A 108097-nucleotide genomic window follows, 5' to 3' on the forward strand; every position below is an offset into this window, starting at 1 on the left:
GATGTAGGCGGGGATGAACCAACTTCCGCACCTGGGGTGAACAGGGGGGATGAAGGGGGGGTGAAGCCTGTTCACTGGCCTGCCTCCGCGATGTAGGTGACGCGTTTGGAAGGTGGCCCTTTGGCTTCGATCTTCACTTTTCCAGCAGCCAGCAGGGTTTCCATCGCGGTCTTGAAGGCCCGCTTTGTCACTCCCTCGCTGTCAGGATGTTCTGCAAATTGCTTCGGAGCATAGTTAGAGCCCCCGGCCGAATTGACGGTACGACCCTGCTCAGCGAACGTCCGTAGCAGCTTGAGAAATACTCGTTCTGCCCTGGCGCTAGCCGCCATCCGGTCCAGACCCGTTTCGGCAGGATCGGCCACGAAAACGCCATCGCGCCACGTCAGGCGGATCTCGCCACCGGTGCGGCCATAGTTCGCCTTCTTTGTAGACAGAACCCGCGCGTCGGGGTTGGGCTCATAGTCCTGTTGTATTTCCCGTTCCAGGTAGAGCCGCGACCTGACACTGTTGTTCCACGCCGTTGAGCCGCTGGTGCCGCTGCCGCTGTTCAAGCCAGAAAGGGATGGATGCGAAAGCAGGATGACCGCGCAGCCGTGACGGATTGCCAAGCCCCGCAACAGGCCGACGAATTGCCGCGCCTGCGCTCGATCGTTCTCATTTCCGGGGAAAAGGTCCGCCAGCGTGTCCAATACCAAGAGTACGGGCTTTTCGTCCTCGAGGCGCTTTTCCAGTTCGTCAAAGAGGGGAGAAGGCGAAAGACCCCCGGTCGCGCGATCTAGACGTGCCAGCAAGGCATCCTTGCCAGCCAGGCTGCAGATCGTGAGGCGGTCGAGGTCGTTGAACATGAGGCCAGAGGATTGCACCACAGCAGCCAGACGGCGGTGCAACTCCGCGTCATCATCTTCCGCGCTGATGAACAGGGCGCCGCCGCCGGCAACCTGATAGCCAAGCCATTCGCCACCTGCCGCGACAGCGCAGGCCAACTGAAGGGCCAACAGTGACTTTCCTGTGCCGCCATCGCCGCCCAGCAGCGTCACCGTGCCAGAGGGAACCAGATCGCGCACCAGCCATTCGCGTGATGGAACCGCCATCCCTTCGAACTCCGATGCTGGATAGAATGCTGGCCTTGCGGCAGGTTCCTGAAAGGGGATCTCCGCGGGGTGGAGGCTGCCGCTACTGGGGATCACGTTCATGATCGGCCCCCTCTCCTCGTAGGATGTCATTCCAATCTCGATCTGCCGGTGCGGGCAGCAGGCTGACGGCCCAGCCCAAAGACGTCGCGCGCCGGGCCAGCTTGCAGGCGGCGTCCTGCCCGGCTTTGTCACCATCATGGGCAATGGTCAGGCGGCTGCGCTGATCGGGAAGGTTCAGTGCGCCAACCCCTGCACAGGACAGCGCGGCCCAGATGCTCGCCGGACAACGGATAAGCCCGCAGGCCAGGCTCAAGGCAGTCTCGATACCTTCGGCCACCACGAGAGGACCATCGGCCTGAACGAGCCGAACGGCACCGCCCGCAGCCGCGCCCTGCATCGCCTTGACTGGTTCCACGTCCGCTTTCCCGCTGCCATCCGGGCGCAGATAGGTACGATGGATGGCAGCCCGCGGCAGACCCTCGATCAGGGCCACCATCGCCGGGAGGCGCCGGGCGGTCGGGTGCCAGCACTCGGGATGAAAGCGCAGCGTGTCCGGCAAGGGACAGTCGATGCCCCGGCCGCGCAGGTAAACCTCCGCAGGTGTGCCTCCTATCCGCAACGCCTCGCGCCACGTGGCAAGCGCCCGTCTCTCAGCCCGCTCCGCTTGAGCCCGCTCCTCGGCCTCGCGCTGGGCAATCTCGGCCGCGCTGGGCGGCGCATAATTATGACTGCCCTCAATCAGGCCCAGACCGCGCAGTGCGTCCAGAACGTCGGAAAAGGCGCAGCCGGCCAGGCAGTTCAAAAGCAGCCTGCCGCTGCTCCCATCCGAGAGAGACAGGGATGGCCTACGGTCCCCGTGCGCTGGGCAGCAGGCCACTCCGTAACGCCCATACCATTTGCCTCGCAGGGCAAGGGTCAGGGTCTGAGCATCACTCATGGCCGCACCCTTCCGCCGTCGCCGTGGCTGAGGCGTATTCGTCACTCTGAGGTAGGGTCTCGCGGTGGCGGACGAACCGAATGGATCTGTCGCTACGTTCTTCCGTGGCCAGCTTGGCAAACGTGGCGAGTGGAACGGGCAGAAAGCAGAGAGTTCTGCCCCGATAGACATGAACCACCTCGGATGGTTCCGCACCCTCGGCCACCAGTTTGCGGCAATAGGACAGCAGGGCCGGTTTCACAGGAAGGTCAATCCGCACGATAGACCCCCTGATGAACCTTGCTCAGCGCCGCCATAAAGTCCGGCAGCAACTCTGCACGAAAGGCGAGGCCCTGCTTGCCTGGCCGCATCTCTCCGGCATCGTCGCGATACCAGACCCGAAAGTTGATGATGTCGCGCCCTTTGAAATGTTCCGCCGTGATGCGGATCACCTCGCGGCTATTCTTCGGGATCGTCCCATGATCAATTGGGCACCCTTCCGAAGTCCCCGAAGGATTGGGCGTGGTGTCGTGTGAAGATCTGAGATTAGCCATTGCTCTTGCCTTCTTCGTTGCAGGCAAGGGCGCTGGGCACTATGTTCCAAGGTGTTCAAGTCCCGGATAGAAATGCCGCCGCCGCCCTTATGCCCAAGGGTGGCGGTTTTCTATGCGGCCTCGAAACGAGCAGCTTTTGCCCGCTCAATGACTTCCAGGATCTCGGATTGTGGCCAGCGTGAAGTCGAGCCCAGCTTGACGGGCTTAGGAATGGTGCCATCCGCAACGCGCCGCCAGAACGTGGGAACGCTAATGCCGAGAAGGGGCGCGGCTTCTTTGTCCTTCAGAAGGGGGTCGATGATACGCATTGAGCAGCCCTCATGTTGATTGATGATGGCCGGGACTTTGGTTCAATCCGTAACTTTCAAAAAAATGCACGAAAAAAGAAACTTCGCGCCTTTGGTATGTTACCCGCTATGCTTCCCCCCGCAGCTGGCGCGCAAGAAGACCGTGCTGGCGGATAGCCGTGATCGCCGCCTCATTCCCTCGCAGGGGCTTGCACACCGTTTTACAATGCGCGGGGCAGCTTTTGCTGCTGAGGCCTAAGGCGTCGAGGACCTGTGCCGCTCCTCTCGTAAAGGGTGTGGATGGCACCCCTTGGGCGTCACTGCCCCAAGTCGGACAGCGTCCATTCGCAAGGATGTAGATTTCAGCGCAAGCCTCGATCACACGCCGCTCTTTTGTTGCAGGTTGTTGGCCGCGCTTCCGCTTTTCGCCCTCGGTCACCTCGATCGCGTACTCAAACCCTGGTGTCAGCTGTCGTAGAACTGCCTCCAAGTCGGCCAGTGCGTCGCTGTCCAATCGGCTAGATCGTACAGGCCCGTCAATCACATCCCGTATTGATGCGCTGAGCGCGGGCAATGTTTTCAGGATCGTTGCCGCACTTTGAGACAAGATTTGAACAGCCTCGCGGTCAGCCTCTCGCATTTCAGTCGAAGGTTGCGCGACTAGGCCAAGCATCACCCCCCGCAACGAACCAGCGCGGAATGGAGCCCACTCAAGTGCAGCTTGATACCCAATCTGATCGAGCGCCTGGTCCAGCTTTTCTATGTTCATGCTCTGACAAGCTCCACCACTTGTCCCGACTGCCCCGTGACATGTTTTGCCCAGCGCGCCAGCAAGGCCCGCCGTTGCTCCAGGAAGTCCGTGCGGCGGTAGGCCCTTTCGACAGAGCGCCCGACAACATGTCCCAGCATGGTTTCCGCAACATCGTGCGGGGCGTCGGTTGTCTCAGCCAGCCAGTCCCGGAGACTGGAACGAAAGCCGTGCGGCCGCTCCTTCATTCCTCTGCGCTCCATCAGCCGCGCCATGGTCGCATCGGAAATGACGCCTTTGCGCACGCTGGGGAACAGAAAGCCTTCACGAGCATGGGCCTTGGCCACCTCAATGATGGCCAGCGCTTCGGGAACCAGCGGTACGCGGAAATCAGGCGTAGCGTCCTTGCGGCCCTTCATCGTTTCCCCAGGGATAGTCCACACGTCGCCATGGACTTGGCTTTCGTGAAGGAAGCGCAGCGGACCCGATCTAGCACCTGTGAGGATCAGAAGCCGAAGGGCCAGATGCGTCACTGTCCCATCGTTCAGGCTGGCATAGAACTCGGGAACATCCTTCCACGATAGGGCCGGTATATTTTGCTCCCGGTGACGGCTCTTGCCTAGCAGCGCCCGCGCCTTCACAGTCGCCTGTAGATCCACTTGCAGGCCCAGCGCCGCGGCGTGCTGCATGCAAATCGCCAAGCGGCTTAGCGCCTTCTCGGCTGTCACCGCCTTCGTGTGCCAGATCGGCGCCAGACAGTCGCGAATATCGGCTTGGTCAATGTCGGCAACCGGCACCCGGCCCAGCTTCGGCAAGATGTGGATTTCGAGCGGGCTGAACCATCGGCCCGCTTTTCCGTCGCCCTTCAGTGACGCCTTTCTGGTCTCGAAGGCATCAAGGGCAACGTCCTTCAGAACATGAAGATTGCGGGCTGCTTCCCTCCGCTCGCGCTGGCGTTCCTTGATCGGATCCAGCCCTCCTCGCACCTGGGCTCGAGCCGCTTCAGCATATTTCCTGGCCTCAGCCAGCGAGACAGCCGGAAAAGACCCAAGTCCCATTTCGCGCCGTCTGCCGTGAACCGTGACGCGCAGCACCCACTTGCCGCGCATGCTTTCGTCTTTCACCAGCCAGAGCCCGGCACCGTCCGAATACTTACCAGGGCCAAGCGCTGCCGCCCCCTTTGCGCTCAGTCGATTGCTTGCCCGCATGGCTTTCCTCCTGGACCAACATCTGGTCCCCCTCTGGGTCCACCCATAGATATAGTAAGGGATGAGTGTGACCGATAAGGAATGATGCTGCTAGATATCAGAAAAGCCAAGTAAGATTGGAAACCCGATAGCGCCTGATGCAGACTGAGAGCCACATGTAGGGTCGTTCAATGCCCGCCGCCCGCACCACAGCCTTTCCGCAGGAAATCCCCGCCCGGTCCAACCCGGCGGGGATCCCCGGTCTTAGCCTGCTGTCAGGCCCGGTTCCTGCGGCGACGACCCGCAAAACCGATCCCGGCCATGGCGCCGCCCAACAGCAGCGCCGAGGCGGGCAGCGGCACCGGCGCGATCGTCACGTTGTCGACAAAGCCCCCCAGGCTGTTGTTGATGCCGGTGGCGGCAAAGGTCAGCCGCAGCACATCCCCGGCATTGACGCTGAAGTTGGTGGCGACCTCTTGCCAGCCCGCAGGAAAGACTCCGTCGATCGAACCGCTGATCAGGCCGCCCAGCGAATAGTCGATGCCGTTGTCCGTCGGCGTCGTCGTGCGCGGCGCATAGTAGAACGACAGACGATAGATGCCCGCCACCGCAAAGGTAATGTCCTGATACATCGACGAATTGTCGTCGCTGTCCAGTTCGACATACCAGTTGCCGTCCTGCGCATCATGGGTCGTCAGCGTGCCATTGTCCTGCAACTCGATTCCCGAACCGGAACCCTTGGTCCAGCCGGGAATCGTATCATAGACACCGAACGAACCCCGGTTGAGACCGCCGCCCGCCAGGCCCGATACATCCTCGAAGCTGCCGTTCACGACGGTCGCCGCCGAGGCCGCCCCCGCCAGGCAGACAACCGAGACGGACAGCGCCGCCATTGTTCTGATTATCATGCAACCCTCCCTTCCGGGATACCGATACAGACAGATCGGCTGGCCGTCCCGGAGCGAACAGCCTGGTTCAGGCTACACAATTCCGGGGATTCGGAAAAGAAGTTAACGGCCCTCGGGCCATGGTCCGGTCGCCTGGGGCGATCTGGTGCCGGTGAAGGGACTCGAACCCCCGACCCCATCATTACGAATGACGTGCTCTACCAGCTGAGCTACACCGGCATCTGGTGAGGGGCCGGATAACAGGTTCCCCGGCGAGGGAAAAGGGGGCGCGGGATTTTTTCTGCGCCCCCCTTCCCGTCAGGGGCGGGTCTTGCCCTCGGTCCAGTCGGCATCCTCGGGCGGCAGGACATCGGGGCGGATCAGGGTCGGTTCGGGATCCGTGGCCGGCACCGGCCTGACCGAGGGCTGCGGCGCTGCGCGGATCTCGGATGGGGCCGGGGCGGGTTCAGGGGTGGTGATGGTGCTGGCCGGTTCGACCGTGACGTAGTCGGTCTCGCGCGGGACCATGCCGGGGGCGACATGGGCGACTTCGACCGGACGCGCCTTGGCGGCAGGCTTGGCCGGCGCATCCGGTGCCCGGATGTCGGCAGGCGGCACGTCCTCGACCTTTGGGGCAACAGGCGGCTGAGGTTTCGGCGCGCCGACCAGTAGCGGCAGCATCTCGGCGCCGGGGGCAGCCATGGCGGCTGTGGCGCGCGTCTCGGGTTCGCGCCAGGTCAGGGTGTCGAAACCGCCGCAGCTATCGCAGACCGGCGCCCAGTCGCCCATCACGTTGTGGCACTTGTCGCAGACCCATTGCGGACCGCGCGATGCCGTCAGCGCGCGCGTCAGGTAACCGCGCACCACGCTGTCGTCCGCCCCTTCGCCGCGTTCGACCGCCGCCATGATCGACAGGGTGCGCACGGTGGGATGCTTTTCGGCCAGATCGCCAAGCGCGCGGCGGGCGCCGGGGAAATCCTCGGCCGCCAGCAGCAGTTCCGCGCGCAGCAGGCGCGATTCCTCGTCATTGGGATTCTTCGAGATCAGGCGGTCGAACCGCGTCAGACGGGCGGCAGGCGTTTCGTCGGGGACGATCTCGGCATAGGCGGCGGCGATATCGGGATGGGGCCGCACCGACCAGGTTTTCTCAAGCACGCGCGAGGCGTTGCGGAAATCCTTCTGCGCGATATAGCTGCGCGCGGCCAGCACCGCCGCCGGGATCAGATCCGGCGACGCCTTGTTGGCGGAAATCGCGGCCTCGCGGGCGCTGATGGAATTGCCCTGTGCCAGAACCTCGGCCGCTTCCTGCAAGGCCAGCACCGCGTCGCGGCGGATATGCACGTCTTGGGGCAGGTCGCCCTGGCGGCGCTTGTCCTTCAGAACCTGCCGCGCGCCCTTCCAGTCGTTCTCGCGCATCTCCAGTTCCAGAAGGGTGTCCTGCAACTCGCGGTGCCGGGGCTTCAGGGCATAGGCCTTCTGCGCCAGCAGCAGCGCGGTCGCGGTATCGCCCTCGTCGATCTTCTGGCGCATCAGGCCGCGGATGCCGACGAAGCGGGTGCGGTCGTCCTCCAGCAGCTTGCGATAGATCTGGCCCGCGCGGGCCTTGTCGCCGGCAACCTCGGCCGCCTGGGCGGACAGCAGGTTGGTGATATGGGGCATGTGCAGGTATTTCTCGGCGCGGGTGGCCTTGTCCTGCGCCAGCTTGCCTTCGCCGGACGCGACCGCCAGCATCCCCTCGCCAAGCGCCTCATAGCCCTTGCGTTCGCGGGACCGGGCGAAATAGCGGTCAATGGCGGTTTCGTCCCCCGCGATGAAGCGGATGAAGGCCAGGGCCAGGCCCAGGGCCTTGAAGACCAGCCAGGCCAGAACCATCAGCACCAGCAGGGCCACGACCGCCTTGACCGGGGTCAGCGCGTATTCGGTGCCCGCATATTCCACGCGCAGCATCTGGCCGGTTTCCGACAGATGCACGGCGCCAAGCGCGATCACCAGGACGACCGCGAAGAAGAACAGGATTTTCAACAGGGACAGCAACATGCCCGGACCTCAGTTTGCAGGGGCCGACAGGTCGGACAAGGCCGCCTGCGCATCGCGATAGGCGGTCGCGCCCGCCAGCCAGTCCGCCATGGCGGGGGCGGCGCGGGCATCGTCGGGCAGCGCGCCGATCTCGGTCACGGCATCGGCGATCCGCCCTTCCTGGACGGCGGCGTCGGCGCGCGACAGGACCGCATCGGGATCCGTCCCCTCGCGCGGGACGATGGATCGGGCGCCGGTCTGGGCGCGCAGGAAATTGCCGAACAGGCTGCCGTTGCCGGTGGCGCTGTCCTGACGCAGCGAGGTGCGCAGGGCGGCGCGCGCGGCTTCGGGGAACCCGGCTTGCAGGCTGTCGAGGCTGGGAACTTCGCGCGTCAGCGCCTCGGGCGCCTCAAGCCCGACGCCCTCCAGCGTCTGGCGCGCCTCGTCCGGGGCGATGCCGCGATCCAGGGCGGATTGCAGCGCGGCGATGGCGGCCACGGCCTCGGCCCGGCGGGTGCTTTCGGCGGCGGCCTGCTGCAACTGCTGCGCCTCGGCCTGGGCGGCGTTGATCTGCGCCTGCGCAGCCTGGGCTGCGGTCTGCAACTGCTGTTCCAGCGTATCGGCCTGGTCGGCCAGGGTCTGGACGCGGGCGGCAAGGTCGGGGTCGATCTGCGGGCGGGCGCTCAGCTCGCGAATCTCGGCGGCCTGATCATCGATCTGCTGGCGCAGCGCCGCTAGATCCTCGGCCGAGGCGCCGGAGGCCTGCGGGGCGTTATCGGAGGCAGCCGCAAGCTCGGCGCGCAGGGCGTCGATCTGTTCGGCGGTCGCGGCCTCGGCCGCGCTGACGGCCTCGCTGCGAATCGCGGCGACATCGACATCGGGGGCGGCTGCGGCGGGCTGTTCGGGCAGCCAGGCGGCGGGCAGATGCGGCAGCGCCCAGATCGTCGCAGCCGATCCCAGCCCGGCGGCGACGACACCGCCCAGGACGACCGGCCAGAAGCCGGTCTTCTGCACCGTGACCTTCCGTGCAGGCGCCGCAGCCGCAGCCTCGCGCACCGGAGGATCCTTCGGCGGGGCGTCTTTCGGCGCGTCTTTCGCCCCGGCGGGGGTCTTGTCCTTGCCGGGCTTGTCGGCGGCCTTGCGCGCGGCCGCAGGGTTCTGGCCGGTCTTGTCGCCCAGAAGGGTGGACTCGATCGGCCTGATCTCTCCGCCCGTCGCGGCGGCCGACGAGCCGTCGCCCGCGCCGATGGGGGACCGGGCGATCACGCCCGGGTCGGCGGCGTCCTTTTTCAGCATCAGGGGCGTCTTGTCCTGCGGGGTTTCGGAATGGCTGTCGCTTTTGGTCTTGTCTGGCTTTTTCACGTCATGTCCCCGTCTCGCGGCGGCAGCATGGCCGCGCCTGGCCGCAGCCTAATGAGACGGGGGCCGCTTCTCAACCCGCCCTAAGCATCATTGTTCCGCCAAAGCCAGGGCGCGGACGGCCGCAGCCATCGCCGCCGCATCGGGCCGTTCGGCCACCGCATGACCGGCGGCGGGGCCGTCCCAGGCGGCCCAGGCGGCATCGCTGATCGCCGCCACCCGCAGCGGCGCCCGCGCCCCCCGCGTCGCATCCGCCACCAGCCGGGCACTGCGGGGCGAGAACAGCGGCAGCACGACCGGACCGTCGCCCCCCAGCAGCGCCCGCGCCTCGGCCGTCAAGGGCACCGCCTGCTGGTCATAGACCACCATCCCCGGCACCGGCAGCCGCTTGGCCAGGTGACGGCCATGCGGATGAATCAGCGGCACCCCGGCGCCGTCGATCAGCGGCAGCAGCCCTTCGGCGAAACCGTTGCCCGCGCGCACGTCGAACCCCGCCGCCCGCGCGACCTGCGCCGTATGCCCGCCCACGCACAGCGCCAGCCGCCCGCGCCCCGGCCCCGCCGCAGCCACCGCATGGGCCGAGGTGAAGACCAGCCCCGGCGCATCCCGCAGCGCCGCGCCATCGTGATCCACCGCCACGATCCGCAGGATCGGAGAGATCACCGCCCGCCATTCCGGCAGCATCGCCGCAAAGCGCCGCGAATCCGCCTGAGGGCGGGTCAGCAACAGGACCGGCCGCTTGGTGCTGGACATTGGCATCCCCCCTGTCCGATGCTAGGGCCATAGGCCTAAGCGCCATTCCCCCGCCCGGCAAGAGCATGGACGACACCCAGATTTTCCTTGGCATCGAAAGCAGTTGCGACGACACAGCGGCCGCGCTTGTGACGGGCGACCGGCGGATCCTGTCCTCGGTCGTCAGCAGCCAGACCGCGCTGCATGCCGATTTCGGCGGCGTCGTGCCGGAAATCGCCGCCCGCGCCCATGCCGAGCGGCTGGATCTGGTGGTCGAGCAAGCGCTGGCGCAGGCAGGTGTGGCGCTGTCCGATGTCACGGCTATCGCCGTCACGGCGGGGCCGGGGCTGATCGGCGGGGTGATGGCAGGCGTGATGTGCGCCAAAGGCATCGCCGCCGGCGCCGGCCTGCCGCTGGTCGGCGTGAACCACCTTGCGGGCCATGCGCTGACGCCGCGCCTGACCGACGGCATCGGCTTTCCCTATCTGATGCTGCTGGTCTCGGGCGGGCATTGCCAGTTCCTGCGCGTGGACGGGCCGCAGGATTTCACCCGCCTGGGCGGCACCATCGACGACGCGCCGGGCGAGGCGTTCGACAAGCTGGCCAAGCTCTTGGCCCTGCCCCAGCCCGGCGGGCCCTCTGTCGAGGCCGAGGCCGCGAATGGCGATCCCGACCGCTTCCCCCTGCCCCGCCCGCTGCTGGACCGGCCGGGCTGTGACATGTCCTTCTCGGGGCTGAAAACCGCCGCCCTGCGGCTGCGCGACCAGTTGATCGCCGACCAGGGCGGATTGCGCCAGCAGGACCGCGCCGATCTTTGCGCCGCCTTCCAGCAGGCCGTGGCCGAGGTTCTGGCCGAGAAATCCCGCCGCGCCCTGGCCGCCCATCCGGTGCCGGTGCTGGCCGTGGCGGGCGGGGTCGCGGCGAACCGCACGATCCGCGCGGCCTTGCAGCAGGTGGCGCAGGACGCGGGCGCGCGCTTCCTGGCCCCGCCGCTGGCGCTGTGCACCGACAACGGCGCGATGATCGCCTGGGCAGGGGCGGAACGCTTTGCCCTGGGCCAGCGCGACGGCATGGACCTGGCCGCCCGCCCTCGATGGCCGCTGGACCGCGACGCAACGCCGATGCTGGGCGGCGGCAAGAAGGGGGCCAAGGCATGAGCGTGTCGATCCTGGGCGCGGGCGCTTTCGGCACGGCGCTTGCGGTGGCGCTGTCGGCCAATGGCCCGGTGACGCTGTGGGCGCGCGACATCCGCTGGGGCCGCGACAACCCCCGCCTGCCGGGCGTGACGCTGCCCGACGCGATCCGCGTCACCGACGACCTGGGCACTGCCGCACGGGCCGACACGCTGCTGCTGGCCTTGCCCGCGCAGGCGCTTGGCGGCTTCCTGGCCGATCACGCGGGCCTGCTGGACGGCAGGACGCTGGTCAGCACCGCCAAGGGCATCGACCTGTCGCGCCTGACCGGCCCCTCGACCCTGCTGGCGGGGGCCTGCCCGCAGGCCACCATCGCCGTGATGACCGGCCCGTCCTTCGCCGCCGACATTGCGCGCGGGTTGCCCACCGCGCTGACCCTGGCCTGCGCCGACGCGCATGCGGGCCGCGCCCTGCAACACGCGCTGTCCACCCCGGTCCTGCGGCTCTACCGCACCACCGACGTGACCGGCGCGGAACTGGGCGGCGCGCTGAAGAACGTCATCGCCATCGCGGCGGGCGTGGTGATCGGCGCGGGCCTGGGCGACAGCGCCCGCGCCGCCATCGTCACGCGCGGCTTCGCCGAAATGACCCGCCTCGCCGCCCGGCTTGGCGCGCGGCCGGAAACGCTGACCGGGTTGTCCGGCCTGGGCGATCTGACGCTGACCTGCACCTCGGCGCAGTCGCGCAACTTCCGCTATGGCCAGGCGCTTGGCGCGCGCCAGCCCTTCGACAGCAACACGACCGTCGAAGGCGCCGCCACCGCCCGCGCGGTGGCCGCCCTGTCCGCCCGGATCGGCTGCGACATGCCCATCGCCGCGATGGTGGCGGCCCTTGCCGAAGGCCGGGTTTCCGTCGAAAACGCGTCCGAGATGCTGATGACCCGCCCCCTGAAGGAGGAATGATGCCCCTGTTCGCCCTGATCTGCCGTGACAAGCCCGGCGCCCTGGAAACCCGCATGGCCAACCGCGAGGCGCATCTGGCCTATGTCCGCGACACCCGCGTGGTGCTGTTCGGCGGCCCGATGCTGACCGACGGCGAAATGCGCGGATCGCTGCTGGTGCTCAAGGCCGACAGCCTCGACGCGGCGAAGGCCTGGTCGGACCGCGATCCCTATGCCCTTGCCGGGCTGTTCGATTCGGTCGAGATCACCGAATGGAAGAAGGTGATCGGCTGATGGCCTATTGGCTGTTCAAGTCCGAACCGGACGTGTTCGGCTGGGACGATCTTGTCGCGAAGGGCGACAAGGGCGAGGAATGGGACGGGGTCCGCAACTATCAGGCCCGCAACTTCATGCGCGCCATGAAGGCGGGCGACCTGGGCCTGTTCTACCATTCCAACATCGGCAAGGAAGCCGTGGGCATCGTCCAGGTCATCGCCGAGGCCCATCCCGACAGCTCCACCGACGATCCGCGATGGGAATGCGTGGACGTGAAGGCCGTGAAGCCCCTGCCCCGGCCCATTTCGCTGGACCAGGCGAAACAGGAACCGGCGCTGAAGGACATGGTGCTGGTCAACAACTCGCGCCTGTCGGTACAGCCGGTGACAGATGCCGAATGGGCGACGATCATGAAACTGGCGGGGCTGTGACGGCCGCCCCTTCACCTTTGCCCAAATATCCCACGGGGGTCCGGGGGTGTGAAACCCCCGGCTTGCCGCTTCATCTCGCCGCGCCGCCGCATTAGGATCCGCGCGGCACAACCACAGGAAACACCCATGAGCCAGCGTCTGCATCTTGTCTTCGGCGGCGAATTGACCGACCCGCAGGGCACCCAGTTCCGCGACACGGACAATATCCACATCGTCGGCATCTTCCCCAACTACCAGACAGCCTATGATGCCTGGAAGGCCGAGGCCCAGCGGACCGTGGACAGCGCCCATACCCGCTATTTCATCGCCCACCTGCACCGCCTGCGGGACGAGGAAACCGCCGCCAGCGCAACCGAGGAGCTGGAGGTCAGGGGCTGATCGCCCGCGCCGGGCGCGCGCGGGGCGCTGTCATGGCCGGAACCGGGATCGGGCGGCTTGCGCTGTGGATGCGGCGCGCCCGGATCCCCGCACCGGACGATGCGGTGGCGCCCGAAATCCCCTCGGGGACCGGCCCGCTGCTGCTGGTCCAGACCGCCCCCGAGGCCCGCGCGGCCTTTGCCCAGGTGCAGCGCCGCCTGATGCGCAGCAGGCCCGACCTGCGGATTTTCGACGCGGGCGACCCTTCCCCCGCACAGGCCGAATTGCTGATGCAGGCCGGACCGGCCGCCGTGCTGCTGATGGGCACCGACCTGCCTGCCGCGCTGATCCAGGCGGCCAGCCGCCGGGGCCTGCCCATCGTCCTGGCCGAAGGACGCTTTTCCCCCGAGGATACGGCCTGGACGCTGAAGGCCAGCGCGCGGCGCGAATTGCTGCGCCAGGTCCGGGCGATCCTTGTCACCGACCCGGCCAGCCGCTTGGTCGCCCTGCGCATGGGCGCGGACCGCAGGCGCGTGACCCTGACCGGCCCGGTCGCCGAGATCCGCGACCCCCTGCCCTGTTCCGAGGCCGAGCGCAGCGTCATCGCCCAGCTTCTGCGCGGCCGCCACGCCTGGCTTGCCGCCTCGGTCCCCCCGGACGAGGAACAGGCGGTCCTGACCGCCCATCACGCGGCCCTGGCCCAGTCGCATCGGGCGCTGCTGTTCCTCGCCCCGCGCGATCCCGACCGCATCGCCCCCCTGGCCGAGGCGATCGAGGCCAGCGGCCTGACCGTCGCCCGCCGGTCCCTGGACGAGGATCCGACCGACGACGTGCATGTCATGCTGACCGACGGCCCGACCGAGATGGGCCTGTGGTATCGGCTGGCCCCCGTCACCTATCTGGGCGGCACGCTGGGAGGCGACGACGCCGCCGCGCGCCACCCGTTCGAACCCGCAGCCTTGGGTTCGGCCATCGTCCACGGTCCCCATACGGACCGTTTCGCAGCCGAATGGCAGCAGTTGCGCGGCGCGGGCGCGGCGCGCCAGGTCGCCGATGCGGACGACCTGGCGGCCGCCATCGCCGAACTGTCGCAACCCGACCTGATCGCGACGCTGGCCAGCAACGCCTGGACCGTCAGCACCGGCGGCGCGGACGTGACGCTGCGCATCTGCGCCCCGGTCCTGGACGCCATCGGAAAGGCCACGCCATGAGACGCGCACCCGCCTTCTGGTATCAGCGCCCGCCCAGCCTGGCCGCGCGCCTGCTGTCGCCGCTGGGTGCAGCCTATGCCCGCGCCACTGCGCGGCGCCTGGCGGGCGGGGCACGGGCGACGGTCGGCGTGCCGGTGATCTGCGTCGGCAACCTCAATGCCGGGGGCACAGGCAAGACGCCCACCGTCATCCACCTGCAACAGGCGCTGCAAGCGCGCGGCGTCGCGGTGCATGTCGTCTCGCGCGGCTATGGCGGCAGCGCGGCAGGACCGCTGCGGGTGGTCGAATCCTCTCACGATGCCGCGCTGACCGGGGACGAGCCGCTGCTGATGGCCGCTTTCGGTCCGGTCTGGGTCGCCAAGGACCGGCTGGCGGGCGCGCGCGCGGCCGCAGAGGACGGCGCGCAGGCGATCATCCTTGACGACGGCTTCCAGGATCCCGCCTTGGCCCATGACCTGTCGCTGGTGGTCGTCGACGCCGCCAAGGGCTTCGGCAACGGGCTGTGCATCCCCGCCGGGCCGCTGCGCGAACCCGTGGCGGCGGGCCTGGCGCGCGCCGACCTGCTGCTGTCCATCGGCCCGGCGGACGCCCAGGCCCGTTTCACCGCCCCCCCAGGCCCGCCGCATCTGCGCGGCGCCCTGGCCCCCCTGCCCATGGGCATGGACTGGCAGGGTCACCGCGTCCTGGCCTTCGCCGGGATCGGCCACCCCGAGAAATTCTTCGCCACCTTGACCGGCCTGGGCGCCGAGTTGGTCCGGGCCGAGGCGTTGGAGGACCACCAGCCCTTCACTCCGGCCCTGCTGACCCGGCTGGAGACCGAATCGCGGCTTCTGGGCGCACAGCTTGTCACCACCGAAAAGGATGCGGCACGCCTGCCCCGGTCCTTCCGGTCCAGGGTGATGACCCTGCCGGTGCGCCTTGCCATCGACGACCCCTCGCCCCTGGACCAGGCGCTGGAGCGGCTGTTTCCGCGCGGCTGATCTTTGCAATCCGCGCCGCAATTCCGATATAGGGCGGGACCGGGCCATCACGGCCCACAGGGAAAGACACAGGCATGTCGCAGAACGCCATTCAACGGCTGGGCTTCTATCTGCTGGTTCTGGTGACGCTCTATGCTTCGTTCGGGGCGGGGTAAGGATATGGCGCAGCGTTTTGGCGGACGGTATTCGCCCGGCCTGGGACCGCAGGGCGACAACCGCAACCCGCCGCCTGCGGCGCCGATCCGGCACCCGCTGGCGTCCCGGCCCAAATATGTGACCATCGCGGCGCTGCCGTTCCTGTTCGGGGCCTTCTTCCAGGATCCGGCGGGCATGGCGGGCAACCTGGCGGCCTTCGGCGTGATCGCCAGCGGCATGTGGATGACCCGCGAAGGCCTGGCCGCCGAAGCCGCCTATCAGGTGCGCCGCGTCGCCCGCCGCCCGGCGATCCCGCGCAAGCTGTTCGGCAGCGTCCTGACCGGCCTCGGCCTGGGCCTGGGGATGGCTGAACCCGGCAGCCTGGCGGGCGCGGGCATCGTCGGCGCGACCGGGATGGTGCTGCACTGGCTGGCCTTCGGGGCCGATCCGATGCGCGACAAGGGCATCGCCGCGACCGACGGCTTCCAGGGGGAACGCGCCCAGAAGATGATCGACGAGGCCGAGGGCCACTTGTCCCAGATGCGCGACGCGATCCGCGCCCTCGGCGACCGCCAGATGGACGCGCGGGTGGAGCGGTTCGCCGCCACGGTCGGCGACCTGTTCGATCGCGTGCGCAGCAATCCCGGCGATCTGTCGGCGGCGCGGCGATACCTGGGCGTCTACCTGATGGGCGCGCGCGACGCGACGGTGAAGTTCGCGGACCTCTATCGCCAGACCCGGGATCCGAAGGTTCGGGCGTCTTACGAAACGTTCCTGGACGATCTGGAAAAAGATTTCAGCGCCAAGTCGCGCCGCCTGCTGGAAGGCGACCGGACGGATCTGGAAATCGAGATTTCGGTCCTGCGCGAAAGACTGGCGCGCGAGGGGGTGCGCGCCGCCGAGGCAACGGGCGGCGACCCCGCGCAACTGGACGCGCCGCGCACGGAAACCGCGCGCTTCCTGGACGGTCTGCTGACCCCCGACCGGGACAAGGCGCGCTGATCCGGCGATGCCGCGCTTTGTGTTGAAGATCGAATACGACGGCCGTCCCTTTGCCGGATGGCAGGCCCAGGCCGATCAGCCCTCGGTCCAGGGCGCGGTCGAGGCTGCCTTGGCCCGGCTGGACCCCGGCTTTGCGTCAGGCGCGCGGATCGCGGCGGCAGGGCGGACGGATGCGGGCGTCCATGCGACGGCGCAGGTCGCCCATGCCGATCTGGCGCGCGACTGGGATCCGTTCCGGCTGGCCGAGGCACTGAACTTCCACCTGAAACCCGCGCCGGTCGCCATCCTGGCCGCCGCCCGCGTCTCTCAGGATTTCCACGCCCGCTTCTCGGCCACCGAGCGGCGCTATCTGTTCCGCCTGCAAGCCCGCCGCGCCCCGGCGACACATGATCGCGGTCTGGTCTGGCAGGTGCTGCACCCGCTGGACGCGGACGCGATGCGGCAGGCGGCGGCGCATCTGGTCGGACGGCACGATTTCACGACCTTCCGATCCGCGATGTGCCAGTCCGCCAGTCCGGTCAAGACGCTGGACGAGATCCGGGTCGAGGAAAGCCCGATCCCCCATGGTCGGGAATACCGCTTTCACCTGCGCGCCCGGTCGTTCCTGCACAACCAGGTCCGGTCCATCGTGGGGACATTGGAACGCGTCGGGGCCGGGTCGTGGGCGCCGGACCGCGTGGCCCAGGCCCTGTCGGCCCGCAACCGCGCGGAATGCGGCCCGGTCTGTCCGCCGCACGGCTTGTATCTGTGCGGCGTCGGATACCCGCGCGATCCCTTCGCGGCCTAGGACCGGCCCCGCCTTCTGGGCCTTTCGTCCCTGTATCCGAGGACGATCTTGAGGGTGTTCCACATGATCCACAGGTCCAGGCGGATATCGCGGTGGCGCTGATAGATCAGGTCGATCTTCAGCTTGGCGGGCAGGCAGCGGCGGTAATAGGCCCGCTCGGTCGCCTCGGCGCTTGTGCAGCGCGCCAGGATCCGGTCCTCGTGGCGGTGATAGATCAGCGTCGCAAGCCCGGTCACGCCGGGGCGGCTTTTCAGCACCTGCGCATAGACCGCCGGAAAGCGTTCGACATATTCGCGCAGCGGCGGGCGGGGGCCGACGAAGCTCATGTCGCCGCGCAGGATGTTGAACAGCTGCGGCAGCTCGTCGATGCGCGTGCGGCGCAGGAAATGGCCCAGCGGCGTGATGCGCCAGTGCTTGTGCGCGCCGGTGGCGCCGAAATCCTCGTTCTCGGGGATCATGGTGCGGAATTTCAGCTGCCGGAACGACCGGCCCGGCGCGCGCATCCGTTCGGCCGAATAGAAGATCGGCCGGCCCTGCTGGATCAGCATCAGAACCGCCACGACCCCGATGATCGCGGACACCGGGATCAGCATGATCAGCGCCAGGGCCAGATCGAACAGCCGCTTGCGGCGGGGCGAGGGTTTGCTGATCTGAGAATGGCCGTCGACCGCGAACCAGGCCATTTCCGGCACGGCGAGGCGCGCCGATCTTGTCTTGTCCCAGCCGTGGTGGATCGTCACGATGCCTGCCCTGTGCCGCCCTGCGAACGTCTCGTTCTTGTCAGGCGGAGTAGCACAGCCGCCGATCCAAGAAAACCGCAACCGCGCCGATCTCCCCGAATGACTTGCGCCACCATGGCAAAGGGGTCACTGTCAGCGCGGAAAAGAACGACACGAAAGCGGATGATGCGGAAATTTCTTGTCATGCTGGACGACAGCCGGGAATGCCTGAACGCGATGCGCTTTGCAGCCATGCGGGCATCGAATTCCGGCGGCGCGGTGACGGTGCTGGCGGTCATCCCCCCCAACGAGATCCAGCACGGCTTCGGCGTCGCCGACGTGATGCGCGCCGAGGCCTATGAACGGATCGAGGCGCATTTCGAAGTTTACGCCAAGTGGATGAGAATGCGCCCGAAAGTCGAGCCGGAACTGGTCATCCGCGAGGGCGATCCGGCCGAACAGCTGCTGGCCTATCTGAACGAAGACCCGGCAGTGGGCATCGTCGCCATGGGGCTGGGATCGGACCGCTCGGCCCAGAATCCGGTGCTGACGCGGCTGATGCGCGACGCCGCGACCCTGCCTTGCCCCATCACCCTGGTGCCCGCCGACATCTCGAAGGAACGGCTGGAGGCGATCACCTGACCCCCCGCCGCGCTTGACCCGCAGGCCCGCCATAGCCATATCCGGTCCAAAGGAGCCTTGGCCAATGTTCATCCAGACGGAAACCACACCGAACCCCGCGACGTTGAAGTTTCTTCCCGGCGAAATCGTGATGGAGGACGGCACCGCCGACTTCCCCGCCCCCGACAATGCCGCCGGCTCTCCCCTGGCGCGCCGCATCTTCGCGGTGGGCGGGGTGACCGGCGTGTTCCTGGGCCGCGATTTCGTGACCGTGACCAAGGAAGACGACCAGCCCTGGGACCATCTCAAGCCCTCGATCCTGGGCGCCATCATGGAGCATTTCCAGTCCGGCGCCCCTGCCGTCGAGGGCAAGGCGGAACAGTCGGGCCATGCCAACCATGACGGTCCCGATTCGGACATCGTGGTCCAGATCAAGGAACTGCTGGACACCCGCGTCCGCCCGGCAGTGGCGCAGGACGGCGGCGACATCACCTTCCACGGCTTCGACCGGGGCGTGGTCTATCTGCACATGCAGGGTGCCTGCGCGGGCTGCCCGTCCTCGACCCTGACGCTGAAGATGGGGATCGAGAACCTGCTGCGCCATTACATCCCCGAGGTGGTCGAGGTCCGGCCGGTTGCCTGATCCGATCGCCCTTGGCTTCGACACATCGGCCGCGCATTGCGCGGCCGCTTTGCTGCGGGGCGACACCATCCTGGCGCAGTCGTCCGAGGCGATGGCCAAGGGCCAGGCCGAACGGCTGTTTCCGCTGCTGGAAGGGCTGCTGGCCCAGGCGGGGCTTGCCTGGCGCGACCTGGACGTGATCGGCGTGGGCATCGGGCCGGGAAACTTCACCGGCATCCGCATCGCCGTCGCCGCCTCGCGCGGGCTGGCGCTGTCGCTGGGCATCCCGGCGGTGGGCGTCGCCGCAACCGAGGCGGCGGCGCTGGATCTGCCCCGCCCCTGCCGCGTCGTGCTGCCGCTGCACGCCAATCAGGTCGTGTGGCAGGACTTCGGCACCGGCGGGGGGGACCGCCCGCAGCAAGCTGCGGCCGGTTCGCTGCCGCCCGGCCCCGCGCAGGCTGCGCCTGCGGTTCCCCCTGCGGTGGCCATCGCGCGCATCGCCCTGGCCCGCCGCGCCGATCCCGGCCCGCGCCCGGCGCCGCTGTATCTGCGCCCCGCCGATGCCGCCCCCGCCCGCGACGCGGCGCCCTTGATCCTGCCGTGACGCCCGACGACCTCGCGGCGATTCACGCGCGCTGCTTCACCCGCCCGCGCCCCTGGTCCGCCGCCGAATTCGCCGCGCTTCTGGACAGCCCCCGCGCCTTCCTGCTGACCCGCCCCCAGGGCTTCCTGCTGGGCCAGACCGTCGCGGACGAGGCCGAGCTGCTGACCCTGGCCGTCGCCCCCGACGCGCGCCGCCAGGGAATCGCCCGCGATCTGATAGCCCAGTTTGCCGCCACGTCACGGGCACGCGGGGCGGCCCAGGCCTTCCTGGAGGTTGCGGCCGACAACGCCGCCGCGCAGGCCCTCTATCATGCGGCGGGGTGGCGGGAATCCGGGCGCAGGCGGCGCTATTACGGCCCGGATCTGGATGCCCTTGTGATGACCCTGCGGCTGGCGCCCGGCCAAGAAGGCGGTTGACCGGCTGCGGGCGATGCGCCCTAATCGGGCCATCACGCGGGCGGCTTGACTCGCCTGCAAACAACAGGATGAGGTTTCCTTATGTCCCTGACGACATCGCTGCTTGCAGGAGTCGCGTTGACGGCATTGACGGGCGGCATGGCCCTGGCCGAACCGGCGCTGATCTTCGACCTTGGCGGCAAGTTCGACAAATCCTTCAACGAGGCCGCCTTCGCGGGCGCGCAACGCTGGGTCGAGGAAACCGGCGGCAGCTACAAGGAACTGGAGATGCAGTCCGAGGCGCAGCGCGAACAGGCCCTGCGCCGCCTGGCGGAAACCGGCGCCAATCCCATCGTCATGACCGGCTTCGCCTTCGGCGACGTGCTGAACCAGGTGGCCCCCGATTACCCGGACACCCAGTTCGCGATCATCGACATGGTGGTCGAACAGCCCAACGTCCAGTCGGTCGTCTTCACCGAGGAGCAGGGCAGCTATCTGGCCGGGATCATGGCGGCGCAGGCGTCGAAATCGGGCACCGTGGGCTTTATCGGCGGCATGGACATTCCGCTGATCCACAAGTTCGAATGCGGCTTCGCCCAGGGCTTCAAGGCCGCCAAGCCTGATGGCCGCGTGCTGATCAACTATACCGGCACCACCCCCGCCGCCTGGAACGACCCGGTCAAGGGAGGCGAGCTTGCCAAGGCCCAGATCAGCCAGGGCGCGGACGTGATCTATGCGGCGGCGGGCGGCACCGGCATCGGCGTGTTGCAGGCGGCGGCGGATGGCGGCATCCTGTCGATCGGCGTGGACAGCAACCAGAACCACCTGCATCCGGGCAAGGTGCTGACCTCGATGGTCAAGCGGGTGGACAACGCGGTCTACGACGCCTTCAAGAACGGCGTCCAGCCCGGCGTCAAGGTCATGGACCTGAAGGCCGAGGGCGTGGACGTGGCCATCGACGACAACAACAAGGCCCTGATCACCCCCGAGATGCAGGCCGCCGTGGACGAGGCCCGCGCCGGCATCACCGGCGGGCAGATCGCGGTCCACGACTACATGACCGACAACGCCTGCCCGGTTCAGTAAATGGCGGCGACGGTGGACCCACGGGGGCGGCTGGAAACGGCCGCCCCTGCGGCGATTGAACTGCGCGGAATCTCCAAGGCCTTCGGCCCCGTGCAGGCCAACCGCGACATCGACCTGCGCGTGGAACGCGGCACGATCCACGGCATCATCGGCGAGAACGGCGCGGGCAAATCGACGCTGATGTCGATCCTCTATGGCTTCTACAAGCCCGATGTGGGGGACATCCTGGTGGGCGGCCGCCCCCTGACCATCGCCGACAGCCAGACCGCGATCCGCGCGGGCATCGGCATGGTCTTTCAGCATTTCAAGCTGGTCCCGAACTTCACCGTGCTGGAAAACATCATCCTGGGCGCCGAGGAGGGGCGGCTGCTGCGCCCCTCGCTGGCCAAGGCGCGCGGCGTGCTGCGGCAACTGGCCCAGGAATACGAATTGAACGTCGATCCCGACGAGACGGTCGAGAACCTGTCGGTCGGCCACCAGCAGCGGGTCGAGATCCTCAAGGCGCTGTATCGCCAGGCCGACATCCTGATCCTGGACGAACCGACCGGCGTGCTGACCCCGGCCGAGGCCGACCACCTGTTCCGCATCCTGGAAGGCCTGCGGGCCGAGGGCAAGACGATCATCCTGATCACCCACAAGCTGCGCGAGATCATGGAGATCACCGATACCGTATCCGTCATGCGGCGGGGCGAGATGGTGGCCTCGGTCAGGACGGCGGACACCAGCCCCGAGGAACTGGCCGAGCTGATGGTCGGGCGCAAGGTGCTGCTGAACGTCCAGAAGGCGCCTGCCACGCCCGGCCAGCCGGTCCTGGAAATCCGCGGCCTGCGCATGGTCGATGGCAGCGGCGTGGAGCGCCTGCGCGGCATCGACCTGGAGATCCGCGCGGGCGAGATCCTGGGCGTCGCGGGCGTCAGCGGCAACGGCCAGACGCAGCTTCTGGAAATCCTGGGCGGCTATCCGGAAAAGGGCAGCCGCCTGTCGGGCGAGATCCGCATGAACGGCACCCCCCTGCCCCTGTCGGGCGGCGCCTGCAACGCCGCCGAACGCCGCCGCCAGGGCATCGGTCATATCCCCGAGGACCGGCAGGCCGAGGGCCTGATCATGGATTTCGCCGCCTGGGAAAACGTGGCCTTCGGATACCATGACGCCCCGGAATACGGGCACGGCCCGCTGATGGACCGCGACGCCATCCGCCGCGATGCCGAAGGCAAGATCGCGCGCTTCGACGTGCGCCCGCCGACCTGCGACCTGGCCGCCCGGAACTTCTCGGGCGGCAACCAGCAGAAGATCGTCGTGGCCCGAGAGATCGAGCGCAACCCCGACCTGCTGCTGATCGGCCAGCCGACGCGGGGTGTGGACATAGGCGCCATCGAATTCATCCACAAGCGCATCGTGGAACTGCGCGACGCGGGCAAGGCGATCCTGCTGGTCTCGGTCGAACTGGACGAGATCATGTCCCTGTCGGACCGCATCGCCGTGATGTTCGACGGCCGCATCATGGGCGAACGCCTGTCCGGCCAGGCCACCACCGGCGATCTGGGCCTGCTGATGGCCGGGATCGACCCTGCCTCCGCCCCTCCGCAGGACGGGAACGCCCCGGCCGGCCACCCTTCAGAAGACCCCAAGACCCCTCGAGTATCCTGAATGACCCCGAAAGCCTGCCTTCTTTCCGTTCTGCTTCTGACCGCCTGCGGCGCCATGCCCGCGCCCCGGATGCCCAAAATGGACATCTGGCCCGATGGCGACGCGCCCGACCGCCTGGTCATGGCGGCCGAGGCCCGCGCCCAGACCCGCGCCCGCAACCCCGACGGAACATGGGCCGTCGCCGATCCGGTCCGGGATTCCGATTACGAGGACGATTTCCCCGGCAGTTGCACCAGCGACGCGCGCGGCATCGCCTGCGCCGACCACGCCCCGGTTCAGGCCCCGGCGGGCGAGGCGACCGCGCCCCAGACCGCCGGACGCGTCGCCATCGCCTTCGCCAGCCTGGCCGACGACAGCCGCTGCACCGCCGAGGCGCGGCAGGGCCGGACGCGGGCCGAGGAAAACCTGCTGGTCGTGCGCGGCTTTCCCGGCGCGGGCGGCGCGGTCCCCCGTGCCCGCAGCCTGGCGCGCATGGCGGGCAACGGCGACGCGATCACCTGGGACCAGATCGCCGATCCGCGCGCCTTCCTGGCCCTGTGCCACGGCATGAAAGGCTGAGCATGGAAAAGATGCCGAAATGGGCCGATGTTCTGCTGACACCGCTGATCTCGCTGGTGCTGGCGATGGCGATTTCGGCGCTTGTGATCCTGGCCATCGGCGAAAGCCCGGCCCTCGCGCTGACGACGATGATCGACGGCGCCCTGGGCTCCAGCTATGGCTGGGGCTTCACGCTGTATTACGCGACGAACTTCATCTTTACCGGGCTTGCGGTGATGGTCGCCTATCACGCCAGCCTGTTCAACATCGGCGGCGAGGGGCAGGCGGCGATGGGCGGATTGGGCGTTGCCCTGGTGCTGCTGTCGCTGCCCCTGCCGCATTGGGCGCTGGCCCTGCCCGCCGCGATGATCGGCGCGGCGCTGTTCGGCGCGGCCTGGGCGCTGATCCCGGCTTGGCTTCAGGCGAAGCGCGGCAGCCATATCGTCATCACCACGATCATGTTCAACTTCATCGCCGCCGCGTTGCTGAACTATGTTCTGGTGAACCTGCTGCGCCCGGTGGGCAGCATGGACCCGGCCTCGGCCCGGTTTCCGAATGAAACGCATCTGCCCAAGCTGTCGGACATGGCGCTGTCGCTGGGCTTCGAATGGGGCAAGAACACCCCCGCCAACATCAGCTTCTTCGTGGCGGTCGCGGCCTGCGTCCTGGTCTGGCTGCTGATCTGGCGCACCCGCCTGGGGTTCGAGATCCGCGCCTTCGGCAAATCCGAACCCGCCGCGCTTTACGCGGGCATCAGCCCGGTCCGCATCACGATCATCGCCATGCTGATCTCCGGCGGGCTGGCGGGCATGATGGCCATCAACAACGTCATGGGAGAGGCCGAGCGCCTGGTCCTGAACGCGGTCGAGGGCGCGGGCTTCATCGGCATCGCCGTGGCGCTAATGGGCCGCAACCATCCACTGGGCGTGTTCCTGGCCGCGCTGCTGTTCGGGTTCCTGTATCAGGGCGGGGGCGAACTGGCCCTGTGGACCAGCATCCCGCGCGAGTTGATCGTCGTCATCCAGGCGCTTGTGATCCTGTTCACCGGCGCGCTTGACAACATGGTGCGGGGGCCGTTGGAGCGGATGTTCATGGCGATGCGGAAAAGGGGCGCGTGATGGATCTGAACACCGTCCTGCAAATCCTCGACAGCGCCGTGCGGCTGATGACCCCTTTGCTGCTGGCCTGTCTGGCCGGGCTTTATTCCGAACGCGCGGGCGTCTTCGACATCGGGCTGGAAGGCAAGATGCTGATGGCGGCCTTTACCGCCGCCAGTGTCGCCGCGCTGACCGGCAATGTCTGGCTGGGGCTGATCGCCGGGCTGGCCGGGTCGCTGGCCCTGGCGGCGGTCCATGGCGCGGCCTCGATCACCTTCCGGGGCAACCAGTTGATTTCCGGCGTGGCAATCAACTTCCTGGCCTCGGGGCTGACGGTGCTGCTGGGGCAGAAAATCTTCGGCCTGGGCGGGCGCACCCCCAGTCTGACGCCGGGGGCCGAACTGGACGCGCAGGTCACGCCCTTCCGCGCCTGGCTGTCGGGGATCACCGGCCCGGACACGGCCGCGGCGCTGACCGCCACGCCCCGCTTTGGCGACATCACCCTGCCCTTCGCGGACAGCCTGCGCGGCATCCCGGTGGTCGGACCGCTTTATGCCGAGGTGATCTCGGGCCACACGATCCTGGTCTATGTCGCGTTCCTGATGGTGCCGCTGACCTGGTGGGTGCTGTATCGCACCCGCTTCGGGCTGCGGCTGCGGGCGGTTGGGGAAAACCCGGCCTCGGTCGATACGGCGGGCGTGTCGGTCACGCGGCTGCGCTTTGCCGCCGTGGCGATCGCCGGGCTGCTCTGCGGGTTGGCGGGGGCCTATCTGGCGACCGGGCTGTCGGCGGGCTTCGTCAAGGAAATGACCGCTGGGCGCGGATTCATCGCCCTGGCGGCGCTGATCTTCGCCAAATGGCGGCCTTGGGGGGCGCTTGGCGCCACCTTCCTGTTCGGCCTGCTGGAGGCCATCGCCAACCGCTATCCGAACCTGGATCTGGGCATCGTCACCGTGCCGTCGATGTTCATGAACGCGCTGCCCTATATCCTGACGGTCGTCATCCTGGCGGGCTTCGTGGGCCGCGCCGTCCCGCCCCGCGCCGGAGGAGAACCCTATGTCAAAGAGCGGTGATCTTGCCCGCCTGATCCGCGACCGCGCGGGGGATCAGGCGCCGGAATACGGGCTGATCCTGGGATCCGGCCTGGGGCACCTGTCAGGCACCGTCGATGGCGTGGCGATCCCCTATGACGACCTGCCGGGCTTTCCCCATGCAGGCGTGTCGGGTCATGTCCCGCAATTGGTGATCGGGCAGCTTGAGGGCCGCCGGGTGGCGGTCTTCGGCGGCCGGTCGCATTATTACGAATCGGGCCGCGCCGACGCCATGCGCCTGCCGCTGGAAACCCTGGCCGCGCTTGGTTGCGACCGGCTGATCCTGACCAATGCCGCCGGATCGCTGCGCCCCGACATCCCGCCCGGCGGGCTGATGCTGCTGGACGACCACATCGCCTACGCGGGCACCAACCCCCTGATCGGCGAAAAGACCGACGCCCGTTTCGTGCCCATGACCGACGCGCATGACGCGGACCTGCGCGCGGCCCTTTCCGCCGCCGCCCAGGCGGAAGGGATCGCGTTGCAGCAAGGCGTCTATTGCTGGTTTTCCGGCCCCAGCTTCGAGACTCCGGCCGAAATCCGCGCCGCCCGGATCCTGGGCGCCGACGCCGTGGGCATGTCCACCGTGCCGGAAATCATTCTGGCCCGGTTCCTGGGACTGCGCTGCGCCGCGATCTCGGTCATCACCAACATGGGCGCGGGCCTGTCGGACGAGGCGATCAGCCACGACCACACCAAGGCCATGGCGCCGCTGGGCGCCGCGAAACTGGAACGGATCCTGCGCCGCTTCCTGCGGGACGCCGCGTAAGGGCCGCGCCCTGGCCCGTCAATGCGCCAGCAGCTTGTCCATGGCGCCCGGCTTGTCATGCAGGGCCAGCCGGTCCACGATCGTCTCGGACGCGGCATTCATGCCGATGATCGTGACCTGCGCTCCGGCGCGGCGGAACTTCATCACCGCCATGTCCAGGGCCTGCACCGACGAGATGTCCCAGATATGCGCGTCCGACACGTCGATCACGACCCGCGCGGGCACGTCGCGGAAATCGAAGGCGGTCATGAAATCCTCGACCGAGCCATAGAACAGCTGGCCCTCGACCCGGTAGGTCAGGGTGCCGCCGTCGGGCGAACGCTTGGACGTGACGCGGAACAGTTGCGCGATCTTGGCGGCAAAGAAGATGCCTGACAGCAGCACCCCGGTCAGCACGCCGATGGCAAGGTTGTGGGTCCAGACGACCGCAACCACGGTTGCCAGCATCACCACCGACGAAGACCTGGGATGGGTGCGCAGCGACCGGAGCGACGCCCAGGAAAAGGTGCTGACCGACACCATGATCATGATCGCCACCAGGGCGGGCATCGGGATCCGCGCCACCCACGGCCCCAGGAAGACGCAGAAGATCAGCAGCATCACCCCGGCGAAGCAGCAGGACAACCGCCCCCGGCCGCCGGATTTCACGTTGATCATGCTCTGCCCGATCATGGCGCAGCCCGCCATGCCGCCGATGAAGCCGGTGGCTGTATTGGCAAGCCCCTGGCCGATGCATTCCTGGTTGCGGCTGGTCCGGGTATCGGTCAGTTCATCCACCAGGTTCTGGGTCATCAGGCTTTCCAGCAGGCCCACCACGGCCACCGCCATGGCATAGGGAAAGATGATCGCCAGCGTCTGGAAATTCAGCGGCACCTGCGGGATCAGGAACACAGGCAGCGTATCGGGCAGCGCCCCCATGTCGCCCACCGTGCGCACGTCCCAGCCGAAGGCCATCGCCAAGGCCGTCAGCACGACGATGGCGACAAGGGGCGAGGGGACCGCGCGGGTCAGGCGCGGGAACAGATAGATGATCGCCAGCCCGGCGGCGGTCAGTGCATAGGTCACGGGCGCGACCCTGGCCGGGTCCAGTTCGGGCAATTGCGCCAGGAAGATCAGGATCGCCAGCGCATTGACGAATCCCGTCATCACCGATTTCGAGACATAGCGCATCACGAAGCCCAGCCGCAAAAGCCCCATGCCGATCTGCAACAGGCCCGCAAGCACGGTGGCGGCCAGCAGGTATTGCAGCCCGTGGTCGCGCACCAGCGTCACCATCAGCACCGCCGTGGCGGCGGTCGCGGCCGAGATCATGCCCGGCCTGCCGCCCGCGATGGCGGTGACGACGGCGATGGAAAAGCTGGCGTAAAGCCCGACCTTGGGGTCCACGCCCGCGATGATGGAAAAGGCGATGGCCTCGGGGATCAGCGCAAGCGCGACCACCAGGCCCGACAGCAGGTCACGGCGGACATTGCCCAGCCATTGCTGCTTGTAAAGGGTCCAGGAAAGCATGTTCATTGTCCTGACCGGCGCTGCGATGCGCCGGAATCCGCAAGGGGTCTTGTTCAGGTTGTCCGGCGGATCGGCGGCCGGAAGAGCCACCCGGGGATCGCACCCGGGTCCATGTTCGCTGCCCGCCTGATAAGGACATCCGGCGGGGATCGCAACCCGCCTATCCTGCTTTCAGGGCACCAGCCGGGCAAGCGCCGCCTCGACATGCCCCGCCGCCGCGTCCAGGTCATCCAGATCGTCCAGCGCGACGACCGCCCTTTCGCCCGCCGCATAGCGCAGCCGGTGCTTCAGATAGCGGGGGTCGTAATGGTCGCGCAGCAGCCCTTCGGCCAGGCCGCGCCAGTCGCCCGCCGCGACCGCCGCGCGCCAGCCTTCGATCCGCTGGGCCGGATGCAGCGGCGACAGCGCGGCCACGATCGCCTCGACCCGCGCGGGATCGTCCACCATGTCGCCATATCGGGCAGCGGTATAGGCGGCCCGCGCGCCGACCGGCACCTCCAGCCGCAGCCGGGGCGCGGCGCACAGCGCCTGCCACATCGACTTGGGCAGCACAAGATTGCCGATCCGGCTGCTCTCGGCCTCGACCACGACGGGGCGGGCGGGGTCCAGCCCTTCCAGCGCAACGGCCAGACGACCCTCGAACAGCTTCTGGCCGGGCTGGGGATCGGCGCGCCCGCCGAACAGGCTGCCGCGATGGTTGGCCAGCCCCTCCAGGTCGATCACCTGCCAGCCGCGCGCGGCCAGCCGCGCCAGAATCGCGGTCTTGGCGCTGCCGGTATTGCCGTCCAGCACGATCACCGGCGCAGGCACAGGCCGGTTCTGCACCCGGTCCACGACCAGGGCGCGCCAGGACTTGTAGCCGCCCTCGATCCGGTCCACCCGCCAGCCGATCTGCGACAGGATCGTGGCGAAGCTGCCCGACCGCTGCCCACCGCGCCAGCAATAGATCAGCCCCCGCCAGCCGCCGCCGCGATCCGACAGCGGCCCGGCGATATGGTGCGCGGCACTCGCGGCGACCAGGGCGCCGCCCAGCTTGCGCGCGTCGAACGGGGAAACCCGCTTGTAGATGGTGCCCACCTGCGCGCGTTCGGCATCGTCCAGAACCGGCAGGTTGATCGCGCCGGGCAGGTGATCCTCGGCATATTCCGCGGGCGAGCGCACGTCGATGATGTCGTCGAACCCCGCAAGCGCGGGGTCCGCGACGCGCGTCAGACTCAGCGCCAAGTCAGTAGACGTAGACCGGCGTCCCGATCGGCACCTGGTCGTACAGCGCCATCACCGCCTCGTTGCGCATCCGCAGGCAGCCGTTCGAGACGGCCCGGCCGATCGAGTTCGGCTCGGTCGTGCCGTGGATGCGGATCGCGGTGTCCTGGCCCTTGTCGTTGTACAGATACAGCGCCCGCGCGCCCAGCGGGTTGGTCGGGCCGCCCGGCATCCCGTTGGCCCATTTGCCGTATTGCTGGGGCTTGCGCTTGATCATGTCCGGCGTGGGGGTCCAGGACGGCCATTCGACCTTGCGGCCCACCGTGGCGCGGCCCTTCCACACCAGTTCGGCGGCGCCCACGGCCACGCCGTAACGGACCGCCCGGCCCGGCGCGATGACATGGTACAGGAAGAAATCCTTGCTGACCACGACGATGCTGCCGACCTCGAAATCGTTGCGGATGGCGACTTCGGTGGGGGCATAGGGGTCGCGCGCGGCGGCTTCCTGCGCGAAGACCAGCGAGGGGGCGAAATAGGCGGCCGCCATCAGCGGCACGGCCAGCGACATCACTTCACGGCGGTTCATGGCGATCCTGCGTTCTTCTGCTCTGATCCCGCCCATAGCAAGGGAGGGGGTCTTGTTGCAACTCACGACGGCGTATCGGGGGCGATTTGCCCTTGACCGGGGCCGGTCCAGCGCACATCTGCTGGGCATGGACCCTGCATCCCGCCCCTGCTGCCATGCCCGACGCCCGCTGCGGCGGCCCGCGCATCTGTGCCGGGGCCGGGGCGACCGCGCCTGCCGCTGTCATCAGGATGCGCGCCCCGCCGTTGCCCGTCCCCGCCGCAGCCTGCGGCTGGATCCGCGCGCGCTGATCGCCGCGCTGTTTCCACGGCAGCCGCCCATGCGGCCGCAGGCGCCGCCCCGTTTCCTGAACCCGTCCCGCATCCTTGGCACGATTTCAGGAAACCATCATGACCGTTCAATCCGCTGATCTGCCCGCCTTGGGCGATCCGTCCGACCTGATCACCACCCGCCTTTCCATCGAAGGGATGAGCTGCGCCGCCTGTTCCGGCCGCGTCACCCGCGCGCTGTCGGCCCAGCCCGGCGTCCGCGATGCGCAGGTCAACCTGATGACGGGTTCCGCCCGCATCCGTCACAGCCCCTCCCTGCCGCCCGCCGATCTGGCGGCGGCGGTGACGAAGCTGGGCTATCCGGCGACCATCCCCGCCGCTGCCGCCCCCGCCCCTGCCCCCCGCACCGACGAATCCGCCGCGCTGAAGCGCGCCTTCCTGACCGCCCTGGTCCTGACCCTGCCGGTCTTCCTGGCCGAGATGGGCGGCCATCTTGTCCCGGCCTTCCATCACTGGCTGCACGCGGCGGTGGGCACCGCGCCGCTGAACTGGGCGCAGATGGTCCTGACCGCGCTTGTCCTGGCCGGGCCGGGGCGGCGCTTCTTCGCGACCGGCATCCCCGCCCTGCTGCGCGGCGCCCCCGAGATGAACAGCCTCGTCGCGCTTGGATCCGGGGCGGCGTTCCTGTTCTCGGCCGTGGTGGTGGTGCTGCCGGGGCTGATCCCGCCCGCCTCGCGCCATGTCTATTTCGAGGCCGCGGCGGTCATCGTCACCCTGATCCTGATGGGCCGCTGGCTGGAGGCCCGCGCCAAGGGCCAGGCGGGCGCCGCGATCCGCGCGCTGATCGACCTCGCCCCCGACCAAGCGACGATCCTGCAGGACGGCAAGCCCGCGCGCATCGCGGTGGCGGATCTGCAACCCGGCGATCTGGTGCTGCTGGCGCCGGGCGAACGGGTGGCGGTCGACGGGATCGTGACCGAAGGGCGCGGCCATGTCGACGAAGCAATGCTGACCGGCGAGCCCGTCCCGGCCGAGAAATCGCCCGGCGATCCGGTCACCGGCGGCACCGTCAACGGCAGCACGGCGCTGACCTTCCGTGTCACCGCCACCGGCGCCGACACCACCCTGTCGCGCATCGTCGGCATGGTCGAAAACGCGCAGAACGCGCGCTTGCCGGTGCAGGCCCTGGTGGACCGGATCACCCGCGTCTTCGTGCCGGTGGTGATCGGGCTGGCGGTCCTGACCTTCCTGCTGTGGCTGGTCTTCGGTCCCGACCTGGCCCATGCGGTGGTCGCGGGCGTGGCCGTGCTGATCATCGCCTGTCCCTGCGCGATGGGGCTGGCCGTCCCGGTCTCGATCATGGTCGGCACCGGGCGCGGCGCGCAGCTGGGCGTGCTGTTCCGGCGGGGCGAGGCGTTGCAGCGGCTGTCGAACGCCCGGCTGATCGGCTTCGACAAGACCGGCACCCTGACGCGCGGACATCCCGAACTGGTCGCCATCCAGACCGACGGCATCGACGAGGCCCAGGCCCTGCGCCTTGCCGCCTCGGCCGAGGCGCGGTCCGAACATCCCCTGGCCGCCGCCATCGTCGCCGGTGCCGGCGCGCGCGGGCTGGATCTGCCGCCCGCCAGCGACGTTCAGGCCAATGCCGGGCGCGGCCTGTCCGCCACCGTCGAGGGGCGGCGCCTGCTGATCGGAAACCTGGCCGCCCTGACCGAAGGCGGAATCGCGCCCTCGGCCATGCTCCGCGATCAGGCCGAACAGGCGGCGGCGCAGGGCGCCACACCTGTTCACCTGGCCGTGGACGGCCGCCATGTCGCCAGCTTCGCCCTGGCCGACCGGATCCGCCCCGAGGCCGCGCAGACCATCGCAGCGTTGCATGGCATGGGACTGAAGACGGCGATGCTGTCAGGCGACGTTCCCGCGACCGCGCAGGCGGTCGGCAAACAACTGGGCATCGACCGGATCCAAGGCGGCCTGATGCCCGGCGACAAGCTTCAGGCGATCCGGGCGATGGGGACAGGTTCGGTCTTCGTGGGCGACGGCATCAACGACGCCCCGGCCTTGGCGGCGGCCGAAACCGGCATCGCCGTCGGCACGGGCACCGGCATCGCCATCGAATCGGCCGATCTGGTGCTGATGTCGGGCGATCTGGGCGGGGTGCCGTGCGCGATCCGGCTGTCGCGCGCGGTGATGCGCAACATCCGGCAGAACCTGTTCTGGGCCTTCGCCTATAACGCCGCGCTGATCCCGATCGCCATGGGCGTGCTGGTGCCCTTTGGCGGGCCGCAGCTTTCGCCGATGCTGGGGGCGGCCGCGATGGCACTGTCCTCGGTCTGCGTGGTGGGCAATGCGCTGCGGCTGCGGACCGCAGGCTAAGGGGGACATGCCGCAGCCATCAGGCCGATGGCTGCGGCATTCGTTCGGTGGCGGTCAGTGGCTCTTGTGGCCGTGCCGAGCCTTTTCGGGCGCGCGGTCATTGTCCAGCGTGACATCCAGTTGCTGTGTGCCGCAGGGGCCGAAATCCAGCGTCAACGCCACGATATCGCCGTCGGTCAGCGGCTTTTTCAGCCCCATCAGCATCACATGGTCGCCGCCCCGCGCCAGCGTGTGTTCGCCGCCAGCGGGGATGGCGATCCCTCCGTCGATCTTGTGCATCTTCATCACCCCGTCCTGTTCGGAATGGGTGTGCAGTTCGACCATATCGGCCGCGTCCGAGGACACGCCGGTCAACTGGCAATCCACGTCGCGATGGTTCTCCACCACCATGAAGGCGGCGGCGGTCTGCGGATTGGCGCTGCGCGCATAGGCGTCGCGGATCTCCAGCCCGTCATGGGCAAGGGCTGCGGCAGGGGTCATGACGGCCAGAATGGCCAGGGTCTTGCGGATCATCGTCTCATCCTCGGTTCAAGCAGGTTTCAATGCGGAACTCTGTCTTGCCGGAGGATCGCGCGCCGCGGGCCGGGGCGGTTCACGCCCATCGGGAACCGTCGGGACGACGCGCGGATCAAGCCGCGCCGCCGTCGCGGCGGGACCGAAGGCGGGCGGCGCGACAGCCGTCGCCGCCAGCAGCGACAGCGCCATGTCGGGGCACAGATGCGGCCGCTGGGGCGCGCCGGGATGGTCGACCACCACGACGCCCGTGCCGCTGCACAGCACGACCCGCCCGTCCAGCATCACGGTGCCCCGCGCGGCGCCCAGACCGATCCCGGTCAGGGCGAGGCACAGGATCAGCGCAAGGAAAAGCGGGCGTCGCATGGTGGCGCGACCATCACCGAAGCGCCGCGCGAAGGCAACAGAAACGCGAAAGCCCCGCCGTGGGAACGACGGGGCATATTGCCGCAGTGTCAGGCCGGGATCAGGCCTGGGGCGCCTCGGCCTTGGCGATCTCGCGCTTGATCTTCAGGGCGCGGTCCGACAGTTCCGTATCCTTGGCTTTCGCCAGGAAGGCGTCCAGCCCGCCCCGGTGATCGACCGAACGCAGCGCCGCGGCCGAGATGCGCAGCGAATAGCCGCGGCCCAGCGTGTCGGACAGCAGCGTGACCTCGTTCAGGTTCGGCAGGAACCGGCGACGGGTCTTGTTGTTGGCGTGGCTGACATTGTTGCCGGTCATCGGGCCTTTGCCGGTCAGTTCGCAGACGCGCGACATGGTGTTGATCCTTCGTCTTTGCTATGCGGGCGGTCCCGGCGGGGGTGCCGTCCCAAAGTGAAAGGGCGCCGCGAGGCAGCGCCCGGAATTCCGTTTGCGCGTCCCTAATGGAACCGGCAGCCCCCGTCAACCGGGAATCACCGCGCTGGCGCTTTGCCTTGGTTTAAATATCCTCTGGGGGTCCGGGGGGCGAAGCGCCCCCGGCGGCCGCGGGACGCACTTCACGCATAGGACCGCTCGATTGCGATCAGCCTTTCCTTGCGCCACAACCCACCCGCATAGCCCGTCAGCGTGCCGTCCGCGCCGATCACCCGGTGGCAGGGCACCACCAGGGCGATGCGGTTGGTGGCATTGGCGCGCGCCACCGCGCGGGTTGCGGTGGGACGGCCGATCCCTGCGGCCAGTTGCAGATAGCTGCGCGTCTGCCCGGCCGGGATCTGCTGCAAGGCGCGCCAGACCTGCTGCTGGAAGGGGGTGCCATGCAGCACGACCGGCACGTCCAGAAGCGGCGCCCGGCCCGCGAAATAGTCGAAAAGCCGCGATTCGGTCAGGTCGTGGACGGCGGTGCGGCCCAGGCCGACGCGCCCGCCCACATGGGCGGACAGGCGGCGCAGCCCGTCGGGCAGGGCCTTGCGGTCGATGAATTCCAGCAGGTGCAGCGCCCGATCGTCGGCAATCGCGATCATGCCCCCCAGCGGCGTGTCGATCCAGTCGGCCAGCACGCCGCCGCCTTGCCGCATCTGGTGGGGCGCATGGCCGAACAGCCGCGCGAAAGCCGTCCGAAACCCCGAGGCCGAATCGAATCCCGCGTCCAGTTGCGCCTCGATCATCGTCGATCCTTTCGTCAGGCTGGCCACGGCCCCCCGCAGCCGCGCCGCGCGGGCCATGTCCAGGAAGCTTTGCCCGAAATGCCGCTTGAAGGCGCGGCGCACGGTCGAGGGGTCGTGCCTCAGTGCCAGCAGGTCGGATTCGGACCAGCGGTGGTCGGGCCGCGCCTCAAGCCGGGCCATCAGGTCGCACACCAGCGGCTCGCCCTCGGCGGTGGCGCCCAGCGGATGGCAGCGGCGGCACGGGCGGAAGCCCGCGGCCTGCGCGGCATCGGCATCGGCGAACCAGCGGCAGTTCTGCGGCAAGGGCTTTCGCGCCGGGCAGGTCAGGCGGCAGAAGATCCCGGTGGTGGTCACGCCGACCAGGGCGCGCCCCTCCCAGGCCGGGTCGCGCGCCAGCAGCGCGGCATAGAGTGTATCGGTATCCGGCAGATCCAGCATGTCACTCACCTTGTCCATGCCCCCGACCCTAGCCGATTCGCCGCCCCGATGGGCCGCGAAATCGGGCGTTTATTTCTGCCCTGCCAGCCAGTCCAGCATCTCTTGCGCGGCCTCGGCCGGGGCCTTGCCGCCGCCGGCCACCGCATCGCCCAGCCGGGCCAGCCGGTCGCGCGCGGCAGGCGTTTCCAGCCGCGCCAGCAGGCCCGCGCGCACATCGGCCAGGAACCAGTGCCGCGCCTGTTCCGCGCGGTTGGCCGCGAAATGCCCTTGCTCGCGCCGCCAGGCGGTCAGCGCCTGCATCTCCTCCCACGCCTTTTCCAGGCCGTCCCCCGTCGCGGCCGACACCGGCAGCGCCTTGGGAAAACCCTGCGGATCCTGGGGGCGCTTGCGCAACAGCCGCAGCGCGCCCGCGTAATCGGCGACGGTGCGGCGCGCGGTGCCCAGCAGGTCGCCATCGGCCTTGTTGACCAGGATCAGGTCGGCCATCTCCATGATGCCGCGCTTGACCCCCTGCAATTCGTCGCCCCCCGCCGGGGCCAGCAGCAGCACGAACAGGTCGCACATCTCGGCCACCAGGGTTTCGGACTGGCCGACGCCCACCGTCTCGATCAGCACCACGTCGAAGCCCGCCGCCTCGCACAGCCGGATCGCCTCTCGCGTGCGGCGCGCCACGCCGCCAAGCTGCGCGTTGGACGGCGTGGGCCGGATGAAGGCCAGCGGGTTGCGCGACAGCGTTTCCATCCGCGTCTTGTCGCCCAGGATCGAGCCGCCCGACCGGGCCGAGGACGGATCGACCGCCAGCACCGCGACCCGCAGCCCCTGTTCGGTCAGCATCGTCCCGAAGGCCTCGATGAAGGTGGACTTGCCCACCCCCGGCGTCCCCGACAGCCCGATCCGCAGCGCCTGGCCGTCCGGCAGGTCGGCCAACAGCGCCACGGCGCGGGCGCGGTGATCGGGCCGCGTCGATTCGATCAGCGTGATCGCCCGCGACAACGCGCGGCGGTCCTTGGCGACCAGGGGTTCCAGAAGCTCGTCCATGGGCACAGGGATAGGGGGCCGCGCGGCGATTGCCAAGCCGTCCCGGCGGCCCGATAATGGCGCCATGATCCGCCTTCTTGCCGCGCTTGCCCTGATCCTGACCGCCCTGCCCGCCAGCGCAGGGCCGCTGCGGCTGCTGATGGTGGAAAAGAGGGGCTGCGTCTATTGCGCCGCCTGGGACCGCGCGATCGGGCCGGGCTATGCCGCGTCCGACGCGGGTCGCGCCGCGCCGCTGATGCGGGTGGACATCCACGGCCCCTGGCCGGACGGGCTGGCCCTGGCGCGCAGGCCCTTCGTCACGCCGACCTTCATCCTGCTGGATGGCGGGTCCGAGGTCGGGCGGCTGGAAGGCCACATGACGGCGGCGCAATTCTGGCCCGCCCTGTCGGCCCTGCTGGCGCAGGCGCGATGACCGGGCTTTCGCCCCGCCCCCGCATCGGCTAGGCAACGGCCAGCCAATCTCAAGCGACGGTGACGATCATGCATGACATCCGTGCCATCCGGGACAATCCCGCAGCCTTCGACGCCGCCCTGTCGCGGCGCGGGCTTCAGCCGATGTCCGACCGCATCCTGGCGCTGGACTCCGACCGCCGCGCCCGGATCGTCGCGGCCGAAACCGCCCAGGCCGACCAGAACCGCGCCAGCAAGGATGTGGGCGCAGCCAAGGCGCGCGGCGACGATGTCGAATTCGAACGCCTCCGCGCCCTGGTCGCGGAAAAGAAATCCGACGTGACCAAGTTGCAGGCCGAGGCCTCGCTGCTGGACGGCCGGTTGCGCGACCTGCTGATGGAGATCCCGAACCTGCCGCTGGACGGCGTGCCCGAGGGCCGCGACGAATCCGACAATGTCGAACTGCGCCGCTGGGGCAATCCGCGCAACTTCGACTTCGCCCCTGTCGAGCATTTCGAGATCGCTGGCGTCCGTCCCGGCATGGATTTCGAGACGGCGGCAAAGCTGTCGGGCAGCCGCTTCGTCGTGCTGAAGGGCGGCGTCGCCCGTATCCACCGGGCCTTGGCGCAGTTCATGCTGGACCTGCATGTGACCAAACACGACCTTCAGGAAACCTGGACCCCGGTCCTGGTGCTGGAAAACATGATGGTCGGCACCGGGCAACTGCCGAAATTCGGCGAGGACAGCTATCTGACCCGCGAAGGCTATTGGCTGATCCCCACCTCGGAAGTCACGCTGACCAACACCGTCAACGGCGATCTGGTGGACCACGCCAGCCTGCCCCGCCGCATGGTCGCCCATTCCCAGTGCTTCCGCTCCGAGGCCGGCAGCGCGGGCCGCGACACGACGGGCATGCTGCGCCAGCACCAGTTCGAGAAGGTCGAGATGGTGTCCATCACCGATGCCGACACGGGCATCGCGGAACACGACCGCATGACCCGCTGCGCCGAGGCCGTGCTGGAGGCGCTGGAACTGCCTTATCGCACCATCGTGCTGTGCACGGGCGACATGGGCTTCGGCGCGCGGATCACCCATGACCTGGAAGTCTGGCTGCCGGGCCAGGACAAGTATCGGGAAATCAGCAGCGTGAGTTACTGCGGCGACTTCCAGGCGCGGCGGATGAACGCGCGATACAGGTCCGACAAGACCGGCAAGCCGGAATTCGTCCATACGCTGAACGGATCGGGCCTGGCCGTGGGCCGCACGCTGATCGCGGTGCTGGAAAACGGCCAGCAGGCGGACGGATCGGTGGTGCTGCCCGCCGCGCTGCACCCCTATCTGGGCGGGGCGACGCGTCTGGGGGCGGACGGCAAGCTGGCCTGACAAAGCGCCGTGATCGCGCCGGTGGTCGGCAACTGCGGCGCCGATTGCCGCGTTGGCGATCATGGCGCGCGCGGCGGACATTCTGTATCTGGGGTCGGTGACGATATTCGTCGCCAGCGGGGTCTCGCTGGCGACGCTGGGCCGTCCGGCCATCCAGATCGCCGCGCCCAGCCTGCTGAACGCGCCCGGCCTCGATCTGTTCGCGCATGGGATCGCCAAGCCGCTCGCCAGCCTGCCGCAGCTTTACATCCAGCCGCAGAACCCGCTGATGTGGGCGCTGCTGATCACGCTGTGGGCGCTGCTGCTGCTGGACGGGGTGGGGGAATTCCTGGACCCTGCCGACCATGGCACACGCCCCGCCTGGCATCCGCTGACCCTGGCCCTGGCCGTGGGGGCGGTCTGGCCCTGGCTGGTCGGGCTGCACAAGCCGCTGGCGACGCTGGGGGCGCTGCTGATGCTGACCGCCGCGCTGAGCGGGGCGATCCGCGCGCGCGGCCAACGCCGCCCCGCCCCGGCCTTCCTGGCGGGATGGAGCCTTGCCCTGGGGACCGCCACCCTTGCCACGCTGATCGGCGCGCCCCTGTCGCTGACCACGCCGCAGACCGCGATCCTGGCGATCCTGCCCGGCGCTGTCATCGGCATGATCGCCCAGGAACGGCTGGACGGCAGCCTGGGCTTTTCGCTGGCGATGATCTGGGCCTTCTGCGCGGTGGCCATATCGACCATGGGCAGCAGCCCCGGCGTCGCGCTGGCCGCGATCATCGGCATATCCGGCATGGGCGTCGTGCTGGTCCGCGCCGCGACCTAGGTTCCCTTGGGCTTCTGCCGGTTCTTGTGCTTGGACAGCGCACCCGACTGGCTGATCTTGTTGGCTTTTTCCTTGAAGGGGTTGTCGCCCCCCTGGTCGCGGAAGAACAGCCGGATCGGCGTGCCCGGCATGTCGAAATCGGTCCGCAACCCGTTCACCAGATAGCGCTGATAGCTGTCGGGCAGCTTGTCGGTATGGGTGGCCTTGACCACGAAGGCCGGGGGCCGGGTCTTGACCTGCGTCATGTAACGCAGCCGGATCCGGCGCCCGCCCGGCGCGGGGGGCGGATGGCTTTCGGTCATCGCGGCCAGCCACTGGTTCAGCCGCGCGGTAGAGATGCGGCGGTTCCAGACCTCGTGCGCCTTCAGGATCGCGGAATGAAGCCGGTCCAGCCCCTTGCCCGTGCGGGCCGAGACCGTGACCAGCGGCGCGCCCTTCAACTGCGGCAGCAGCTTTTCGAAATTGGCGCGCAGTTCGTTCAGCTTCTGGGGCTTGTCGTCCTCCAGATCCCATTTGTTCGCGGCCACGACGACCGCGCGGCCCTCGGTTTCCGCGAAATCGGCGATGCGCAGATCCTGCTGTTCGAACGGGATCGCCACGTCCAGCAGGACCACCACCACCTCGGCAAAGCGCACGGCGCGCAACCCGTCGGCCACGGACAGCTTTTCGACCTTGTCGGTGACCTTGGCGCGCTTGCGCATCCCGGCGGTGTCGAAAATCCGCATGGGCGTGCCCATGAACTCGGTCGCGACGCTGATCGAATCGCGGGTGATCCCCGCCTCGGGTCCGGTCAGCAGCCGGTCCTCGCCGATGATCTTGTTGATGAGGGTGGACTTGCCCGCATTGGGCCGCCCGATCACCGCCAGTTGCAGCGGACGCGCGGCGGATGGGCGCCAATCCTCGGCGCCCTCGCCGGTCTCGGCGTCTTCCTCGGTCAGGTCGATGTCGGTTTCGGCCGCCACGGGGGCGGGGCGTTCGGCCTCGATCCGGTCGGCCAGGGGGACCAGGGCGCGATACAGGTCGTCCATGCCCTCGCCATGCTCGGCCGAAATGCGCAGCGGTTCGCCCAGGCCCAGGCCCCAGGCCTCCATCGCGCCCGCTTCGCCCGCGCGGCCCTCGGCCTTGTTGGCGGCGACGATGACGTGGCGCGCGCGCTTGCGCAGGATGTCGGCGAAATATTCGTCCGCCGCCGTCACCCCCGCGCGGGCATCGACCACGAACAGGCAGATGTCGGCCTCGTCCACGGCGCGTTCGGTCAGGCGGCGCATCCGGCCTTGCAGGCTGTCATCCTCGGCCATTTCCAGACCGGCGCTGTCGATCACGACGAAACGCAGGTCGCCCAGCCGCCCCGCGCCCTCGCGCAGGTCGCGGGTCACGCCCGGCTGGTCGTCGACCAGGGCCAGCTTCTTGCCGACCAGGCGGTTGAACAGGGTCGATTTGCCGACATTGGGACGGCCGACGATGGCGAGCGTGAAGGTCATCGGAATGCGTGCAACTGGCCGCTGCGCGAGACGACATAGATCGTCTGGCCCGCAACGGCGGGGGCGGCGGCGGCACCGCCGGGGATTTGCGCCTGGCCGACAAGGCTGCCGGAATTCGGATCGAAGACCCGCATCACCCCGTCCGAGGAGACGACGAACAGCCGCCCGCCCGCCAGGACCGGGCCGAAATGGGCATGGATGCGGTCCTGCCGCTTGATCTTCTGCGTGGTGTAATAGGGCATCGGGACGCGCCAGATCACCCCGCCCGTGGCGGCGTCCAGGCGGATCAGCTCGGCCTCGTCATTCACGGCGAAGACCGACCCGCCCGCCACGACGACCGGGCTGTTGGCGCCGTCGCGCGCCGACCAGGCCTGGATGCCGCTGTCCAGTTCCACGGCGTTGATGCGCCCCGACGAGGTGCCGCCATAGACCATGTTGCCCGCGATCACCGGATCGCCGGTCATGTCGCGGATATTGGCGATGGCCCGGCCGATGCGCGTCCCGCCGATCTGCGCCGTCCACAAGGTCGCGCCGGTTTCCCGGTCGGCGGCCAGCAACTGCCCCGAAGCGAAGGGAAAGATCACCGTATCGCCCTGCACCGCCGGGACCGACACCCCCATCACCCCGGCGGACGAGGGCGTCCCCGCCGTCTGCCACAGCACCTTGCCGTCCGTGGCGCGCACCGCCCAGCCGATGTCGTTGCGGCCCAGAACATAGACCACGCCGTTCTGCACCGCCGGTCCGCCGCCGATCGGCGCATCGACGCGCTGCCGCCACAACACTCGCCCCGAGGCCGCGCCCAAGGCAACCAGTTCGCCAAAGCCGCTGGTGGCATAGACGCGCCCGCCTTCGTAGGCCAGGCCGCCGCCCGACACGCTGTCGCGCGTTTCCAGGGCCGGGGCGATGTCGCTGGTCCAGGCGGTGGCGCCGCCGGTGGTGGTCGCCGTCACGCGGGTGCGGCTGTCCAGGGTAAAGACCAGCCCGCCTCCGACCACCGGATCGGCGCTGATGCGATGGCGCTTTTCGCTGCCCTGGCCGATATTCGCGGTCCAGATGCGGTTCGTCCCCGCGCCCACCGCCAGATGGCCCGGCTGATGGGCGGCATTGCCCGCGCGATGGGTCCATTCGCCGTTCGTCACCGGCGCCGCCAGCCGCAGCGCGGTCGAGGCGACGGGCGCCGGCCCTTCCACCGCCGGACCGTCGGGCGAAGTCACGGCCAGCGGGTCAAGCCGCTGCCCCGGCAGGATCGTTTCGCGTTCGCCGCAGGCCACCAGGCCCAGCGTGGCCGCCAGGGCCAGGGTCAGTCGCAGCGTGGCGGTCATTCCTCGCCTCTCCCTCGTATCGTTCATCGGCCGGGCAATCAGCCGGCGGGCATGTTGTCGGACGGTTCGGGTTCGACGCCCAGGGCGATCATCATCTCGGACAGGCGCAGGCGCAAGGCCTCGGACAGGCCGTCCTTGTCCTGGATCTGACGGATCAGGTTGACCGCGTCATCGGGCCGGCCCGCGCCGATCAGGGCGACGGCCTTCTGTTCCAGGGCCAGCAGCTCGAAAGGCGCGCCGGCGCGCGACAGGCGCGACAGGATCTCGTCGCGCTGCGCGGGGTCCATCCGGTCGCCTTGCAGCATCACCAGCTTCAGTTCGGCCAGGTCGTGCAGGACCGTGCCCGCCGCCGCATTGCCCGCGACATCGCGCAGCGCATCGGCCGCTGCATCTCGGCCGCCGCGTTCGGACCATTCCGACGCCGCGATCAGCGCCGCAAGGACACGGCGGGATTCGGCGCCCTGCGGATCGACCTGCATGACCGCCGCCGGATCGCCCGACGCCTCGGCCGCAAGGATCGCATCGCCCCAGGCGCGGGCCTGCGCCTGGTCGCGCGCCTGGCTGTATTCGCGCCAGACCACGCCCGCGACGATGCCCAGGATCACCAGCCCCGCGACCCAGCCCCAGCGACGAAACAGCCGGAACAGGCGTTCGCGGCGCAGGTCGTCGAAAACCTCGTCGATGAAATTGTCGTTCTGGTTGGCCATGCCCGTCTTCCGCAGCTTTCTTGCGCCTGTCTTATACCGGCGCGGGTCGGAAAGCCAATGCCGCCTTGCGCAACGAAAAAGGCCCGGCGCAATGCCGGGCCTTCCAGTCCGTCAAGACCGGGATCACAGCCGCGAGGCGACGTTTTCCCAGTTCACCAGGTTGTTGAGGAAGTTTTCCAGGTATTTCGGACGCGCGTTGCGGAAGTCGATATAATAGCTGTGTTCCCACACATCGACGCCCAGCAGCGCGGTCTGGCCCGAGACCAGCGGGTTCACGCCGTTTTCGGTCTTGGTCACTTCCAGCTTGCCGTCTGCGTTCTTGACCAGCCAAGCCCAGCCTGAACCGAACTGGCCGACGCCCGCCTCGGTGAACTTCTTCTTGAAATCGTCGACCGAGCCGAAGGATTCGGTGATCGCCTTTTCCAGTTCCGAGGGCATTGCGTCGGGTTTGGGGGTCATCCATTCCCAGAACTGCGCGTGGTTCCAATGCTGGCTGGCATTGTTGAAGATGCCGTTCTGCGCCACGGCGCCCTTCTGGTAGGTACCCTTGACGATATCCTCCAGCGACTTGCCTTCCCATTCGGTCCCCGCGACCAGCTCGTTCAGCTTGTCGACATAGGCCTTGTGGTGCTTGTCGTGGTGGTATTCCAGCGTTTCCCTGGACATGCCGCCTTCGGCCAGTGCGTCATGCGCATAGGGAAGATCGGGAAGCGTGAAAGCCATTTTCTGTCCTTTCGTAAGGGGTTGGGCCATGGTCGGGCGCACAGTCCCGCATTCGGCGGATCAACGCAAGGGGGACGGGCCGGTTCCTGCGGAACGCCGTAGGCCGGGGGACTTCACGTCCCCCGGACCGCTGCGGGATATTCGGGCCGGAACGAAAGGCCCCATGAGGCCACCTGATCAGTTGGCGGGCGCCGGCGTGGCGGGCGTGGTGGCGGTGTCGGCAGGCTCGACATCGACGGCGCCGTCGACGGCGGGATCGGCCGGGGTCGTCACCGCCGCATCCGGGGCGGTATCCGTGGCGGGGTCGCTGCCCGACATGAAGAAGAACAACAACGCCACCACAACGACGATGGCACCGATGATGATATACATGCGATTGCTGTTCGGCTCGGCCATTCTGTTCCCTTTCGGTCAAACTTTTGATACCCGGACAATGAGAGCCAGGCCCTTCCGGTTCCCGCGGAATTCCCGGCGCGCGGACCCGTGGCCGATCCGCCGCACCCGCCGGTTGCGCCGCCCGGAACCGGAATGCGACAGGCTGACGCTTTCCGTCGGGACCAAAGCGCCCTAAAAGACGGGGCCGAATGAAGGGGGTGGCATGTTCTGGATCATTTGCGCCGCGCTGACGGGTGCCGTGGGCCTGGCCATCATGGCCCCGCTGCTGCGGGGGCGCGCTCAGGTCGCGGAGCCCGCGGCGGCCTTCGATCTGCGCGTCTATCGCGACCAGCTGCAAGAGGTCGAGCGTGACCTGGAACGCGGCGTGATCGCGCCCGAGGATGCCGCCCGCCTGCGGACCGAGATCGGGCGCAAGGTTCTGGACGCCGACCGCCGCCTGTCCCAGGCCGCATCGGGCGGCGCGGGCGGGCGCGGGCTTCTGGCCCTGGCCATTCTGGCGGTCCTGTTCGCGGGGGCGGTGGCTCTGTACCTGCGCGAGGGCCAGCCGGGGCGCGGCGACCTGCCGATCATGCAGCGCATCGCCCAATCCCAGCGGGTCTATGAAAACCGCCCCAACCAGGCCGAGGCCGAGGCCAGGGCCCCCGCCCCCGTCGTGCCCGACGTGCCCGAAGACTTCGCCTCTCTGATCGACCAGCTGCGCGAGGCCGTGGCCCGCAATCCCGACGATCCGCAGGGCCTGGCCCTGCTGGCCACGAACGAGATCCGGCTGGGCAATTTCGCCGCCGCCCGCCAGGCGCAGCAGCGGCTGGTGGAACTGCGCGGCGATCAGGTCACGGCCGCCGAACTGGTGCGCCTGGCGGCCCTGATGATCGAGGCCGCGGGCGGCGTCATCACCCCCGAGGCCGAGGCCGTTCTGACCCGCGCCCTGCAAGCCGATCCGCACGATCCTCAGGGTCGTTACCTGCTGGGGATGCTGCAATTGCAGAACGACCGCCCCGACCGCGCCTTCCCGATCTGGCGCCGCCTGCTCGAGGAAGGCCCCGAGGACGCCCCCTGGATCGCGCCGATCCGCGCCGCCATCGCCGACCTGGCCTGGCTGGCGGGCCAGCCGGATTACGTCCCGCCCGCCCTCCTGCCCGGCCCCGATGCCGAGGCGATGGCCGCGGCCGAGGACATGTCGCCCGAGGATCGCCAGCAGATGATCGCCGGGATGGTGTCGCAACTGGAAGCCCGGCTGGCCCAGCAGGGCGGCACGCCCGAGGAATGGGCGCGGCTGATCTCCTCGCTGGTGGTGATCGGCAACGCCGACCACGCGCGCGACATCTGGACCGAGGCGCAGACCCGCTTCGCCGCCCAGCCCGAGGCGCTGGAGATCGTGCGCCAGGCCGCCGTCCAGTCGGGACTGGCCGAATGATCCATGCCGAGATCGCCGATTTCGCGGCCAGCCTGCCTCCGGTCGGCGGCATCGCTGGGCTGGACCTGGGCACCAAGACCATCGGCGTGGCGGTCAGCGACGGGCTGCGGCAGGTCGCCTCTCCGCTGACGGTGATCCGGCGGCAGAAATTCACCCTGGACGCCGCCGAATTGCTGGCCGTCGCCAGGGATCGCGGGCTGGTGGGCCTGATCCTGGGCCTGCCGCGCAACATGGACGGCAGCGAAGGTCCGCGCGCCCAATCGACCCGCGCCTTCGCCCGCAACCTGGAACGGCTGACCCCCCTGCCCATCGGCTTCTGGGACGAACGCCTCTCCACCGTCGCCGCCGAACGCGCCCTGCTGGAGGCCGACACATCCCGCAAGCGCCGGGCCGAGGTGATCGACCAGGTGGCGGCGGGCTACATCCTGCAAGGCGCGCTGGACCGGCTGCGCTATCTGGCGCGATGACCCTTAGCCCCTGCATCAAGGTCTGCGTGATCGACCCCGCATCCGGGCTTTGCACCGGCTGCTGGCGCAGCCTGGACGAGATCGCCGCCTGGGCCACGCTCTCGCCCGAGGCGCGGCAGCGCATCATGGCCGATCTGCCAGCCCGCAGGCAGCAGAAGGCCTGATCCCTCTCTTGTGCCGAAATATCCCCTGGGGGAGTCGCGCGGAACGCGCGGCGGGGGCAGGCAGCCCCCTGCCCGCTTGCCGCCCCTACCGCCATCTGCGATAGAAACGCGACCCCGACCAAAAGGCCCGCCATGACCTTTCGCGCCCGCCACCTGCTTGGCATCGACCACCTAGCCCCGCCCGAGATCGTCACGCTGCTGGATCTGGCCGAGGATTACGTCGCGCTCAACCGCCGCACGGTCAAGCATTCCGACGCGCTGGAAGGGATGACCCAGATCAACATGTTCTTCGAGAACTCGACCCGCACCCAGGCCAGCTTCGAGCTGGCGGGCAAGCGGCTTGGGGCGGACGTGATGAACATGGCCGTCGCGCAGTCCTCCGTGAAGAAGGGCGAGACGCTGATCGATACGGCGTTGACGCTGAACGCGATGCAGCCCGACCTGCTGGTGGTGCGCCATCCGAACAGCGGCGCGGTGAACCTGCTGGCCGAAAAGGTGAACTGCGCGGTGATCAACGCGGGCGACGGACGGCACGAACACCCGACGCAGGCGCTGCTGGACGCGCTGACCATCCGCCGCGCCAAGGGCCGCCTGCACCGCCTGACCATCGCCATCTGCGGCGACATCGCCAACAGCCGCGTGGCCCGGTCGAATCTGCTGCTGCTGGGCAAGATGGAAAACCGCCTGCGACTGATCGGCCCGGCCACCCTGATGCCTGCGGGCGCGGGCGAGATGGGGGTCGAGTTGTTCGAGGACATGCGCCAAGGCCTGAAAGGCGCCGATGTGGTGATGATGCTGCGGCTTCAGAAGGAACGCATGGACGGCGGCTTCATCCCGTCGGAACGCGAATATTTCCACCGCTTCGGGCTGGACGCCGAAAAGCTGGCCTGCGCGGCGCCCGACGCCATCGTCATGCATCCCGGCCCGATGAACCGGGGGGTCGAGATCGACGGCACCATCGCCGACGATATCAACCGCAGCGTGATCCAGGACCAGGTGGAGATGGGCGTGGCCGTGCGCATGGCCGCTCTGGACCTGCTGGCCCGGAACCTGCGGGCGGAGCGGGGACGGGCAGCGGCGGGGGTGATGGTATGAGCGCGACCCTGTTCACCAACGCCCGCCTGATCGACCCCGAGGCCCAGACCGACGCCCCCGGCAGCCTGCTGGTCCGCGACGGCGTGATCGAGGGCATCGGCCTTGACGCCCCCGAAGGCGCCGCGGTCATCGACTGCAACGGCCGCGCCCTGGCACCCGGCATCATCGACTGGGGCGCCAAGATCGGCGAGCCGGGCGAGCGGCACAAGGAATCCTTCCGCAGCGCGGGCCTTGCGGCGGCGGCGGGGGGCGTGACCACCATCGTCGCCCGCCCCGACACGCTGCCGCCCATCGACACGCCGGAATCGCTGGAATTCGTCACCCGGCGCGCCGCCGACGCGCCCGTCAACATCCGCCACATGGCGGCGCTCACCAAGGCCCGCGAGGGGCGCGAGATGGTCGAGATCGGATTCCTGACCGACGCGGGCGCGGTGGCCTTTACCGATGGCGTGCGGCAGGTCGCGGATACGCGCCTTCTGTCGCGCTGCATGACCTATGCGCGGGGCCTGGGCGCGCTGATCGTCGGCCATCCGCAGGACGCGGGCCTGTCGCGAGGGGCGGCGGCGACCAGCGGCAAATTCGCCTCGATCTATGGCATCCCCGCCGTGTCGCCGGTGGCCGAGGTGATCGGGCTGGACCGCGACTTGGCGCTTGTGGCGATGACCGGCTGCCGCTGGCACGCCGACCAGATCACCACGGCGCGCGCCCTGCCCTCCCTGCGCCGCGCGCGGGAGGCGGGCCTGGACGTGACGGCGGGGATCTCGATCCACCACCTGACGCTGAACGAATACGACGTGGGCGATTACCGCACCTTCTTCCGCTTCACGCCCCCGCTGCGGTCGGAAGACGACCGGCTGGCCATGGTCCAGGCGGTCGCGGACGGGCTGATCGACGTGATCGCCAGCTTCCACACGCCCCAAGACGAGGAATCCAAGCGCTTGCCCTTCGAGGCCGCCGCCCCCGGCGCGGTCGGCTTGCAGACCCTGCTGCCCGCCGCGATGCGGCTGTATCATCAGGGGGGACTGTCGCTGCCGCAACTGTGGCGGGCGATGTCGCTGAACCCCGCGAAGCGGCTGGGCCTGCCGGGCGGGCGGCTGTCGGCGGGGGCGCCCGCCGATCTGGTGCTGTTCGACCCTGACGCGCCTTTCGTTCTAGACCGCTTCACGCTGCTGTCGAAATCCAAGAACACCCCCTTCGACGGTGCGCGGATGGAGGGCCGGGTGCTGGGCACCTGGGTCGCGGGACGCTGCGTGTTCGGAGGACAGCCATGATCGCGCTTTGGGCCGTGTTCGGCTATCTGCTGGGCTCCATTCCCTTCGGGCTGGTGATCGCCCGCGCGCTTGGCCTGGGCGACCTGCGCAAGATCGGATCGGGCAATATCGGCGCGACCAATGTGCTGCGCACCGGCAACAAGCCCGCCGCCTTGGCGACGCTGCTGCTGGATTCGGGCAAGGGCGCCATCGCCGTGCTGATCGCCCGGCATTTCGGAGGCGACATGGCGGCGATGCTGGCGGGGGGCGCGGCCTTCCTGGGCCATTGCTTCCCGGTCTGGCTGAGCTTCAAGGGCGGCAAGGGGGTCGCGACCTTCCTGGGCACGCTGATCGCGCTGCACTGGCCGCTGGGGTTGATCGCCTGCGCCATCTGGCTGCTGACCGCCCTTGTCAGCCGCATCAGCAGCCTGTCGGCGCTGCTGGCCGCCGCGCTGTCTCCGGTCTTTGCCTGGGGCTTGGGCCGCGCCGACCTGATCGCCGTCAGCCTGTTCATGGCGGTGCTGATCTTTCTGCGCCACCGCCCGAACATCGCCCGCCTGCTGGACGGAACCGAACCCCGGATCGGCAGGAAGGGTTAGCGTTCCGCCACCAGCGTCCGGCCCATCGGGCGGGCGGGCCGCGCGGGTGCCGGTTCCGGCTGCGCGTCGCTGGCAACCTCGCGCAGCGGCGGCTGGCTGAACGGGCGGGCCGGTGCGGCGACGGGCGCGGACAGGCCCTGACCGGCGATGCGACGCAGCGCCTCGGCCCCGCGCCGGGCCGAGATCGCGACCGAGATCAGCGCAAGGCATCCCGCCGACACCAGCAGCAGAACCACGATCCCCAGCAGGCCGAGAAAGATCGGCAGCGGCGGCCAGCCCTCGGCCTGGCCGACCTGGGTGGCGATGGCGCCGATCAGCGCCAGGACGCCCACCGCGAAAACCGCGCCCACGACGCGCTGCACCCAAACCATCCCGTCCGCCTTCATCGCCCGCCCCTTTCCGGTTTGCCCCTGCCCTGCCACCGGCGCGGCTGCCGCGCAAGACGCCAGCCCTTCATATTGTCGTGCGCCGCATCGCACGTCCCCGAACCGGAAACTTTTATCGAAATAAAACAAAACTGTCGCAGAGGCGTTAACCATTATGAACAGATTGCCGGGACCGTGCGCCATCCGGTCGCGCGGATGTAATGATCAAAGATCGGGATCCTGTCATGACCCTACGGTTCGCCGCCATCGCGGCCTTTTCGGCATTTGCCGCCCTTGCCCCCGCGGCCCATGCCGCCAGCTACAACACCCTGACCGGCGAGGCGCCGATCGTCGTCGCCCATCGCGGCGCCAGCGGCTATCTGCCCGAGGAGACGCTGGGCAGCTATGAACTGGCGATCAAGCTGGGCGCCGATTACATCGAACCCGACGTGCAGATGACCAGCGATGGCCATCTGGTCGCGATGCACGACACCACGCTGAACCGCACCACCGATGCCGCCGAGATGTTCGCGCCGCGCAACGGCGGCTATCGCGTCAAGGACTTCACCCTGGCCGAGATCAAGCAGCTGACCGTCAAGCCGACCGGCGCGCTGTCGGGCGACAAGTCGCCCCATCAGGATTTCGTTCCCAGCATGGGCGACCCCTACAAGGTGCCGACGCTGGACGAGGTGCTGACCTATCTGAAGGACTACAACACCGCCAACGGCACCTCGGTCGGGATCTATCCAGAGGCCAAATCGCCCTTCGATTCCGTCAAGGAACAGAAGATCATCGACAGCCTGAAGAGCCACGGCTTCACCACCGCCGCCGACAAGGTGATCCTGCAATCCTTCGCCTATGAATCGGTCGTCAACCTGACCAGCTTGCTGGAAACCAACGGCATGGAGGCCGAGGTCGCCCAGTTGGGATCGGTCCGCCTGCAGGACGGCGTCTATGGCGTCTCGGGCAGCGACGGCTTCAACAGCCTGGAGAAGCTGGCGGAGGTCGCGACCGGCGTCGGCGTCAGCTATGGCGGCATCACCGAAGCCTTCATCAAGGCCGCCCATGACCTGGGCCTGAAGGTCCATGCCTATACCTTCCGCCCGCTGAGCGAGGAGGAAGCCTTCGCGATGATCCAGCCGATGCTGGACTGGGGCCTGGACGGGTTCTTCACCGACTATACCGATTTCGGTCGCACGGTCGTCGACGCCCAGCAGCCCGCGCCGGTGCCGCTGCCTGCCGCCGCGCCGCTGATGCTGGCGGGCCTGGGCGGCCTGGCACTGCTGCGCCGCCGCCGCAAGGCCGCCTGAACCCTGAAAGCCGACGGGGGCGGGCGATCCCGCCCTCGTCGATCCGCTGCGCCATTTTCGCCGCAATCGAAGGCCAGCATGACGCGAGGACAACACGTCCCCTTGCCAGACGCCCTTTCTTGATAAACATCAACTCAGGCGTTCCAAAGGTGATCTTCCATGTGTCAATCCTGCGTCTCGGCGGCCAGCGGCCTTGCCCCCCTGCATTTCTGCCATTGCGGCACCCCTGAAACACTGGCGGCCATGCGCCGGATCGAGGCGGACATTTCCCGCCGCCAGATGCTGGGCGGCATGTCCGCCGTGGTCGGCATGTTCGCGGGCTTCGGCCTGGCGCCGAAGCAGGTCCGCGCCCAGACGCCCGCCCGTCCGCTGCTGCTGACCAACCTGCGGCTGTTCGACGGCACCACCCTGTCGATGCGTGACGGCGTGGACATCCTGGTCGAGGGCGGCCGGATCGCTGCCCTGCCCGCCGCCGGGCAAGGCCCCGAGGATGCCGAGCGGATCGACTGCGGCGGGCGTGCCGTCATTCCCGGCCTGATCGACACGCATTGGCACGCAACCCTGTGCGGCGTCAGCCAGATCGCCGCGATGACCCAGGATATCGGCCTGGTCCACCTGATCTCGGGGCGCGAGGCCGGGAACGCCCTGATGCGCGGCTTCACGACGGTGCGCGACGTGGGCGGGCCGGCCTTCGGCCTGCAAGCCGCGATCGACCGGGGCGTCGTGACCGGGCCGCGCATCTTCCCGTCCGGCGCGATCCTGTCGCAGACCTCGGGGCATGGCGATTTCCGCTTTTCGAACGCGCTGCCCGCCATGCCCTCGGACCCGGCCGATTACGCCACGCGTCAAGGCATGACCGCCCTGGCCGACGGCGTGCCCGAGGTTCTGCGCCGCACGCGCGAGCAGTTGATGAAGGGCGCCAGCCAGATCAAGATCAGCGCGGGGGGCGGCGTCGCCTCGCAATACGACCCGCTGGAATCGCTGCAGTTCCGGCTGGACGAGATGAAGGCGGCGGTCGATTGCGCCGCCGATTGGGGCACCTATGTCTGCGCCCATGTCTATACCTCGCCCGGCATCCGCCGCTGCATCGAGGCGGGCGTGAAATCCATCGAGCACGGCCAGCTTGCCGACGAGGATACCGTGCGGATGATGGCCGATCACGGCACCTGGTGGTCGATCCAGCCCTTCCTGCAGGACGAGGACGCCAACCAGTATACCGATCCCAAGGCCGTCGCCGCGCAGACGGCGGTGGCCGAAGGCACGGTCCGCGCGTTCGAGATGGCCGACAAGCACAAGGTCAACTGGGCCTTCGGGACCGATATCCTGTACAGCGGCGCGGACAGCCAGGGACGGCAACTGGCGAAGCTGGCGCGCTATATGTCGCCCCTGGCGGCGCTGCATCGCGCGACCGGCGCGGCCGGAGAGATGCTGGCCCTGTCGGGCGCGCGCGCGCCCTATCAGGGCCGGCTGGGGGTGATCGCGCCGGATGCGCTGGCGGACCTGCTGGTGATCGACGGCGATCCCGAGGCGAACCTGGACTGGCTGGCCGATACCGCCAATCTGCGGCTGATCCTGAAGGGCGGCCGCGTCTTCAAGAACGAACTTGCGGGGGATACGATATGATCCGGGTCATCGCAGCCCTGGCCCTGCTGGCCGCGACGCCCGCCGTGGCGGAGGAATGGCGCGCGCAGATCACGCCCTATGTCTGGGCCTCGGGTCTGGGGGGCGATATCGCCCCCTTTGCCGGCGCGCCCACCCTGTCCTTCGACAAGAGCTTTTCCGAAGTGCTGGAGGATCTGGACACGGCCTTCTTCCTGTCGGGCTATGCCCGCAAGGACCGCTTCGTGGTGCTGGGCGATCTCAGCTATTCGGCCAGTTCCAAGGACGGGCTGATCCCGCCGGGCCTTCCGGCCGAGGGGGAACTGACCCAGCGGTCGCTGACGCTGGCGGCGGGTTGGCGGGCCATCGACGACGGCGGGCTGGCGCTGGACGTGTTGGGTGGTGTGCGCGCCTGGAAGATCAAGGCCGAGGTGTCGGTGGCGGGCGGGCTGATCAGCCGGTCGGGCGACAAGGACTTCGTCGATCCGATCATCGCGCTGCGGGCGAATTACCGGCTGGCCCCCCGCTGGTCGGCCATCGCCTATCTGGACCACGGCATCACCGGCATGGGGTCGGAAAAGACCACCCAGGTCGTCGCCACGGTGAATTACCAGATGACCGATCACGCCTTCCTGTCGGTCGGCTATCGGCGGCTGGACGTGGATTACCGCAGCGGCGGCACGCGGGTCGATGCGACCATGGCCGGACCGCTGCTGGGCCTGACCTGGCGGTTCTGACGATGCTGCGCACCCTGGCCCTTGCCCTGAGCATCGCCGCAACGCTGGCCGCGCCGGTGGCCCAGGCCTGCACCCGCGTCACCTATCTTGGTCCCGAGGGGCGCGTGCTGACCGGCCGGTCGATGGACTGGAGCATGCCGATGGTCAGCAACCTGTGGGTCTTTCCCCGGGGGATGAAACGCGACGGCGCCGCCGGGGCGCGGTCGGTCGAATGGACATCGAAATACGGCAGCCTGATCGTGTCGGGCTATGACATCTCGACCGTGGACGGGATGAACGAAAAGGGCCTGGCCGCCAACATGCTGTGGCTGGCCGATTCGCAATATCCGCAGGACGACGGCACGACGCCGAAGATGTCGCTGTCGATCTGGGGGCAGTTCTTCCTGGACAACTTCGCCACCGTGGCCGAGGCCGTGGCCTGGCTGGACGAAAACCCCTTCCACACCGTGACCAAGGACGTGCCGGTGCAGCCCGGCAAGCTGACCACGGTGCATCTGTCGCTGTCGGACGCGGGGGGCGACAGCGCGGTGCTGGAATGGGTCGATGGCGAATTGTCGGTACATCACGGCCGCGAATACCGGGTGATGACCAACGATCCCGTCTATGACCAGCAGCTTGCCATCGCCCAGTATTGGAAGGGCGTGAACCCGCGCGAGGCGCTGCCCGGCTCGACCCGCGCCGCGGACCGGTTCGTGCGGGCCGGAACCTATATCGACATGGTGGTGCAAAGCGACGATCCGCGCACGGCGGCGGCGGCGGTGTTCAGCGTGATCCGCAACACCTCGGTCCCCTACGGGTTCGGCATTCCCGACGCGCCGAACCTGTCCACGACCCGCTGGCGCGTGGTCGCGGACCATAAAAGCCGCCTGTTCTATGTGGAATCCGCGATTTCTCCCAATGCCTTCTGGGTGGACCTGTCCAGGCTGGACTTCTCGCCGCAGGCCGGGGTGCGCAAGCTTGACCTTGGCCCGGACATGACCGCGATCCACGCGGGCGAGGTGTCGGGCGATTTCGTCCCCGCCGAACCCTTCGTCTTCGAGCCGGGCGACTAGCCCCCCGCCTGCCGTCAGTATGAATATTCGCGATAGATCGGCGTCAGGTCGCCATTCCATCCGCCGTGGTATTTGTCCAGCAGTTCGTCGGCCAGAACCTTGCCGCTGTCCACGCTTTCCTTCAGCGCGTTGAGGAAATGCGTCTCGTCCGGGACCATCCCGCCGGCACCGGCGCGGGCGCGGTTCTTCAGGCCCTGCTCGGCGATCTCCAGCACCTGCCGGGCCAGATCCCGCATCCGGGTGCCGCCCACCTGCGCGTCCAGCGCGTGGATCCCGGCCTCGCGCCGCCAAGATTCGCGGGTCTCGTCGTCCCAGTCCTTGACCAGATCCCAGGCGGCATCCAGCGCGGTCTGGTCATAGATCAGCCCGACCCACAGCGCGGGCAGCGCGCACAGGCGGCGCCAGGGACCGCCGTCGGCGCCGCGCATCTCGATGTACTTCTTGACGCGGGCTTCGGGGAAGACGGTGGTCATGTGGTCGGCCCAGTCCGACAGGGTCGGCACCTCGCCCGGCAGGGCGGGCAGGCGGCCGTCCAGGAAATCGCGGAAGGACTGGCCCAGGGCGTCGATATACCTGCCATCCCGATAGACGAAATACATCGGCACGTTCAGGACGTAATCGACCCAGGCGTCATAGCCGAACCCGTCCTGGAACACGAAGGGCAGCATCCCGGTGCGCGCGGCGTCCAGGTTCTGCCAGATATGGGCGCGCCAGCTTTTCCAGCCGTTGGGCTTGCCGTCCAGGAAGGGCGAATTGGCGAACAGCGCATTGGCGACGGGTTGCAGCGACAGCGCCACGCGCATCTTCTGCACCATGTCGGCTTCGCTGCCGAAATCCAGGTTCACCTGCACGGTGCAGGTGCGGTACATCATCTGCTTGCCCAGCGTGCCGACCCGGTCCATGTAGTCGGTCATCAGCCTGTAACGCCCCTTGGGCATCATCGGCATCTGGTCCTGGGACCAGATCGGCGCCGCGCCCAGGCCGATGAAGCCCGCGCCGATGCGGTCGGCGATGTCCTTCACCTCGGCCAGGTGCTGGTTCACCTCGTCGCAGGTCTGGTGGATGGTTTCCAGGGGCGCGCCGGACAGCTCCAACTGCCCGCCGGGTTCCAGGCTGATATTGGCGCCGTTCCGTTCCAGGCCGATCAGCTTGTCCTGTTCCATCACCGGGGTCCAGCCGAAGCGTTCCTGAAGGCCCGTCAGCATCGCCTGGATCGAACAGGCGCCCTCATAGGGCAAGGGCAGCAGGTTCGCCTTGTCATAGCCGAACTTTTCATGCTCGGTGCCGATGCGCCAGGCGTCGCGCGGCTTTTCGCCGCTGGCGATATAGGCGGCAAGCTGGTCGCGGCTTTCGATCGGGCCTCCGCCCTGTTGTGGTATCGACATGAGGCGGGGCCTTTCGAGACGTTGCCGGTCACAGGTGACGCGCGGCGTTGTCCAAGTCAACCCGCCTCAACCGGCCCTCCGCCAAACGGTGCGCACGGCATCCGGCTGGTCGGCCACATGGGCCAGGGCGGCGGAGACGGTGCCCATGTCCAGCCCCGGCAGGGCGGTGAAAGCATGGGCCAGGGCCTCGGCCCCCGCCGCGTCCACGGGGACCAGCAGCGCCTCGCCGCTGGCGCTGCGCAGCCGCCAGTGGCCGCGGCCCTTCAGGCGCAGCAGGCGGATCTCCACCAGGTCGCGCAGGGCGATCTCTCCTCCCAGGACGGCGGCGCCGTAATAGCGGATGGCGCCCTCGTCCACCTCGACCACGCCGGGCGCGGCGATCTGGCGGCGGAAGGGCAGCCTGCGGATGGCGCCGATCAGAAGGGACAGGCCGACCAGCAGGACAAGCCCGCCCAAGGCCGCGAAGAACCAGCCGCCGCGCAGGGCCAGCCACAGGCCCGCCAGCAGGACCGCGCCGGCCACAAGGGCCTCGGACTGGCGGGCGGTCCAGGCGCGCAGTTCAGGCCGGATCATCGGCTGGGGCCGGGAATGGGTATTTGGGCAAAGAAGAAGCCTGCCATCGCGACAGGGCGTCCTCGTCGCTGGATTTCGCCTCGACCCAGCGGGCGGCGCCGTCATGGCCGATTTCGCGCTTCCAGAAGGGGGCGCGGGATTTCAGCCAGTCCATCAGGTAATCGGCGGCCTGGAAGGCGGCGGCGCGGTGACGGGCGGCGGTGGCGACCATCATGATCGGCTCTCCGACCGCCAGCCGCCCGTGGCGGTGGAGGATGCGCCAATCGGTCAGGCCGAAGCGGGCGGCGGCCTGCGCGCCGTAATCCGACAGCGCGCGTTCGGTCATGGCGGGGTAATGCTCGATTTCCAGGGCGGCCATCTGGCCGGTGTCGTCGCGCACGATGCCGGTGAAGGTGACGACGGCCCCCGCGCCCGCGCCGAAGCCCGCCAGTTCGGCGGCCAGGTCGAAGGGGGCAGTCTGGACGCGGGCCGACATGGGATCAGCCGCCGGTCATGGGGGGGAAGAAGGCGACCTCTCGGGCGCCGGCCAGGGGGGCGTCCAGAGAGGCCAGCTGCTGGTCGACGGCGCAGCGCACGGCGGCGAGGTCGGAAAAGGCCGCCGCATGCCAGTCGTCGCGGGCGGCGAGATCCGCGATCAACTCGCGGACGGTGGCGGCGTCGGTCTCGATCCGTTCGCGCGGCTGGCCGATGCGTTCGCGCAGCCAGGCGAAATACAGCACGTCAAGCGTCATGGCCCGGCTCGCGCAGATAGGGGCGCGCCTTCACGAAATAGTCCCAGCCGGTCCAGGCCGTCAGGATCGCCGCGATCCAGATCAGCAGCAGCCCCACCTGCGTCGCCAGATCCGCCCAGGAGGACGAGAACCAGGGCAGATGCCCCTCGCCCACGCGGGGCGGGCGGCCGTGTTCGACATAGGCCAGCCCGGTCCCCAGGAACAGGACCGAGATCGCAACCATCTGCGTCGTGGTTTTCCACTTGGCCAGCTTCGTGACCTTCAGCAGGCGCGCATTGGCGCCCAGGAATTCGCGCAGTCCCGACACGAAGACCTCTCGGAACAGGATCAGCGTGGCGGGCAGGATCAGCCAGGGGTTCATGCCGGAATAGCCGGTGATGACGACGATGGCGATCACCACCATGGCCTTGTCGGCGATGGGATCCATGGCCGCGCCGAAGCGGCTTTCCTGCTGCCAGCTTCGCGCCAGATAGCCGTCGAACCAGTCGGTCACGGCGGCCAGCAGGAACAGCGCCAGCGCCGCCCAATCCGCGAAGGGGCGGCTGAAATACAGAAACATCAGCGGCACGGCAGGTGCCGCGATCAGCCGAAGCAGGGTCAGGATATTGGGGACGGTCCAGCGCATGAGCCGCAGGCTAGTCGTTGCCGCCGCGCTTTGGAAGGGGCGGCGCGCTGAAATGCGCCACCCCGGCCGGTCCCGCGGGTCAGCCCAGGGCGCCGGGATAAAGCTCGAACGGGCGGTCGGCGATGGTCAGGTGGACCGCCTTGATGCGCTGTTCGCCGAACCGGCGGGTGCGGCGACCGATGACCTGTACCGGATCGCCCGGCAACGCGGCGCTGTCGGTCAGGCCGATTTCGGTATTGCGCGCGCGGCCGGCCAGTTCGATCGTCCAGTTGCGGCCGTCCTGGTCGCGCACGCAGATCACCGGGTCGCTGCCCGAGATGTAGTTGTCCGTGACCACGGCCTCCAGCCGGGTCAGATGGGGTTTGAACTCGTCCCAGTCATCAGTGTCGAAGGACTTCGGCAGATCGAAAGCAGGGGTCCGTGAGTCGGCGATGCTGTGTTCTAGCACGCGGGGCATGAGGGCCTCCTTGGGTTGAGCAAGTCACAACCTTAGCGTGACCTTGGGTCAGCGCGGCGGTAGTTTCCTACCGTGCGGCAAGCTGCCCTTACTGTCGCTGCATCGCGCGAATAGCAGCGAATTTTTCAAGGCCTTGTTATGCCTTGGCAAAAAACATGACAGATCCATGTCACCGATCCGGTGTTCCACGGCAACACCAAACTTCAGGAAATCATTCTACAGGAATTTGGTGGTTATTTGCCGATTTCCGCGCTGCGGCATCAGCCCCTGGCGTTGAAATGGTCGTGGACCTTCTGCGCCATCGCGGCCGAGATTCCCTCGACCGCCTGCAAATCGGCCAGACCGGCGCGGCTGACGGCCTTGGCGCTGCCGAAATGGGCCAGCAGCGCGCGCTTGCGGGCCGCGCCGATGCCCGCGATCTCGTCCAGAGGGTTGGCCATCACGGACTTGGCGCGCTTGGCGCGGTGGGTGCCGATGGCCCAGCGATGCGCCTCGTCGCGAAGGCGCTGGATGAAATACAGCACCGGGTCGTTCATGCGCAGCGCAAAGGGCGGGCGGCCGGGGCGGTGGAATTCCTCTTTGCCCTGGTCGCGGTCGATGCCCTTGGCAACGCCGACGATGGGAATATCCTCGACCCCCAGTTCGGCCAGGATGCCATCGACCGCCGATACCTGCCCTGCCCCCCCGTCGATCAGCAGCAGGTCGGGCCAGGCGTCCGTCTGGCGGTCGGGAACCTCTTTCAGCAGGCGGGTGAAGCGGCGGGACAGAACCTCTTTCATCATGCCGAAATCGTCGCCCGGCGTGATCTCGGTGCCCTTGATGTTGAACTTGCGGTACTGGCTTTTGATGAAGCCCTCGGGTCCGGCGACGATCATGCCGCCCACGGCATTGGTGCCCATGATGTGGCTGTTGTCATAGACCTCGATCCGGCGGGGGGGCACGGGCAGGTCGAAGGCCGCGCCGACCCCGTCCAGCAGGCGCAGTTGCGTTGCGCTTTCGGACATGCGGCGGGCCAGGCTTTCGCGGGCGTTGCGCAGCGCGTTCTCCACAAGCTCGAACTTCTCGCCCCGTTGCGGCACGCCGATGACGATGCGGCGGGCGGCGCGTTCGGACAGAACCTGCTGGGTCAGGGCGGGTTCGTCGGGCGAATGCGACAGCAGGATCATCCGGGGCGGCGGCTTGTCGTCGTAGAATTGCAGCAGGAAGGCCTGCATCACCTCGGCCGGGGATTCGACGCCGCCCAGCCGGGGATAGAAGTCGCGGTTGCCCCAGCTTTGATTGCCGCGAATGAAGAAGACCTGCACGCAGGCCTGGCCGCTGTCCATGTGCAGGGCGACGATATCGGCCTCGGCCACGCGCTTGGGGTTGATGGCCTGGACCGATTGCACGGCGGTCAGCGCCTTGATCCGGTCGCGCAGGGCGGCGGCGCGTTCGTATTCCATGTTTTCCGCCGCCGCCGCCATGTCGCGGGCCAGGTTCGCCTGGATGACGGTAGTCTTGCCTTGCAGGAAGCGTTCCGCGTCCGATACGAGCGCGCCATAGTCCGCCTCGCTGATCCGGCCCACGCAGGGCGCGCTGCACCGCTTGATCTGGAACAGCAGGCAGGGCCGGGTGCGGGATTCGAAGGTGGCGTCGGTGCAGTTGCGCAGCAGGAACACCCGCTGCAACTGCGTCAGCGTCCGGTTCACCGCGCCCGCGCTGGCGAAGGGGCCGTAATAATCGCCCTTTTCCGACTTGGCGCCGCGATGCTTCTTGATCTGCGGAAAGGCATGGGACTTGGCCACCAGGATATTCGGAAACGACTTGTCGTCGCGCAAAAGCACGTTGTAGCGCGGCTTCAGCTGCTTGATGAGGTTCTGTTCCAGCAGCAGCGCCTCGGTCTCGGTGCGCGTGGTCAGGAACATCATTGAACAGGTTTCGCGGATCATCCGGGCGATCCGCGCCGAATGCCCCGAGGGCCGGGCATAGTTCGACACCCGCGCGCGCAGGTCGCGCGCCTTGCCGACATACAGCACCCCCCCCTGCGCATCCAGCATCCGATAGACACCGGGGCTGCGGTCCAGCTGGCGCAGATAGTCCTGGATCAGCGCGTGGCCGGTCTTGGGGGGGGTGCCTGGGGTCATGTCCGTCAACAAAGTGATTCCCGTCGCGGGCTGCAAGTTCCGGGGCGCGATTACAAGATCAAAGCTGTCCACCGCCGCTGTGGATAACTCTGTGAGAGTCCTGTGAGGCAGACCCGTCCGATCCAGCAATCGTTACAAAAGCGTGACTTTGCCCATGTTTTAGGCAGATTTTCAAGGGATTGTTTTCATTGTGAAAATTTATATCGCTGCGTTTCAGAAAGGAAACTTGCGCAGTTTCAGGCCCTTGCTTGCCGAATCTTGCCCCGACGGGGACAACCTGCCGCAGCCTAGCCGCGCGGGCCCCGGCGCGAGGGCGGGATTCCCAGAATGCGCGCGATGGCGCGGCGGAAGGCCGGGCCGCGCAGCAGCGCCAGACCGACCATCACCAGCAGGAACAGGATGACGACGCGGACGCTCATCCCCCCGCACCGAAGCGGGCGAAAGCGGCGCGTTCCTGGGCGGCGTCCAGGACGGTGCCTGCGGACAGGCCCAGCCTGCGGAACAGCGACTGGCGGGGGCTATGGACGACAAAGCGCGTCTTGTCGCCGTAAAGCGCCTTCATCTGCGGCACCAGATGGCCGATGCCGTCGGCAAGGCCCAGATCCACCGACTGCCGCCCGGCCCAGAATTCGCCGGTGAACAGGTCGCGGTCCGCCGCCAGCCGGTCCCCCCGGCGGGCTGTCACATGATCCTTGAAGGCCTGGTGGATCGGCTCCAGCACGTTGTGCAGGCGCTCCACATCCTCGGGGCGTTCGGGACGGAACGGGTCCAGCGTCGATTTCGACCGGCCCGCCGTATGCACCCGCCGCTCGATCCCCCAGCGGGCGATCAGATCCTGGAAGCCGAACCCGGCCGAAATCACCCCGATCGACCCCAGGATCGAGCTTTCGTCGGCCCAGATCCGGTCCCCCGCGCAGGCCAGCCAGTATCCGCCCGAGGCCGCCACATCTTCGACGAAAGCGTGGACGGGGGTTCCGGTCTCATCCGCCAGCCGCCGGATCCGCGCGGCGATCAGCGAGGATTGCACCGGCGATCCGCCGGGCGAATTGATCGACAGCGCCACGGCCGCGGGCTTGCCCTTGCGGAAGGCGCGCTCGATCACCGGGGCAAGCGCCGCATCGGACAGCGCGCCGCCGCGCCCCGCCATGCCGATGGCGCCGTGCAGGCGGATCACCGACACGCGGGGGCCTTTGTTCGTCAGACGGTCAAGAAAGGGAATACGCATGGCGGCAGACTTAATCATGCGCCTGCGCCATCACAAGCATCGCTGGCACAAGCGTCAGCCATGCCGGATCGTGTCGCCCGGCAGGAAGGTCGGCGTCAGCGCGACGATGCGATCCTCGGGGATGGCATCCTTGCCGGCGACCAGCCGCGCCGCCCGCCGGCCGATATCGACGCGCCGCGCGTCCGTGGTGGCCAGCCGCACCGGCAGCCCGTCCAGAAGATCGACGCCGTTGAACCCCGCCAACCCGATCCGGTTCGGGATGTCATAGCCCTTGTCCAGGCAATACAGCAGCCCCCCCGCCCCGATCATGTCGTTCGAGAAATACAGGAAATCCAGATCCGGCGCGCGGGTCAGGATCCGTTCCGTCAACTCGCGCCCCTTCAGCAGCGACGACCCGCCCTGGTAATATTCGCGCGCCTCCAGCGGCACGCCCGCCTCGGCCAGGCCTTCCTCGAACCCCGCCAGGCGTTTGCGGGCGCGGTGATCCTCGGGCATGTGGGTGCCCACAAAGCCGATCCGGCGATAGCCCGCGGCCAGGATCCGCGCCGCCATCTCGCGCCCCGCGCGGCGGTGGGAGATGCCGACGATGGTGTCGATCCCCTCGCCGTCCACATCCATGATCTCGACCACCGGGATGCCGGAATTGGCCAGCATCGCGCGCGAGGCCTTGCTGTGTTCCAGCCCCGCCAGGATCACCCCGGACGGACGCCAGGACAGCATGTCGTACAAAACCATCTCCTCTCGCGCGGGGGAATAGTTTGTGACGCCGATCACGGGTTGCAGGCCGGTGTCGTCCAGTTCGGCGGAAACCCCGCCCAGCACGTCGGGAAAGACCAGGTTCGACAGCGACGGGATCACCACCGCGACCAGGTTGACCCGCTGGCTTGCCAGCCCGCCCGCGATCTTGTTTGGGACATAACCCAGCGTCTTCGCCGCCGTCAGCACCTTTTCCCGCGTCGCCGCCGACACGTCGCCCCGGTTGCGCAGGACCCGGCTGACGGTCATCTCCGACACGCCCGAGGCTTCGGAAACGTCGCGCAGGGTCAGCGGACGGCGGGGTCGGGGAACATTCATCGGGCACCGGATGGATCAGGTCTTTGCCCGATGTTAGCGTCCGCCGAACCCCGCGACAACCTTGCCAAACCGCCCGCCAGCGGTCAAAAGGACCAAAGGCGGCCCCGTGGCTCAACTGGATAGAGCAGCCCCCTCCTAAGGGGCAGGTTACAGGTTCAAGTCCTGTCGGGGTCACCACAGACCGCCTTCGCGGTCAAATCCCCAGCATCCTTTGGAAGATCGTGCGATGCCGGTTCTTCAACTGGCTCAGCATCGCCAAGGCCGTCTCGGGCTTCAACTCGCCGCGCTCCTCGCGTTCGCGGATGATGCGCGCCTCGTCCATCAGTGTTCTCAGCCGCAGGGATTGCGGGCTGTGACGAGGCACGACACGATCAGGCTGACCGGGATGGGCCTTGGGAAGTGCCGTCACGGATGGACCTCCTGCATCAGCTTCTTCAGGCGCGCGATGATGCTTTCGCATTCAACCGCCAGAACGTTTGCTCGGTTCCCATAGAACTCGTAGGGCCGGGTGCTGTCAATCGACAGATAGCCCAGGGGAATCAGCCCGTCCCGCCGGGCCGTGCAGATCGGCACGATGAAGAAGGACCGATAGGGCGTCTTCGATCCCGTCGGACTGCGGAACGCCTCGGCGCCGAAGGCCCGGATGTCATAGACGGCGCGCGGATCGTCCCCGGCCATGCAGGCATGGTGGCCGATCACGAAGCGGCCCGAAAAGGTCACGCCCATCTTCCGAAGGCTTCCGGCGTTGCGTTCGTCTATCCGAAGCATTGCGGGCTGGCCGGGAACGTAGCGGGCCAGCGATACGCCGATCTCGCCTCGGGCGGCGTTGGTCAGGCTGCGGACATAAACCTCGATGATGCTGAGGCAGGCATTCCGGGCGGCGGGGCGGTTCGCCGCGATGATCGCGTCGTCGCCGCACAGCCGCAGCAACTCGCAGGAGCGCATCATCAGTTCCTCGGCCGCGGTGCCGTCGTTGTGCTTCAGCGACAGCAGGGTCTGGACAAAATCGACCGTGACCGCGACGGCGAAGATCATCCCTGACCACAGCATCGCCGACGGGAATGTCAGCGCGGCATTGGCCCGGACATGGTAGGCCAGCAGGGGCGTGGCCGCCGGAACCAAAGCCTTGACCGCCATCACCAGCACCGGCCGCGCGCGGATGTTCTTGTTCCAGATCCGCTTGTAGTAATTCGCCGCAAGCCACCACCGGACGCGCAAGAACCAGGAAGGGGTGCCGGCCAGCCAAGCTTCCACAGCCTTGTCAAACGTCTGCTCAGACACTGAATCCTTTCCTTATGTTCGCTAAATGTTCTCATTTTAGCGACAGGCAATCGTCCTGCGCAAGCAGGAACGCAGCCGCAAGGTTGGATGGCTGCGCTTCCGGGCTGGATGAAGGCGCCGCGGGATCGGCCAGCGGAAGTAAAAGACCCCGTGTCGGGACCGGCTCAAATAGGCCGCGAGGCGCATCCTTGTGGCTCACTAATGGGGCGCACCAGATGAAGCCAGCACTCAAGCACTTGATATGGGGGGAAATGGTGGGCGACCCTGGAATCGAACCAGGCATGGGTCTCCCCGGCGGAGTTACAGTCCGCTGCCGCACCTTGCAGCACGTCGCCCGCCGAGCCATCGGCGTGGGGGGTCATTAACGGCCAGGGCGCGAGGCGTCAAGCGGATTTCCGGGCCTTGCGTCCGGGCCGCGGGACGCGCGATGAAGGGGGCCAGCGACAAAGGATCCAGCGCATGACCGAGCGACCGGGCAAGCCCAAGAAACCCGCCTGGGTGATCGACAAGGAACGCGCCCGCCGCGCCGGGGCCGCGGAAACCGTGTGGCTGTTCGGCCTGCACGCCGTGCGCGACGCGCTTGCCAATCCGGCGCGGGAAAAGCTGCGGCTGGTCGCAACCCCGAACGCCGTGGACCGGCTGGGCGACCTGCATGGCATCGACCCCGAAATCACCGATCCCCGCGTCTTCGGCAAGGCGGTGCCGCTGGCGCCCGACAGCGTCCACCAGGGCGCCGCCCTGGAGGTGAAGCCGCTGAAATGGGGCGGTCTCAGCGATGTGGTGCTGCGGCAGGCGCCGGGCGAACGGCGGCCGCTGCTGGTCGCGCTGGATCGCGTGACCGACCCGCACAACATCGGCGCCATCCTGCGGTCGGCCGAGGTATTCGGCGCCCGCGCCGTCATCGCCCCCGCCCGGCATTCCGCGCCTGAAACCGGCGCCCTGGCCAAGACCGCCTCGGGCGCGTTGGAGCGCCAGCCCTATCTGCGCGTCCCCAACCTGGCCGAGGCGCTGTCGCAGCTGAAGGGCATGGGCTTCACGCTGGTCGGTCTGGACGGGACCGGCGACCAGCCCCTGCCCGACCTGCTGGCCACCCTGCACGGCCGCGCCCTGTGCCTGGTTCTGGGCGCCGAAGGTCCGGGGATGCGCGAGCTGACGCTGAAAAGCTGCGATCATGTCGCGCGGATTCCCTTTGCCGCCGATTTCGGGTCTCTGAACGTCTCGAACGCGGCGGCCGTGGGGCTGTATGCGGCCAGCATGGCATAGGATCACATCCCTGCGACAATCGGCGCGGCGGCGTTGAGAATCGGGTGCGGTGCTGCCAATGAGGCATCCTGCCGTCATAAAACCGCGCGATCCATGAAAACGCTGCTTCTTTCGCTGATCCTGACCTTGGCCCCCGTCCTGCCGGCGATCGCCCAGGACTGGGCCATCGACGGGCTGGATGCGGTAGGCTTCCTGGAAAGCGGCCGCCCGGTCCCCGGACGGGGCGACATTTCGACGCTGTGGAAAGGCCAGGTCTGGCATTTCGCGTCCGAGGAGAACCGCAGCCGGTTCGAAGCCGATCCGCGCAGCTTTGCCCCCGCCTTCGGCGGCCTTTGCCCCGTCGCCCTGGCCGAAGGACGGCAGGTCGCGGGCGATCCCCGCCATTTCCTGATCATCGGCAACCGGCTCTATCTGGTGGGTTCCGGCAGGGCGGCCCGCAAGTTGCAGCAGGCGCCCCGCGACATTCTGGCGCGCGCTCAGGAACGCTGGGACCAGTAAAGCCATCCAGCCGATTGTCCATCACGAATTCGCGATATGGCTGGAACTTTTGGGGGGTGTTGCCCATTTACCATCTGGAACATGACCCCGGAACCGTCATGTTCAGATCACTGTCCCTCGTTCCGCGACTTGCGCCCGGCCAGAATTCTGGACCGGGCGCCTTTTCTATGTAATGGTGCCTACAACTTTTAGACGAGGAGGGGAGACCCGTCATGGAAGTCGATTTCAAGGACGACGAAGATATTGCCCGGATTGCCCGTGGCGTGAAGGTCATAGCGGTTGTGGGCCTGTCGCCGAACGAGGCGCGGCCCAGCTGGGGCGTGGCGCGCTACCTGCAAGCGAACGGCTATCGCGTCATCCCGGTCAATCCCGGCCAGGCAGGCGGCAAGATTCTGGGAGAGACCGTCTATGCCCGCCTGTCGGACATTCCGCCGATGATTCCCGTGCAGATGGTTGACATCTTCCGCAAATCCGAGGCGGTCGGTCCCATCGTGGACGAAGCCCTGGCCCATCTTCCCCACCTGAATTCGATCTGGCTGCAACTGGGCATCCGCAACGACGCGGCCCCGTCGCGGGCCGAGGCGCGGGGGATCACCGTGATCCAGGACCGCTGCCCCAAGATCGAATTCCCGCGTCATCTGTAGGACGCGGAACAAGGCCCCGGCGATGCGCTGACGCCTTCTGCGCTGTAGAGCACGGATTCTTCCGAAAGTTCGTTAGTCAATCGAATGAAGGCGACGCAAGCGCGTCGCCCTTTCCCTGTATCGACCAACGGAACCTCTGCATGCTGCCGGTCGAAACCTCTCGCCATGATGCGCGCTTGCAGGCCGGGATCGTGCCCTTCCACTGCCGGGCATTCGCCGGGAAGGATGATGGCATCGGCCCTTCGAGGTGCGATGGCATCATGGCAGCAGACCGGAAGCCCATAGCTCGACCCGTGGGCCGGGAAAACAGGGCAGGCTTGCTCATGAGGCTAACCCGACCCGCCGACTTACAAACAGGTATCCCTGAACCGATGGCACAGTGCAACAAGACCGCTCAACGGTCACGTCTGCATCCCGGAATGAAACTATAGGTTCCCAGACCCTCTCTATCCCGCCGCCTGCAAATCCCCCGTCAGCGCCGCCAGATCCCCCCGCCGGGCGGTCAGCATCGCGGCGATCTCGGCGCGTTCGCTGGCCAGCATGTTCACGCCCTCGATGATGATGTTGAAGAACCTGTCCTGGCCGGACTTGTTCGACACATGCCATTCGACCTCCATCGGCGCGCGGCCGTTCAGATAGGCGACCGAGGTCACGGCGAAGAAGCTTTTCAGCGGCCGGGCGCCCGTCACCTCGATCTTCGATCCGATGAACTCGCGGAACCGCTTGCCGTATTTGCGGCCGATATAGCCCTGGAAAGCTTGGGTATAGGCAGCCAGGGCGCGCGGGTCGGCCTGCCGCGCGGCGGGTCCGAGCGCGGAACGCGCGATCACCGGCACATCGGCATAGCGCACGAAGATCGTCTCGAACTCGCGATACATCTGCGCGGGCGGGCGGCCGGAATTGATGACCTGGTAGACCTCGCCCAAGGCGGTGTCGATCAGCGACCGGGCTTGGTCCGCGTCCAGCGCCCAGCCACGCAAGGGCATCAGCGAGGCCGCCGACGCGCCAGCGAACAGCGCCAGGACGCCGCGGCGGTTACGGGTCGTAAGGGTCGATGACGTCATCTGCGGCGGCGTCGGCATAGGGGTCAATCTCGGTCCCTCCCTGGTTCAATTCGTGGCGGCGGTGCATCAGATAGATCAGCCGCAGTTGCGCATAGCTATCCGCACTGTCTTGCAGAACGCTATCCACCGTGTCCCCGAATCGCGCCCGATCACCGGCTTTTGACGCCGCGCGTAGGCCAAATGCCGCCCATGCCGCATCCCGGTGCAGCAGGTGATAGACAGGGTCGATCAGCAGATCCACGACCTTGCCCGCCGCGTCCCGCTGGGTCGAGGGGCCAAGGACCGGCAGTTCCAGATAGGCGCCTTCAGGGACGCCCCAGACCGCCAGCGTCTCGCCGAAATCGGTGTCGACCTCGGGCAGCCCGAAATCGGTTCCTGCGGGATCCAGCAGACCGCCCATTCCCAGCGTCGTGTTGACGGCAAAGCGGAAAAAATTCCGGATCGCGGGTTCGGGACGCCCTTGCAGCAGGCTGTTGACGACCTTGCCCGGCAGCGACAGGTTCGCCCCCGCGTTGATCACCAGGTCCATGGCCCCCGGTTCGCCTGCCTCATTCCCGCCCGCCGAGACCCGCCTGGCCACCGGCGCAACCACGCGCTGATCAAAGCCCTTGTTGAAGGCATGGATGCGCCGGTTGCCCGATTCAAACGGGTCGTTGACGCGAATGCCGTCCTGCATCACAGGTTCCGACGTGCAGCCCGCCAGAATCACGCCCAGGGCCAGCGGAACGACAAGGGACAAGGGACGAAGCAAAGGATCTCCTAACCTTTTCGGGATAACACAGAGTCAAGACCGCGATCAGCGATCCTCGAATACTGGCGCACGGGGCCTGCGGCAAGGCGGCACCGATGGCCGAAGATGAAGGATGAACGGAAATGAGCAAGTCGCCCGCTTTCCAGGACGGCGCCAAGGAATTACGCAAGGCACGCGCCGCGGGGCTGCCCCTGTTCGCGGCCGTCGCGCTGTTTTCAGCGGTCGTGAACCTGCTGATGCTGACCGGACCGCTGTTCATGTTGCAGGTCTATGACCGGGTTCTGGCATCGCGGTCGGTCGAAACGCTGACCGCGCTGTTCGTGCTGGTGGTGTTCCTGTTCGTGCTGATGGGCTTCGTGGACTTCATCCGCAGCCGGGTGATGCAGCGGATCGCCGCCCGCTTTCAGGACCGGATGGAGGGACGGGTCTTCACCGCCGCGCTGCGCGAAGGCGCGATCTCGGGCGACGAATCGGCGGCGGCGGCCAGCGGGATGCGCGATCTCGATTCGGTCCAGCGGCTGATCGCCTCGCCGGTGCTGCTGGCGGTCTTCGACCTGCCCTGGGCGCCGCTGTTCCTGGCGGCGGTCTATATCTTCCACCCGCTGCTGGGGGTCGTGGCGACCATCGGCGGGGCGATCCTGGTGGTCTGCACCCTGGCCAACCGGACGCTGACCAAGACGCCATTGCAGCAATCCAACATCGCGTCCGCCCAGGCGCAGCGCATGGCGGATCTGTACCGGGACGAGGGCGAGGTGATCGGCGCCCTGGGAATGCGCAGCGCCACCTATGCCCGGTGGCGCAAGGCGCGGGCCGAGGCGCAGGAACAGGCGGTGCGCGGCGCCGACCTGTCGTCGGGCTTCACGGTCTTCTCGAAAAGCTTCCGGCTGTTCCTGCAAAGCGCGATGCTTGCGGCGGGCGCCTGGCTGGTGCTGCAACAGGCGGTGACGCCCGGTGCGATGATCGCCAGTTCGATCATGATGGGCCGGGCGCTCGCCCCGGTCGAACAACTGGTCGGCGGCTGGCCGATGGTGCAGGCGGCCCAGGACGCCTGGGAACGGCTGGCCCGGCTGCTGTCTCGCCAGCCCGCGCAGACGGCCCATACCCCCCTGCCCCGCCCCGAGGCGGTGCTGGAGGTGCGGCAGCTTTCGGTGGCGCCTCCGGGCCAGAATGTCGCGATCGTGCGCGGCGTGTCCTTCGCGGTGGCGCCGGGCCAGGCGCTTGGCGTGATCGGGCCGTCGGGCGCGGGGAAATCGACCCTGGCCCGCGCGCTGATCGGCGCCTGGCCGGTCGGCGCGGGTTCGATCCGGCTGGGCGGCGCGACGCTGGACCAGTACGATCCCGACGTTCTGGGCAACATGATCGGCTATCTGCCGCAGCAGGTGACGCTGTTCGACGGCACCATCGCGGAAAACATCGCCCGGCTGTCGCCCGACATGGATCCCGCCCGCGTGGTGCGCGCGGCCCAGGCGGCAGCGGCGCATCAGATGATCCTGGATCTGCCGCAGGGCTATGACACGCGCATCAGCCAGGCCACCGGCCGCCTGTCTGGCGGACAGATCCAGCGCGTCGGGCTGGCCCGCGCGCTGTATCCCGACCCGGTGATGCTGGTCCTGGACGAGCCGAACTCGAACCTCGACAACGAGGGGTCGATGGCGCTGAACGCGGCGATCCGCCGGATCAAGGCGCAGAACGGCTGCGTCATCATCATGGCCCACCGGCCCGCCGCGATCAACGAATGCGACCTGCTTCTGGTCATGGAACAGGGCATCCGCCGGGCCTTCGGGCCGCGCGACCAAGTATTGCAGGAAATGGTGCAGAATTCCGCGCAGATCATGAAATCGCAGGAAACCGGACGCGCAGGGGGCGTGGCATGAGCGACGAGACCAACAAGCCCGGCGGCCAGAACCCCGCCCCCCGCCCCTCGGGGATCCAGACGGGGATCCTGTCCAGCCGCATCGCCCCGCCGGTCGATGCGCCGATCCCCGGTCCCGCGCCCCGGCAGGCCGCGCCCGCGCAGCCGCTTCCCCCGGTCGAACCGCCCTCGCCACCGGCGCCGCCCCGGCCCATCGCGCCGCCCGACCCGTCCCGCTGGTCGGTGCGCGGCGCCTTGCTGACCGGCTTGATCTCGATCGCGGTGCTGCTGGGCGGCTTTACCGCCTGGGCGATGCAAAGCCGCATCGCGGGGGCAGTGGTGGCCCATGGCCAGGTCGAGGTCGAACAGCAGCGCCAGGTCGTCCAGCACCCCGACGGCGGCGTGGTCGAGGAAATCCTGGTCAAGGACGGCCAGACGGTCGAGGCGGGCCAGCCGCTGATCCGCCTGGACGGCAGCCTGCTGCGCACCGAACATGCCATCGTCGAGGGCCAGTATTTCGAGATCCTGGCCCGCCGCGGCCGGCTCGAGGCGGAACGCGGCGACGCCGAAACGATGCAGATCCCCGACGAATTGCGGGCGGCAGCCGAAGGCAATGCCGATCTGCAAGACCTGATCGCCGGTCAGCGCAGCCTGTTCGAAACCCGCCGCGACACCCTGCGCCAGTCGATCGAGCAGTTGGAGAAACAGTCCGAACAGGTCCGCCAGCAGGTCGACGGCATCGACGCGCAGATCGTGGCGCTGGACCGGCAGCGCGAACTGATCGGCGAGGAGCTGGAGGACCAGCAGTCCCTGCTGGATCGCGGCCTGGCCCAAGCCTCTCGCGTGCTGGCCCTGGAGCGCGAGGCCGCCAGCCTGGACGGGCAGCTGGGCGAGTTGAAGGCCAGCCGGGCCTCGGCCGAGACGCGCCAGACCGAGCTGGACATCCAGCGGCTGCGCCTGGGCGCCGAACGCCGCGAGGAGGCCGAGACCGAGTTGCGCGACCTGGGCTATCGCGAACTGGAACTGGCCGAACGCCGCCGGGGCCTGACGGAACAGATCAACCGTCTGGACATCCGCGCGCCGGCGGCGGGCGTGATCTACAACCTCATGGTGACGACGCCCCGCTCGGTCATCCGTCCCGCCGATCCGGTGCTGTATGTCATCCCGCAGGACCGCCCGCTGGTGGTCAGCGCGCGCCTGGCCACGATCAACGTGGACGAGGTGCAGGTGGGCCAGCCGGTGGTGCTGCGATTCTCGGCCTTCTCATCGCGCACGACGCCGGAAATCGACGGTGTGCTGGGCCGCGTGTCCGCCGATGCGCTGATCGACGAGACGACGCGCCAGCCCTATTACCGGGCCGAGGTGACGATCCCCGCCGACCAGTTGGCCAAGCTGGGCGATCTGGCGCTGATCCCCGGCATGCCGGTCGAGGTCTATATCCAGACCGGCGAGCGCAGCCCGATGGCCTATCTGGTGAAGCCGCTGGCGGACTACTTCAACCGGGCGTTCCGGGAAAGCTGAGGCCGTGGGGGCTTCGCGCCCCCACGCCCCTGCTGGACATGTCAATAAAGAAGGGTGGGGCTATTTCTTCCGCCGCCGCTTGGTCGCGCGCTTGATCTCGGCCAGGCGCGACTTGGTGGACATCGGCCGGGGGCTGCGGCCGCGCCTGCCCTTTTGCGGACCGCGCGGAAGCGGCTGGCCGTCCAGTTCCAGCAGATCCAGGGTCAGCCCGCCGGTCATCGGGATCGCCTCGGCCAGGCGCACGGTGACGCGCTGACCGATGCCGATTTCCAGGCCGGTATCGCTGCCGACCAGCATCTGCGCATCGGGATCGAAGTGGAAATACTCTTGCCCGATGGCGCGGATCGGCAGCAACCCGTCGGCGCCGGTCTCGTCCAGCTTGACGAAGGCGCCGAATTTCTGGACGCCGCTGATCCGGCCCGTCATCTCGGTTCCCACGCGATCGGCCAGGAACGCCGCCAGATAGCGGTCGGTGGTGTCGCGTTCGGCGGCCATGCTGCGGCGCTCGGTCTCGCTGATATGGGTCGCGGTTTCGGACAGCCGCTCCAGGTCCTGGGGCGACAAACCGTCGCCGCCCTTGCTACCGCCGCCCCAGCCATGCCCCGAAATCAGCGCGCGATGCACGATCAGGTCGGAATAGCGCCGGATGGGCGAGGTGAAATGCGCATAGCTTTTCAACGCCAGCCCGAAATGACCGAAGTTTTCCGGGTGGTAGTAAGCCTGCGTCATCGACCGCAGGGTGCTGATGTTGATCAGTTCGTCGAAATCGGTGCCCTCGGACTGGGCCAGCAGGCGGTTCAGGTGGCTGGTATGCAGAACCTGCCCCTTGGCCAGCGTGAAGCCCGAGGCTTGGGCGACCTCTCGCAGCGCGTCGATCTTGGCGAGGCTGGGTTCCTCGTGGACGCGGAACAAGAGGGGACGCTGGCGGCGGGTCAGTTCCTCGGCGGCGGCGACATTGGCCAGCACCATGAATTCCTCGATCAGCTTGTGGGCGTCGAAGCGTTCGCGGAAATTAACGGATTTGACGCGGCCGTCCGGGGTCAGTTCGATCCGGCGTTCCGGCAGGTCCAGATCCAGCGGCTGGCGGCGGGCGCGGGCTTCCTTCAGCAGGCCATAGGCGTGCCACAGCGGGCGGATCACGCTGTCCATCAGCGGTTCCGTCTGCGCATCCGGCTTGCCGTCCGCCGCCGCCTGCGCCTGCTCATAGGACAGAGAGGCGCGGCTGTTCATCATGCCGCGATGGAAGTTGTGGCCGATCTTGTTGCCCTGCGCGTCCAGCCGCATCCTGACGGCGATCACCGGGCGGTCCACGCCTTCGTGCAACGAACACAGGTCCGCCGACAGCGCCTCGGGCAGCATCGGCACCACGCGGTCGGGGAAATAGGTCGAATTGCCGCGCAGCCAGGCCTCTCGGTCCAGGGCGGAACCGGGGGTGACGTAATGGGCCACGTCGGCGATGGCGACCCAGATGGTGGCGCCGCCGTCTTCCTCGACAAAGGCCGCCACGGCGTCGTCATGGTCGCGCGCGTCCGAGGGGTCGATCGTGACAAGGGGCAGGTCGCGCAAGTCCTCGCGGCCCTTCATGGTGGCGGGTTTCGCGCCCTCGGCCTCGGCGATCACGGCGTCGGGGAAATCGTCGGGGATGCCGTGCTGGTGGATGGCGATCAGGCTGACCGCGCGCGGCGCGGAGGGATCGCCCAGCCGGTCGATGATCCGCGCCATGGGCAGGCCCAGCCGGCCCTTGGGCCCGGCCTGTTCGGCCTGCACCAGTTCGCCGTTCTGCGCGCCCAGGGTGGCGTCGGGGCGGACGCGCCATTCGCGGTCCTGGCCCTTGTCGATGGGGACGATGCGGCCGCCCTCGGCTTCCTTGCGGAAAATTCCGGTGATGCGATGAGGCGCGGCGGTGATGCGGCGGATCAGGCGCGCCTGATACTGGTAATCCTCGCCCTGCACCTCGACCAGGCGGCCCAGGAAGCGGTCGCCCCGGCCAAGCGCGGGGTCGCTGTCGCGGGGGACATAGTGGATGCGCGGCATCGGCCCGTCGCCATGCCATTCCAGCGGTCGCGCGAACAGGTCGCCCGACCCGTCCGGCGGCAGCAGTTCCAGCACCGTGACGGGCGGCAGACGCTCGGCGTCCAGATAGTGGCGGCGGCGGCGTTCCAGATGCCCCTCGCCCTCAAGCTCTTTCAGCAGGCGCTTCAGTTCGATCCGTTCGGCGCCCTTGATGCCGAAGGCCTTGGCGATGTCGCGCTTGGAATTGGCGTCGGGATGGTCCGCGACCCATTCCATGATCTGTTCCTTGCTGGGAATCTGGGCCATCTTGCGGTCCCCCTTACAGATCGCGGATCATGTCACGATGCGGGATCCCCGCGTCGTCGTAAACCGGGCCGAACGCGGTAAAGCCCAGCTTTTCGTAAAAGCCCAGGGCGTGGGTCTGCGCACCCAGCTTGGCGCGGGTAATGCCCGGCCGGTCCCGCAGCGCGTCGAGCGCGGCCCGGATCAGCGCCGCGCCCAGCCCGGTGCCGCGCGCCTGCGCCACCACGCAGACCCGGCCGATCTTGCCGGTGTCGCCTTGCAGCAGGATCCGCGCGGTGCCGACCGGGCGGCCGTCCCGGCGGGCCAGCAGGTGAATGGCGCCCGCGTCCTTGTCGTCCAGTTCCTCGGCCTCGGACACGCCCTGTTCTTCGATGAACACGGCGCGGCGCAGGGCGTGGCAGGCGGCAAGGTCGTCGGTCTGTTCGATCTTCATTCGAAATATTTTTCCAGAATCCGCTGGTAGATGGTTTTCAACTGCTGGACCTGTGCCACCGGCACGCGTTCGTCCACCTGGTGCATATAGGCGCCGACCAGGCCGAATTCGACCACCGGACAGTGGTTCTTGATGAAGCGCGCGTCGGACGTGCCGCCGGTGGTGGACAGGACCGGCTGGCGGTTGGTTTCCTGCGTGACCACGCTGCGGACCAGATCGACGAAAGGGCCGGGCGCGGTCAGGAACGCCTCGCCCGTCACCTGCGTGGCAATGGTCAGCGACACGCCGGTCGCCTGCGCCACGCGGGCGGCGCGGGCGGCCAGGTCGGCTTCCAGGCTGGCGGCGATGTGCAGGTCGTTGAAGCGGATGTTGACCACCGCCCGCGCCGTTTCCGGGATCACGTTGGACGCCGGATTGCCGCAGTCGATGCTGGTGATCTGCAAGCCGGTCGGATCGAAATGCTCGGTCCCCTGGTCCAGAGGCGCGGCGATCAGGTCATTGAGGTAAGCCGTTAGCGCGTGCAGCGGGTTCCGGGCCTTGTGGGGATAGGCGGCGTGACCCTGCACCCCCTTGGCAGTGACGGTGAAGGTGACGGAACCGCGCCGTCCGATCTTCATCATCTCGCCCATGATCTCGGGGTTCGAGGGTTCGCCGACGATGCAGGCGTCCATGCGTTCGCCATGGGCCTCCATCCAGTCCAGGATCGCGGTGGTGCCGTCGCGGGACGGGCCTTCCTCGTCCCCGGTGATGGTCAGGATCACGGCGCCGTCGGGCGGCGTTTCGCGCACGAAGTCGATGGCGGCGGCGACGAAGGCCGCGACGCCGGATTTCATGTCGGTCGCGCCCCGCCCCCAGATCACGCCGTCCTCGACATGGCCGCTGAAGGGGGGATGGGTCCAGGATCCCAGGTCGCCGGGCGGGACGACATCGGTATGGCCGTTGAAGCCGAAGCTGCGCGCGCCCTTGGCGCCCCAGCGGGCGAACAGGTTGGGGGTGCCGTTGCGGTCGACGCGGCGAACCTCGAACCCCGCCTGGGCCAGCAGGTCTTCCAGCAGGACCAGGGCGCCGCCTTCATTCGGCGTGACAGAGGGGCAGCGGATCAGGCGGGCGGTCAGGTCGGCGGCGTCGATCATCTCATATCCAGTCGGAAAGGGCGCGGCGGACAAGGTTCAGGCCGGTGACGACCAGCAGGATCAGCGTCCAGCGGCGGAATTGTGCGACATTCATGCGGTCCTGCAAGGCCTGGCCCGCGAACACTCCGGCAAAGGCGGGAATGCACAGCGCGGCGGACAGCGGGATGGTCTGGGCGTTCAGCACGCCCGACATCAGATGCGCCGCCGTCAGCCCGGCGCTGCCCAGCAGGAACACCACGCCCTGCACCCGCATCTGTTCGCGCTTCTCAGCCCCCAGGGACAGCAGCAGGACCACCAGCGGCGGCCCCCAGATGCCCGAGACGCCGCCGTACAGACCGCCGACGATGCCGGTCACGATCTCGGCCCGGCGGCGGTGATGGATGGGCAGCGCCAGCGGCGTCCCCGACAATTGCCACAGCGCGAAGCCGACCACCGGAAAGCCCAGCAGCGCATACATCGCCTGTTGCGGGATCGCCGTGGCGAAGCCCGCCGAGATCGCCATGAACACCAGCACCATGCCGATATGCCAGCGATAATCCCGGATCGACCGCGCCGCTGCCCCCACCCCCTGGCGCAGCGCCTGGTTCACGTTGGTGGTCAGCACCGGCAGGATCAGCGCGGCAAGCGCCGTCTGCGGCGGCAGGATCGACGCGAAGGCCGAGGCCATGATCAGCGGCATGGCAAATCCGATCGCCCCCTTCACGAAGCCCGCAAAGGCCGTGACGGCGAAGATCGTCCAGAATTGCCAGGGATCCAGTCCAAACATGCGCGCACGCTAACGGCTTGTCCGGGAAATGGGAATGGCGGGCACGCCGCCGCAGGGCAGACATATTCGTTCGCACCGCACCTTCCCGACGCATAATTGTTGCGCTGCGACTGCGAAGGCGTTACCCATGCTGCAATGCCGCAAGGGGGATTTCCGATGAAAGACATGCCGCAACAGTTCGATCTGGTCCTGTCCGAACTGGCCGACCTGCAAGCCCGCGCCACCGACGCGCTGCGCGCCAGGGTCTCGCCCGGCGGCAAGGTCGATGCCGAGGCGCTGGAGCAGCACCAGCACGCCGCCCATGCGCTGTCCTGGCTGGCGACCTATGTCGAATCGCTGCGCCAGCTTGCCGCCTGGTCCACCCGCGTCGGCGGCGAAATCGAGGATCTGATCGCCCGGATCGGCTTCGGCGAGTACCTGACCCAGATCGCCGGGGGCATCCCGATGAGCCAGACGGAATTCGCCCGCCTGTCCGATCTGGACGTGGACTGGCAGCCCTCGGACACGGCGCGCGCGCTGATGGCCGCCAACACCCCGGACGCCCGCGCCCGGCTGGCCGCCCTGATGGCCGAGAACAGGGGCAGCGCGACCTTCGGCGCCACCGGCCTGGACGAGGATCTGGAAATGATCCGCGACCAGTTCCGCCGCTGGGCCGACGACAAGGTGGTGCCCCATGCCCATGAATGGCACCTGAAGGACGATTTCATCCCGATGGAGATCGTCGAGGAACTGGCCGAACTGGGGGTTTTCGGCCTGACCATCCCGGAAAACCTGGGCGGCCTGGGCATGTCCAAGGCGGCGATGGTCGTCGTCTCCGAGGAACTGTCGCGCGGCTATATCGGTGTGGGCAGCCTTGGCACCCGCAGCGAGATCGCGGCCGAGCTGATCCTGGGCGGCGGCACCGACGATCAGAAGGCGCATTGGCTGCCGCGCCTGGCCAGCGGGGAAATCCTGCCCACGGCGGTCTTTACCGAACCGAACACCGGCAGCGACCTGGGCAGCCTGCGCACCCGCGCGGTCAGGGACGGCGATGTCTGGAAGATCACCGGCAACAAGACCTGGATCACCCATGCCGCGCGCACCCATGTGATGACGCTGCTGGCCCGCACCGACCCGGACACCACCGATTATCGCGGCCTGTCGATGTTCATCGCCGAAAAGACGCCGGGCGATGATGCCGACCCCTTCCCCACCCCCGGCATGACCGGCGGAGAGATCGAGGTGCTGGGCTATCGCGGCATGAAGGAATACGAACTGGCCTTCGACGGGTTCGAGGTGAAGGCGGAAAACCTGCTGGGCGGCGTCACCGGCCAGGGCTTCAAGCAGTTGATGCAGACCTTTGAATCGGCGCGCATCCAGACGGCGGCGCGGGCCATCGGCGTGGCGCAGAACGCGATGGAACTGGGCCTGCAATACGCCCTGGACCGCAAGCAGTTCGGCAAGCCTTTGATCGCCTTCCCGCGCGTGGCCGACAAGCTGGCGATGATGGCGGTCGAGATCATGATCGCCCGGCAGCTGACCTATTTCAGCGCCTGGGAAAAGGACCACGGCCATCGCTGCGACCTGGAGGCCGGGATGGCCAAGCTGCTGGGCGCGCGGGTGGCGTGGTCCAGTGCCGATAATGCCCTGCAAATCCACGGCGGCAACGGCTTTGCGCTGGAATACCAGATCAGCCGTGTGTTGTGCGATGCACGCATCCTGAATATTTTTGAAGGGGCGGCGGAAATTCAGGCTCAAGTGATCGCCCGGCGGCTGTTAGGCTGACGCGATTTCGTCTAGGGTGCCGCAATTCATGCGGAAATTGCCGCACCCCGTTCGATGATCGCCTCAAGGAGTCCCACCATGCCCCGTCTCGGCACATTCGGCGCGCTGGCCGCCGCAGCCCTTGCCCTTGCCGCCTGCGAACAGACGCCCCCCGTTTCCCCCGACGATCGCGGCTTCATTCCGGGCGGCGACTATGCCTTGGTGGGCATGGACGGCGCGACCGTGCCGCTGCGCAACATGACGCTGACGATTTCGGAATCTGCGGTCTCGGGCCGTGGCCCCTGCAACGGCTATGGCGCCAAGAACAACGCCGAACTGCCGCTGGTGGCGCTGTCGCCGCTGCAAACGACCAATGTCGATTGCGGCAAGAACACCACGATCGAGAACCGCTTCTTCCAGGTTCTGCAATCGGCGACCGAGATGGAATATTACGGCGGCGTGCTGAAGGTGAAATCGCCCCTGACCTGGCTGATCTTCGAACGCGGCGTGACCGAGACGCAGGGCCAGGTCACCGCGCTGGATCAGGCGCGCGCGGGTCAGTGACCGCCCTTCGGCCGGCCGCGCGCCAGCCGGTCCACAAGGCGCTGGCGGGCTGCCGGGACAGGGCGGCCCACCAGTTCGGCGGCCAGGCGGGCGTTCAGGAAATGCCCGGTGATCGCCAGCCCCTCGGCCAGGCCCTGACCGCGATTGTCGCCCGCCCCGCCCAGGATGCCCGGCAAGGGCAGCAGCCGGTCGGCCCAGTCACCCGCCCCTTCGCGGCTGACCGCGCGGCCTGATTTCGGGCTGACATAGGCCAGCCCCTGCGCGGCGCCCGTCACCGCGCAGGCCGACAGGTCCAGGCCGAAGCCCATTTCGTCCAGCAGGCGCATTTCCCATCGCAGGTATTCCTGGCTCCAGTCGGCCCCCGCCTCCATCAGATCCAGCAGGCGTTCGGTCGCGCCAACCAGCACCGGATGGGGATCGCGTTCGGGCAGGGCGAAGATCAGCAGCGAACAGACCGCGTTCAGCCCCGCAAGCGCCAGCGGATCGGCCAGCAGCCCCGACCGCAGCCGCACGGGTTCAACCGCGAAGGTGCCCAGCTGGTCGTCGCGCCGCGCCCGCCAGCGCAGATCCAGCCGCGACCCGGGTTGCAGCATCGCCGCACGCTTTTGCGACACGCCGCCCGGCACGAGCCCCGAATGGCGCCCGTGCAGGTCGGTCAGCACGTCCAGGATCACCGAGGTTTCGCCATGCGGGCGGCGGGCCAGGACCGTGCCTTCGGCCTGCCACTCCATTCAGGCGTCCGGCAGGGTCAGCGATCCGTCCGGATCCAGAGGCCAGAACGGGTTGGTGGCGATTTCCCAGACATGCCCGTCGGGATCGGCGAAATAACCGGAATAGCCGCCCCAGAAGACCTTCTCGGGGCGCTTCAGAACCGCCGCGCCCGCCTCAAGCGCCGCCTGGAACACCGCATCGGTTTCCGCGTCGTCGGCGCAGTTCTGCGCCAGCGTCACCGCCCCGGTTCCCAGACCCGCACCGGGGCGCCCCTGGTCGGCGGCCAGATCGTCCCGCCCGAACAGCGCCAGCACCGCGCCGTTCATCTGATAGAAGGTCACGCCCGGTTGCGAACTGCCATGCGGCGCCCAGCCCCAGGCCTCGTAAAAGCGCCGGGCGCGGGCCATGTCGGCCACGCCGAGGGTGATCAGGGTGATGCGTTGGCGGGGCAGCGTCATGGCGTTCATTGCATCCTTCGCGTCAGGTCGCGGTTGGTGCGCCGCCGGGCGCCTGCGCCTTGCAGCAGCGACAGCGAATAGATCGCCAGCGCCGCCCAGATCATCGGGAAGGCGATCATCTGCGCCAGGCCGAACGGTTCACCGAAGACCAGCACGGCGGTCAGGAAGATCATCGTGGGCGCGATATATTGCAGGATCCCGATGGTGGACAGCCGCAGCTGCTTGGCGGCCGTCGCATAGCACAGCAGCGGCACGGCGGTCACCAGCCCGCAGGCCGCCAGCAGGATCGTATCGGCGGCATTGCCCGCCGCGAAATGCGACTGTCCCGACGCCGTCAGCCAGATCACATAGGCCAAGGCCAGCGGCGTCAGCAGCAGAACCTCCAGCGTGAAACCCTGCGTCGGGCCAAGCGGCAGGCTTTTCTTGCAGAAGGCATAGACGCCCCAGGTCAGCGTCAGTCCGATCGCCACCATCGGCAGGCGGCCCAGTTGCACGGTCAGCACCACCACCGCCAGCGCCGCCAGGGCGATGGCCGCAAGCTGCGCCCGGCTCAGCCGTTCGCGCAACAGCGTCGCGCCCACGGCAACGCTGAACAACGGGTTGATATAATATCCCAACGCCGCGTCCAGCGCGTGGCCGTTGCCCACCGCCCAGACATAGATCATCCAGTTGACCGAGATCAGAGCCGCCGTGACCAGCGCCATGCCCAGCAGGCGCGGCTGGCGCAGGGCCTGGCCGACCTCGGCCCAGCGGCCCTGCCACAGCAGCACCGCCAGCGCGATCGGCAGCGACCACAGCACGCGATGGGCGATCACCTCGGACGGGGGGACATGGGCAAGCTGCTTCATGAACAGCGGCAGGAAGCCCCACATGACATAGGTGGCGATGGCCAGGATCAGGCCGCGCGGGGAATCACCGGAAGGGGGCGGAGTGCTCATGGGATCTGCATATTCTGCAAACCGGAATCACGCCAGCCCTGGTTCGTCCAGCAGGGTGCGCCCGTCGCGGCTTTCGATTTCCACCACCCACAGGTCGGGATCGAAACCACGCTGGCGGACGACGGCCTGGTCCACCTCGCGCTCGTCGCCCTGGGCCAGCACCTGCCAGGGGCGGGTGTCGCTGTCGAAATCCCATTCGCGCCCGTAAAGCACGGCGGTCCCGTCCAGCCGGGCGCATTTCACCAGCACCGCGCCCGCCGTCTCGTCCCCCCGCGCGATGACATAGGCCGGGATATTCGCCAGCCCCAGCCGCGCCAGATAGGCGGAAACCCAGATCCCCGTCGCAAGCCGGGGTTCAGGCATCGCCGTCGCGGAAATCGAGGCCCATTTCGTTATACCGTTCCGCCTCGTCCAGCCAGTTTTCCCGAACCTTGACTTGCAGGAACAGATGGACGCGGCGGCCCATGAATTCCTCCATCTCGGCCCGCGCGGCCTGGCCCACGGCCTTGATCGTCTCTCCGCCCTTGCCCAGCACGATGCCCTTGTGGCCGGGACGAGAGACATAGACAATCTGGTCCACCCTGGCGGAGCCGTCCTTGCGTTCCTCCCAGGCCTCGGTTTCCACCGTCAACTGATAGGGGATTTCCTCGTGCAGGCGCAGGGTCAGCTTTTCGCGGGTGATTTCCGCCGCGATCATACGCATCGGCAGGTCGGCGATCTGGTCTTCCGGGTAAAGCCAGGGGCTTTCGGGCAGCGTTTCCGCCAGCCAGTCGCGCAACTGGTCGCAGCCATAACCCTTTTCGGCCGAGATCATGAAGGTCTGCACGAAGGGATAGGCGGCGTTCAGCTCCGCCGACAGCGCCAGCAGGCTTTCGGCCTTCACCCGGTCGATCTTGTTGATGACCAGGGCTACCGGCGTCTTGCTGTCCAGGCTTTTCAGGGAATCGATGATGGCGACCACGCCGTCGGACAACCCGCGATGCGCCTCGACCAGCAGCAGGATGATGTCGGCATCCGACGCCCCGCCCCAGGCGGCGGCGACCATCGAACGGTCCAGACGGCGGCGCGGGCGGAAGATGCCGGGCGTGTCCACGAAGACGATCTGCGCCGCGTCATGGAGGGCGATGCCGCGGATCCGGGCGCGGGTCGTCTGGACCTTGTGTGTGACGATGCTGACCTTGGCGCCGACCATCTGGTTCAGCAGCGTCGATTTCCCGGCATTCGGTTCGCCGATCAGCGCGACGAAACCGGCGCGGGTGGGGCCGGTGATGGCGGGGTTGGTGTCGGTCATGCGCGGCCCTCCAGCCGGTCCAGCAGCGCCTGGGCGGCGGCCTGTTCGATGCTGCGTTTCGTGCCCGCGCCCTGGGCCTGGGCATGTTGGCCGTCGGCCAGCCGGGCGGTGATCAGGAAAACCGGCGCGTGGTCCGGGCCGCTGCGGTCGGTCTGTTCATAGGTCGGCGGCGGCATTCCATGCGCCTGCGCCCATTCCTGAAGCGCGGTCTTGGCATCGCGGGGATCGTCCTCCAGCGTCACCAGCCGGTCGGCCCACAGCCGCAGCACGATCCGGCGCGCGGCATCGAACCCCGCGTCCAGATAGACGGCGGCCAGCACGGCCTCCATCGCGTCGGCCAGCAGGGCGTCCTTGCGGCGGCCGCCCGACATCATCTCGGACCGGCCCAGCTTCAGCACCTCGCCCAACCCGATCTCTCGGGCGATGGCGGCGCAGGTCTCGCCCCGGACCAGGGCGTTGTAGCGGGGGGCCAGTTGCCCCTCGCTGGCGGACTGGTCGGCGTCGAACAGTGCCTCGGCCATGACCAGGCCCAGCACGCGGTCGCCCAGAAATTCCAGCCGCTGGTTGTCGGGCCGGGTCGTCGTGGCGATGGACCCGTGGGTCAGCGCGCGCACCAGCAGGTCGGGACGCGTGAAGTCATGTCCCAGGCGGGCCATGAAGGCGCGGATATCGGCGCCCGGTTTCATCGCGGACGGCTTCAATCGACCGCCTTGAAGAAGCGATCCGCCCGCCAGGTCCAGAAATACAGAAGCGAGCGGCCCGCGGACGAGAACATGATCCGGTCGGCCCGCCCGATCAGGTATTCGGCGGGAACGAAGCCAAGCCCGCCGATTTCCACGGGAAAGCGCGAATCCTCGGAATTGTCGCGGTTGTCGCCCATGAAGAAATACTGGCCTTCGGGAACGGTGAAGGTCGGCGTGTCGTCGGCGAAGGCGCCGTCCTGGATGTTCAGGATGTCGTGGCTGCGCCCGTTCGGCAGGGTTTCGGTGAAGCGCTGGCTGATGCAGTCGCCGCCCTCGGGCACCGGGTCGTTGACGCAGCGCGGCACCAGGCCCTGCGGCCCCTGCTGTTCCTTGATCTCGACGAACTCGCCCGCCGGGGCGATCGGCACTTCCTGGCCGTTGATGAACAGCCGGCCGCCGCGCATCTGCACGGTATCGCCGGGCAGGCCGATCAGCCGCTTGATGAAATCGACGCCGCGCGTCGGGTGGCGGAACACCACGACATCGCCGCGTTCGGGTTCGCTGCCCAGGATCCGGCCGCTGATCGGGCACAGCGCGAAGGGACAGGAATACTGCGAATAGCCATAAGCCATCTTGTTGACGAACAGGAAATCGCCGATCAGCAGCGTGTCCTTCATCGACCCGGACGGAATCCAGAAGGGCTGGAAGAACAGCGTGCGAAAGATGCCCGCGATGACCAGCGCCCAGAACACGGTCTGGACCGTTTCCCAGATGCCTTCCTTTTTCTTGCCCGCCGTGCTGTCGGCCATGATGTCGTCCTTCGTCGTCAAGCGCGGGCGATTGGCCGCATTGGCGCGTTCATGGTCCCCGGCGGGGGGCAAAGTCAAGATTGCGGCGCAAAGGGCAGCGCCTCGATCACCACGAAAGCCTGCGCCCAGGGGTGATCGTCGGTCAAGGTGACGTGAACCACGGCGCGGTGGCCGGGCGGCGTCATCGCCGCCAGACGGTCCGCCGCCCAGCCGGTCAGCGCCATCACCGGCTGGCCGGAGGGCAGGTTGCCGACCGCCATGTCGCGCCAGCTGATGCCCATGGCAAGCCCGGTGCCAAGCGCCTTGCTGCACGCCTCTTTCGCGGCCCAGCGTTTGGCCAGAGTCCCGGCCTCGTCCTTGCGGCGCGCGGCCTTGGCCAGTTCGGCAGGCGTGAAGACGCGGTTGCGGAAGCGGTCCCCGAAACGGTCCAGTGTCCCCGCGATGCGGTCGATATTCGCAAGGTCGGTGCCGATGCCCAGGATCATGAGGAAATGGGCCGAAGTTCAAATGCGGGTTCCAGAAAGGCAGATGCCCAGACGGGCAGGCTGGACCAATGCCAAAAACCTTTCTCGCTCCAAGCTGCCGTCGCTTCGCCGACATGCTTTCGATCAATAACCCAGGTCACAAACTCATCATGAGGATAAACGAACACCCGCTCGCCTTGGCGAAAGGCGATGTGCAAATCCTTGCCCAAATATTTCTTGTCGATTGCCAGCCTCGATTTGAGTTGCACGCGCAGCACTGTCTTTCCATCGATATGAACGGCCAGAAAGTCGGCGCCCTGCCAGTCGTCGCTGAGCCACATGGAATGAAAGCCGTAATCCGCCAGCCTTGCCGCAATCTTGTGGAAATTGCGCAGTTCCTTTTGCCGGGCATTCAGCGCCACAGGGTTGATAGGCGTAAATGTCATCTCCTCGCCTGGTCCATGCAGCGCCGCATTTCGCGGATCGCGCCGTCCAGGCCGATGAAAACCGATTCCGCGATCAGGAAATGGCCGATGTTCAGCTCCTTGATCTGCGGGATCGCGGCGATGGGGCCGACCGTGTCGAAGGTCAGGCCGTGGCCCGCATGAACCTCCAGCCCCAGGCTGTCGGCCAAGCGCGCGCCTTCGACAAGGCCCGCCAGTTCGGCGTCGCGGTCTGCGTGGCGGCCCTCGGTATCCAGGTCGCAATAGGCGCCGGTATGCAGTTCCACGACCGCCGCGCCGATGCGGGCGGCGGCTTCGATCTGGGCGGGATCGTGGCCGATGAACAGCGATACGCGGCTGCCCGCCTCGCGCAGGGGGGCGATATAGTCGGCCAGCATCGCTTCGTTCCCCGCCACGTCCAGGCCGCCCTCGGTGGTGCGTTCCTCTCGTTTCTCGGGGACGATGCAGACGGCATGGGGGCGGTGGCGCAGAGCGATGGCCTGCATTTCCGCCGTGGCCGCCATTTCCAGATTCAGGGGCAGCGTCAGGTTCGCCATCAGCGCGTCGATGTCGGCGTCGCTGATGTGGCGGCGGTCTTCGCGCAGATGGGCGGTGATGCCGTCGGCGCCCGCAGCTTCCGCGATACGGGCAGCGCGCAGCGGGTCGGGCCAGGGCGTGCCGCGCGCGTTGCGGATGGTTGCGACGTGATCGATGTTGACGCCAAGACGCAGCATGGATGTCCCCCTGTTTCGCGGCAGTCTAGCGGGACGGGGGCGGTGGTGCCAGTTCCGTCGCGACCGCCCACCAGCCATGCTGTTTCAACGCGGCGGCGGCAATCCGGGCCCGGTCGGCGCTGTCGTAGAGCCCGAAGCAGGTGGCCCCGGACCCCGACATGCGCGCAAACCCGGCGCCCGTCGCCCGCAGCGATTCCAGCACCTGGCCGACGACCGGGGCAATGGCGCGGGCGGGGGCCTCCAGGTCGTTGCGCGTCGCGGCCAGCCATTCCACCAGATCCTCTGGCCCGGCAAAGCGGGGAATGTCGGGCAGGCCGGGATTGTCGCGACGGTCCATGGCAGCGAAGACCAGCGGCGTGGACAGCGCCACGCCCGGATTGGCCAGCACCAGCGGGATCGCGGGCAAGGGCGGCAGGGGGGTCAGGATTTCCCCCACCCCCTGCATCCGCGCGGGGGTGGAGGCCAGGCAGACCGGCACATCCGCGCCCAGCCGTTCGGCCCGCGCGGGCAGCGGGTGGCCCAGCCGCGCCAGCGCCCGCAGCACCGCCGCCGCATCCGCGGACCCGCCACCGATGCCGCTGGCGACGGGCAGGTTCTTGGTCAGGGTGATCGCCGCATCCGCCCCCGCCAGCCGCGCAGCGCGCAGGCACAGGTTGTCGTCCCCCGACAACGCCGCCGCGAACGGACCTTCGATCCGCAGCGACAGAGGCCCGGCGTCCAGCGAGACGACATCCCCCACCCCGGCAAAGCCCACCAGCGAATCCAGCAGGTGATAGCCGTCCGCGCGCCGCCCGGTGACATGCAGCGCAAGGTTCAGCTTGGCCGGCGCAGCCTCGGTGACGGGCATCGCCTTAGTTGTTCGCAGCCTGCGGGGCGGGCGCGGGGGTTTCGACGGCGCCCGCCGCTTCCTCGGCCAGGACGGCATCCAGGCCCCGGTCCAGCTTGGCGCGGATACGGTCGGGATCCACGTCGTCGCTATCGGTGGGGTCCAGCGACAGGGCGCGGTGCCACTGGATTTCGGCCTCGCGGTGACGGCCGACCTTCCAATAGATGTCGCCCAGATGGTCGTTGACCAGCGGATCCTGGGACATGGTCAGGATCGCCCGCTCCATTGGCTCGACCGCGTCCTGATAGCGGCCGAGGCGGTAATAGGCCCAGGCCAGCGAATCGAGGATATAGCCGTCGTCCGGCGACAGCTCGACCGCCTTCTTGATCAGGTCCAGGGCACGGTCCAGATTTTCGTTCCGGTCGATCCAGCTGTAGCCCAGATAGTTCAGCAGGCTGGCCTGGTTCGGGCGGATCTCGATGGCGGCCAGGAAATCGGCCTCGGCCCGGTCGAATTGCTGCGACCGTTCCAGCGCGATGCCGCGCGCATACAGCGGGAACCAGCGGGCATCGGCGGGGGCGTCGGCCAGCAAGGCCAGCGCCTTGTCATAGGCGGGCACGGCCTGGGCGAATTTTTCCTGCTGGCGCAGCAGGTCGCCCAGTGCGATCCAGGCCTGCGGCAGGTCGGGATAGGCGGCGGTCAGGGACAGCGCGGCCTTGCCCGCCTCTTCGGTCCGACCGGCCCGCGACAGGGTGTCGATGCGCGACAGTTCCGCGACGGGCCGCATCTGGCCCATGCGGCGCAGCGCGTCGAATTCGGGTTCCGCCAGGTCGAACTGCTGACGTTCCTGGAGGATCTGGGCGACCATCAGCCGCGCCTCGGCCGTGTCGGGCGACAGCCAGGCGGCCAGTCGGGCGTGAATCAGCGACAGGGGTTCGGGATCCGGGCTGGAGAGCAGCGCCGATGCGAAGGTCAGGAACACCTGCGCGATGCCGTCGGCGGGCGTCCTGACCACGTCGAAGGCCACCGGCTGGCCGGACTTGATCCGGTCGCGCAGGGCCAGAAGCTGCGGTTCTGCCTCGACGCCCGGAATCGCCTCGATCATGGCCACGGCGTCGTCGCGCCGCTCAAGCTGGGCGAGGATCTGCGCGCGGGCGGTAAAGCCCAGGATATGCGCGCCGGTCATATCGTCGGCCAGCAGCGATTCGGCGCCTTCGTAATCGCCGACCAGCGCGCGGGCCAGCGCCAGGTGATAGTTCACCATCGGCGCCACGCCGGGGACGCGGGACAGGCGTTCGAATTCGGCCAGCGCCTCGGACGCCTTTCCGGCGCCCAGAAGGCCCCAGCCGCGCAGCATGCCGGCCAGCAGGTCGGCTTCCAATTCCGCGTCGCCGGGCGTGCCCACATCGGCCAGCAGCCCGGTCCAGTCGCCGGAATGCACCAGGTCGGCGCGGTGGATCAGATGCGACAATTCGGTCGGCTCGCCCTCGGAGCCGATGCGGTCGGCAAGGGCCACGGCGCGGTCGATCTCTCCGGCGGATACCAGGGCAACCAGGGCGCTGTCCTGCAGGAAGCGGTCGCCGGGATCATGGGCCACCGCCTGCACGAAATATCGCGCGGCGGCCTGGAAGTCGCTTTCCACCGTCGCCATGCGCGCGGCCAGGAACGGCCCGGCCAACCCGAAGGTCAGCGGCGCGGCATCGGGCTTTGGCGCCTGGGCTGCGGCGGCGTCGGGCGCATCGCCTTCGGGGCGCGGAGCAGGCCGTTCCTGCGCGCCCGCAGGCAGCGTCAGCGCCGCCATCAGGGCGGCGATCAGGGCCAGATTCGGGCGGGTCAGGGTCACGGCGTCCATCCCGGAAAGTCACGAAAACGTTTTGCCGACCCTAACGCGGCGCCACAGGCGGGGCAACGCCTGCCCCCGCCTGCCCGATCACATATTCGGGTAATTCGGCCCGTCGCCGCCTTGCGGGGTGGTCCAGACGATGTTCTGGCTGGGATCCTTGATGTCGCAGGTCTTGCAGTGGACGCAGTTCTGGAAGTTGATCACGAAGCGCGGGCCATTGGCGTCTTCCACCACCTCATAGACGCCCGCCGGGCAGTATCGCTGCGCAGGCTCGGCGTATTCGGGCAGGTTCACCCGGATGGGGACGGTCGGATCCTTCAGCTTCAGGTGGCAGGGCTGGCTTTCCTCGTGGTTGGAGAAGGAAAAGGCCACGTTGGTCAGCCGGTCGAAGGACAGCTTGCCGTCCGGCTTGGGATAGTCGATGGGCTTGAACTTGGCGGCCTTGCCGGTGGCCTCGGCATCCGTCTTGCCGTGCTTCCACCCGCCCAGGATGTTGCGGCCCGTCAGCCCCGCCCCCCACATGTCCATGCCGCCCAGGATCAGCGACGGCCACAGCCCATAGCGCGACCAGGCGGGCTTGACGTTGCGGACCTTCTTCAGATCCTTGCCGATATCGCCCGTCCGCACCGCGCGATCATAGTCCTCCAGCCGGTCGCCCTCGCGCCCCGCCGCGATCGCCGCCGCCGCCGCCTCGGCCGCCTCGATCCCCGAGATCATGGCGTTGTGGTTGCCCTTGATGCGCGGCACGTTGACCATGCCCGCCGAACAGCCCAGAAGCACGCCGCCGTTGAAGCTCAGTTCCGGCAGCGACTGGTAGCCCCCCTCGCTGATCGCGCGGGCGCCATAGCTGATGCGCTTGCCGCCTTCCAGCAGCTCGGCCACCATCGGATGGTGCTTGAAGCGCTGGAACTCCATGTAGGGATACAGATACGGGTTCTCGTAGTTGAGGTGGACCACGAAGCCCACCATCACCAGATTGTCCTCGTAGTGATAGATGAAGCTGCCGCCGCCGGCGTTCTTGCCCAGGGGCCAGCCCATGGTATGGACAACGCGGCCTTGTCGGAACTTCTCGGGGCTGACCTCCCAGATCTCCTTCATGCCCAGGCCGAATTTCTGCGGCTCGTGGCCGTCGGACAGGTTCAGGCGGCTGATGATCTGTTTCGCAAGGCTGCCGCGCACGCCCTCGCCGATGAAGACGTATTTGCCGTGCAGCTCCATGCCGGGTTCGTAATGCGGGCCGGGCGTGCCGTCGGATTGCAGGCCCATCTCTCCGGCGACGACGCCCTTCACGCGGTCGCCATCCCAGACCACCTGCGACGCGGCCATGCCGGGGAAGATCTCGACGCCCAGTTCCTCGGCCTGCTCGGCCAGCCAGCGGCAGACGCTGCCCATGCTGACGATATAGTTGCCGTGGTTGTTCATCAGCCGCGGCATCGGCCAGTTCGGCACCCGCACCTGCCCTGCCTCGCCCAAGACGTAGAAGTTGTCGTCAACCACCTCGGTCCTGACCGGAGCGCCCTTTTCGCGCCAATCGGGGATCAGCCGGTTCAGGCCGACAGGATCCAGCACAGCGCCCGACAGGATATGCGCGCCGACCTCGGACCCCTTTTCCAGCACCACGACCGACAGATCCGGGTCGATCTGCTTCAGCCGGATCGCCGCCGACAGACCAGACGGCCCGGCGCCCACGATGACCACGTCATACTCCATCGCCTCGCGTTCGATCTGCATGTCGTCCGTCATGGCTAGGCTCCCCCCTTGCTTGGCTGCCGTCTGCATGTAACGGTTCTGCCGCAGCGCGGCAATGCTGACGCGACGGCTAAAATCTGCCGCTGCCGGCGCGGGCGGGCTTGCAAAGGCGCGGCAATTGAGGTCACGTTGACGACAACAAGGCCGCGCCCCTGCCATCCGAATGGCGGGGGCGTTGCCTTAGCATTTGGACGGTAACGCATCCCGGAAGGACAGGGCAGCGATGGAAAAGATTCCGATGACCCGCAGCGGCTGCGCCGCGTTGGAACGCGAACTGGGCGAGCTGAAATCCAAGGAACGCCCCGCCATCATCCGCCAGATCGCCGAGGCGCGCGAACATGGCGACCTGTCGGAAAACGCCGAATATCACGCCGCCCGCGAAAAGCAGGGTTTCATCGAAGGCCGCATCAAGGAACTGGAATCGATCCTGTCGCGGGCCGAGGTGATCGACACCGCCAAGCTGACCGGATCGGTCAAGTTCGGCGCCATCGTCCACCTGATCGACGAGGACACCGAGGAAGAGCGCACCTATCAGATCGTGGGCGAGGCCGAGGCGAATGTCGAAAGCGGCCTGCTGAACATCCGGTCTCCGCTGGCGCGCGCGCTGATCGGCAAGGATGTCGGCGACAGCGTCGAAGTCGCTACCCCCGGCGGGCAGCGCAGCTATGAAATCCTGGCGATCCGGTTCGAATAAGCCATGAGCCTGGTTGCCCGCATCACCAGCCTGGCGCAGCGGGACGCGCTGACCGTCACCGGCATCGCGCTGACCGCGGCCTGGCTGTTCCTGGTGGCCCTGTTCTGGCTGCTGGTCCCCGAGGCCGAGGGAAGTCCCGGCGGCATCGCCCGGCTGGCCACGGTCATGGGCACGATCCTGCCGCTGGCGCTGATCTGGCTGGCGGTGGGCATGGCCCGCGCCCTGGCGGTCCTGCGGGCCGAGGCCGCCGACCTGCGCCTGCGCCTGTCGCAGATGCGCGACATGGCCGCGACCCGCGGCGCGCCGCCTCGGGCCGCGCTGCCTGACGCGGACGAGGCCGAGCCGCAGCCCCGCCCGGTTCCCGCCGCTGTTCCGGCCGCCGCCGCGGCATCCCGCGCCGCGCCCCGGCAGGCTGCCGATCCGCGTCCGCAGCCGACGCGCGGCAGCGGCGAACCGCGCGATCCCATCGATGCGGAAACGCTGATCCGGGCGCTGAACTTTCCCGACGGGGCCGATGACGCGCCCGCCATCGCCGCGCTGCGCGCCGCCTTGCAGGATCCGGGCCAGGCGCGCGTCCTGCGCGCGGCCCAGGACGTGGTGACGCTGCTGGCAGGCCAGGATCTGTACATGGACGACCTGCCCCCCGACCCCGCCCCGGCGGCCGTCTGGCGGCGCTTCGCCGCTGGCGAAAGGGGCAGCGCGGTGGCGGCCCTGGGCGGCATCCAGGATCCCCTGGCGCTCGACATCGCGGCCAGCCTGCTGCGCAAGGACGAGATCTTCCGCGATACCACCCATCATTTCCTTCGGCATTTCGACGCCATGCTGGCCCGGCACCTGCCGCAGATGGACGATGCGCAGGTCGCCGTGCTGGCCCAGACCCGGTCGGCCCGCGCCTTCATGCTGCTGGGCCGCATCTCGGGGATCTTCGGCTGACGCAACGCCGCTCAGACCGGCCGATGCAGGATCGCCACCGGGCCCGACCAGGGCCAGCCAAAGGCGCCGCGTCCGATCTCGGCAAAGCCGGTGGCGGCATAAAAGGCCATTGCGACGGTGTTGCGGATCTCGACCTCGGCCCGCAGGCCGGGATGACCTTCCCGGCGCGCGGCCTGGGCGGCCCGGTCCAGAAGCGCCCGGCCGATGCCCCGGCGCGGGCCGTCGACCACGATTCCGTCGATCACCAGATCGGCCGTGGGGGGCGCCGCGCGGTACAGCGCGCGCGCCAGCCAGGGATGATCCGCCAGAAATCCACCGTCGGCGTCCCGCAGCCCGGCCACGCCGCCCAGGCGGCCGTCCGCGCCGACGGCCGCGATGCCGTGGTAGGCGCGGACGGCGGGCAAACGCCCGCCCGCGAAAGGCGGTGCGAAAGCGGCCCACCACAGCCGCGCGGCGTCGCCCAGAAGCGGGGCGGGAATGGGGGTCGTGATCCGCACGCGGCCTTGCCTTCCGATTGGGCGTCGTGCGACGAAGGTGCCGCGATCCGGCCCCATGCGAAAGCCCCCATGTCCCCCGTTCCCCAACCCCGTCCCGATTCCCGGCAGCCCCTTGCCGATGGCGGTCAACCCTCCACCCTGCGCCAGACCTTCCTGCGCGGCGCGGTGAAGTCCTTGCCCTTCCTGATCGTGATGATCCCCTTTGCGCTGCTGTTCGGGGTCGTCGCGACCGAGGCGGGCATGGACGTGGCCCAGGTGATGGGGTTTTCGGTGCTGGTGCTGGCGGGGGCCTCGCAGTTCACGGCGGTCCAACTGCTGTCCGACAACGCCTCGGTCATCATCGTGATCCTGTCCTGCCTGGCGGTGAACCTGCGCATGGCGATGTATTCGGCCTCGCTGGTGCCGTGGCTGCGCGATGCCTCGGCCGGGCAGAAGGCCTGGGTCGCCTATGCCCTGGTCGATCAGAGCTATGCCCTGTCGATCCAGGAATACGAGGCGAATCCGCGCATGACCCTGCCGCACCGGCTGGCCTTCTTCGCGGGGGTGGTGATGGTGGTCTGCCTGCCCTGGATGGGTTTTTCCTGGCTGGGCGCGACGGTCGGGAAGGCGATTCCCGACGACATTGCCCTGGATTTCGCGATGCCCATCACCTTCCTGGCGATGATCGCGCCGATGCTGCGCACGCCCGCGCATCTGGCGGCCTGCTTCGTCGCGGTGCTGGGATCGCTGGTGCTGGCGGGTCTGCCCTCGGGGCTGGGCCTGCTGATCGCGGCGCCGCTGGGGATGGCGGCGGGTGCCGCCGTCGAATCCCGGTCCCGGAAAGGGGCGCGGCCATGAGCAACGGCATATCCGACCTGACCGTCTGGCTGGTCATCCTGGTGCTGGGCATCGGCACCTTCCTGATCCGCTGGTCGTTCCTGGGCGCGCTCGGCAGCCGGGATCTGCCGGAATGGGTGCTGCGGATGCTGCGCTATACCCCCGTGGCGGTGCTGCCCGCCCTGGTCGCGCCGCTGGTCGTCTGGCCCGCCGCGACCGGAGGCCAGCCCGATCCTGCCCGGATGGCCGCCGCCGCCGTCACGGTGGCGGTCGGCCTGTGGACGAAGAACATGATCCTGGCGATCGTCGCCGGGGCGATCACGCTGTTCGGCCTGCTTTACATGTTATAGCCGACGATCTGCCCGTTCTTCTGGCGGATCAGCACGTCGTGGTTGTTGGCCGGATCGCCATCCATATGGCGTTTCGACTGCACGCCCGGCAGGGTCAGGAACCAGTCGCGCAGCTTCAGCGGCGAAAAGCCGGTGGGCGCGCTTTCGAACCCCGGAACGCGCCGCAGGGCCTTGCCCGTATTCACCGCGCAATAGCTCTTGGGCGAGGCGCCCTGCGATTCCACCGCCCGGATCGCGGCGTCTGCGACTTCGCGGCTGACAAGGACCGTATCCTCGGCCACCCAATAGGTCTTGCGGGCGTGATAATCGATATAGAAGTGCTTGAAGTTGTCGGTGATCCCGTACAGCACATCGTTGCGCTCCGGGATGCGCGGATGTTCCCAGCTTCCCGCCGGGTCATAGATCACCCGCTGGCTGCCGTTGATCATCAGGGCCGAATGCCCGCCTTCGCCGCGCGGAATGCCGATCACCGTAAAAAGCGTGATCGAGGGCGGTTCGTCCGAGACAAAGCGCGCCGCGCGCAGTTCCTCGTCCGAATCCCAAACCTTCTGGGCGCCGCAGGCAGCCAGGGCGACGGGCAGCGCCGCCGCCAGAAAGACGCGTCTTTTCATGGAATTCCCGCCTGACCGATCAGCTGTTGACCAGGGCCATGAAGATCAGGACCAGAATCGACAGGATGCCGACCCAGGTCGCGAACTTCAGAAAACCTGCGAAGGTCCGCTGCTGTTCGGTGATGTCCATGGTGCCGATCTTGTGGTCGGTATCGTGGTGATGATGCGTGGCCATGCGCCTGCCCTCCTGTCCGGTTCGTCCTTGCGATAGCGGAAACCGCCTGCCCTGTCACGCCCCCCACAGCGCGGCGCCGTCTCTGATGCCGACCTGTGTGACGATCCCCAGCCGGTTCAGGTGGTTCACATGGGCCACAGCCTCGACCAGGGCCAGGCCGAATTCCTCCGCGCCGATCCGGCGCTTGAACAGGATGTCGAAACAGCCGACCGCCGTGCGCGGCGCCTCGCGCAGCGCGGCGGTCAGGCGGTCCAGCGCGGAATGGTGATTGTCGATCAACTGCCGCAGCCGCGTGGGCAGGCCGGTGAAGGGCAGCTTGTGGCCCGGCAGCACCAGATGCCCCGGTTGCGCCAGATCCCGCATCCGCTGGCAGCTTTCCAGCCATTCGCCGACCGGGTCCGCCTGGGGTTCGGTCGGATAGACCCCCAGGTTGGGCGAAATCGAGGGCAGCAACTGGTCGCCGCCGATCACCAGATCGTCGTCCAGCGACCAGAAGGTCGCGTGGCAGGGGGCATGGCCGTGGCCCATTGCGACGCGCCAGCGGCGGCCTCCGAAGCCGATCTGCTGGCCGTCCGCCAGCCGGGTGAAGCCCAGCGGCAGCGGATGGACCACATCGGCAAAGTTGAAGGGCCGTTCCGCCGCCCGCTTTTCCAGCAGGTCGGCAGGCATCCCGGCACGGCGCCAGAAGGCCAGCGATTCGGGGCTGGCGCGGTCCTGCCGGTCCAGGACCAGCATCCGCGCGGTCAGCCAGGCGGTGCGGCTGATCGCCAGTTCGGCCCCGTCACGCGCCATGAACCAGCCCGCCAGCCCGATATGGTCGGGGTGGTGATGGGTGCCGATCACGCGGCGGACCGGCCTGCCTTCCAGCGGCCCGGCCAGCAGCGTCTCCCAGACCTCGCGGCTGACGGGGGTGTCGAAGCCGGTATCGACCAGCGTCCAGCCGTCGCCCTCATCCAGGGCATAGACGTTGACGTGATCCAGCGCCATCGGCAGCGGCAGGCGCATCCACAACACGCCCGGCGCGACCGTCACCGCCTGCCCCGGCTGGGGTGGGGTATCGAAGGGATAGCCGATCACGCCGCGAAATCGCCCGACAGCGCGGCGTCGTCGATGCCGGTCAGGTCGTCCAGCCCCGCCACCGCCTCGGCCAGATCCGAGACGTGGCGCGGCAGCACACGGGCCATGAAGACGCGCGCCAGAGCCCGATGCGATTCGCCGCCCGCCTGCGCGGCCCGCAGGTGGTAAAGCCCGCCCAGCACCCGCGCGAAGGCGTTCAGATAGGGCACCGCCCCCGCGAAGCGTTCGGGCAGGTCGCGGTCCAGCAGAGCCTGGGTCGCCTCGCGCAGCGTCTCGGCCGCCTGCCACAGCTGATTCGCCATCTGCGGATGGTCCGCCTGCGCGGATTTCGCCCCGTCCGCGATCTCGTCCAGCAGGCGCAGGGCGGCGTCGCCCCCGTCCGACAGCTTGCGGCCCACCAGATCCATCGCCTGGATGCCGTTCGTGCCCTCATAGATCGGGGTGATCCGCACATCGCGCAGATACTGGGCGGCGCCGGTTTCCTCGACATAGCCCATGCCGCCATGGACCTGCACGCCGATATCGGCGACGCGGCAGCCCACATCGGTGCCATAGGCCTTGGCGATGGGCGTCAGGAAGGCCGCGCGGGCGGCGTGGACCGCATCGCCCGTGGCGCGCTCCAGGTCGATGGCGGTGGCGCAGGCCAGGCCGATGGCACGGGCCGCGAACACCTCGGCCCGCGCGGTGGCCAGCATCCGGCGCACGTCGGGATGCCGGATGATCGGCCCCATCTGGTTGCGATCCGCCGCATAGGCGACCGCCTGCTGCAAGGCCGCCTCGGCCACGCCGACGCCCTGCATCCCGACGCCCAGCCGGGCGCAGTTCATCATCGTGAACATCGCGGCCATGCCCTTGTGTTCGGCACCGACCAGCCAGCCGGTCGCGCCCTCGAAGCTCATCACGCAGGTGGGGCTGCCGTGGATGCCCAGCTTCTCCTCCAGGCTGACGACCTTCAGGCTGTTGGCCACGCCCGGCCTGCCCGCCGCATCGGGAATCAGCTTCGGCACCATGAACAGGCTGATCCCGCGAGTCCCCTTGGGCGCGTCCGGCAGCCGCGCAAGCACCAGGTGGCAGACGTTCTCGGTCACGTCGCTGTCGCCCCAGGTGATGAAGATCTTCTGCCCGGTGATGCGATAGGTGCCCTCGGCGTCCGGTTCGGCCTTGGTCACCAGCGCCCCCACATCGCTGCCCGCGCCGGGTTCGGTCAGGTTCATCGTCCCCGACCATTCGCCGGAAATCAGCTTCGGCAGGTACAGCGCCTTCAACTCGTCGCTGGCATGATGCTCCAGCGCCTCGATCTGGCCCTGGGTCAGCAGCGGGTTCAGCTGCAAGGCCAGGCAGGCGCCCGCCATCATCTCGGCCACGGCCATGTTCAGCGCCTGCGGCAGGCCCGACCCGCCATGGTCGGGATCGGCGGACAGCCCGATCCAGCCGCCTTCGGCAATCGCCCGGAATCCTTCCGCATAACCCGGCGAGGACCGCACCCGGCCGTTTTCCAGCACCGCCGGATGTTCGTCACCCTTGCGGTTCAGCGGTGCCAGGACATGGGTCGCCAGCTTCCCGGCCTCGGCCAGGATCGCGGCGGCGGTGTCCGGCGTCGCCTCGGCAAAGCGGTCGGTTCCGGCAAGATCGCGGAACGGCACGACATGGTTCAGGATGAAGTCGATCTGCGCGACCGGCGCCTTGTAGCTCATCTGGTCCCCCCTTTGGCGCCTTGGCAATCACAACCGGCGCGACTATCAAACTGTTGTCGCAGATCATCTTAAGAGGCTGCGGACAAGGCTCAACCGAAACCCGGCGTCACGGATGCGGACCGAAAGACTGTTCCCAGACCAGACGGGCATCGCCCGCGCGGCGGCCCTGCTGGCCCAGGGCCAGGTCGTGGCGATCCCGACCGAGACGGTCTATGGCCTGGCGGGCGATGCCCGCGACGGACTGGCGGTCGCGCGGATCTACGAAGCCAAGGGGCGGCCCAGCTTCAACCCGCTGATCGTGCATGTCCCGGATCTGGACGCCGCCCGCCAAATCGCCGACCTGTCGCCCCAGGCCGACATCCTGGCCGCCGCCTTCTGGCCCGGCGCCCTGACGCTGGTCCTGCCCCTGCGCGCGGATGCGGGCATCGCCTCGCTGGTCACGGCAGGGCTGCCCACCGTGGCGATCCGCGTACCCGCCCATCCCGTCGCGCGGGCGCTGCTGCGGCTGGCCGGTCCGCTGGCCGCGCCCTCGGCCAATGCCTCGGGCCGGATCAGCCCGACCAGCGCCGATCATGTGCTGGATCCCGACGGCGGGCTGGACGGCCGCATCGCCGCCGTGCTGGACGCGGGCCCCTGCCCGGTGGGCCTGGAATCCACCATCGTCGGCTGGCCCGGCGGCCGCGCCACCCTGCTGCGACCCGGCGGCATCCCGGCCGAAGCCATCGCCGCCGCCCTCGGCCGTCCGCTTGCGGATCACCAGGCCGATCCTTCGGCCCCGAACGCGCCGGGACAACTGACCAGCCACTATGCCCCCCAGGCCACGCTGCGCCTGAACGCAGCGGCGCCCGCGCCCGGGGAAACGCATATCGCCTTCGCCGCCCCCGGCCCGTTCACGCTGTCTGACACCGGCGACCTGACCCAGGCCGCCGCGCGGCTGTTCGACACCCTGCGCCGCGCCGACCGCGAGGGCCGTCCGATCGCCGTGGCCCCGATCCCCAACCATGGCCTGGGCGCCGCGATCAACGACCGCCTGCGCCGCGCCGCCGCCCCTCGGGCCTGACCATCTTCTGTGCCCAAATATCCCGGGGGGAGCCGCCGGAACGGCGGCGGGGGGCAGCGCCCCCCAGCCCCTTCACAACCCCAGCGACCCGTAGACGTTGGAAATCCGCCGGATCGCCACGACATAGCCCGCAGTGCGCATGTCATCGACCTTGGGGTTGGACATCCACACCTCCTTCATCTTCTTGAAGGCCTCGCGCATGGTGTCGTCCAGGCCGGACCGGACCAGATCCAGCTCGTCCGCGCCATGCAGGAAGGCCTCCTTGAAGCCCTTGGCCAGTTCGAAATTCGTCCCCGTATCGGCCGAGATCCGCTCCAGTTCCTCGACCAGCATCCGGGCGCGGGCTTCCTCGTGGCGGCGCTCCAGCCGGCCGAGACTGATCTGCGACAGGTTCTTGACCCATTCGAAATAGCTGACCGTGACGCCGCCCGCATTGGCATACATGTCGGGAATGATGACCACGCCCTTGCGCTTCAAGATCGCGTCGGCATCCGCCGTGACGGGACCGTTCGCGGCCTCGATGATCAGCTTGCACTTGATGCGCTCGGCGTTGTCGGCGTGGATCACGCTTTCCACCGCCGCCGGGATCAGGATGTCGCAGTCGTCCTCCAGCGCGGCCAGCCCGTTCTCGCGGTAGTCCCCGCCGACGAAGCCCTTGATGCCGCCGGTCGCGCGGATATGGCCGCGCAGCGAATCGATGTTGATCCCCTGCGGGTTGCTGATCGCGCCGTCGCGTTCGATCACGCAGGTGATCAGGGCCTTGTCCTCGACCGACAGGAACTGCGCGGCGTGATAGCCCACATTGCCCAGGCCCTGCACGATCACGCGCTTGCCCGCCAGCGTGCCGGTCAAGCCGGCCTTCTTCATCACGTCGTCGTGGCGGAAGAACTCGCGCAGCGCGTATTGCACGCCCCGGCCGGTCGCCTCGACCCGGCCCTCGATCCCGCCCGCATGGCGCGGCTTGCCGGTGACGCAGGCCTTGGCGTTGATGTCGTCGGGATGCAGCCGCTTGTAGGCGTCGGCCATCCAGGCCATTTCCCGTTCGCCCGTGCCCATATCCGGCGCGGGCACGTTCTGCGACGGAGAGATCAGGTTCCGCCGCGACAATTCATAGGTGAAGCGCCGGGTGATCCGTTCCAGTTCGTCCTCGTTCCAGGCGCGGGGATCGATGCACAGGCCCCCCTTGGATCCGCCGAAGGGCACCTCGACCAGCGCGCATTTATAGGTCATCAGCGCGGCCAGCGCCTCGACCTCGTCCTGGGTCACGTCCAGCGAATAGCGGATGCCCCCCTTGACCGGCTCCATATGTTCCGAATGGACCGAGCGATAGCCGGTGAAGGTGTGGATCTGCCCGCGCAACCGGACGCCGAATCGGACGGTATAGGTCGAATTGCAGACCCGGATCTTTTCTTCCAGCCCCGGCTGAAGATCCATCAGGCCGGCGGCATGGGTGAACATCCGCTCGACCGAGTCGCGGAAGGATGTGTGGGGGATCGTCATCGGCTGCTCCTGACAGTTGACGCCGGTTATCGACGACCCGAACGCTATGCCAGCCGAACGGCGGGTGCCAAGGGTAATCTGAACAAAAACAAGGCATTTTCTGTTTTTATCGATCAGACCTTCCGGGACGGGGTGAAAAAATCCTGTGGCCGCACTGCAACCACGACGGGAATTTCGGATTGAACCTCATGCGGTCGGTGTTAGTGATGGCTGACTTAGGAAAGCAAAGATGCCCAAATCACAGGCAGTTAGCCCAGGCCGCAAATTCGACCAGGTGGTTCGCGGCGCCGCCGCCATCTTTCTGCGCGACGGCTTTGCCGGGGCCAGCGTCGACGACATCGCCCGCGCCGCGCAGGTGTCCAAGGCGACGCTCTACAGCTATTTCCCCGACAAGCCGCATATGTTCCAGGAAGCGATGCGGGCCGAAACCGCCCGGCTCGAGGGCAGCTTCACCCTGGACATCCCCCCGGATCTGGACCCCGCGCAGGCGATCCCGCTGATCGTCGCCCAGGTCGCCGAATGGCTGGCAGATCCCGCCCGCGTCACCCTGCGCCGCGTCCACCTGGCCGAAGCGCCGCGCTTCGCCGACCTGTCGGCCCGCTTTCACGACACCCTGGTCCATGTCCTGCACGGCGCCATCCGGCCCTATCTGGACCGCTGGGTGGCCAGGGGGCAGCTGTGCCTGGACGACACCGAAATCGCCGCCGGGCAGCTGATCGCCCTGTCCGGCGCAAGCCTGCCGGACTCGATGCTTCTGTGCCGGAAAGGCAAGGGGCCGGACGACGGGATCCGGCCCGCCGCCGATCTGTTCCTGCGCGCGGCCCTGCCTCTGCAAACGGACGCGCCGCGCCGCCGGACAGGCAGACGATGATGCAATCGTGACGGTCGCGACGCCTTCTCAAGCCGGGTCGGCCATTGTATCATCGGCACGCGAAACCCGCGACAGACGGGAACAAGAACGGGCACACCCGAGGGAAGACAGATCATCATGAAGACGACCACCATCCTGCTGCCGCTGATGGCCGCCGCCCTTGTCTCCGGCTGCATGGCCCCGGCCCCCGCACCCGCGCCGATCCCCGAACCCGCGCCCGTGGCCTATGTGCCGCCCGCTCCGCAACCCGTGGCAGGCGTGGCGGGGCTGACCGAACGGAAGCCCGACCTGTGCGGCGCGACCAAGAACTATGCCTCGGCGGTGGGCCAGCCGGGCAGCGTGATCCCGACGCTGGGCGTCACCAAGGAATACCGGGTCGTCGAATACCGCGGGATCGAGCCGCAGGAATACGACCCCAACCGGATCGTCTTCCGCCTGGATGCGGCAGGCATCATCACCAATGTCGATTGCGGGTGACCATCATGAACGCCAAAATCCTGTGCCTCGGACTGACCGCCGCCACGCTGCTTGCCGCCTGCGAGCCGATGCCCGTGGAACCCGCGCCCGTCACGCCGCCCGATGACTGCCGCGCCTCGGCCTATCAGGGGCTGGTGGGCCAGCAGGTATCGGTGCTTGCCGCGATGACCTTCCCCATCGGCACCCGCCAGATCGGACCCAACGACGCCGTGACCTCGGACTTCCGGCCCGACCGGCTGAACATCGAATACGGCGCCACGAACCGGATCGAGAAGGTCAGCTGCTACTGATCCCCGCGCGCCGCCCGTTTTCGGCATTGCCTTGCGGGCGGCGGGCTGTCACCATCCCGTCATGATGAACGCCGGCCCGCCGTTTCACGCCGATCCCGACCGGGTCGTCTTCGACAGGACGGAACTGTCGCTGATCCTGTCGGTCTATGGCCGCTTCGTCGCGGCGGGCGAATGGCGCGACTACGCGATGTCCTTCCTGCGCGACGCCGCCATCTTCAGCGTCTTCCGCCGCGCCACGGAACATCCCCTCTACCGGATCGAGAAACGCCCCCGCCTGCGCGCGGCCCAGGGCGCCTATGCGGTGATCGGCATGGACGGGCGCATCCTCAAACGCGGCCACGACCTGCGCCAGGTGCTGCGGGTGCTGGACAAGGCGCTGATCCGCCCCGTGGATTAGGTGCCTCGCGGCTTGGCCCGCGTGGTGGGATCGGCCTCGCGCGGATCCTCGGGCCAGGGGTGGCGGGGATAGCGGCCGCGCATGTCCTTCCTGACATCGGCATAGGAGGACGCCCAGAACCCCGGCAGATCGGTCGTCACCTGCACGGGCTTGCCGCCCGGCGACAGCAGGCTGATCCGCAGCGGCCGCCCGCCCACCACCGGATGGCGGGTCACGCCGAACAGTTCCTGCAAGCGCAGTTCGATGGACGGCTGCTCGTGGTCATAGTCGATCGGCACCTTGCGGCCCAGCGGCGTGACGAAATGCGACGGAACCTCGCGCTCCAGTTGCTGCTGGCCGTCCCAGCCGATCCGCGCCTTCAGCGGCTCGACCAGATCCAGCCCGCGCAGATCGGCCAGCGTGCGGATCCGCCCCAGCCAGGGCAGCAGCCAAGCGCCATCGGCCAGCAGGCTGGCATCGTCCACCGCCCCCAGATCCGGCACCAGCGCGATCCGCGCCCGCAGCCGCGCCGCAGCGGGCGACCAGGGCAGGCCGTCCAGCCGCAGCCCCTCCAGCGCCGCGCGCGCCACCGCCTCCGGCGGAACCTCCGGCCAGGCGCGATCCGACAGGACCAGGGCGCCCAGCCGTTTCTGCACCCGCGCCAGAACCCGCCCCTCGCGCCGCGACCATTCGCAAAGCGCCACCGTCTCGATCCGCCCGCCATGCAGCGCGCGCAGATCGGCCTCGTCCAGCCGCGCCGCCATGCGAATCCGGGCCTCGCGCTGATCGCCGTCCAGGTCGACGGCGACGATCAGCCGCTGCCCTGCCATGGGATCGCCCGCCTCCATGACCGTGCCCTTGCCGCCCGACAACACGAAGCGCGGCTCCTCCCCCTTGCGCCGCAACCCGATCCGGTCGGGATAGGCCAGAGAGACAACGCCGCCCCATTCTTCTTTGCCCAAATACCCCAGGGGCGTCCGGGGGGGCGGCGCCCCCCCGCCGTCGCGGGACGCAACAAGGCGCCGCAGCCGGGCAGCCTCATCGCGGATCTGCTGGATCACCCCCCGGTTCGCCTCATGCGGATACCGGGCCGCAAAGCCCCTGGGGTCGCGAACCGCCGCCAGCCGCAGCGCCAGATCGACCGGCGCGCCCCGCAGCGGATCGCGGTTCGACAGCAGCGCCGCCAGTTCCGCCGCCCCCTCGCCCGCGCGCAGCAGCATATGCGCCAGCCGGGGATGCAGCGGCAGCCGCGCCAGCGCCCGGCCGTGATCGGTGATCCGGCCCCCGCCATCCAGCGCCTCCAGCCCCGCCAGCAGCGACCGCGCCTCGGACAGCGCGCCTTCGGGCGGGGGCGTCAGGAAGGCCAGGTCGCCCGGCACCGCGCCCCAGGCGGCCAGTTCCAGCGCCAGCCCCGCCAGATCGGCCACGGCGATCTCGGGCGGGGCAAAGGCGGGCAGCGCACCTTCCTCGGCCCGCGCCCACATCCGGTAACAGACCCCCAGCGCCACCCGGCCCGCACGGCCGCGCCGCTGGTCGGCCTCGGCCCGGCTGACGCGTTCGGTCACCAGCCGCGACATGCCCGACCCCGGATCGAAGCGCGCCCGGCGCGCCCGGCCTGCATCGACCACCACCCGCACCGCCGGAATGGTCAACGAGGTCTCGGCGATCGCCGTCGCCAGCACGATCCGCCGCCGCGCGCCCGGTTCCGCCAGCGCCGCACGCTGCTCGGCAGGCTTCAGCGCGCCATACAGCGGCAGAACCTCGCAGCCCCCGCCAAGCTGGGCCATCACCCGCCGGATCTCGCCCTCGCCCGGCAGGAAGGCCAGCACCGTGCCCCCCATGCCGCGCGTCTCGGCCTCGGCTTGGGCGATCAGCCGCGCGGCCTCGTCCATCAGCCGGGCGCCTGCGGCCAAGGGACGGGGCAGCCAGCGCGTCTCGACCGGAAAGGCCCGGCCTTCGGACCGGATCACCGGCGCATCGTCCAGCAGCGCCGCCACGGGTTCGGCATCCAGAGTGGCCGACATCACCAGCAGCACCAAATCCTCGCGCAGGGCGCCACGCGCCTCCCAGACCAGGGCGAGGCCCAGGTCGGCATTCAGGCTGCGTTCGTGGAATTCGTCGAAGATCACGCAGCCGATCCCGTCCAGCGAGGGGTCGGACTGGATCATCCGCGTCAGGATCCCCTCGGTCACGACCTCGATCCGGCTGCCCGGAACCGATTCGCCGCGCATGCGATAGCCGACGCGCGCCCCCACCGCCTCGCCCAATTGCTGGGCCAGCCGTTCCGCCGCCGCGCGCGCGGCCAGTCGGCGCGGCTCCAGCATCACGATCTTTCCCGCGATCCGCTCGAGCAGCGCCAGGGGCACGCGCGTCGTCTTGCCCGCCCCCGGCGGCGCGACCAGCACCGCCCGGCCATGGGCGGCCAGCGCGTCGCACAGCGCGGGCAAAACATCGTCGATGGGCAACCGATCGGGCATCCCCGCGTTATGTCGCAACGGCGGGCCAAGCGGAACCCCGGCCCGCCGCCCTATGCAAACCCGTCCCCGGAGCCTATCTTCCGGCAAAGACAACGGAAAACGGCAGGCGGAATGGGTATCGGCAGCACATTGATGGCGGGCATCGGCCTGGGCGATCCGGTGATCCGGCTGGGCGTCACGGGCCTGTCGCGGGCGGGCAAGACGGTGTTCATCACCTCGCTGGTGGCCAACCTGATGGATCGGGGCCGGATGCACGCCCTGCGCGCCGCCGCCGATGGCAGCATCAAGGCCGCCTGGCTGCAACCCCAACCCGACGACACCATCCCGCGCTTCGATTTCGAACGCCACCTGGCCGCGCTGACCGGCCCGGAACCGCATTGGCCCGAGGGCACGCGCCATGTCAGCCAGTTGCGCCTGTCGCTGCGGCTGGACGGCAGGGGTCTGCTGGGCGGGCTGACCGGGCCGCGCACCGTTCACCTGGACATCGTGGATTATCCCGGCGAATGGCTGCTGGACCTGCGGCTGATGGAAAAGGATTTTTCCGAATGGTCGGCCGAGGTCCTGGACCGGATGCAGGGCCGCCCCGGCGCCGAGGAATACCAGGCCGCGCTGAACGGCCTGGACGGCGACCGTTTCGACGAACCCGTCGCGCAGCGGCTGGCCCAGACCTATACCGCCCATCTGCACGCCGCGCGCGAGGCGGGCTGGTCCGATTGCACCCCCGGTCGTTTCCTGATCCCCGGAGAGATGGAGGGATCGCCCGCCCTGACCTTCGCCCCCCTGCCCGCATCGTTCGAAGGCGGGCGGCTGCACAAGGAATTCCGCCGCCGCTTCGACGCCTACAAGTCGCGGGTCGTAAAACCCTTCTTCCGCGACCATTTCGCCCGCATCGACCGCCAGGTGGTGCTGGTCGACGTGCTGGGCGCGATCCACCAAGGCCCGCGCGCGGTCGAGGATATGCGCCGCGCCATGGCCGACATCCTGACCGCCTTCCGCCCCGGCCGCGCGGGCTGGCTGGCCCAGCTTCTGGGCACCCGCCGGGTGGAACGCATCCTGTTCGCCGCGACCAAGGCCGACCATCTGCACCAGGTCCAGCACAACCGGCTGACCGCGATCCTGTCGGCCATGCTGCGCGAGGCCCGCGACCGCGCCGATTTCAGCGGCGCCCGGACCGAGGCCATGTCCATCGCCGCCCTGCGCGCCACGACCGAGGATGTGATCCACCAGGACGGCCAGGAATTGCCCGCCGTGCGCGGCCGGCTGCTGGACGGGCGGCAGGCGGCCTTCTATCCGGGCGAACTGCCCGCCGATCCCGCCGCGGTGCTGCACCCCGCCCGCGACGGCGCCGACCGCTGGCTGGACGGGGATTACGCCATCATGAACTTCGCCCCCGCGCCGATGACCGCGCGGCCCGGCGACGGCCCGCCGCATATCCGGCTGGACCGCGCCGCCGAATTCCTGATCGGAGACCGGCTATGAGCGATACGCCCCGCCGATCGACGCCGCCGATCCGCTGCTGCCGCGCCCCCGCACGATGGAAATGGTGACGCGGCTGGTCGGCCGGCCGCCCTCGAAGCTGACACGCTTCTTCATCAATTCCGGCGTGGCGCTGTTCACCTTTCTTCTGTCCATCGCCGCGCTGAACTTCATCAACGACCTTCTGACCCGCTATCCGGTGCTGGGCTGGATCGGGGTCGGGCTGTTCGCGCTGTTCACGCTGGCGGCGCTTGGCATGGCCTGGCGCGAATACCGGGCCTGGGCGCGCTTCGCCCGCATCGACGCGATCCAGCGGCAGGCGGGCGCGGCCCTGGCCGAGGACAGCCTGGACAAGGCCCGCGCGGTGGCTGACGGCCTGGTCGCGCTCTATCGCGACCGGCCAGAACTGGAATGGCACCGCAAGCGGCTGGCCGACAACCGGGGCGACGCTTTTGATGCCCGCACCCTGCTGACCATGGGGGAAACCGAACTGCTGGCGCAGCTGGACCAGGATGCGCGGCGCGAGATCGAGGCCGCTGCCCGGACCGTCGCCGCCGCCACCGCGCTGATCCCGCTGGCCTTGGCCGATGTCGCCGCCGCCTTGGCCGCGAACCTGCGCATGATCCGCCGCATGGCCGAAATCTATGGCGGCCGGGCGGGCGCGGTCGGCGGCTGGCGCTTGGCGCGCACCGTCATCACCCATCTGGTCGCCACCGGCGCGGTCGCGGCGGGCGACGATCTGGTCGAGACCATCGCCGGGGGCGGGATCCTGTCCAAGGTCTCGCGCCGCTTCGGCGAGGGCGTGGTGAACGGCGCCCTGACCGCCCGCGTCGGCATCGCCGCGATGGAGGTCTGCCGCCCCCTGCCCTTCATCGCCCAGCCCCGGCCCAAGGTCGGCAACCTGGTCACGCGCGGGTTGCGCGGCCTGTTCGGCAGCGACGAACGGGGCTAGAACCGGCCCGAAAGGGGACAGGCGATGGCGTTCTTTCTGGGAATCGACGGCGGTGGGTCGGGCTGCCGCGCGGCTCTTGCGGATGCGGATGGCCGGATCGTCGGCCAGGGCCGGGGCGGGCCTGCCAACATCAACACCGATGTGGAGGCGGCCGCTCTCAGCATCCTGCAAGCCACCGCCGAGGCCGTCGAGGGCACCGGCGCCGATCCCCGCGACCTGATCGTCACGTTGGGCCTTGCGGGCGGCACCATGACCGCGGCGACCGGCCGGCTGGCCGGGCTGCTGCCCTTTGCCCGGATGCAGATCGTCAACGACGCGGTGACGGCGGCGCGCGGGGCCCTGGGAACGCGGGACGGTATCCTGGCCGCGATGGGCACCGGGTCGGTCTTCGCCGTGCAGCGCGGGGGCGACCTGCGCCAGGTTGGCGGGCGCGGCTTCCTGATGGGCGACGAGGGGTCCGGCGCGGTCCTGGGCCGGGCGCTGCTGTCCCTGGCGATGCGGGCCGAGGACGGCTTTGCCGACATGACGCCCCTGCTGCAACAGCTGCTGGAGGAGTTCGGCGGCATCGAGGGAATCATCCGCTTCGGCAACACCGCCAGCCCCGCCGATTTCGCCGATTTCGCCCCGCGCATCATCGGCGCGGACGACCCGGCGGCGCGGCAGGTCTTTGATGCGGCCGTGGCCGAGATCCGCCACATCCTGACCGTGCTGCAAGGCGATGCGCCGCTGCCGGTGGTCTTCGTCGGCGGGCTTGGTCCGGCCTATGCCGCACGGCTGACCGACTGGCCGCAGCGGCCCGCGCTCGGGTCCGGGGTGGACGGCGCATTGCTGATGGCGCGGCAGATGGCCGGGGCGGCATGACGACTCTCGCCGCAACGCGCGTCTTTGACGGGCAGCGGATGCTGGCTGATCATGCCGTGGTGATCGACGGCAACCGCATCGCCGCCATTCTGCCGCTGGCCCAGGCCGGTCCCGCGACGCGGCTAGACGGCACGCTCGCCCCCGGCTTCCTGGACTTGCAGGTGAATGGCGGGGGCGGGCTGATGGTCGGGGGCGACACCGACCCGGCGGCGCTGCGCCATATCTGCGCCACGCATCAGCGGCTGGGCTGCGCGGGTGTGCTGCCGACGCTGATCACCGACACGCCGCAGGCCACCGCGCAGGTCATCGCCGCAGGCATCCGGGCCAGAGGCACACCGGGCTTCCTGGGCCTGCACCTGGAAGGCCCGCACCTGGACCCCCGCCGCCACGGCGCCCACGACCCGGCGCTGATCCGGCCGATGGACGCCGACGACCTGGCGCGGCTTTGCGACGCGGCCCGCGCGCTGCCGGTGCTGATGGTGACGCTGGCGCCCGAATCCGTCACCCCGGACCAGATCGCCACGCTGTCCCGCGCGGGCGCCATCGTCAGTCTGGGCCATACCGATTGCGATTACGACACCGCCCGCGCCGCCTTCGCCGCAGGCGCGCGGCTCGCCACGCATCTGTTCAACGCCATGAGCCAGATGGGCCATCGCGCCCCCGGACTGGTCGGCGCGGTGCTGGCGGGCGATGCCCAGGCCGGGCTGATCGCGGACGGCATCCATGTCCACCCGGCGGCGATGCGCGCGGCCCTGGCGTCGCGGCCCCAGGGCATCTTCCTTGTGACCGACTGCATGGCCTTCGCGGGCAGCGACCTGGCCGAAATCCGACTGGCGGGCCGCGCGATCCACCGCCGCGAGGGGCGGCTGACGCTGGCGGACGGGACGCTGGCCGGGGCGGACTTGCGCATGGACAGGGCCATTCGGGTGCTGGTCGAACAGGTCGGCATCGCGCCGGAACGCGCGCTTGCCATGGCGACATCCGAACCGGCGCGCGCCGCCGGGCTGTCGAACGAATACGGCGCGCTGCGGGAAGGCAGGCGCGCCGATCTGGTGCTGCTGGACGATGATTGGCGCCTGCGGTCCGTCTGGATCGCAGGCCAGCCGGTCATTCCGGGATGACGCGCACCGCGCCGCGCGCGGCACTGGTTGTCATCGCCGCATAGGCGCGCAGCGCGGTCGAGATCTTGCGCTGGCGCGGCTTGGCGGGCTTCCAGCCCAGGGCCTCGCGCTGTTCGCGGCGGGCGGCCAGGGTAGCGTCGTCCACCTCCAGGTGGATCACCCGGTTCGGGATGTCGATGCGGATCGTGTCGCCCTGTTCCACCAGGCCGATGGTGCCGCCTTCCGCCGCCTCGGGCGAGACATGGCCGATCGACAGCCCCGACGACCCCCCCGAAAAACGGCCATCCGTCACCAAGGCGCATTCCTTGCCCAGCCCCTTGGATTTCAGATAGCTGGTCGGATACAGCATTTCCTGCATCCCCGGCCCGCCGCGCGGCCCTTCGTAACGGATCAGCACGATTTCGCCCGGCTTGACCTTGCCGGTCAGGATCGCGGACACGGAATCGTCCTGGCTTTCGAAGATATGCGCGGTGCCGGTGAAGGTCAGGATCGAATCGTCCACCCCCGCCGTCTTCACGATGCAGCCATCCTCGGCCAGGTTGCCATACAGCACCGCCAGCCCGCCGTCCTGGCTGAAGGCGTGGTCGGCGCTGCGGATCACGCCCGCCTTGCGGTCGGTATCGACCGAATCGTAGCGCCGGTTCTGGGAAAAGGCTGTCTGGGTCGGCACACCCCCCGGCGCGGCGCGATAGAAGTCGTGGACCGAAGCCGCGTCGGTGCGCATCACGTCCCAGCGGTCCAGCGCCTCGGCCAGGGAACCGGCATGAACGCTGCCGACCTGCGTATGCAGCAGGCCCGCCCGGTCCAGTTCGCCCAAAATGCCCATGATCCCGCCCGCGCGGTGGACATCCTCCATATGCACGTCGCTCTTGGCGGGCGCGACCTTGCACAGCACCGGCACCCGGCGCGACAGACGGTCGATGTCGGACATGGTGAAATCGACGCCGCCTTCATGCGCGGCGGCCAGCAAGTGCAGCACCGTGTTGGTGGACCCGCCCATGGCGATGTCCAGCGTCATCGCGTTTTCAAAGGCCTCGACCGTCGCGATCGCGCGCGGCAGCACGCTGGCATCGTCGTTTTCGTAATAGCGCCGGGCCAGATCGACGATCAGGTGGCCCGCCTCGACGAACAGGCGCTTGCGGTCGGCATGGGTTGCCAGGGTCGAACCGTTGCCCGGCAGCGCGAGGCCCAGGGCCTCGGTCAGGCAGTTCATCGAATTGGCGGTGAACATGCCCGAGCACGACCCGCAGGTCGGGCAGGCGGAGCGTTCGATGGCCGCGACATCGGCGTCGGATACCGTGTCGTCGGCGGCGGCGACCATCGCGTCGACCAGATCCAGCGCCTTGACCTTGCCGTCTTCCAGCACGACCTTGCCGGCCTCCATCGGGCCGCCCGAGACGAAGACGACCGGGATGTTCAGCCGCAACGCGGCCATCAGCATGCCCGGCGTGATCTTGTCGCAGTTGGAAATGCACACCATCGCGTCAGCGCAATGGGCGTTGACCATATACTCTACGCTGTCAGCGATGATTTCGCGCGAGGGCAGCGAATACAGCATCCCGTCATGGCCCATCGCGATCCCGTCATCGACGGCGATGGTATTGAATTCCTTGGCGATCCCACCCGCGGCCTCGACCTCGCGCGCGACAAGCTGGCCCAGATCCTTCAGGTGGACATGGCCCGGCACGAACTGGGTGAAGCTGTTGACGATGGCGATGATCGGCTTGCCGAAATCGCTGTCCTTCACGCCGGTCGCCCGCCACAGGCCGCGCGCG

Annotated in this window: 118 protein-coding genes, 3 tRNA genes and 1 other annotated feature (1 of these 122 cut by a window edge); of the genes, 55 read left to right on the forward strand and 66 right to left on the reverse strand. The window is 68.4% G+C overall.

The genetic code is table 11. The features are described from left to right. Positions 1-71 precede the first annotated feature (71 nt). The 11 genes from PARHAE_RS01705 to PARHAE_RS01750 form a co-directional block, all read right to left on the reverse strand. Positions 72-1193, reverse strand: a complete 1122-nt coding sequence (locus tag PARHAE_RS01705) for an AAA family ATPase (RefSeq protein WP_126152878.1) — start codon at positions 1191-1193, stop codon at positions 72-74. After that, positions 1174-1935, reverse strand: coding sequence for a DUF7146 domain-containing protein (locus PARHAE_RS01710; RefSeq protein ID WP_241232633.1), 762 nt, complete (start codon positions 1933-1935; stop codon positions 1174-1176). Before PARHAE_RS01710 ends, PARHAE_RS01705 begins: the two co-directional genes overlap by 20 nt. 383 nt (positions 1936-2318) lie before the next feature. Further along, the gene (locus PARHAE_RS20940; protein ID WP_164555106.1) at positions 2319-2501 is read right to left on the reverse strand and encodes a transcriptional coactivator p15/PC4 family protein; all 183 of its coding nucleotides are present in this window, start codon (positions 2499-2501) and stop codon (positions 2319-2321) included. A gap of 212 nt (positions 2502-2713) precedes the next feature. Next, the gene (locus PARHAE_RS01720) at positions 2714-2911 is read right to left on the reverse strand and encodes a helix-turn-helix transcriptional regulator (RefSeq protein WP_126152881.1); all 198 of its coding nucleotides are present in this window, start codon (positions 2909-2911) and stop codon (positions 2714-2716) included. A 106-nt stretch (positions 2912-3017) separates the two neighbouring features. Continuing rightward, a complete protein-coding gene (locus PARHAE_RS21310) occupies positions 3018-3659 on the reverse strand; it encodes a hypothetical protein (protein WP_206436841.1) in 642 nt (213 codons plus the stop codon). Further along, positions 3656-4846 carry a tyrosine-type recombinase/integrase gene (locus PARHAE_RS01725; RefSeq protein ID WP_126152882.1) on the reverse strand — a complete coding sequence of 397 codons (1191 nt, stop codon included), beginning with the start codon at positions 4844-4846 and terminating at the stop codon, positions 3656-3658. Before PARHAE_RS01725 ends, PARHAE_RS21310 begins: the two co-directional genes overlap by 4 nt. Positions 4847-5100: 254 nt before the next feature. Continuing rightward, a complete protein-coding gene (locus tag PARHAE_RS01730; protein WP_126152883.1) occupies positions 5101-5733 on the reverse strand; it encodes a VPLPA-CTERM sorting domain-containing protein in 633 nt (210 codons plus the stop codon). A gap of 143 nt (positions 5734-5876) precedes the next feature. After that, positions 5877-5952 (reverse strand) — tRNA-Thr (locus PARHAE_RS01735). Positions 5953-6030: 78 nt separating this feature from the next. Next, positions 6031-7749, reverse strand: a complete 1719-nt coding sequence (locus tag PARHAE_RS01740) for a heme biosynthesis protein HemY (RefSeq protein WP_126152884.1) — start codon at positions 7747-7749, stop codon at positions 6031-6033. A 9-nt stretch (positions 7750-7758) separates the two neighbouring features. Then, complete coding sequence (locus PARHAE_RS01745) at positions 7759-9090, reverse strand: COG4223 family protein (protein ID WP_126152885.1); 1332 nt, start codon at positions 9088-9090, stop codon at positions 7759-7761. An 87-nt stretch (positions 9091-9177) separates the two neighbouring features. Continuing rightward, positions 9178-9840 carry a uroporphyrinogen-III synthase gene (locus tag PARHAE_RS01750; protein WP_126152886.1) on the reverse strand — a complete coding sequence of 221 codons (663 nt, stop codon included), beginning with the start codon at positions 9838-9840 and terminating at the stop codon, positions 9178-9180. Between the two features lie 65 nt (positions 9841-9905). On the opposite strand from PARHAE_RS01750, the gene tsaD reads away from it, so the two are divergent. The 9 genes from tsaD to truA all read left to right on the forward strand — a co-directional run bounded on the left by tsaD (position 9906) and on the right by truA (position 17071). Next, positions 9906-10976 (forward strand): tRNA (adenosine(37)-N6)-threonylcarbamoyltransferase complex transferase subunit TsaD, encoded by a 1071-nt coding sequence (gene tsaD, locus PARHAE_RS01755; RefSeq protein WP_126152887.1) that lies wholly within the window; start codon positions 9906-9908, stop codon positions 10974-10976. After that, positions 10973-11914: an NAD(P)H-dependent glycerol-3-phosphate dehydrogenase gene (locus PARHAE_RS01760; protein ID WP_126152888.1), complete on the forward strand. Its 942-nt coding sequence runs from the start codon at positions 10973-10975 to the stop codon at positions 11912-11914. Before tsaD ends, PARHAE_RS01760 begins: the two co-directional genes overlap by 4 nt. Further along, positions 11911-12186, forward strand: a complete 276-nt coding sequence (locus PARHAE_RS01765) for a YciI family protein (protein WP_126152889.1) — start codon at positions 11911-11913, stop codon at positions 12184-12186. The genes PARHAE_RS01760 and PARHAE_RS01765 overlap by 4 nt, the downstream gene beginning before the upstream one ends. After that, the gene (locus tag PARHAE_RS01770; RefSeq protein WP_126152890.1) at positions 12186-12599 is read left to right on the forward strand and encodes an EVE domain-containing protein; all 414 of its coding nucleotides are present in this window, start codon (positions 12186-12188) and stop codon (positions 12597-12599) included. Before PARHAE_RS01765 ends, PARHAE_RS01770 begins: the two co-directional genes overlap by 1 nt. A gap of 126 nt (positions 12600-12725) precedes the next feature. Continuing rightward, positions 12726-12977 (forward strand): DUF4170 domain-containing protein, encoded by a 252-nt coding sequence (locus tag PARHAE_RS01775; protein ID WP_126152891.1) that lies wholly within the window; start codon positions 12726-12728, stop codon positions 12975-12977. A gap of 32 nt (positions 12978-13009) precedes the next feature. Then, a complete protein-coding gene (locus PARHAE_RS01780) occupies positions 13010-14167 on the forward strand; it encodes a 3-deoxy-D-manno-octulosonic acid transferase (protein WP_126152892.1) in 1158 nt (385 codons plus the stop codon). Continuing rightward, the gene (gene lpxK, locus PARHAE_RS01785; RefSeq protein WP_126152893.1) at positions 14164-15147 is read left to right on the forward strand and encodes a tetraacyldisaccharide 4'-kinase; all 984 of its coding nucleotides are present in this window, start codon (positions 14164-14166) and stop codon (positions 15145-15147) included. The genes PARHAE_RS01780 and lpxK overlap by 4 nt, the downstream gene beginning before the upstream one ends. Before the next feature lie 159 nt (positions 15148-15306). After that, positions 15307-16284, forward strand: coding sequence for a 5-bromo-4-chloroindolyl phosphate hydrolysis family protein (locus tag PARHAE_RS01790; protein WP_126152894.1), 978 nt, complete (start codon positions 15307-15309; stop codon positions 16282-16284). Positions 16285-16291: 7 nt separating this feature from the next. Beyond that, a complete protein-coding gene (gene truA / locus PARHAE_RS01795; protein WP_126152895.1) occupies positions 16292-17071 on the forward strand; it encodes a tRNA pseudouridine(38-40) synthase TruA in 780 nt (259 codons plus the stop codon). Here truA and PARHAE_RS01800 read toward each other — a convergent pair. Then, positions 17068-17811, reverse strand: coding sequence for a sugar transferase (locus PARHAE_RS01800; protein ID WP_241232634.1), 744 nt, complete (start codon positions 17809-17811; stop codon positions 17068-17070). The two genes, truA and PARHAE_RS01800, sit on opposite strands and share 4 nt — an antisense overlap. Positions 17812-17976: 165 nt before the next feature. Between PARHAE_RS01800 and PARHAE_RS01805 the strand changes: the two genes are divergently transcribed. The 10 genes from PARHAE_RS01805 to PARHAE_RS01850 all read left to right on the forward strand — a co-directional run bounded on the left by PARHAE_RS01805 (position 17977) and on the right by PARHAE_RS01850 (position 26259). Then, positions 17977-18432: a universal stress protein gene (locus tag PARHAE_RS01805; RefSeq protein WP_126152999.1), complete on the forward strand. Its 456-nt coding sequence runs from the start codon at positions 17977-17979 to the stop codon at positions 18430-18432. A 64-nt stretch (positions 18433-18496) separates the two neighbouring features. Then, positions 18497-19054: a NifU family protein gene (locus tag PARHAE_RS01810; protein WP_126152896.1), complete on the forward strand. Its 558-nt coding sequence runs from the start codon at positions 18497-18499 to the stop codon at positions 19052-19054. Beyond that, entirely contained in the window at positions 19047-19637 is a 591-nt protein-coding gene (gene tsaB, locus PARHAE_RS01815) for a tRNA (adenosine(37)-N6)-threonylcarbamoyltransferase complex dimerization subunit type 1 TsaB (protein WP_126152897.1), read from the forward strand. The genes PARHAE_RS01810 and tsaB overlap by 8 nt, the downstream gene beginning before the upstream one ends. Next, positions 19634-20053, forward strand: coding sequence for a ribosomal protein S18-alanine N-acetyltransferase (gene rimI, locus PARHAE_RS01820; protein WP_126152898.1), 420 nt, complete (start codon positions 19634-19636; stop codon positions 20051-20053). Before tsaB ends, rimI begins: the two co-directional genes overlap by 4 nt. 81 nt (positions 20054-20134) lie before the next feature. Beyond that, positions 20135-21118 (forward strand): BMP family lipoprotein, encoded by a 984-nt coding sequence (locus PARHAE_RS01825; RefSeq protein WP_126152899.1) that lies wholly within the window; start codon positions 20135-20137, stop codon positions 21116-21118. After that, the gene (locus PARHAE_RS01830; protein WP_126152900.1) at positions 21119-22765 is read left to right on the forward strand and encodes an ABC transporter ATP-binding protein; all 1647 of its coding nucleotides are present in this window, start codon (positions 21119-21121) and stop codon (positions 22763-22765) included. It abuts the gene before it with no gap. Continuing rightward, positions 22766-23323: a hypothetical protein gene (locus tag PARHAE_RS01835; RefSeq protein WP_164555107.1), complete on the forward strand. Its 558-nt coding sequence runs from the start codon at positions 22766-22768 to the stop codon at positions 23321-23323. Positions 23324-23325: 2 nt separating this feature from the next. Beyond that, positions 23326-24420 (forward strand): ABC transporter permease, encoded by a 1095-nt coding sequence (locus PARHAE_RS01840; protein ID WP_126152902.1) that lies wholly within the window; start codon positions 23326-23328, stop codon positions 24418-24420. Then, on the forward strand, positions 24420-25472 hold the full coding sequence (locus PARHAE_RS01845; RefSeq protein ID WP_126152903.1) for an ABC transporter permease: 1053 nt from the start codon (positions 24420-24422) through the stop codon (positions 25470-25472). The genes PARHAE_RS01840 and PARHAE_RS01845 overlap by 1 nt, the downstream gene beginning before the upstream one ends. After that, complete coding sequence (locus PARHAE_RS01850; RefSeq protein WP_126152904.1) at positions 25456-26259, forward strand: purine-nucleoside phosphorylase; 804 nt, start codon at positions 25456-25458, stop codon at positions 26257-26259. Before PARHAE_RS01845 ends, PARHAE_RS01850 begins: the two co-directional genes overlap by 17 nt. Positions 26260-26277: 18 nt before the next feature. Here PARHAE_RS01850 and PARHAE_RS01855 read toward each other — a convergent pair whose 3' ends face one another. From PARHAE_RS01855 to PARHAE_RS01865, 3 genes are all read right to left on the reverse strand, one after another. Then, the gene (locus tag PARHAE_RS01855; protein ID WP_126152905.1) at positions 26278-27768 is read right to left on the reverse strand and encodes a SulP family inorganic anion transporter; all 1491 of its coding nucleotides are present in this window, start codon (positions 27766-27768) and stop codon (positions 26278-26280) included. 56 nt (positions 27769-27824) lie between these two features. After that, positions 27825-27882: a sequence feature (sul1 is cis-regulatory element that is thought to sense ions involved in sulfur or methionine metabolism; They are found in Alphaproteobacteria), on the reverse strand. Positions 27883-27939: 57 nt separating this feature from the next. Further along, positions 27940-28992: a tRNA 2-selenouridine(34) synthase MnmH gene (mnmH, locus tag PARHAE_RS01860; RefSeq protein ID WP_126152906.1), complete on the reverse strand. Its 1053-nt coding sequence runs from the start codon at positions 28990-28992 to the stop codon at positions 27940-27942. Position 28993: 1 nt separating this feature from the next. Then, positions 28994-29557 (reverse strand): L,D-transpeptidase, encoded by a 564-nt coding sequence (locus PARHAE_RS01865; protein WP_126152907.1) that lies wholly within the window; start codon positions 29555-29557, stop codon positions 28994-28996. A 127-nt stretch (positions 29558-29684) separates the two neighbouring features. On the opposite strand from PARHAE_RS01865, the gene PARHAE_RS01870 reads away from it, so the two are divergent. Further along, entirely contained in the window at positions 29685-29966 is a 282-nt protein-coding gene (locus PARHAE_RS01870; RefSeq protein ID WP_164555108.1) for a hypothetical protein, read from the forward strand. Further along, on the forward strand, positions 29947-32205 hold the full coding sequence (locus PARHAE_RS01875) for a heavy metal translocating P-type ATPase (RefSeq protein WP_126152909.1): 2259 nt from the start codon (positions 29947-29949) through the stop codon (positions 32203-32205). Before PARHAE_RS01870 ends, PARHAE_RS01875 begins: the two co-directional genes overlap by 20 nt. Before the next feature lie 54 nt (positions 32206-32259). Here the strand turns inward: PARHAE_RS01875 and PARHAE_RS01880 are convergent, their stop codons facing one another. The 5 genes from PARHAE_RS01880 to meaB form a co-directional block, all read right to left on the reverse strand. Further along, entirely contained in the window at positions 32260-32718 is a 459-nt protein-coding gene (locus PARHAE_RS01880) for a copper chaperone PCu(A)C (protein WP_126152910.1), read from the reverse strand. 15 nt (positions 32719-32733) lie between these two features. Next, positions 32734-33084 carry a hypothetical protein gene (locus tag PARHAE_RS01885; RefSeq protein WP_126152911.1) on the reverse strand — a complete coding sequence of 117 codons (351 nt, stop codon included), beginning with the start codon at positions 33082-33084 and terminating at the stop codon, positions 32734-32736. 100 nt (positions 33085-33184) lie between these two features. Next, positions 33185-33475, reverse strand: a complete 291-nt coding sequence (gene rpmB / locus PARHAE_RS01890; RefSeq protein ID WP_126152912.1) for a 50S ribosomal protein L28 — start codon at positions 33473-33475, stop codon at positions 33185-33187. Positions 33476-33696: 221 nt separating this feature from the next. Then, a complete protein-coding gene (locus PARHAE_RS01895) occupies positions 33697-34761 on the reverse strand; it encodes a bifunctional transcriptional activator/DNA repair enzyme AdaA (protein WP_206436842.1) in 1065 nt (354 codons plus the stop codon). Positions 34762-34812: 51 nt separating this feature from the next. Beyond that, positions 34813-35781: a methylmalonyl Co-A mutase-associated GTPase MeaB gene (meaB, locus tag PARHAE_RS01900; RefSeq protein WP_126153001.1), complete on the reverse strand. Its 969-nt coding sequence runs from the start codon at positions 35779-35781 to the stop codon at positions 34813-34815. A gap of 64 nt (positions 35782-35845) precedes the next feature. On the opposite strand from meaB, the gene PARHAE_RS01905 reads away from it, so the two are divergent. The 3 genes from PARHAE_RS01905 to PARHAE_RS01915 all read left to right on the forward strand — a co-directional run bounded on the left by PARHAE_RS01905 (position 35846) and on the right by PARHAE_RS01915 (position 38362). Further along, positions 35846-36193: a thioredoxin domain-containing protein gene (locus PARHAE_RS01905; RefSeq protein ID WP_126152913.1), complete on the forward strand. Its 348-nt coding sequence runs from the start codon at positions 35846-35848 to the stop codon at positions 36191-36193. A gap of 68 nt (positions 36194-36261) precedes the next feature. Beyond that, positions 36262-37554: a serine--tRNA ligase gene (gene serS, locus PARHAE_RS01910; RefSeq protein WP_126152914.1), complete on the forward strand. Its 1293-nt coding sequence runs from the start codon at positions 36262-36264 to the stop codon at positions 37552-37554. Positions 37555-37615: 61 nt separating this feature from the next. After that, a complete protein-coding gene (locus PARHAE_RS01915; RefSeq protein ID WP_126152915.1) occupies positions 37616-38362 on the forward strand; it encodes a hypothetical protein in 747 nt (248 codons plus the stop codon). On the opposite strand, the gene der is transcribed toward PARHAE_RS01915, so the two are convergent. The 5 genes from der to PARHAE_RS01940 form a co-directional block, all read right to left on the reverse strand. Next, positions 38359-39843 (reverse strand): ribosome biogenesis GTPase Der, encoded by a 1485-nt coding sequence (gene der, locus PARHAE_RS01920; RefSeq protein WP_126152916.1) that lies wholly within the window; start codon positions 39841-39843, stop codon positions 38359-38361. The two genes, PARHAE_RS01915 and der, sit on opposite strands and share 4 nt — an antisense overlap. Then, the gene (locus PARHAE_RS01925) at positions 39840-41165 is read right to left on the reverse strand and encodes a PQQ-like beta-propeller repeat protein (RefSeq protein ID WP_126152917.1); all 1326 of its coding nucleotides are present in this window, start codon (positions 41163-41165) and stop codon (positions 39840-39842) included. The genes der and PARHAE_RS01925 overlap by 4 nt, the downstream gene beginning before the upstream one ends. 38 nt (positions 41166-41203) lie before the next feature. Next, positions 41204-41872 (reverse strand): tetratricopeptide repeat protein, encoded by a 669-nt coding sequence (locus PARHAE_RS01930; protein ID WP_126152918.1) that lies wholly within the window; start codon positions 41870-41872, stop codon positions 41204-41206. Between the two features lie 123 nt (positions 41873-41995). After that, positions 41996-42595: a superoxide dismutase gene (locus tag PARHAE_RS01935; RefSeq protein ID WP_126152919.1), complete on the reverse strand. Its 600-nt coding sequence runs from the start codon at positions 42593-42595 to the stop codon at positions 41996-41998. A gap of 177 nt (positions 42596-42772) precedes the next feature. Continuing rightward, entirely contained in the window at positions 42773-42991 is a 219-nt protein-coding gene (locus tag PARHAE_RS01940; RefSeq protein WP_126152920.1) for a hypothetical protein, read from the reverse strand. A gap of 202 nt (positions 42992-43193) precedes the next feature. Here PARHAE_RS01940 and ccmI point away from each other — a divergent pair, with 202 nt between their 5' ends. The 6 genes from ccmI (at position 43194) to plsY (ending at position 47980) form a co-directional block, all read left to right on the forward strand. Next, positions 43194-44405 carry a c-type cytochrome biogenesis protein CcmI gene (ccmI, locus tag PARHAE_RS01945; RefSeq protein WP_126152921.1) on the forward strand — a complete coding sequence of 404 codons (1212 nt, stop codon included), beginning with the start codon at positions 43194-43196 and terminating at the stop codon, positions 44403-44405. Next, a complete protein-coding gene (ruvX, locus tag PARHAE_RS01950) occupies positions 44402-44872 on the forward strand; it encodes a Holliday junction resolvase RuvX (RefSeq protein WP_126152922.1) in 471 nt (156 codons plus the stop codon). The genes ccmI and ruvX overlap by 4 nt, the downstream gene beginning before the upstream one ends. Beyond that, entirely contained in the window at positions 44869-45036 is a 168-nt protein-coding gene (locus PARHAE_RS01955) for a DUF1289 domain-containing protein (protein ID WP_126152923.1), read from the forward strand. Before ruvX ends, PARHAE_RS01955 begins: the two co-directional genes overlap by 4 nt. Before the next feature lie 132 nt (positions 45037-45168). Continuing rightward, the gene (locus tag PARHAE_RS01960) at positions 45169-46131 is read left to right on the forward strand and encodes an aspartate carbamoyltransferase catalytic subunit (protein WP_126152924.1); all 963 of its coding nucleotides are present in this window, start codon (positions 45169-45171) and stop codon (positions 46129-46131) included. Beyond that, complete coding sequence (gene pyrC, locus PARHAE_RS01965) at positions 46128-47402, forward strand: dihydroorotase (protein ID WP_126152925.1); 1275 nt, start codon at positions 46128-46130, stop codon at positions 47400-47402. The genes PARHAE_RS01960 and pyrC overlap by 4 nt, the downstream gene beginning before the upstream one ends. Beyond that, a complete protein-coding gene (plsY, locus tag PARHAE_RS01970) occupies positions 47399-47980 on the forward strand; it encodes a glycerol-3-phosphate 1-O-acyltransferase PlsY (RefSeq protein ID WP_126152926.1) in 582 nt (193 codons plus the stop codon). The genes pyrC and plsY overlap by 4 nt, the downstream gene beginning before the upstream one ends. On the opposite strand, the gene PARHAE_RS01975 is transcribed toward plsY, so the two are convergent. After that, positions 47977-48351, reverse strand: a complete 375-nt coding sequence (locus PARHAE_RS01975) for a hypothetical protein (RefSeq protein WP_164555109.1) — start codon at positions 48349-48351, stop codon at positions 47977-47979. The genes plsY and PARHAE_RS01975 overlap by 4 nt on opposite strands. 239 nt (positions 48352-48590) lie before the next feature. Here PARHAE_RS01975 and PARHAE_RS01980 point away from each other — a divergent pair, with 239 nt between their 5' ends. The 4 genes from PARHAE_RS01980 to PARHAE_RS01995 all read left to right on the forward strand — a co-directional run bounded on the left by PARHAE_RS01980 (position 48591) and on the right by PARHAE_RS01995 (position 53043). Further along, a complete protein-coding gene (locus tag PARHAE_RS01980) occupies positions 48591-49655 on the forward strand; it encodes a glycerophosphodiester phosphodiesterase family protein (protein WP_164555110.1) in 1065 nt (354 codons plus the stop codon). A 159-nt stretch (positions 49656-49814) separates the two neighbouring features. Continuing rightward, positions 49815-51278 carry a metal-dependent hydrolase family protein gene (locus PARHAE_RS01985; RefSeq protein WP_126152929.1) on the forward strand — a complete coding sequence of 488 codons (1464 nt, stop codon included), beginning with the start codon at positions 49815-49817 and terminating at the stop codon, positions 51276-51278. Continuing rightward, a complete protein-coding gene (locus PARHAE_RS01990; protein ID WP_126152930.1) occupies positions 51275-51991 on the forward strand; it encodes a hypothetical protein in 717 nt (238 codons plus the stop codon). Before PARHAE_RS01985 ends, PARHAE_RS01990 begins: the two co-directional genes overlap by 4 nt. A 2-nt stretch (positions 51992-51993) precedes the next feature. After that, positions 51994-53043, forward strand: a complete 1050-nt coding sequence (locus PARHAE_RS01995; protein WP_126152931.1) for a linear amide C-N hydrolase — start codon at positions 51994-51996, stop codon at positions 53041-53043. A gap of 14 nt (positions 53044-53057) precedes the next feature. Here PARHAE_RS01995 and PARHAE_RS02000 read toward each other — a convergent pair whose 3' ends face one another. The 10 genes from PARHAE_RS02000 to PARHAE_RS02040 all read right to left on the reverse strand — a co-directional run bounded on the left by PARHAE_RS02000 (position 53058) and on the right by PARHAE_RS02040 (position 61236). Further along, positions 53058-54428: a glutamate--cysteine ligase gene (locus tag PARHAE_RS02000; RefSeq protein WP_126152932.1), complete on the reverse strand. Its 1371-nt coding sequence runs from the start codon at positions 54426-54428 to the stop codon at positions 53058-53060. A gap of 66 nt (positions 54429-54494) precedes the next feature. Then, the gene (locus tag PARHAE_RS02005; RefSeq protein WP_126152933.1) at positions 54495-55001 is read right to left on the reverse strand and encodes a hypothetical protein; all 507 of its coding nucleotides are present in this window, start codon (positions 54999-55001) and stop codon (positions 54495-54497) included. Next, positions 54988-55476 carry a molybdenum cofactor biosynthesis protein MoaE gene (locus PARHAE_RS02010; protein ID WP_126152934.1) on the reverse strand — a complete coding sequence of 163 codons (489 nt, stop codon included), beginning with the start codon at positions 55474-55476 and terminating at the stop codon, positions 54988-54990. Before PARHAE_RS02010 ends, PARHAE_RS02005 begins: the two co-directional genes overlap by 14 nt. Before the next feature lie 4 nt (positions 55477-55480). Beyond that, entirely contained in the window at positions 55481-55732 is a 252-nt protein-coding gene (moaD, locus tag PARHAE_RS02015; protein ID WP_126152935.1) for a molybdopterin converting factor subunit 1, read from the reverse strand. Next, entirely contained in the window at positions 55722-56357 is a 636-nt protein-coding gene (pgsA, locus tag PARHAE_RS02020) for a CDP-diacylglycerol--glycerol-3-phosphate 3-phosphatidyltransferase (protein ID WP_126152936.1), read from the reverse strand. Before pgsA ends, moaD begins: the two co-directional genes overlap by 11 nt. 79 nt (positions 56358-56436) lie before the next feature. Next, on the reverse strand, positions 56437-56814 hold the full coding sequence (locus PARHAE_RS02025; RefSeq protein WP_126152937.1) for a hypothetical protein: 378 nt from the start codon (positions 56812-56814) through the stop codon (positions 56437-56439). Positions 56815-57074: 260 nt separating this feature from the next. Further along, positions 57075-58937 carry an excinuclease ABC subunit UvrC gene (uvrC, locus tag PARHAE_RS02030; protein ID WP_126152938.1) on the reverse strand — a complete coding sequence of 621 codons (1863 nt, stop codon included), beginning with the start codon at positions 58935-58937 and terminating at the stop codon, positions 57075-57077. A gap of 287 nt (positions 58938-59224) precedes the next feature. Further along, a complete protein-coding gene (locus PARHAE_RS21850; RefSeq protein WP_277600626.1) occupies positions 59225-59356 on the reverse strand; it encodes a hypothetical protein in 132 nt (43 codons plus the stop codon). Beyond that, complete coding sequence (locus PARHAE_RS02035; protein ID WP_126153002.1) at positions 59353-60162, reverse strand: S49 family peptidase; 810 nt, start codon at positions 60160-60162, stop codon at positions 59353-59355. Before PARHAE_RS02035 ends, PARHAE_RS21850 begins: the two co-directional genes overlap by 4 nt. Positions 60163-60216: 54 nt before the next feature. Further along, a complete protein-coding gene (locus tag PARHAE_RS02040) occupies positions 60217-61236 on the reverse strand; it encodes a LacI family DNA-binding transcriptional regulator (protein WP_126152939.1) in 1020 nt (339 codons plus the stop codon). A gap of 100 nt (positions 61237-61336) precedes the next feature. Between PARHAE_RS02040 and PARHAE_RS02045 the strand changes: the two genes are divergently transcribed. Next, a tRNA-Arg gene (locus PARHAE_RS02045) sits at positions 61337-61413 on the forward strand. A gap of 16 nt (positions 61414-61429) precedes the next feature. Here PARHAE_RS02045 and PARHAE_RS02050 read toward each other — a convergent pair. From PARHAE_RS02050 to PARHAE_RS02060, 3 genes are all read right to left on the reverse strand, one after another. Next, on the reverse strand, positions 61430-61645 hold the full coding sequence (locus PARHAE_RS02050) for a hypothetical protein (RefSeq protein ID WP_126152940.1): 216 nt from the start codon (positions 61643-61645) through the stop codon (positions 61430-61432). Beyond that, positions 61642-62517 carry a hypothetical protein gene (locus PARHAE_RS02055; RefSeq protein ID WP_126152941.1) on the reverse strand — a complete coding sequence of 292 codons (876 nt, stop codon included), beginning with the start codon at positions 62515-62517 and terminating at the stop codon, positions 61642-61644. The genes PARHAE_RS02050 and PARHAE_RS02055 overlap by 4 nt, the downstream gene beginning before the upstream one ends. 252 nt (positions 62518-62769) lie before the next feature. Beyond that, positions 62770-62853: transfer RNA gene (locus tag PARHAE_RS02060), tRNA-Tyr, on the reverse strand. A gap of 123 nt (positions 62854-62976) precedes the next feature. Here PARHAE_RS02060 and rlmB point away from each other — a divergent pair. From rlmB to PARHAE_RS02075, 3 genes are all read left to right on the forward strand, one after another. Beyond that, positions 62977-63780 (forward strand): 23S rRNA (guanosine(2251)-2'-O)-methyltransferase RlmB, encoded by an 804-nt coding sequence (gene rlmB, locus PARHAE_RS02065; RefSeq protein WP_126152942.1) that lies wholly within the window; start codon positions 62977-62979, stop codon positions 63778-63780. Positions 63781-63873: 93 nt separating this feature from the next. After that, a complete protein-coding gene (locus PARHAE_RS02070; RefSeq protein WP_126152943.1) occupies positions 63874-64278 on the forward strand; it encodes a YHS domain-containing (seleno)protein in 405 nt (134 codons plus the stop codon). Between the two features lie 212 nt (positions 64279-64490). Beyond that, positions 64491-64922 carry a CoA-binding protein gene (locus tag PARHAE_RS02075; protein WP_126152944.1) on the forward strand — a complete coding sequence of 144 codons (432 nt, stop codon included), beginning with the start codon at positions 64491-64493 and terminating at the stop codon, positions 64920-64922. 446 nt (positions 64923-65368) lie between these two features. Here the strand turns inward: PARHAE_RS02075 and PARHAE_RS02080 are convergent, their stop codons facing one another. Then, positions 65369-65986 carry an MlaC/ttg2D family ABC transporter substrate-binding protein gene (locus tag PARHAE_RS02080; protein WP_126152945.1) on the reverse strand — a complete coding sequence of 206 codons (618 nt, stop codon included), beginning with the start codon at positions 65984-65986 and terminating at the stop codon, positions 65369-65371. After that, positions 65958-66725: an MlaA family lipoprotein gene (locus PARHAE_RS02085; protein WP_241232635.1), complete on the reverse strand. Its 768-nt coding sequence runs from the start codon at positions 66723-66725 to the stop codon at positions 65958-65960. The genes PARHAE_RS02080 and PARHAE_RS02085 overlap by 29 nt, the downstream gene beginning before the upstream one ends. A 134-nt stretch (positions 66726-66859) precedes the next feature. Here PARHAE_RS02085 and PARHAE_RS02090 point away from each other — a divergent pair, with 134 nt between their 5' ends. Together PARHAE_RS02090 and PARHAE_RS02095 are read left to right on the forward strand one after the other, a co-directional pair. Beyond that, positions 66860-68611, forward strand: a complete 1752-nt coding sequence (locus PARHAE_RS02090) for a type I secretion system permease/ATPase (protein ID WP_126152946.1) — start codon at positions 66860-66862, stop codon at positions 68609-68611. Further along, positions 68608-70110 (forward strand): HlyD family type I secretion periplasmic adaptor subunit, encoded by a 1503-nt coding sequence (locus PARHAE_RS02095; RefSeq protein ID WP_126152947.1) that lies wholly within the window; start codon positions 68608-68610, stop codon positions 70108-70110. Before PARHAE_RS02090 ends, PARHAE_RS02095 begins: the two co-directional genes overlap by 4 nt. Positions 70111-70170: 60 nt before the next feature. On the opposite strand, the gene rnr is transcribed toward PARHAE_RS02095, so the two are convergent. Genes rnr through PARHAE_RS02115 form a run of 4 tightly spaced genes read right to left on the reverse strand, consistent with a single transcriptional unit; the run spans position 70171 to position 74758 of the window. Beyond that, complete coding sequence (rnr, locus tag PARHAE_RS02100; protein WP_126152948.1) at positions 70171-72429, reverse strand: ribonuclease R; 2259 nt, start codon at positions 72427-72429, stop codon at positions 70171-70173. 13 nt (positions 72430-72442) lie between these two features. Continuing rightward, the gene (locus PARHAE_RS02105; RefSeq protein ID WP_126152949.1) at positions 72443-72859 is read right to left on the reverse strand and encodes a GNAT family N-acetyltransferase; all 417 of its coding nucleotides are present in this window, start codon (positions 72857-72859) and stop codon (positions 72443-72445) included. Next, positions 72856-73992 carry a succinyl-diaminopimelate desuccinylase gene (gene dapE, locus PARHAE_RS02110; protein WP_126152950.1) on the reverse strand — a complete coding sequence of 379 codons (1137 nt, stop codon included), beginning with the start codon at positions 73990-73992 and terminating at the stop codon, positions 72856-72858. The genes PARHAE_RS02105 and dapE overlap by 4 nt, the downstream gene beginning before the upstream one ends. Position 73993: 1 nt before the next feature. Next, positions 73994-74758 carry a sulfite exporter TauE/SafE family protein gene (locus tag PARHAE_RS02115; RefSeq protein WP_126152951.1) on the reverse strand — a complete coding sequence of 255 codons (765 nt, stop codon included), beginning with the start codon at positions 74756-74758 and terminating at the stop codon, positions 73994-73996. Between the two features lie 135 nt (positions 74759-74893). On the opposite strand from PARHAE_RS02115, the gene PARHAE_RS02120 reads away from it, so the two are divergent. Next, positions 74894-76522, forward strand: coding sequence for an acyl-CoA dehydrogenase family protein (locus PARHAE_RS02120; protein ID WP_126152952.1), 1629 nt, complete (start codon positions 74894-74896; stop codon positions 76520-76522). A 78-nt stretch (positions 76523-76600) separates the two neighbouring features. Next, on the forward strand, positions 76601-77065 hold the full coding sequence (locus PARHAE_RS02125; protein WP_164555111.1) for an META domain-containing protein: 465 nt from the start codon (positions 76601-76603) through the stop codon (positions 77063-77065). On the opposite strand, the gene recO is transcribed toward PARHAE_RS02125, so the two are convergent. From recO to PARHAE_RS02190, 13 genes are all read right to left on the reverse strand, one after another. Continuing rightward, on the reverse strand, positions 77059-77796 hold the full coding sequence (recO, locus tag PARHAE_RS02130) for a DNA repair protein RecO (protein WP_126152954.1): 738 nt from the start codon (positions 77794-77796) through the stop codon (positions 77059-77061). The genes PARHAE_RS02125 and recO overlap by 7 nt on opposite strands. Next, positions 77797-78228, reverse strand: a complete 432-nt coding sequence (locus PARHAE_RS02135; RefSeq protein WP_126153004.1) for a VOC family protein — start codon at positions 78226-78228, stop codon at positions 77797-77799. A gap of 11 nt (positions 78229-78239) precedes the next feature. After that, entirely contained in the window at positions 78240-79172 is a 933-nt protein-coding gene (gene rarD, locus PARHAE_RS02140; protein WP_126152955.1) for an EamA family transporter RarD, read from the reverse strand. Between the two features lie 27 nt (positions 79173-79199). After that, positions 79200-79535, reverse strand: coding sequence for a DUF1491 family protein (locus PARHAE_RS02145; RefSeq protein WP_126152956.1), 336 nt, complete (start codon positions 79533-79535; stop codon positions 79200-79202). Further along, positions 79528-80463 carry a GTPase Era gene (gene era, locus PARHAE_RS02150; protein ID WP_126152957.1) on the reverse strand — a complete coding sequence of 312 codons (936 nt, stop codon included), beginning with the start codon at positions 80461-80463 and terminating at the stop codon, positions 79528-79530. The genes PARHAE_RS02145 and era overlap by 8 nt, the downstream gene beginning before the upstream one ends. Further along, the gene (gene rnc, locus PARHAE_RS02155) at positions 80460-81149 is read right to left on the reverse strand and encodes a ribonuclease III (RefSeq protein WP_126152958.1); all 690 of its coding nucleotides are present in this window, start codon (positions 81147-81149) and stop codon (positions 80460-80462) included. Before rnc ends, era begins: the two co-directional genes overlap by 4 nt. A gap of 11 nt (positions 81150-81160) precedes the next feature. Next, complete coding sequence (gene lepB, locus PARHAE_RS02160; protein WP_126152959.1) at positions 81161-81955, reverse strand: signal peptidase I; 795 nt, start codon at positions 81953-81955, stop codon at positions 81161-81163. 74 nt (positions 81956-82029) lie between these two features. Continuing rightward, positions 82030-82440, reverse strand: coding sequence for a holo-ACP synthase (gene acpS, locus PARHAE_RS02165; protein WP_126152960.1), 411 nt, complete (start codon positions 82438-82440; stop codon positions 82030-82032). After that, entirely contained in the window at positions 82437-82865 is a 429-nt protein-coding gene (locus PARHAE_RS02170) for a hypothetical protein (RefSeq protein WP_126152961.1), read from the reverse strand. Before PARHAE_RS02170 ends, acpS begins: the two co-directional genes overlap by 4 nt. Next, entirely contained in the window at positions 82862-83596 is a 735-nt protein-coding gene (locus tag PARHAE_RS02175; protein WP_126152962.1) for a pyridoxine 5'-phosphate synthase, read from the reverse strand. Before PARHAE_RS02175 ends, PARHAE_RS02170 begins: the two co-directional genes overlap by 4 nt. A gap of 25 nt (positions 83597-83621) precedes the next feature. Then, on the reverse strand, positions 83622-84443 hold the full coding sequence (locus tag PARHAE_RS02180; protein WP_126152963.1) for a 4-(cytidine 5'-diphospho)-2-C-methyl-D-erythritol kinase: 822 nt from the start codon (positions 84441-84443) through the stop codon (positions 83622-83624). 4 nt (positions 84444-84447) lie between these two features. Then, on the reverse strand, positions 84448-86274 hold the full coding sequence (locus PARHAE_RS02185) for a tetratricopeptide repeat protein (protein WP_241232636.1): 1827 nt from the start codon (positions 86272-86274) through the stop codon (positions 84448-84450). A 78-nt stretch (positions 86275-86352) separates the two neighbouring features. Then, the gene (locus tag PARHAE_RS02190) at positions 86353-88008 is read right to left on the reverse strand and encodes an electron transfer flavoprotein-ubiquinone oxidoreductase (RefSeq protein ID WP_126152964.1); all 1656 of its coding nucleotides are present in this window, start codon (positions 88006-88008) and stop codon (positions 86353-86355) included. A 229-nt stretch (positions 88009-88237) separates the two neighbouring features. Here PARHAE_RS02190 and greA point away from each other — a divergent pair, with 229 nt between their 5' ends. Next, the gene (greA, locus tag PARHAE_RS02195) at positions 88238-88708 is read left to right on the forward strand and encodes a transcription elongation factor GreA (protein ID WP_126152965.1); all 471 of its coding nucleotides are present in this window, start codon (positions 88238-88240) and stop codon (positions 88706-88708) included. Between the two features lie 3 nt (positions 88709-88711). Beyond that, positions 88712-89641 carry a hypothetical protein gene (locus PARHAE_RS02200; protein WP_126152966.1) on the forward strand — a complete coding sequence of 310 codons (930 nt, stop codon included), beginning with the start codon at positions 88712-88714 and terminating at the stop codon, positions 89639-89641. 11 nt (positions 89642-89652) lie between these two features. Here PARHAE_RS02200 and PARHAE_RS02205 read toward each other — a convergent pair whose 3' ends face one another. Next, positions 89653-90138, reverse strand: a complete 486-nt coding sequence (locus tag PARHAE_RS02205; protein WP_164555112.1) for a GNAT family N-acetyltransferase — start codon at positions 90136-90138, stop codon at positions 89653-89655. Between the two features lie 69 nt (positions 90139-90207). Between PARHAE_RS02205 and PARHAE_RS02210 the strand changes: the two genes are divergently transcribed. After that, complete coding sequence (locus tag PARHAE_RS02210) at positions 90208-90975, forward strand: AzlC family ABC transporter permease (RefSeq protein WP_126152968.1); 768 nt, start codon at positions 90208-90210, stop codon at positions 90973-90975. Next, entirely contained in the window at positions 90972-91304 is a 333-nt protein-coding gene (locus tag PARHAE_RS02215) for an AzlD domain-containing protein (protein ID WP_126152969.1), read from the forward strand. The genes PARHAE_RS02210 and PARHAE_RS02215 overlap by 4 nt, the downstream gene beginning before the upstream one ends. On the opposite strand, the gene PARHAE_RS02220 is transcribed toward PARHAE_RS02215, so the two are convergent. Genes PARHAE_RS02220 through PARHAE_RS02235 form a run of 4 tightly spaced genes read right to left on the reverse strand, consistent with a single transcriptional unit; the run spans position 91292 to position 94861 of the window. Continuing rightward, a complete protein-coding gene (locus tag PARHAE_RS02220; protein ID WP_126152970.1) occupies positions 91292-91915 on the reverse strand; it encodes a type 1 periplasmic-binding domain-containing protein in 624 nt (207 codons plus the stop codon). The genes PARHAE_RS02215 and PARHAE_RS02220 overlap by 13 nt on opposite strands. A gap of 19 nt (positions 91916-91934) precedes the next feature. Continuing rightward, positions 91935-92090 carry an aa3-type cytochrome c oxidase subunit IV gene (locus PARHAE_RS02225; protein WP_126152971.1) on the reverse strand — a complete coding sequence of 52 codons (156 nt, stop codon included), beginning with the start codon at positions 92088-92090 and terminating at the stop codon, positions 91935-91937. A gap of 54 nt (positions 92091-92144) precedes the next feature. Then, positions 92145-93164: an MBL fold metallo-hydrolase gene (locus tag PARHAE_RS02230; protein WP_241232638.1), complete on the reverse strand. Its 1020-nt coding sequence runs from the start codon at positions 93162-93164 to the stop codon at positions 92145-92147. Then, on the reverse strand, positions 93164-94861 hold the full coding sequence (locus PARHAE_RS02235; RefSeq protein WP_126152972.1) for an acyl-CoA dehydrogenase: 1698 nt from the start codon (positions 94859-94861) through the stop codon (positions 93164-93166). The genes PARHAE_RS02230 and PARHAE_RS02235 overlap by 1 nt, the downstream gene beginning before the upstream one ends. Before the next feature lie 112 nt (positions 94862-94973). On the opposite strand from PARHAE_RS02235, the gene PARHAE_RS02240 reads away from it, so the two are divergent. Next, positions 94974-95921: an L-threonylcarbamoyladenylate synthase gene (locus PARHAE_RS02240; RefSeq protein ID WP_126152973.1), complete on the forward strand. Its 948-nt coding sequence runs from the start codon at positions 94974-94976 to the stop codon at positions 95919-95921. Between the two features lie 72 nt (positions 95922-95993). Here PARHAE_RS02240 and PARHAE_RS02245 read toward each other — a convergent pair whose 3' ends face one another. Beyond that, positions 95994-97421 (reverse strand): Glu/Leu/Phe/Val family dehydrogenase, encoded by a 1428-nt coding sequence (locus PARHAE_RS02245; RefSeq protein ID WP_126152974.1) that lies wholly within the window; start codon positions 97419-97421, stop codon positions 95994-95996. 229 nt (positions 97422-97650) lie between these two features. On the opposite strand from PARHAE_RS02245, the gene PARHAE_RS02250 reads away from it, so the two are divergent. The 4 genes from PARHAE_RS02250 to PARHAE_RS02265 all read left to right on the forward strand — a co-directional run bounded on the left by PARHAE_RS02250 (position 97651) and on the right by PARHAE_RS02265 (position 99456). Then, positions 97651-98292, forward strand: a complete 642-nt coding sequence (locus PARHAE_RS02250; protein WP_126152975.1) for a TetR/AcrR family transcriptional regulator — start codon at positions 97651-97653, stop codon at positions 98290-98292. Between the two features lie 117 nt (positions 98293-98409). Next, positions 98410-98769, forward strand: coding sequence for a hypothetical protein (locus tag PARHAE_RS02255; protein ID WP_126152976.1), 360 nt, complete (start codon positions 98410-98412; stop codon positions 98767-98769). 5 nt (positions 98770-98774) lie between these two features. After that, positions 98775-99059 (forward strand): I78 family peptidase inhibitor, encoded by a 285-nt coding sequence (locus tag PARHAE_RS02260; RefSeq protein ID WP_126152977.1) that lies wholly within the window; start codon positions 98775-98777, stop codon positions 99057-99059. A gap of 64 nt (positions 99060-99123) precedes the next feature. Continuing rightward, positions 99124-99456 carry a DUF2794 domain-containing protein gene (locus PARHAE_RS02265; RefSeq protein ID WP_126153007.1) on the forward strand — a complete coding sequence of 111 codons (333 nt, stop codon included), beginning with the start codon at positions 99124-99126 and terminating at the stop codon, positions 99454-99456. Here the strand turns inward: PARHAE_RS02265 and hrpB are convergent. Continuing rightward, complete coding sequence (gene hrpB / locus PARHAE_RS02270) at positions 99453-101912, reverse strand: ATP-dependent helicase HrpB (protein ID WP_126152978.1); 2460 nt, start codon at positions 101910-101912, stop codon at positions 99453-99455. The genes PARHAE_RS02265 and hrpB overlap by 4 nt on opposite strands. Before the next feature lie 111 nt (positions 101913-102023). Between hrpB and PARHAE_RS02275 the strand changes: the two genes are divergently transcribed. The 4 genes from PARHAE_RS02275 to nagA are packed head-to-tail and all read left to right on the forward strand — an operon-like array spanning position 102024 to position 106322. After that, positions 102024-103391 carry a YcjX family GTP-binding protein gene (locus tag PARHAE_RS02275; protein ID WP_126152979.1) on the forward strand — a complete coding sequence of 456 codons (1368 nt, stop codon included), beginning with the start codon at positions 102024-102026 and terminating at the stop codon, positions 103389-103391. A gap of 55 nt (positions 103392-103446) precedes the next feature. Beyond that, positions 103447-104340: a YcjF family protein gene (locus tag PARHAE_RS02280; protein ID WP_126152980.1), complete on the forward strand. Its 894-nt coding sequence runs from the start codon at positions 103447-103449 to the stop codon at positions 104338-104340. A 24-nt stretch (positions 104341-104364) separates the two neighbouring features. Beyond that, positions 104365-105201, forward strand: a complete 837-nt coding sequence (locus PARHAE_RS02285; protein WP_126152981.1) for a glucosamine kinase nucleotide-binding domain-containing protein — start codon at positions 104365-104367, stop codon at positions 105199-105201. Then, complete coding sequence (gene nagA / locus PARHAE_RS02290) at positions 105198-106322, forward strand: N-acetylglucosamine-6-phosphate deacetylase (protein WP_126152982.1); 1125 nt, start codon at positions 105198-105200, stop codon at positions 106320-106322. The genes PARHAE_RS02285 and nagA overlap by 4 nt, the downstream gene beginning before the upstream one ends. Here nagA and ilvD read toward each other — a convergent pair. Next, positions 106309-108097 carry the 3' portion of a dihydroxy-acid dehydratase gene (gene ilvD / locus PARHAE_RS02295; RefSeq protein WP_126152983.1) on the reverse strand. 50 nt of this gene lie beyond the right edge of the window, so the window shows 1789 of its 1839 coding nt (coding positions 51-1839); the start codon falls outside the window, past its right edge; its stop codon occupies positions 106309-106311. The genes nagA and ilvD overlap by 14 nt on opposite strands.

This window comes from Paracoccus haematequi, from assembly GCF_900631945.1.
GTDB lineage: Bacteria > Pseudomonadota > Alphaproteobacteria > Rhodobacterales > Rhodobacteraceae > Paracoccus > Paracoccus haematequi_A.

Excerpts from the sequence above, each read along its gene's own strand:
- PARHAE_RS02250 (WP_126152975.1), top strand. The coding sequence starts at position 97,651 with ATGCCCAAATCACAGGCAGTTAGCCCAGGCCGCAAATTCGACCAGGTG.
- PARHAE_RS01730 (WP_126152883.1), bottom strand. The coding sequence starts at position 5,733 with ATGATAATCAGAACAATGGCGGCGCTGTCCGTCTCGGTTGTCTGCCTG.
- PARHAE_RS01870 (WP_164555108.1), top strand. The coding sequence starts at position 29,685 with ATGGACCCTGCATCCCGCCCCTGCTGCCATGCCCGACGCCCGCTGCGG.
- PARHAE_RS02075 (WP_126152944.1), top strand. The coding sequence starts at position 64,491 with ATGGAAGTCGATTTCAAGGACGACGAAGATATTGCCCGGATTGCCCGT.
- PARHAE_RS02115 (WP_126152951.1), bottom strand. The coding sequence starts at position 74,758 with ATGTTTGGACTGGATCCCTGGCAATTCTGGACGATCTTCGCCGTCACG.
- PARHAE_RS01960 (WP_126152924.1), top strand. The coding sequence starts at position 45,169 with ATGACCTTTCGCGCCCGCCACCTGCTTGGCATCGACCACCTAGCCCCG.
- uvrC (WP_126152938.1), bottom strand. The coding sequence starts at position 58,937 with ATGACCCCAGGCACCCCCCCCAAGACCGGCCACGCGCTGATCCAGGAC.
- PARHAE_RS01725 (WP_126152882.1), bottom strand. The coding sequence starts at position 4,846 with ATGCGGGCAAGCAATCGACTGAGCGCAAAGGGGGCGGCAGCGCTTGGC.
- PARHAE_RS01905 (WP_126152913.1), top strand. The coding sequence starts at position 35,846 with ATGATCCGCCTTCTTGCCGCGCTTGCCCTGATCCTGACCGCCCTGCCC.
- era (WP_126152957.1), bottom strand. The coding sequence starts at position 80,463 with ATGACCGACACCAACCCCGCCATCACCGGCCCCACCCGCGCCGGTTTC.
- PARHAE_RS02215 (WP_126152969.1), top strand. The coding sequence starts at position 90,972 with ATGAGCAACGGCATATCCGACCTGACCGTCTGGCTGGTCATCCTGGTG.
- meaB (WP_126153001.1), bottom strand. The coding sequence starts at position 35,781 with ATGGACGAGCTTCTGGAACCCCTGGTCGCCAAGGACCGCCGCGCGTTG.
- lpxK (WP_126152893.1), top strand. The coding sequence starts at position 14,164 with ATGAGACGCGCACCCGCCTTCTGGTATCAGCGCCCGCCCAGCCTGGCC.
- PARHAE_RS02220 (WP_126152970.1), bottom strand. The coding sequence starts at position 91,915 with ATGAAAAGACGCGTCTTTCTGGCGGCGGCGCTGCCCGTCGCCCTGGCT.
- PARHAE_RS02265 (WP_126153007.1), top strand. The coding sequence starts at position 99,124 with ATGAACGCCGGCCCGCCGTTTCACGCCGATCCCGACCGGGTCGTCTTC.
- PARHAE_RS01935 (WP_126152919.1), bottom strand. The coding sequence starts at position 42,595 with ATGGCTTTCACGCTTCCCGATCTTCCCTATGCGCATGACGCACTGGCC.
- PARHAE_RS02005 (WP_126152933.1), bottom strand. The coding sequence starts at position 55,001 with ATGATCCGGCCTGAACTGCGCGCCTGGACCGCCCGCCAGTCCGAGGCC.
- PARHAE_RS02210 (WP_126152968.1), top strand. The coding sequence starts at position 90,208 with ATGTCCCCCGTTCCCCAACCCCGTCCCGATTCCCGGCAGCCCCTTGCC.
- serS (WP_126152914.1), top strand. The coding sequence starts at position 36,262 with ATGCATGACATCCGTGCCATCCGGGACAATCCCGCAGCCTTCGACGCC.
- PARHAE_RS02010 (WP_126152934.1), bottom strand. The coding sequence starts at position 55,476 with ATGTCGGCCCGCGTCCAGACTGCCCCCTTCGACCTGGCCGCCGAACTG.
- PARHAE_RS02260 (WP_126152977.1), top strand. The coding sequence starts at position 98,775 with ATGAACGCCAAAATCCTGTGCCTCGGACTGACCGCCGCCACGCTGCTT.
- PARHAE_RS01845 (WP_126152903.1), top strand. The coding sequence starts at position 24,420 with ATGGATCTGAACACCGTCCTGCAAATCCTCGACAGCGCCGTGCGGCTG.
- PARHAE_RS02105 (WP_126152949.1), bottom strand. The coding sequence starts at position 72,859 with ATGAAGATCGAACAGACCGACGACCTTGCCGCCTGCCACGCCCTGCGC.
- PARHAE_RS01790 (WP_126152894.1), top strand. The coding sequence starts at position 15,307 with ATGGCGCAGCGTTTTGGCGGACGGTATTCGCCCGGCCTGGGACCGCAG.
- dapE (WP_126152950.1), bottom strand. The coding sequence starts at position 73,992 with ATGATCGACGCCGCCGACCTGACCGCCCGCCTGATCCGCTGCCCCTCT.
- PARHAE_RS02275 (WP_126152979.1), top strand. The coding sequence starts at position 102,024 with ATGGGTATCGGCAGCACATTGATGGCGGGCATCGGCCTGGGCGATCCG.
- PARHAE_RS01865 (WP_126152907.1), bottom strand. The coding sequence starts at position 29,557 with ATGAACCGCCGTGAAGTGATGTCGCTGGCCGTGCCGCTGATGGCGGCC.
- PARHAE_RS01955 (WP_126152923.1), top strand. The coding sequence starts at position 44,869 with ATGACCCTTAGCCCCTGCATCAAGGTCTGCGTGATCGACCCCGCATCC.
- acpS (WP_126152960.1), bottom strand. The coding sequence starts at position 82,440 with ATGATCCTGGGCATCGGCACCGACCTTGCGAATATCGACCGCATCGCG.
- PARHAE_RS02180 (WP_126152963.1), bottom strand. The coding sequence starts at position 84,443 with ATGCCCGTCACCGAGGCTGCGCCGGCCAAGCTGAACCTTGCGCTGCAT.
- rpmB (WP_126152912.1), bottom strand. The coding sequence starts at position 33,475 with ATGTCGCGCGTCTGCGAACTGACCGGCAAAGGCCCGATGACCGGCAAC.
- PARHAE_RS01780 (WP_126152892.1), top strand. The coding sequence starts at position 13,010 with ATGGCCGGAACCGGGATCGGGCGGCTTGCGCTGTGGATGCGGCGCGCC.
- PARHAE_RS02080 (WP_126152945.1), bottom strand. The coding sequence starts at position 65,986 with ATGACGTCATCGACCCTTACGACCCGTAACCGCCGCGGCGTCCTGGCG.
- plsY (WP_126152926.1), top strand. The coding sequence starts at position 47,399 with ATGATCGCGCTTTGGGCCGTGTTCGGCTATCTGCTGGGCTCCATTCCC.
- PARHAE_RS01880 (WP_126152910.1), bottom strand. The coding sequence starts at position 32,718 with ATGATCCGCAAGACCCTGGCCATTCTGGCCGTCATGACCCCTGCCGCA.
- PARHAE_RS02280 (WP_126152980.1), top strand. The coding sequence starts at position 103,447 with ATGGAAATGGTGACGCGGCTGGTCGGCCGGCCGCCCTCGAAGCTGACA.
- PARHAE_RS02025 (WP_126152937.1), bottom strand. The coding sequence starts at position 56,814 with ATGCCCCGCGTGCTAGAACACAGCATCGCCGACTCACGGACCCCTGCT.
- PARHAE_RS02070 (WP_126152943.1), top strand. The coding sequence starts at position 63,874 with ATGAAAACGCTGCTTCTTTCGCTGATCCTGACCTTGGCCCCCGTCCTG.
- PARHAE_RS01825 (WP_126152899.1), top strand. The coding sequence starts at position 20,135 with ATGTCCCTGACGACATCGCTGCTTGCAGGAGTCGCGTTGACGGCATTG.
- PARHAE_RS01850 (WP_126152904.1), top strand. The coding sequence starts at position 25,456 with ATGTCAAAGAGCGGTGATCTTGCCCGCCTGATCCGCGACCGCGCGGGG.
- PARHAE_RS02225 (WP_126152971.1), bottom strand. The coding sequence starts at position 92,090 with ATGGCCACGCATCATCACCACGATACCGACCACAAGATCGGCACCATG.
- rnc (WP_126152958.1), bottom strand. The coding sequence starts at position 81,149 with ATGAAACCGGGCGCCGATATCCGCGCCTTCATGGCCCGCCTGGGACAT.
- der (WP_126152916.1), bottom strand. The coding sequence starts at position 39,843 with ATGACCTTCACGCTCGCCATCGTCGGCCGTCCCAATGTCGGCAAATCG.
- PARHAE_RS01760 (WP_126152888.1), top strand. The coding sequence starts at position 10,973 with ATGAGCGTGTCGATCCTGGGCGCGGGCGCTTTCGGCACGGCGCTTGCG.
- rarD (WP_126152955.1), bottom strand. The coding sequence starts at position 79,172 with ATGAGCACTCCGCCCCCTTCCGGTGATTCCCCGCGCGGCCTGATCCTG.
- PARHAE_RS01835 (WP_164555107.1), top strand. The coding sequence starts at position 22,766 with ATGACCCCGAAAGCCTGCCTTCTTTCCGTTCTGCTTCTGACCGCCTGC.
- pyrC (WP_126152925.1), top strand. The coding sequence starts at position 46,128 with ATGAGCGCGACCCTGTTCACCAACGCCCGCCTGATCGACCCCGAGGCC.
- PARHAE_RS02255 (WP_126152976.1), top strand. The coding sequence starts at position 98,410 with ATGAAGACGACCACCATCCTGCTGCCGCTGATGGCCGCCGCCCTTGTC.
- truA (WP_126152895.1), top strand. The coding sequence starts at position 16,292 with ATGCCGCGCTTTGTGTTGAAGATCGAATACGACGGCCGTCCCTTTGCC.
- PARHAE_RS01990 (WP_126152930.1), top strand. The coding sequence starts at position 51,275 with ATGATCCGGGTCATCGCAGCCCTGGCCCTGCTGGCCGCGACGCCCGCC.
- PARHAE_RS01925 (WP_126152917.1), bottom strand. The coding sequence starts at position 41,165 with ATGACCGCCACGCTGCGACTGACCCTGGCCCTGGCGGCCACGCTGGGC.
- PARHAE_RS02235 (WP_126152972.1), bottom strand. The coding sequence starts at position 94,861 with ATGAGCTACAAGGCGCCGGTCGCGCAGATCGACTTCATCCTGAACCAT.
- PARHAE_RS02285 (WP_126152981.1), top strand. The coding sequence starts at position 104,365 with ATGGCGTTCTTTCTGGGAATCGACGGCGGTGGGTCGGGCTGCCGCGCG.
- PARHAE_RS02190 (WP_126152964.1), bottom strand. The coding sequence starts at position 88,008 with ATGACGGACGACATGCAGATCGAACGCGAGGCGATGGAGTATGACGTG.
- ccmI (WP_126152921.1), top strand. The coding sequence starts at position 43,194 with ATGTTCTGGATCATTTGCGCCGCGCTGACGGGTGCCGTGGGCCTGGCC.
- PARHAE_RS02120 (WP_126152952.1), top strand. The coding sequence starts at position 74,894 with ATGCCGCAAGGGGGATTTCCGATGAAAGACATGCCGCAACAGTTCGAT.
- PARHAE_RS01875 (WP_126152909.1), top strand. The coding sequence starts at position 29,947 with ATGACCGTTCAATCCGCTGATCTGCCCGCCTTGGGCGATCCGTCCGAC.
- PARHAE_RS02040 (WP_126152939.1), bottom strand. The coding sequence starts at position 61,236 with ATGAATGTTCCCCGACCCCGCCGTCCGCTGACCCTGCGCGACGTTTCC.
- ruvX (WP_126152922.1), top strand. The coding sequence starts at position 44,402 with ATGATCCATGCCGAGATCGCCGATTTCGCGGCCAGCCTGCCTCCGGTC.
- moaD (WP_126152935.1), bottom strand. The coding sequence starts at position 55,732 with ATGACGCTTGACGTGCTGTATTTCGCCTGGCTGCGCGAACGCATCGGC.
- PARHAE_RS01980 (WP_164555110.1), top strand. The coding sequence starts at position 48,591 with ATGACCCTACGGTTCGCCGCCATCGCGGCCTTTTCGGCATTTGCCGCC.
- PARHAE_RS01930 (WP_126152918.1), bottom strand. The coding sequence starts at position 41,872 with ATGGCCAACCAGAACGACAATTTCATCGACGAGGTTTTCGACGACCTG.
- PARHAE_RS02095 (WP_126152947.1), top strand. The coding sequence starts at position 68,608 with ATGAGCGACGAGACCAACAAGCCCGGCGGCCAGAACCCCGCCCCCCGC.
- PARHAE_RS01940 (WP_126152920.1), bottom strand. The coding sequence starts at position 42,991 with ATGGCCGAGCCGAACAGCAATCGCATGTATATCATCATCGGTGCCATC.
- nagA (WP_126152982.1), top strand. The coding sequence starts at position 105,198 with ATGACGACTCTCGCCGCAACGCGCGTCTTTGACGGGCAGCGGATGCTG.
- PARHAE_RS01855 (WP_126152905.1), bottom strand. The coding sequence starts at position 27,768 with ATGCTTTCCTGGACCCTTTACAAGCAGCAATGGCTGGGCAATGTCCGC.
- PARHAE_RS02200 (WP_126152966.1), top strand. The coding sequence starts at position 88,712 with ATGAGCCTGGTTGCCCGCATCACCAGCCTGGCGCAGCGGGACGCGCTG.
- PARHAE_RS02145 (WP_126152956.1), bottom strand. The coding sequence starts at position 79,535 with ATGCCTGAACCCCGGCTTGCGACGGGGATCTGGGTTTCCGCCTATCTG.
- PARHAE_RS01775 (WP_126152891.1), top strand. The coding sequence starts at position 12,726 with ATGAGCCAGCGTCTGCATCTTGTCTTCGGCGGCGAATTGACCGACCCG.
- PARHAE_RS01840 (WP_126152902.1), top strand. The coding sequence starts at position 23,326 with ATGGAAAAGATGCCGAAATGGGCCGATGTTCTGCTGACACCGCTGATC.
- rlmB (WP_126152942.1), top strand. The coding sequence starts at position 62,977 with ATGACCGAGCGACCGGGCAAGCCCAAGAAACCCGCCTGGGTGATCGAC.
- PARHAE_RS01830 (WP_126152900.1), top strand. The coding sequence starts at position 21,119 with ATGGCGGCGACGGTGGACCCACGGGGGCGGCTGGAAACGGCCGCCCCT.
- PARHAE_RS02125 (WP_164555111.1), top strand. The coding sequence starts at position 76,601 with ATGCCCCGTCTCGGCACATTCGGCGCGCTGGCCGCCGCAGCCCTTGCC.
- PARHAE_RS01975 (WP_164555109.1), bottom strand. The coding sequence starts at position 48,351 with ATGGTTTGGGTGCAGCGCGTCGTGGGCGCGGTTTTCGCGGTGGGCGTC.
- PARHAE_RS01895 (WP_206436842.1), bottom strand. The coding sequence starts at position 34,761 with ATGGACAAGGTGAGTGACATGCTGGATCTGCCGGATACCGATACACTC.
- PARHAE_RS02175 (WP_126152962.1), bottom strand. The coding sequence starts at position 83,596 with ATGCTGCGTCTTGGCGTCAACATCGATCACGTCGCAACCATCCGCAAC.
- PARHAE_RS01995 (WP_126152931.1), top strand. The coding sequence starts at position 51,994 with ATGCTGCGCACCCTGGCCCTTGCCCTGAGCATCGCCGCAACGCTGGCC.
- recO (WP_126152954.1), bottom strand. The coding sequence starts at position 77,796 with ATGGAGTGGCAGGCCGAAGGCACGGTCCTGGCCCGCCGCCCGCATGGC.
- PARHAE_RS01805 (WP_126152999.1), top strand. The coding sequence starts at position 17,977 with ATGCGGAAATTTCTTGTCATGCTGGACGACAGCCGGGAATGCCTGAAC.
- PARHAE_RS01705 (WP_126152878.1), bottom strand. The coding sequence starts at position 1,193 with ATGAACGTGATCCCCAGTAGCGGCAGCCTCCACCCCGCGGAGATCCCC.
- PARHAE_RS02240 (WP_126152973.1), top strand. The coding sequence starts at position 94,974 with ATGCGGACCGAAAGACTGTTCCCAGACCAGACGGGCATCGCCCGCGCG.
- PARHAE_RS01885 (WP_126152911.1), bottom strand. The coding sequence starts at position 33,084 with ATGCGACGCCCGCTTTTCCTTGCGCTGATCCTGTGCCTCGCCCTGACC.
- greA (WP_126152965.1), top strand. The coding sequence starts at position 88,238 with ATGGAAAAGATTCCGATGACCCGCAGCGGCTGCGCCGCGTTGGAACGC.
- PARHAE_RS02090 (WP_126152946.1), top strand. The coding sequence starts at position 66,860 with ATGAGCAAGTCGCCCGCTTTCCAGGACGGCGCCAAGGAATTACGCAAG.
- PARHAE_RS01750 (WP_126152886.1), bottom strand. The coding sequence starts at position 9,840 with ATGTCCAGCACCAAGCGGCCGGTCCTGTTGCTGACCCGCCCTCAGGCG.
- PARHAE_RS01740 (WP_126152884.1), bottom strand. The coding sequence starts at position 7,749 with ATGTTGCTGTCCCTGTTGAAAATCCTGTTCTTCTTCGCGGTCGTCCTG.
- PARHAE_RS02035 (WP_126153002.1), bottom strand. The coding sequence starts at position 60,162 with ATGCGTATTCCCTTTCTTGACCGTCTGACGAACAAAGGCCCCCGCGTG.
- PARHAE_RS02245 (WP_126152974.1), bottom strand. The coding sequence starts at position 97,421 with ATGACGATCCCCCACACATCCTTCCGCGACTCGGTCGAGCGGATGTTC.
- PARHAE_RS02170 (WP_126152961.1), bottom strand. The coding sequence starts at position 82,865 with ATGACATTTACGCCTATCAACCCTGTGGCGCTGAATGCCCGGCAAAAG.
- lepB (WP_126152959.1), bottom strand. The coding sequence starts at position 81,955 with ATGGCCGACAGCACGGCGGGCAAGAAAAAGGAAGGCATCTGGGAAACG.
- PARHAE_RS01720 (WP_126152881.1), bottom strand. The coding sequence starts at position 2,911 with ATGCGTATCATCGACCCCCTTCTGAAGGACAAAGAAGCCGCGCCCCTT.
- PARHAE_RS01810 (WP_126152896.1), top strand. The coding sequence starts at position 18,497 with ATGTTCATCCAGACGGAAACCACACCGAACCCCGCGACGTTGAAGTTT.
- PARHAE_RS01770 (WP_126152890.1), top strand. The coding sequence starts at position 12,186 with ATGGCCTATTGGCTGTTCAAGTCCGAACCGGACGTGTTCGGCTGGGAC.
- PARHAE_RS01915 (WP_126152915.1), top strand. The coding sequence starts at position 37,616 with ATGGCGCGCGCGGCGGACATTCTGTATCTGGGGTCGGTGACGATATTC.
- tsaD (WP_126152887.1), top strand. The coding sequence starts at position 9,906 with ATGGACGACACCCAGATTTTCCTTGGCATCGAAAGCAGTTGCGACGAC.
- PARHAE_RS02185 (WP_241232636.1), bottom strand. The coding sequence starts at position 86,274 with ATGGACGCCGTGACCCTGACCCGCCCGAATCTGGCCCTGATCGCCGCC.
- PARHAE_RS02000 (WP_126152932.1), bottom strand. The coding sequence starts at position 54,428 with ATGTCGATACCACAACAGGGCGGAGGCCCGATCGAAAGCCGCGACCAG.
- PARHAE_RS01765 (WP_126152889.1), top strand. The coding sequence starts at position 11,911 with ATGATGCCCCTGTTCGCCCTGATCTGCCGTGACAAGCCCGGCGCCCTG.
- hrpB (WP_126152978.1), bottom strand. The coding sequence starts at position 101,912 with ATGCCCGATCGGTTGCCCATCGACGATGTTTTGCCCGCGCTGTGCGAC.
- PARHAE_RS21310 (WP_206436841.1), bottom strand. The coding sequence starts at position 3,659 with ATGAACATAGAAAAGCTGGACCAGGCGCTCGATCAGATTGGGTATCAA.
- PARHAE_RS21850 (WP_277600626.1), bottom strand. The coding sequence starts at position 59,356 with ATGAGCGTCCGCGTCGTCATCCTGTTCCTGCTGGTGATGGTCGGTCTG.
- rnr (WP_126152948.1), bottom strand. The coding sequence starts at position 72,429 with ATGGCCCAGATTCCCAGCAAGGAACAGATCATGGAATGGGTCGCGGAC.
- pgsA (WP_126152936.1), bottom strand. The coding sequence starts at position 56,357 with ATGCGCTGGACCGTCCCCAATATCCTGACCCTGCTTCGGCTGATCGCG.
- PARHAE_RS01985 (WP_126152929.1), top strand. The coding sequence starts at position 49,815 with ATGTGTCAATCCTGCGTCTCGGCGGCCAGCGGCCTTGCCCCCCTGCAT.